Origin of the sequence: Microbacterium sp. NPDC086615, assembly GCF_040686055.1 — a bacterium.
Lineage (GTDB): Bacteria > Actinomycetota > Actinomycetes > Actinomycetales > Microbacteriaceae > Microbacterium.
Map to the genome: position 1 here is coordinate 1 of NZ_JBFBJJ010000017.1, position 82,750 is coordinate 82,750.

Below are 82,750 nucleotides of genomic sequence, written 5' to 3' on the forward strand. Positions count from 1 at the left end.
AACTCATCCCGACGACGATCCTTCTCCTCCGAAAACGACACGGTGGTCGCAACCTCCCAAAATCTGGGGTGTTGCGACCACCGTTAGAACCCGCGTGAGCCGAGGGCCTTCGTGCGGGACGGATCCCTTAGTTGTAGCTACCGGGCGTGAAGTCGTCCGTCGTGAAGCTGTCGAAGTCGACGTAGCTCAGGTCGGCGTCGGAGTACGCGCCGTCCGAGGCGAAGATGCGGTTGGGGTACCGCTCGCTCTTGGCCTCTTCCGTCGCCTCGACGGTGACGTTGCGGTACTTCGACAGGCCCGTCCCCGCGGGGATGAGCTTTCCGATGATGACGTTCTCCTTCAGGCCGACGAGCGGGTCGCTCTTGCCCTCCATGGCCGCCTGCGTCAGGACGCGGGTGGTCTCCTGGAACGACGCGGCGGACAGCCACGACTCGGTCGCGAGCGACGCCTTCGTGATACCCATCAGCTCGGGACGACCCGACGCGGGGCGCTTGCCCTCGCCGACCGTCTCGCGGTTGATGTTCTGGTACCGCTTGAAGTCGACGAGCTCGCCCGGGAGCAGGTCGGTGTCGCCGTGGTCGACGACGGTGACCTTGCGCAGCATCTGGCGCACGATGACCTCGATGTGCTTGTCGTGGATCGGCACACCCTGCGAGCGGTACACGCCCTGGACGCCGTTCACGAGGTACTTCTGCACCTCGCGGGCACCCTGCACGCGCATGACCTCCTTGGGGTCCAGCGTTCCGACCTGGAGGGGCTCACCGACGGTGACGTGCTGGCCGTCCTCGACCAGGAGCGTCGCACGCTTCAGGACGGGGTAGACCACGGGCTCGTCGCCGTTGTCGGGCGTGAGGATGACCTTCTTGGCCTTCTCGGTCTCGTCGATCGTGATGCGGCCGTCGGCCTCGGCGATCGGCGAGGCACCCTTGGGGGTACGCGCCTCGAAGAGCTCCTGCACACGGGGAAGACCCTGCGTGATGTCGTCGGCCGACGCGGAACCACCGGTGTGGAAGGTACGCATCGTCAGCTGGGTACCGGGCTCACCGATCGACTGGGCCGCGATGATGCCGACGGCCTCGCCGATGTCGACGATCTTGCCGGTGGCGAGCGAACGGCCGTAGCACTTCGCGCAGACACCGACGGCGGAGTCGCAGGTCAGCACGGAGCGAACCTTGATGGACTCGATGCCACCCGCGACGAGCTTGTCGATGAGGACGTCGCCCACGTCGTCGCCGGCCTCGGCCAGGACGGCGCCCTGCGCGTCGACAACAGCCGTCGCCAGCGTGCGGGCGAACACCGAGTTCTCGACGTTCGCGTCCTTGACCAGCGCACCGGTCGAGTCGGCAGCGGCGATCGGGAGCTCGAGGCCCTTCGACGTGCCGCAGTCCTCCTCGCGGATGATGACGTCCTGCGAGACGTCGACCAGACGACGCGTCAGGTACCCCGAGTCGGCCGTACGGAGGGCCGTGTCGGCCAGACCCTTACGGGCACCGTGCGTCGCGATGAAGTACTCGGCGACCGACAGACCCTCGCGGTACGAGGAGATGATCGGACGCGGGATGATCTCACCCTTCGGGTTGTTCACAAGCCCTCGCATACCCGCGATGTTGCGGATCTGCAGCCAGTTACCACGGGCGCCCGACGAGACCATGCGGTTGATGGTGTTGTCGGCCGGGAAGTTGTCGCGCATCGCCTTCTGGACGGCATCCGTGGCCTCGGTCCAGATCTTGATGAGCTCCTGACGACGCTCGGCGTCGGTGGTGAGACCCTTCTCGTACTGCGCCTGGACCTTCGCGGCCTGCTTCTCGTAGCCGCCCACGATCTCGGCCTTGTTCGGCGGGGTGAGGATGTCGCTCAGCGCCACCGTGACACCCGAACGGGTGGCCCAGTAGAAGCCGGCGTCCTTGATCCGGTCGAGCGATGCCGCGACCTCGACCTTGGGGTACTCCTCGGCCAGCTTGTTGACGATCTGCGACAGCTTGCCCTTGTCTGCCTGCTCGCGAACGAACGGGTAGCCCTTGGGGAGCGTGGCGTTGAAGATCGCCTGGCCGAGCGAAGCGTCGACGAGACCGTGCTTGTCGTAGCCCTCGGGCGCCTGACCCTCGAGGAACGTCAGGCCGGGGATGCGGATGCGCGCCTTGGCCTGCAGGTCGAGGGTGCCCTCGTCCTTGGCCAGGATCGCCTCGCCCACCGAACCGAACGCACGGCCCTCACCGATCGCACCCTCCTTGAGGGTGGTCAGGTGGTGCAGGCCGATGATCATGTCCTGCGAGGGCAGGGTCACCGGGCGGCCGTCCGACGGCTTCAGGATGTTGTTCGAGGCGAGCATCAGCACGCGGGCCTCGGCCTGGGCCTCGACCGACAGCGGCAGGTGGACGGCCATCTGGTCACCGTCGAAGTCGGCGTTGAACGCCGCGCAGACGAGCGGGTGCAGCTGAATCGCCTTGCCCTCGACGAGCTGGGGCTCGAACGCCTGGATGCCGAGACGGTGCAGGGTGGGTGCACGGTTCAGCAGCACGGGACGCTCGCGGATGATCTCTTCGAGCACGTCCCAGACCTCGGGACGGTAGCGCTCGACGGCGCGCTTGGCAGCCTTGATGTTCTGCGAGTGACCGAGGTCGATCAGGCGCTTGATCACGAACGGCTTGAAGAGCTCGAGCGCCATCTGCTTGGGCAGACCGCATTGGTGCAGCTTCAGCTGGGGTCCGACGATGATGACCGAACGGCCCGAGTAGTCGACGCGCTTTCCGAGCAGGTTCTGGCGGAAACGACCCTGCTTTCCCTTGAGCATGTCGCTCAGGGACTTGAGGGCACGGTTGCCGGTACCGGTCACGGGGCGACCACGGCGGCCGTTGTCGAACAGCGCGTCGACGGCCTCCTGCAGCATGCGCTTCTCGTTGTTGACGATGATCTCGGGGGCACCGAGGTCGATCAGGCGACGGAGGCGGTTGTTGCGGTTGATCACGCGACGGTAGAGGTCGTTCAGGTCGCTGGTGGCGAAGCGGCCACCGTCGAGCTGGACCATCGGGCGCAGCTCCGGCGGGATCACCGGAACGACGTCGAGCACCATCGAGGCCGGCGACATGCCGGTCTGCAGGAACGAGTTGACGACCTTCAGACGCTTGATCGCGCGGATCTTGCGCTGGCCCTTGCCCTCGGAGATCTGCAGGTGGAGGCTGTCGGCCTCGGCCTGCAGGTCGAAGGTCTCGAGGCGGCGCTTGATCGACTCGGCGCCCATGTGGGCCTCGAAGTACTGACCGAAGCGGTCCTGCAGCTCGTGGAAGACGTCGTCCTCGGGCTTGAGGGCGCCGACCTCGAGCGTGCGGAAGTCCTCCCACACGCGCTCGAGCTTGGCGATCTGCTCGTCCGCGTTCTTACGAACGGCCGTCATGTCCTTCTCGGCGGCGTCCTTGACCTTCTTCTTCTGGTCCGCCTTGGCGCCCTCCGCCTCGAGGGCGGCGAGCTCCTCCTCGAGCTTGGCCAGGCGAGCGGCGATGCGGGCATCGCGGCGGTCGCCGAGCGTCTTCAGCTCGAGACGGATGTTGTTCTCCTGCGTGGCGAGGTCGCGGTGACGAGCATCCTCGTCGACCGATATCACCATGTAGGCGGCGAAGTAGATGACCTTCTCGAGGTCCTTCGGCGCCATGTCGAGCAGGTAGCCGAGGCGCGAGGGAACACCCTTGAAGTACCAGATGTGAGTGACGGGCGCGGCGAGCTCGATGTGGCCCATGCGCTCGCGACGGACCGAGGACTTGGTGACTTCGACGCCGCAGCGCTCGCAGACGATGCCCTTGAAGCGCACGCGCTTGTACTTGCCGCAGGCGCACTCCCAGTCACGGGAGGGTCCGAAGATCTGCTCGCCGAAGAGGCCGTCCTTCTCGGGCTTCAGCGTGCGGTAGTTGATCGTCTCGGGCTTCTTGACCTCACCGAAGGACCAACGACGGATGTCGTCGGCGGTGGCCAGACCGATACGGATCTGATCGAAAGTGGTTGATTCGAGCACTGGTTCTCCTGTGTCGGAATTCTCAAATGAAGATCGTGTCGCTGTGCTTCGACAAGCTCAGCAACCAGAGCTCAGATCTCGTCGATCGACGAGGACTCGAAGCGGCTGGAGATGTTGATGCCGAGCTCTTCCGCGGCGCGGAAGGCGTCGTCATCCGTGTCACGGAGGTTGACCGCGGTGCCGTCGGCCGAGAGGACCTCGACGTTCAGGCAGAGCGACTGCATTTCCTTCATGAGGACCTTGAACGACTCGGGGATGCCGGGCTCCTGGATGTTCTCGCCCTTGACGATCGCCTCGTAGACCTTGACGCGGCCGAGGATGTCGTCGGACTTGATCGTGAGGAGCTCCTGCAGCGCGTACGCGGCACCGTAGGCCTCGAGGGCCCACACTTCCATCTCACCGAAGCGCTGGCCACCGAACTGCGCCTTACCACCGAGCGGCTGCTGGGTGATCATCGAGTACGGGCCCGTCGAACGCGCGTGGATCTTGTCGTCGACCAGGTGGTGCAGCTTCAGGATGTACATGTAGCCGACCGAGATGGGCGCCGGGAAGGGCTCGCCGTAGCGACCGTCGAACAGGATGGTCTTCCCGCTCGAGTCGATCAGACGCTGGCCGTCGCGGTTGGGGATCGTGGAGTCGAGCAGACCCGCGATCTCCTCCTCGAAGGCGCCGTCGAACACCGGGGTCGCGACCTTGGTGCCGGGAGCGGCCTCGCGAGCCTGCTCGGGCAGGTGCGCCGCCCACTCGGGGGTGCCCTCGACCTTCCAGCCCTGCTGGGCGATCCAGCCGAGGTGCAGCTCCAGGACCTGACCGAAGTTCATTCGACCGGGGATACCGAGCGGGTTCAGCACGACGTCGACAGGGGTGCCGTCGGCGAGGAAGGGCATGTCCTCGATCGGAAGGATCTTGGCGATGACACCCTTGTTGCCGTGGCGGCCGGCGAGCTTGTCGCCCTCGGTGATCTTGCGCTTCTGGGCGATGTAGACCACGACGCGGCGGTTGACGCCCGAGCCGAGCTCGTCGTCTCCGTCTTCGGCGTTGAACTCCTTGACGGCGATGATCGTGCCCTGCTCGCCGTGGGGCACCTTCAGCGAGGTGTCACGGACTTCGCGGCTCTTCTCGTTGAAGATGGCGCGGAGCAGACGCTCTTCGGCGCTGAGCTCGGTCTCGCCCTTGGGCGTGACCTTGCCGACGAGGATGTCGCCGGGGCGCACCTCGGCACCGATGCGGACGATGCCACGCTCGTCGAGGTCCTTCAGCAGGTCGGGGCTGACGTTGGGGAGATCACGCGTGATCTCTTCCTTGCCGAGCTTCGTGTCGCGGGCGTCGACCTCGTACTCCTCGATGTGGATCGAGGAGAGCGTGTCGTCCTTCACCAGGTCCTGGCTCAGGATGATCGCGTCTTCGAAGTTGTGACCCTCCCACGTCATGAACGCCACGAGGAGGTTCTTGCCGAGGGCGAGCTCGCCGTTCTCGGTGGCGGGGCCGTCGGCGATGACCTCGCCGGCCTCGACACGCTCGCCGGCGGAGACGACCACACGCTGGTTGTACGACGTGCCCTGGTTGGAGCGGTCGAACTTGCGGAGGAAGTAGTCCTGCGTGCCGCCCTCGTCGAGCTGCACGGTCACGACGTCGGCCGAGACCTCGAGGACCACACCGGACTTCTCGGCGGTCACGACGTCACCGGCGTCGATCGCGGCGAAGCCCTCCATACCGGTACCGACCACGGGCGACTCGCTGCGCACGAGCGGCACGGCCTGGCGCTGCATGTTCGCACCCATGAGGGCGCGGTTGGCGTCGTCGTGCTCGAGGAAGGGGATGAGCGAGGTCGCCACCGACACCATCTGGCGCGGCGAGACGTCCATGTAGCCGATCTCCTCCACCGGGAAGAGGTCGACCTCGCCACCCTGACCACGACGGGCCAGGATGCGGTCCTCCACGAAGTGGCCGTCGGCCTTGAGGGCGACACCGGCCTGGGCGACGATGTGGTCGCTCTCTTCGCTGGCCGTGAGGTAGTCGATCGTGTCGGTCACGCGACCGTCCACGACGCGACGGTACGGCGTCTCGATGAAGCCGAACGCGTTGATGCGGGCGAACGAGGCGAGCGAACCGATCAGACCGATGTTCGGGCCTTCGGGCGTCTCGATCGGGCACATGCGGCCGTAGTGCGAGGGGTGGACGTCACGGACCTCGACGCCGGCGCGCTCACGCGACAGACCGCCGGGACCCAGCGCCGACAGGCGACGCTTGTGGGTCAGACCCGCGAGCGGGTTGTTCTGGTCCATGAACTGCGACAGCTGCGAGGTTCCGAAGAACTCCTTGATCGCGGCGACGACGGGGCGCACGTTGATCAGGGTCTGCGGCGTGATCGCCTCGATGTCCTGCGTGGTCATGCGCTCGCGGACGACGCGCTCCATGCGCGACAGACCGGTGCGGACCTGGTTCTGGATGAGCTCGCCGACCGCGCGGATACGACGGTTGCCGAAGTTGTCGATGTCGTCGGTGTCGAGACGGATCTCGGCGGGCTTGCCGCCGCGCACGCCGTCGAACGACACGTCGCCGCGGTGCAGGCGGACGAGGTACTTGATCGTCGCGACGATGTCGTCGACGGTCAGAACCGAGTCGCTGAGCGGCTTGTCGAGGCCGAGCTTCTGGTTGATCTTGTAGCGACCCACCTTGGCCAGGTCGTAGCGCTTGGCGTTGAAGTAGAAGTTGTCGAGGAGCGCGCGCGCAGCCTCGGCGGCCACCTGCTCGCCCGGACGGAGCTTGCGGTAGATGTCGCGGAGGGCGTCTTCCTTCGTGAGGATCGTGTCCTTGGACAGCGTCTCTTCGATGGAGTCGAAGCCGGCGAACTCGGCGAGGATGTCTTCGCTGGTCAGGCCGAGGGCCTTGAGGAAGACGGTGACCGACTGCTTGCGCTTGCGGTCGATGCGGACGCCGACCTGGTCGCGCTTGTCGATCTCGAACTCGAGCCAGGCACCGCGCGAGGGGATGACGCGCGCCGACACGATGTCCTTGTCGGACGTCTTGTCGGGGGTCTTGTCGAAGTAGACACCGGGCGAGCGCACGAGCTGCGACACCACGACACGCTCGGTGCCGTTGATGATGAACGTGCCCTTGTCGGTCTGGAGCGGGAAGTCGCCCATGAAGACCGTCTGCGTCTTGATCTCACCGGTCTGGTGGTTCATGAACTCGGCCTCGACGTACAGCGGGGCGGCGTAGGTCTTGCCGCGCTCCTTGCACTCTTCGATCGAGTACTTCTCGGGCTCGAGGTAGGGGTTGGTGAACGAGAGCTGCATCGTCTCGCTGAGGTCTTCGATCGGCGAGATCTCTTCGAAGATCTCCTCCAGACCGCTGATCTCGGGCACGTCGGTGCGGCCTTCGGCCTGCGCCTCGGCGACGCGGGCCTTCCATGCGTCGTTACCGACGAGCCAATCGAACGACTCGGTCTGCAGTGCGAGCAGATCGGGAACGGTCAGCTTGTCGGAGATCTTCGCGAACGAGAGGCGAGATGCGCCGCGTCCGCTCTTCGGGGTGGTGGTGGATGCGTTGCTCGCAGCAGCCAAGGGAATAACCTCCAGAAGCCCGGGCGAGGGGCTCGTGATTCCTTGTCGTCAGGTGGAGTGCGTTCCTGCCCCGATAACCTGCTCGCCACACACCGCGGTGAAGCGGGGACGGACAGGCTCAGCCGACCACCATATGAGGGCAGGGGGAATCGAGGAGCGCAAAGTCCAAGCATACGCGGGAGGACTCGCCGTGTCCAGTCGAATTCTTGACGCGTTTGCGGACCTGCGGTATAACCGCGCACGCCCGTCGAGCATTCCCCCCGGCGAGGGCGTCAGACGCGCCGGAACCGCACGCGATCGCCCGGTCTCGCCTGCGCGAGCGCGTCGAGCGTGGCATCCGTCACCACGGCGATCACGGGGTATCCCCCGGTGACCGGACCGTCGGCCAGAAGCACGACCGGTCGCCCGTGCGGCGGGACCTGAATCGCCCCCGGGCGCATCCCCTCGCTCGGCAGTTCACCGGGACGGAGTCGCTCGAGCTCGGGCCCATCGAGACGGATGCCGACACGATCGGCGTGGGTCGACACCTCCCACTCGGTGCCGACCAGCGCCGCCATCGCCCCCGGATCGAACCAGTCCGAACGCGGTCCCGCGGCGATGCCCACCTCGAGCAGCGCGGGCGGAACGGACCACGGGAAGAAGTCGAGCACGGGGATCGCGGATGCCGGCACCCCCGCGCAGAGCACGTCTCCCGCGCGCACGGGGTCGGGTCCGAGGCCGGCGAGCACGTCGCTCGCTCGCGACCCGAGAGCGAGCGGCGCGAGGACACCGCCGCGCAGGGCGAGGAAGGAGCGCAGGCCGGCGAGAACGGGCCCGATGGAGATCTCGGCGCCCGCGGGGACCCGGACGGGGGCGTAGAGATCGCGCGCCCGACCGTCGACGCGCAGGTCGGTGAGAGCGCCGGTCACGCACACCCACGTGTCGGCTTCGGCCCGCGCGCGGAAGCCGCCGAGCGCGATCTCGAGACCCGCGGCCCCCTCGGCGTTGCCGACCAGGCGATTGGCGATGCGGAGTGCGGTCCGGTCGAGCGCGCCCGAGCGCGCGACGCCGAGGGCCGCGAGATGCGGACGTCCCAGATCCTGGACGGTGGTGAAGCCGCCGGAGTCGAGAACATGCAGCGCCGGGGCCGGGGCGAGCGCGGTGGCGGGACGGGAGGAGATTCCGGCGCGGGAGGAGGAGTCCGCGCCATCCGGTCCTCCGCTGCGCAGATCCCCTCCGCTCTCGGCACCGGCGAGGGGCCGGGGCCCCTCGACAGGCTCAGGCGGCTCGGGGGAGCCCCCGTCCGCGCGAGGCTCGGCCTCGGAGACTCGGGCGGCCTCGATGCGGGCGGGCTGCGGGACGAAGCGCACGCGGGCGCGCGGGGGAAGCAGCACCGGGTCGGCGGCATCCGGATCGAAGAGGACCGCATCGGTCGTCCCGATGAGCCTCCACCCGCCGGGGGTCTCGCGCGGATACGCACCGCTGAAGCCACCGGCCAGACCCACCGCCCCCGCCGGCACACGGGTGCGGGGCTGGGTGAGCCGCGGCACGTCGAACGGCCAGTCCTCGCTCACCAGGTAGGCGAAGCCCGGGGCGAAGCCGGTGAAGGCCACCGTCCACGGGGCGGCGGAATGCCGGGTGATGAGCTCGTCGACGCGGATGCCGAGCGAGGCGGCGGTGGAGGTGAGATCGGCGCCGTCGTACCGCAGCGGAACCTCGACGAGGGGGCCGGAGGGGGTGGCATCCGGAGCCGTCCGAGAAGCCGCGTGGATCCAGGCGCGGACGGCATCGAGCGAGATGCGACGCGGGTCGAAGGCGACCAGAACGGTGCGGGCGGCGGGGACGAGGTCGTCGATGCCCGCGGGCGGATCCGCGGCGAGCGCGGCGTGCAGCGCCAGGACGGCGGCGAGGTCGGCGACCTCGGCGAGGACGGCGCGCTCCCCCATCGGGAGCAGCGTCACCACGGTGCGCGCACCTCGACGCCCGCGGCGTCCAGGGCGGCACGGACGGCGCGGGCCATCGCGACCGCCGACGGGGTGTCGCCGTGCAGGCAGAGCGAGGCAGCGGCGACGGCGATGCGATCACCGTCGACCGTCTCGACCTCGCCCTCGCGCACGAGCCGCAGCGCGCGCGCGGCGACGCGGGCCGGATCCTCGATGAGGTCGCCGGGTTCGCCGCGCGGGACGAGGCCGCCGTCCGCGGTGTATCCGCGATCCAGGAAGGCCTCGTGCACGAAGGGAAGACCCGCGGATGCCGCGACCTCGGCGATCACGCCCGGAAGCCCGAGCACGGGGAGGGCACGACCGAGACGCGAGGACAGGTCGACGACGGCGTCGACGACCGCCCGCGCCTGCTCGGCATCGTCACGGACAGCGTGATAGAGCGCCCCGTGGGGCTTCACGTAACGAAGGTCGGCGCCGGCCGCCACGAGCGCGGCGAGCTGCGCGGCGACGCTCGTGCGGAGCTCGGCGACGGCGGGCTGGCGGCGGATACGGCCGAAGTTCTCCCGGTCCGCGTAGGAGGGGTGGGCGCCCACGGCGACGCCGAAGCGCGCGGCCCGCGCCACGGCTTCGCGCATCGACGCAGCATCACCCGCGTGGCCACCGCAGGCGACGTTGGCGCTCGAGATCACGGCGAACATCGCCTCGTCGTCGGCGGTCGGCATCCCGTCGACGGTCTCGCCGAGGTCGGCGTTCAGGTCCACGCGCATGATGCCCACGGTAGCGCCGCGCGGGCGTGGGCTCACCGGCAGTGCGGGTTCACGGCCCCTCAGCTTCGGGGCGCCGTTCCTTCATCGGCGCGGCCCGCGCGCGCCCCGAACGGCGGAAAGCGCCCCGAGCGGGGGACGCGCCCGGCCGGCACGCTCCCGACCCGCGGTCTGCCGGGGCGTGATCGCGCCGACGCGTTACGGCCGCGTGACGATGTGCGCCGGGGGGTGGGCAGACGGGGCCGGGCGGACGAGGATGGACGAATGACCTCCGATGTCGCCGGTCCCCCCGCTCCGGCATCCCCCCAGCCCCTTCTCTCGGTCCGTGATCTCGCGGTCGACTTCGCCACCATGGATGGCCCCGTGCGGGCCGTCGATGGGGTGAGCCTCGACATCCACGCGGGTGAGACCATCGCGATCGTCGGCGAGTCCGGCTCCGGCAAGTCGACGACCGCGATGGCGATCATCGGCCTGCTGGCATCCGGTGGACGCGTCTCGCGCGGACAGATCCTGCTCGACGGCGAAGACCTCACGACCTTCGGCGAGGCCCGCATGCGCCAGGTACGCGGTCGCCAGATCGGCCTCGTGCCCCAGGACCCGATGTCGAACCTGAACCCGGTCGCGAGAATCGGCACGCAGGTGGCGGAGACGCTGCTCGCCCACGGCCTCGCCGACCGGTCGAGCGTGAAGGGCAGAGTCGTCGAAGCGCTCGAGGCCGCCGGCCTCCCGGACGCCGCGAAGCGGGCGGCGCAGTACCCGCACGAGTTCTCCGGCGGCATGCGGCAGCGCGCGCTCATCGCGATCGGGCTCGCGTGTCGCCCCCGCCTGCTCATCGCCGACGAGCCGACGAGTGCCCTCGACGTCACCGTGCAGCAGACGATCCTCGACCAGATCGACAAACAGACGAACGAGCTGGGGGCCGCCGTCCTGCTCATCACGCACGACCTCGGCCTCGCCGCCGAGCGGGCGTCGAGAGTCGTCGTGATGCACCGCGGACGGGTCGTGGAGCAGGGCCCGGCGCGGCAGATCCTGGAGAATCCGCAGCACGCGTACACGAAATCGCTCGTGGCGGCGGCGCCGTCGGTGGCGGCGGTGCGCTTGCGGCCGGAGGACTTCCGCGGCGACCGGGCGGTCGAGACCCGAGACGACATCGTCGAGATCGAGGGGCTCACCAAGGTGTACCCCGTGCGCGGCCGCGGTGAGGACTTCCGCGCGGTCGACGACGTCTCGCTGTCGATCCCCCGCGGCCAGACGGTCGCGATCGTGGGCGAGTCGGGATCGGGCAAGACCACCACGGCCCGCATGCTGCTCAAGGTCGTCGAGCCGACGAGCGGCTCGATCCGCTTCGACGGCCAGGACGTCTCGGCGCTGAAGGGCGAGGCGCTCCGGCAGTTCCGCCAGAGAGTGCAGCCGATCTTCCAGGATCCTTACTCCAGCCTGAACCCCATGTTCACGGTCGAGCGGATCGTGGAGGAACCCCTCTCCTTCTATAAGCGCGGGTCGAAGGCCGACCGTTCGAAGCGCGTGCGCCAGTTGATGGATGACGTGGCTCTGCCGGCATCCATGCTCCGCCGCTACCCCTCGGAGCTGTCGGGCGGGCAGCGGCAGCGCGTCGCGATCGCCCGCGCCCTCGCCCTCTCGCCCGAGCTGATCGTGTGCGACGAGCCGGTGTCGGCGCTCGACGTGCTCGTGCAGGCCCAGATCCTCGAGCTGCTGGGCGACCTTCAGCGCGAATACGGGCTGAGCTACCTCTTCATCTCGCACGACCTCGCCGTGGTGCGCCTGATCAGCGACTACGTGTGCGTGATGAAGGACGGACGCCTCGTGGAGGCGGCATCCAGCGAAGAGGTCTTCACGAATCCGCGCGATCCGTACACGCGGCGCCTACTGTCGTCGATCCCGGGGAATGAGTTGGGGCTGGCCGGCTGACGTCGCCGTTCCGGTGACGCCCTCGCCCGTTCGGGGGACGCATGTCCCACAATGTGCGAGATCACCGCACCATTCCTGCACAAAGTGGGACACCCCCTCTTCGGCCGGCGTCCCAACCCACGGCATGTCCCACCCCACCCCAGTCCATGTCCCACCCCACCCCAGGGCATGTCCCACATTGTGCGAAATCCCGACGGGACTTCTGCACAAAGTGGGACATGGATGCCGCGGCGCCGACGCCGCGGCCCCGACCCGCGCGAGCGGGCCGGGGCCGGAACAGCCGGGCGAGGCGCTACCGCGCGCGGGTGCGCGGGTCCATCGCCTCGCGGAGGGACTCGCCGAGGAGAGTGAAGCCCAGGGCCGTGACGGCGATGCAGATGCCGGGGAGGAACGCCAGCCACGGGGCGATCGCCAGCTCGGCCTGCGCGTAGGTGAGCATGCGGCCCCACTCGGCGGTCTGCGGGAGACCGCCGCCGAGGCCCAGGAACGACAGCGCGGCGGCGTCGATCACAGCGGTCGCGAGCGTCAGGGTGCCCTGCACGATGACCGGGCCGACGCTGTTGGGCAGCACGTGCGTCATCGTGATGGTCCGGCGGCTGAGGCCGAGGGTCTGCGCCGAGAGCACGTAATCGGCGCCACGTTGCTGCAGCATCGATGCCCTCAGAAGGCGCGCGAACACCGGCACCTGCGACGCGCCGATGGCGATCATGATCGCGAGCTGGCTCTGGCCGAGGATTGCGGCGATCGAGACGGCGAGCAGCAGGTTCGGCACCGACAGGAGGATGTCGACGAACCGCATCACGAGCGCGTCGACCCAGCCACCGAACATCCCCGCCAGCAATCCGAGCGCCATTCCGCCCAGAAGACCCAGGGCCGTGGAGATCACCCCGATCTGCAGGGACGCCTGGGCGCCCCAGATGAGCTTGGACAGCACATCGCCGCCGAACCGGTCGAGGCCGAGGGGGAACTCCGCCATCTCGCCCGGGCCGGGGATGTCGGTCGGGGTGATGAAGCGCTGGCCCGGCAGCGACTCGGCCGGGTACGGGGCGAGGAGAGGTGCGAGCGCGGCGACGAGGAGGAACGCCAGCACGATGATCGCGCCGATCCAGGCGACCGGGCTGCGGCGGAGGCGCTGGAACACGTCGTGCCAGAAACCGCCGCGCGCCTGGGCGGCGAGCAGTTGCGAGTCGACCACCGCGTTGTCGTCGACGGGGCCGCCACTGGGGGCGGGAGGGAGGATCGAAGAGCTCACTGGACTCTCACTCTCGGGTCGATGACGCTGTACGACAGGTCGACCAACAGGTTGATGAGCGCGTACGCGATCGCGATGAAGATGATGAAGCCCTGCAGCACCGGGAAGTCGCGCGTGAAGATCGCCCGCGCGAGGAACTGCCCGATACCCGGGAACGCGAACACGGTCTCGGTGAGCACCGCGCCGGAGATGAGCAGGCCCGCCTGCAGTCCCACCGTCGTGATGACGGGGAGCATCGCGTTCCGCAGGATGAAGCGGTTGCGCAGCGTCCCGGTGCCGATGCCCTTCGCGCGGCCCGTACGCACGTAGTCGGCGTTCTGCACCTCCAGCACCGAGGCACGCGTGATGCGCACGATGATGGCGAGCGGAATGGTGCCGAGGGCGATCGCCGGCAGGATCAGGTGGAGGATGGCATCCCACGACGCGTCGAACTCGCCCGTGATCAGGCCGTCGAACACGTACAGGTTCGTGTAGTGCGTCGCGTCGATGCGCGGGTTCTGCCGGCCGTCGGAGGGCAACCAGCCCAGCTGGACAGCGAAGACGTACTTGAGGATGAACGCCAGGAAGAACACCGGGATCGTGATGCCGATGAGGCTGAGCACGACCGCGGTGTGGTCCCAGATCTTGCCGTGCCGGCGCGCCGCCCAGTATCCGAGCGGGATGCCGATGCCCACCGCCACGATGAGCGCGGCGATCGACAGCTCGAGGGTCGCCGGGAACCGGCGGACGAACTCCTCGAGCACGGGCCGGCCCGTCTGGATCGAGGAGCCGAAGTCGCCGGTGGCGAGGCGCCCGAGCCAGGTGAAGTACTGCACGTAGAGCGGCTCGTTGAAGCCGTAGAGCTCGTTGATGCGCTCGACGGCCTCGGGCGTCGCGCGCTCACCAAGAAGGGCGACGGCGGGGCCGCCGGGAAGCGCGCGGACCCAGGCGAAGAGCAGGATCGAGAGGCCGAACAGGGTCGGGATGAGCAGGAGCAGGCGTCTGCCGATGGTGCGGAGCACGGGTTCTCACAGGGTGTCGGGAGCGGGGGGACGCGGGATGCCGCCGGCCCGGCCGTCCGAGACGGCGCCGGGGCGGCGGCATCCGTGAGCCGTGGGCCCCTACTCCCTCGAGGGGGACGGAGCCCACGGCATCCGGATCACTCGGTGAGTTCGATCTCGTTGTAGACCTCGTCCTGCACGGGGCTGGCCGGGTACGACTTCACGCGCTTCGCGAAGGCGAGCGTCGGCACCGGGTTCGCGAGCGGGACACCGGGCAGGAACTGCGCGATCTGCTCGTTCACCGCCTGGTACGCGGGGTCCTGCTCGGCCTCGGTCGCGATGCCGCGGGCCGAGGTGAGTGCCGAGAAGAGCTGGGCGTTGTCGAAGCCCCACTCGTTCGACTTCCCGCCGAAGAACGTGCCCACGAAGTTGTCGGGGTCGTTGTAGTCGCCGGTCCAACCGAGCAGGTGGATGCCGTGCTCGCTGCCGCCCTGGATGAGGTCGAGGTACTCGCCCCACTCGTTCGACACCGGGTTGACGACGATCCCCACCGCCTGCAGCTGCGACTGCAGGTTGGTGAAGATCTGCTCGGGGTTCGGCATGTACGGACGCGAGATGTTGACCGGGTAATTGAAGGTCAGGGTCAACGGGTTCGCCTCGGTGAAGCCGGCCTCGGCGAGGAGGGCCTTGGCGGCCTCCTGGTCGAAGTCGTACGTCGTGACTCCGGAGTTGAAGCCGATGACACTCTCGGGCATGAACTGGGATGCCACGGTGGTGCCCTCGGGCAGCACCTGGGTCACCAGCTGCTCCTTGTCGATGGCGTGGGCGATGGCTTGGCGCACGCGGATGTCGGCGAGCGCGGGGTCGGCCTGATTCATCCCGAGGTAGAGGATGTTGAACGGGTCGCGGTTGGTGAGCATGTAGCCCGCGCTCTCGAGCGCACCGAGATCGGCCGGCGCGACGAGGTCGTAGCCGTCGATCGAGCCGGACTCGAGAGCCTGACGCCGTGCGGTGGTGTCGCCGATCACGCGGAAGATGACCTGCTGCACCTGGCCCTGCTCGCCCCAGTACCCGTCGAACGCGGTGACGGTCGCTTCGGCACCCGGCTCCCACGAGTCGAACCGGAACGGGCCGGTACCGGTGGGGTGCGCCTGGGCGTACTCGCTGAGCGTCGGCGCCTCGGACGTGCCGCCGACCTCGTCGGCCTGGTACTCCTGCAGGGCAGTGGGGCTCTGGATCGCGAAGGCGGGGAGCGAGAGCGCCGGGATGAAGCCGGCGAACGGCTCGGTCAGTGTGATCGTGACCTCGGTCGGGCTGGTCGCTTCGCAGCCCCCGTAGATGGAGGTGCCCGTGTCGGCGTAGCCGCGCATGATCTTGCCCCAGTAGTAGGACAGGCTCTCGGACTGCGCGATGCCGGTGAAGTTGTTCTGCCGGTCGAAGTTGAAGCAGACCGCGTCGGCGTTGAAGTCGGTGTCGTCGTGGAACTTCACGCCCTCTTTGAGCTGGAAGGTGTACGAGAGCCCGTCGTCGGACTGCGTCCAGCTCTCGGCGAGCATGGGCGCGGGGTCGGCCGTCCCCGACTCGACGCCGACGAGTCCCTCGAAGATCTGCCGCGAGATGCGGAACGACTCGCCGTCGCTCGCGAACGCGGGGTCGAGGCTCGACGGATCGCCCGAGGCGCCGAAGACGAAGGTGGAGTCGACGTCGCCGCCGGCATTGCCGCCGCCGTTGTCGTCGCGCTGGCTCGTGCAGCCCGAGAGGGCGAGCGCACCGATGGCGATGATCGCGCCTCCCGCGAGCACGCGGGTACGGAGATTTTCTTGCATTTTTTGTTGTGACCTTCCGGGGGGAGGAAAGGAGGAGCCCGACGGCGCTGTCACTTCGTCGTGCCGCGCTCCGCTTGCTGTTCCCCTGACCGTACAGGTCGCAACGCCCGCTGCCCATTGCCCGTGTGTATCGATCGTGTTTCGGGTGGGCGGGCAGGATGCCACAGCGAAACGGCGCGGAACACCCACTTCGCGCAGCCCGGCGACGTGCGGCGCAGCGATTCGCTCACCAACGCGCGCGCCCGCCGCCTCCGCGGGCGGCACGGCGGCATCCGGAGCGCCCGGACCCGAGGGCCTAACGTGGAGGAATGGCTCGAATGCGCATCGAACCCGACGACGCCCCCACCGCACGACTGTCGGACGGCTCGATCGCGCGCGTCTCGCCGTCGGGCTTCGTCTCGGGCTTCGAGCTCGTGGTCGACGGCACCCCGCAGTCGCACGTCGACCTCGACGACCCCACGCACCTGCACTTCGAGTACATCGCCCGCATGGGCGCGGTCATCGATCGACTCCGGATGCCGGGACAGCCGCTGACCGCTGTGCACCTGGGTGCGGGTGCCCTCACTCTTCCCCGCTACGTCGAAGCCACTCGGCCGGGCTCGCGGCAACAGGTCATCGAGCTCGAGCCCCGACTGTGGGACCTCGTCCGCGAGAACCTCCCCCTCCCCCGCGGAGCCGCCGTGCGCGTGCGGATCGGTGACGCGCGCGCGGGCCTCTCGCGGCTTCCCGCCGGCCTCACCGGCGCCGTGGATCTCCTCGTCAGCGACGTGTACTCGGGGGCGCAGACGCCCGCGCACCTGACGACGGTGGAGTTCTATCGCGAGGCCGCACGCCTGCTCGCACCCGATGGCGTACTCCTCGTCAACGTCTCCGACGGCCCCGGCCTCGCGTTCGCGCGTCGTCAGGTCGCGACGGTGCGCGAGGTGCTCCCCGAGGTGATCCTCCTCGCCGAGGTGCAGGTGCTGAAGGGCCGCCGGTTCGGCAACCTCGTGATCGCCGCCTCGGCGGCTCGCCTTCCCGTCGAGTGGCTGCCGCGACTCATGGCCGCCGGCCCGCACCCCGCGAAGGTGTCACAGGGGGCCGAGATCGAGGAGTTCGTCCGCGGTGCGCGTCCGGCGACGGATGCCGACGCCACACCGTCTCCCAAGCCCTCGGCATCCCTCTTCGAACGCTGACCGCGTGGCGGTCTTCGAATGCTGACCGCGTCACGGTCTTCGAACGCTGACCGCGTGGCGGCTGGGCACATCGGCGTTCTCGACGCAGACTGGAGACCATCGGCCATTCGGGAGGAGCGACGGTGAGCTATATCCGCGGGTATGACCCCGACACATTGCGCGAGATCACTGACTCTCGTGAGTGCGCGGAGCGTCTCGACGAGATCGGCTCGCAGCGCAGCCTCCCCGCCCTGCTCGAGCGCGTGTGGCTCCTCAAGGTTCTCGACCGCTTCGACGAGGCCCTCGCGATCTCGGAGCAGTCGGTGCGCGTCGCCCGCATGGCAGGCACCCGCCGCGACCTTCTGCGCGCCCGCATCCTGCACGCGACGATCATGCAGTGCCGCGGCGCCTATGCCGCCGCCGAGCAGGAGCTGACGATGTGCGCCGAGGAAGCCGAGGGGCAGAACTGGGCGAGCATCGCCGCCTTCGCCCTGCAGCACCGCGGCAAGGTGCACTACGACGAGGGCGACTACGACAGCGCCCGTCGCGACTTCAAGCGTGCCCTGTTCCTCCGTCAGAACGCCGGGGCCACCGACGCCCAGCTCGAGTCGACGCTCCTCGCGATCGATGCCGCCGACCGCCGTCGTTCGCGCGAGGTCGTCGCGAGCTGAATGTCGTAGCCCCCGCTTAGTCTTCCGGTCATGTCCGAACTGCAGCGCGTGCGCACCTGGGCAGAGGCGCTGATCGCCCTGCACCTCGACGCGTCATGGACGTTCGGCTTTGACAACGCCAAGCGTCGCGCGGGTCTCTGCGACTACAGCCGCAAGCGCATCAGCGTGTCGCGCTACCTCGCCGCACGCTACGACGACGACACCAACCACCAGACGCTGCTGCACGAGGTCGCGCACGCCATCGCGGGCGGCGCGGCCGGGCACGGTCCGGTGTGGAAGCGCACCGCCCGAGAGCTCGGCTACGTCGGCGGAACGACCCACGCCGGCGAGACCGCCAACGAACTCGCCCCCTGGGTCGGCACGTGCCCCGCGGGGCACGTCGCCTACCGGCACCGCCGCGCGACGCGGCCGACGTCGTGCGCGAAGTGCGCACCGCACTTCGACCCGCGCTTCGCGCTGTCGTGGGTCCGGCGCGACATCAGCCGCGCGACGCGCCTCGCGGCGGCGACGCCGCGCTGACGCGCATCGCGGATTCGGACCTGCGTCGCAGATTCGGACGAGATCCCGCGCTTCATCCGAATCCACGCCCCATCTCCGAATCCACGCCGCACCACACGACGCGACCGTTCAACCCGCGCGGAACCCGCCGTCGATGAGGGTGGGGACGACGGATGCCGCGTCGCGCGCGGCCGCGGCCTGCACCACATCCGCGCGCCCGGCGTCGGTCAGCGACCGACCCGTGCCGCTCGCCGAGAGAAGATGACGGGCCGCACCGCGGAGAGCGCGATACCCCTCGCCCGCGAGGGCCGCGTCGGGCGAGGCGTGGTCGATGCCGAGGTCGCCGAGCGCGGCGATCACGGCCCCTGACCCCAGGAGGTCATCGACCGCGAAGCGGAGGGTCTCGGCATCCGGACCGTCGGGGTACCCGACCGCGATGAGGGCGATGCTCGTCCGCGCTGCCCGCGCCGTCTGGATCTCGAGCACGCGGTCGGCCACGGCACGTGCGTTCCGGATGCCGCCGACGAGAACGTCCGCGGCGTCTCGGGCCGCGGCGCGCACCAGCGCGGCGGTCGGGAGCCCCTCGACGGGCAAGATGTCCCCCGCCTCGATGGCGGCGAGCGCGTCGGCCGAGAGGCCGAGTGTCTGCACCAGGATCACCACGTCGGCGGGGGCGAGGCGGCCGAGGCCCGGCAGGCCCCAGTCGAGACGCACCTGGTAGTTCGCTTGGGCGTGCGGGGTGGGGTCGTTCGGCATCCCCCGAGCCTAAGCCGGGTGTGCGCGCCCACAGCGTCAACCCGGGTGCCGCTCACCGGCGGTGCGGCAGAATTCGCTGCATGCGCATTCTGTTGAAGTTCGTGATCGATTGCGATCCGGATGCCGCGTGGCGAGCGCTCCACTCCCCGCGCGCCGTCGCGGAGCTGTACGGGCCGCTCCTCGACGTCGAAGCGCTCGGTGAGATGCCGACCTCGTTCTCATCCGGAGACGACGTCCCGGTGCAGATGAGCTTGGCCGGCGCCCTGCCCCTCGGGCGTCAGCTGATCTCGGTTGCCGATCGCGAGACCACGGACGGGAACGGTCGGGTGCGGGTGTTCCGCGACTGGGGGGTGCCGTTGACCGGTCCCCTCGCCGCCCTCGACGTCTGGGATCACCAGATGGCGGTATCGGCGGCTCCCGGTCAGCCCGGGCGGACGCTGTGGCGTGAGCGCCTCACGATCGGCGGATCCGCCGCCCCCGTGCTGTGGCCGGGGCTGTGGGCGATGTGGCAGTGGCGCGAGGGCCGCATCCGGGCTCTCGCCCCGACCTGGGCCTACGACCCCGAGTCGAGCGACGACAACGCCTGACGTGGGCACGCGCCCGGACGAGCTGCCGCTCAGACCAGGCCGTGCCGATAGGCGAAGACGACCAACTGGACGCGGTCACGCAGCGCCAGTTTGGAGAGGATGCGGCTGATGTGCGTCTTGACCGTCGCCTCCGAGAGGAACTCCTGCGCCGCGATCTCGCTGTTGCTGAGGCCGCCCGCCGCGAGGACGAAGATCTCGCGTTCACGCTCGGTCAGGTCGCTGTAACTGTGCGGCACGGGCTCGGCGGTACCGTTCTCGGCGATGTGGGCGAAGAGTTCGCGGGTCGCCTCCGCCGCGATGACGGCTGAGCCGGCGTGGACCGTCCGGATGGCGGACAGGAGGAACTCGGGCTCGGAGTCCTTGAGAAGGAAGCCGCTGGCGCCGCCCTGGATCGCACGGGCGGCGGCCTCATCGAGGTCGAAGGTCGTGAGGACGACCACGCGTGGCGCGCCGGGCTCGCGGAGGATCTCCGCCGTCGCGGTGAGCCCGTCCATGACCGGCATGCGCACGTCCATGAGCACGAGATCGGGACGCATCGAGCGGACCATCTCGACGCCCTCACGACCATCGGACGCTTCGCCGACGACCTCGAGGTCGGGCTGCGAGTCGATCACCATCCGGATCCCGGCGCGGAACAGCGCCTGGTCGTCGACGAGAACGATACGTACGGGGGTGGTGCTCACTCGGTCGGTTCCTCTCGGCTGTTGGTCGGGTACGGGGCTCACTGCGGCGCCCCGACGGGCAGCGTCGCTCGGACGACGAAGAAGCGCCCCTGCGGCTCAGCGGTCAAGCGGCCGCCGACGAGCTGCGCGCGCTCGCGCATCCCGATGAGACCGTGTCCGCCCGACGGCTGCGACGGGCCGTCCGCTCGGGCGTTACGGACCGTCAGTTCGACGCGATCGGGCAACCACCCGAGATGCACGTCGACGTGACGGTCGACGCCGTGGCGAAGCGCGTTCGTCAGAGCTTCCTGCAGGATGCGGTACACCGCGAGCTGGATGGCCGCCGGCGGTTCTCCGGGGGGCGCCGGATCGACATCGACCGAGAGTTCGACACCCGCGGCGCGCACGTGCGCGTACAGAGCGTCGAGATCGGTGAGCCGAGGCTGCGGCCCCTCCGCCTGCGTATGGCGCAGTTGAGTGAGCAGTTGACGCACGTCGGTCAAAGCGGCTCGAGCGGTCGTCGAGATCGTGGCGAGAGCCGCCGTGGCGGCGTCCGGGTCGGCGGCTGCGGCATACCGCGCCCCGTCCGCTTGCGCGATCACGACGGCCAGCGAGTGCGCGACGACATCGTGCATGTCGCGCGCGATGCGCACGCGCTGCTGCTCCGCGATGGTCTCGGCTTCGGCGAGGCGCTGGGCGCGACTGTTCTCCGCCGCGCGCATCGCCGTCCGCACCAGGGCTCCCGTCACCCACGCGAGCAGGAGCGCGAACGCCGCAGCCAGAAGAATGGCGAAGATCGCGAACACGTCGTTCGGCTGGACGGGCGACGTCAGCCTGCGGACGACCAGGTACAGCGTGACCAGGACGGCACCTGCGACGGCCGAGGCGAAGCCGGTCCAGAAGACCCGACGGGAACCGTAGGCCGCGGTCGTGTAGAGCACCGCGAAAATGGCCATGTCGGTCGGCGAAGGTTCTCGCCCGAGGCCCATCTGCAGGAGGGCACCCACCCAAGCCAGCGAGAGGGCGAGCCCGGGGTTCAATCGCCGCAGAGCGACAGCCCCGGTGAACGCGACGACCATGACGCTCACCCCGAGGTTCTCGAGGACAGAGGGTTCGGTCGACGCGAGTTCGAGCGCGAGAGCGAGCAGCCCGAAGAAGCCGGCGAGGACGAGGTCGGTCACCAGTTGGTATCGGCGCAGCGGGCGGAGGGAGAGCATCGCGGCAACGCTACAGACCCGCGAGGGAGGCGGCATCCGTCCCGGGATGTATTCGTGGACGCCCGGCCGGATTGCGCGTCTGGGGAGGAGAAGTCAGGCCGGGAAATCGGCCGGTTCGATCGGACGCGCCTCGAAGAAGGTCTGCAGGACGATCGTCGTGCGCGTGTTCACGTGCGCCGCCGCGCGGATGTCGCGGATCAGCTCCTCGAGGTCGCGCGGGGTCGGCACACGGACGAACAACATGTATGCCGCGTCTCCCGCGATCGAATGGCATGCCTCGATCGCGGTGAGGTGCGCCAGCAGCTCGGGCGCGTTGTCGGGCTGCGCGGGGTCGAGCGGCGTGATCTCGACGAAGGCCGCGAGAGGGCGGCCGAGCGCCTCGGCATCCAGGACGGGCCGATAACCCCTCACGATCCCGCGCGCTTCGAGCCGACGCAGTCGCGACTGCACGGCGGAGACGGACAGGCCGACCCGTTCCGACAGGTGCGACAGCGTCGCGCGCGCATCGAGGGAGATCTCGCGGACGATCGCCGCATCGACGGCGTCATCGAGGCGCGCGGGGCGGGCAGAAGCCTCGGTCATGGCGTCGACAGTATCAGGATGCCGCGACACTCCCCTGGTGCCATGCGTAAGTTTACCGTTAGCATGACGGATCGACAGGAATATTTCCGCTGAACGGAGGATGCCATGACCATCGCGACGCCTTCCCGCGCCTCGCACGAGTTGCTCGACGGCCGCACCGTCGCCGAGGTCGAGCTCACTCCGGCGTGGGCGCAGCTGAAGAACGCGACCGTCGCACTGCAGGGTCTGCAGGCGAGCGACGGGTCGATCGCGGATGCGGCAGCCGCCGCCCCGCTCCTCGACGACATCGTCGAGGCGGTCGAGACTCTCGCGCCCCTCTTCCCGCACGACACCGCCTACCTCGAAGCCTCGATCGCGGACTTCCAGCGCTGGCGCGACGCCGGGCTCGGCGTGCCCGATTTCCTCGACTCGCTCGTGGCCTTCCAGCCCCAGGAGCACCGGGTCGACGGCATCCGTCATCTCGTCATCTTCCCGATGTACACCCAGAACGGTTCGCGTGATCGACACCTGGAGGCGGTCCTTGTCGAGGCCATCTGGCCCGACTTCATCGCCCGGCTCGAGACCGAGTACACCAACCGGCTGTTCGTTTCGCTGCGCCTGATCGATTTCACCCCCGGATACGACACCAACTCGGCGGTCCTGTTCCCCGAGACGGTCGCGATGCGCGAGATCCCGACGTTCACGTGGGGCGCGATCTTCCAGGACCGCGAGGCCGCCCGCTACCGCCGCGTGACCCGCGCCGCCGCCGAGATCACGAAGCTCGAGCTCCCCGCGGCCGCCGCTCGCATGCTCGACGACCAGTCGCTCACCGAGCAGACGTTCGTCATGTGGGACCTCATCCACGACCGCACGCACATGCGCGGCGACCTTCCGTTCGATCCGTTCATGATCAAGCAGCGCATGCCGTTCTTCCTGTACTCGCTCGAGGAGCTGCGGTGCGACCTCACCGCGTTCCGCGAATGCGTCGCGTTGCAGGCCCGCCTGTCGGCTCGACAGGCTCAGGGATCGGAGCTGGATGCCGCGGAGCAGGCCATGCTCGAACACGCCGGGCTCGTGCAGTACGCGGTGATCTTCGACCGCATTTTCCGCTTCGCGATCACCGGGTCGCGGGTGCGCAACTACGACGGCCTCGGCGGCCAGTTGCTGTTCGCGTGGCTGCACCAGCGCCGTGTGCTGCACTGGACCGACACGTCGCTCGCCTTCGACTGGGACGAGGTCCCCGCCGCGGTGATCGCCCTCGCGGACGCGATCGACGAGCTGTACTGGCGCTCCATCGACCGCCCGAAGACGGCGCACTGGCTCGCCGCCTACGACCTGGTGCGCTCGGTCGTCACCCCGCACCCCGCGTCGGTCTGGGCGCGCGGTCTGCCCGACGACGTGCTCGCGGGCCTGCCGAAGGGGTACACCGACGCCGTGCTCGACGACGAGTTCCCGCTGTCGATGTTCTTCGAGGCGCTCGAGAAGAAGATGCGCCCCGTGATCGCCTCGACCGAGGGAATCCGCGGCACCGACTGAGACGCCGCGCGCGCTCCCGCGGCGGGCTCCCCCCGTCGAGTGTCCAGAACACGCCGTAGCCGCCCGCGGCGATACGGCGTTTCTTGGCCACTCGACGAGGGTGGGCGCGAACGGTCTCGACGTGGCGCGCGCGTCGGGACACACTGGAGGAGGGGGCGACGATGACCGACGTGGTGGCCATGGACGAAGGCGTGCGGGACCGACTGGTGCTCCTGGCGGGCGGCACGAGCGCTGCGGGGCGCTCCGCCGCCCGGTTGCTGCTCGATGCCGGGGCTCGCGTGGTGGTCGTCGGCAGCGACGACGAGCGCCTCGCTTCGGTCGCGGCTGAGATCCCCGGCGTCTCGGTTCGACGCTGCGACCTCACGGATTCCGACGCGGTCGACGCGCTCCGTGATCACGTGCATTCGGCGCACGGCCGGATCGACGGTCTTCTGCACCTCGTCGGCGGTTGGCGCGGAGGCGGCGGACTCGCAGGCCAGAGCGACGACGACTTCGCATTCCTCTTGCGGTCTCTCACGGCACTGCGACACGTGAGCCGCGCCTTCGACGACGACCTCAGAACCTCGGATGCCGGGCGCCTGGCGATCGTCTCTTCGACCTCGGTCGCGCGCCCCCTCGCGGGCGGTGCCAACTACGCGACGGTGAAGGCCGCCTCGGAGACGTGGGTTCGCGCGGTCGGTCAGGGCTACGCGAAAGACGCGCGCGACGCGGGGCGGGAACCCACGGCGGCGGCCGTCATCTTCCGGGTGAAGAGCCTCGCCGGCCTCGAGGACGCTCTGGCCGCCTCGTTCCTGGCTCTGTGGGACGACGAAGCCGCCGTGCTGAACGACGTGGTGATCGGGATCGAGGGGGCGGACTGATCCCGCGTGCCGGGCGCCCGCTCGGCACGAGGCGCGGACCGTCACCGAGGACGGGACCGGGTGGGACGCCGCGCCGGTCCTGCACGGATCGGCACCGGAGGGCGCGGCCCCCTCAGCCGCCCGCGCGATTCAGCCCACCGTGCGATCCGGCGGGGCGTGGGTGCCCGTCCTGCTCGTCTGCCCGTCGGCACGGGCGGCTTCGTCCTCGGGACCGCGAAGCCCCGGCTGCACCTCAGGCGCATGAATGCTCGACGCGACGTCGACGTCTGCCCTCGGCCCCGAGAGAACGGACACCGTGGCGTCTTCGGCATCCCGAACACCCGTCTCGACCACCTCGGCGTTCACCTCGGCCGTGCGGTACTGACGAGAGAGCGTGCGGTACGAGCGGGTGAGGAACGCCAGAGAAGCCGCGACCACCATGAACAGACCCGCGAAGACGAAGACGAGCGCGATGCCGCGGGACTGGCCGTCGCCGAGCAGCCAGCCCCACGTGGCCTTCCCCGTGTCGCCGTTCATGTAGGGGATGATCGCGAACGCCGCGATCGGCGCGATCAGAAACGACGTCACCGGCGCCGCGGCCGACTCGGCGGCGGCCGCGAATCCGAACACCCGTCCCTGGGTGGCGAAGGGCACGACCTTCTGGATGACGGTCTGCTCGGCGGACTCGACGACCGGGATGAGCGCCATGTAGACCCAGATCCCCACCGCGAAGAGCCACCCCCATTCCCGCAGGGTGAAGATCGCCCCCAGCACGCCCATCGCGATGACGACCCAGAGCATCGTGCGGATCGGATTTCGACCGAGGCCGAACTTCGCGACGAGGCCGCCCCCGACGATGAAGCCCGTCGAGGTGATTGCGAGCACGATGCCCCAGACTTCGGCGTTGTAGACCCGTCCGTCGATCTCCCATCGGTAGAGGTCGAGCCCGTACGGGTCCATCAGCGCCATGTAGACGCCACCGATGAGGTTGTTGAAGGTCGAGAAGATGATGAGCGCGATGAGCCCGGGGGTCGCCCGGACGGCGCGCCACGCTCCGCGCAGATCGACGATCGGCCCCGGTTCGGCCCCTGCCGCCGGCTTTTCTTCGGCGATGCGGATGGTGAGCAGGTGCACGAGTGCGGCGAGCGTGAGCCCGATCGCGATGGCCAGCGTTCCGCCCATGCCGAGGAACCCGACGGAGAGGCCGCTGAAGACGCTCGTGACCACGAACGCCAGGCCTTGGACCGTCCCGACGAGGCCGTTCGCGTTGGCGTGACGTTCGACCGGCACGAGAAGGGTGACGGTGGTGGACAGGGCGATGTTCCGCATGTTCTCGACGACCGCGCCCGCGAGGATGACCGCGGAGAACACCCAGAACCACGGTCCGCCGAGATCGAGCAGGGCCGACTCGGGGAAAGCCAGCCAGAGCGCGCCGGCGACGAGGAATGCCGTGAGGGTGACGAGCCCGGAGAACACCATGACGCGGTGCTTGCGGTGTCGGTCGACGATCGAGCCGAAGACCATCGCGAACACGGCGAGGAGAAGCATGTACGCGCCGCCGACGATGCCGGTGGCCAGGACGGAACGCGTCTCGAGGTAGACCCAGAAGGTGAGGGCGAACCACAGGAAGCTCGTGGTGACGTTGGCCGCCGCGGTGTTGACGAGAACCGCGAGGAAGGTGCGGTTCCCCTCGGCCGCGTCGCCGGCGCAGGGACCGACGGCGACGGCGGCGGGAGACGGTTCGGCGGACATAGCCACACGGTAGACCCGACCTCCGACATCGGCCAGACGCGCGTCGATGCGAGGGTCCGGCGGCAGCCGTGCCGGGGCCGTCGATCGGACCATCCCCACGGTGAACGGGCGTCGCAGGACGTCAGTCCAGCAGGCTCCGGATGTCGTCGGCGGTCAGGCGCGGTCCCCCCGCGAACGTGCCGCCCTCGTCGCTGCCGCCGTCGAGGACGCGCGAGAACAGCTCGGCCTTGGCCTCGCGCAACGCGACCACCTTCTCTTCAACGGTCTCCGCCGCGACGAGGCGGTACACGATCACCGGGCGCGTCTGCCCGATCCGGTGCGCGCGGTCGATCGCCTGGTCTTCGACGGCGGGGTTCCACCACGGGTCGAGCAGCACCACGTAGTCGGCCTCGACCAGATTGAGCCCGACGCCACCCGCCTTCAACGACACGAAGAAGGCGGGGTCGTCACCCTCACGGAACCGATCGATCTCGACCTGCCGGTTCGTGGTCGTGCCGTCGAGATATCCCGAGGCGAGTCCCGCCTCGGTGCAGCGCTCCCGGGCGGCGCGGAGGAAACGCGTGAACTGGCTCAGTACCAGGACGCGGTGCCCTTCGGCGGCGGCCTCGACCAACAATTCCTCCAGCGCGTCGAGCTTCGCCGACGGGGCCTCTCCCTCGTCGACCAGGGCGGGATCGAGCGCCAGCTGCCGGAGCATCGTCAGCGATCGGAAGATCGCGAAGCTGTTCCCCTCGGCGTCGTCGAGCAGCCCGAGCAGACGCTGCCGCTCCCGGTGGAAGCGCCGGTCATAGAGCTTGCGGTGCGTCGGGTGGAGGGAGACCTCGATGATGGTCTCCTGCTTCGGGGGAAGCTCCGACGCGACGAGATCCTTCGTGCGCCGCAGCAGGAACGGCCGGATCCGGCGACGCAGGAGGTCGAGGCGCGCGGCGTCGGAGTGCTTCTCGATCGGCGTCCGATAGAGGGTCGTGAAGGATTCGCGCGTCCCGAGGAGTCCCGGCGCAACGAGCGACATGAGGGCCCACAGCTCGAGAAGGTTGTTCTCCATCGGGGTGCCCGTGATGACCAGCGTGAAGGGGACGGAAAGCGCCCGCGCGGCGCGATACCCGCGGGAGGCGGGGTTCTTGATCTGCTGCGCCTCGTCGAGCACCAGCCCGGACCAGTCGACCTCGGCGTACTGCTCCTGCTCGAGTCGGAACAATGCATAGCTCGTGACGACGACGTGCGCCCCGGCGGCCGTCTCTTGGATGCTCGTCGCTCGCCGCGCCTGCGTCGCCGTGACGTCGCGCACGTCGAGCCCCGGCGCGAACGTCGCGCACTCCCGGGCCCAGTTTCCGACGACGCTCGTCGGAGCGACGATGAGGAACGGCGCCATGGTCGGATCCGCCCCGCGTGCCGCCTCCATCATGGCGATCGTCTGCACCGTCTTGCCGAGACCCATGTCGTCGGCCAGGATGCCGCCGAGTCCCTGTGTGCGCAGGAAGTAGAGCCAGTCGAGGCCCGCACGCTGGTAGTCGCGCAGGGTCGCGCGAAGACCCGCCGGCGGATCGACAGTCTCGAGCGCTGCATCGTCGGTGAGCCCCCTCACCCGCAGCCACCACTCGGCCTCTTGCGCGGCGATCATGCCCAGCTCCGACAGGTCGTCCCACAGACCGACGTTGTACCTGTTCAGCTTCAGCTGCGACTCCGGCCGGTCGGCGAGCGTCCGGGCCTCATCGATGACCGCACGCAAGCGCGCGAACTCGGGGGTGTCGAGACGGACGTACTCCCCATCGCCGAGGAAGAGCACCCTGTCGCCGAGGGCCAAGGCCGTGTACAGGTCGGTGAAGTCGACCTCGACGTCGCCGACGCTGACTCGCGCGTGAAGATCGAACCAGTCACTGCCGTCGTCGGCGGAGGTGGTCAGCTCGACGACCGGAGCCTCGGGTGCCGCGCGGTAGTCCCGCCCCGCGCCGGTGACGAGCACGCGCACGTGATCGACGTCGCGAAGGCGCGGCAGCACCTCGACGGAGAGGATCGCCGCCGCCGCCGGAACGAGCGGCCTCGGAGGCGTCGTTCCCGACGGGTACGGCTCCGGGAGGGTGATCCGTGCATCGGAGGCGACGGCGGAAGCGGTCGCCCACACGGCGCTCTCGTGCTCGGGGTGGTGGCGTCCGCGCGTAGATGAGCGATCCCACCGCGCCGCGATCGATGCCCCGTCAGCCTGGTGGTCGACGATGAGTTCGAGTACCGGCAGAGGGGCGGCGGGCACCTCGACGGTGCCACGTGGTGACACGACGGGCGCATCGAGCTGGAGGCGCGGGAGGTAGTCGGCCAGGAAGGTGTCGGCGCTCGCCGCGTCGATGGTGAGCGCGTTCGGGCGAGCGAGCAACCCCCGCACAGGCGGCCCCGCCGGGGTCGACAGACGCGCGAGCGTGATCCTCTCTTCGGCGCCGTCGCGATCGGCGACGAAGGCGACGGCGACGGCCGGGTCGCCCACGACCCAGGACGACAGCGAAGCGACCTCTTCGGCGACGCCCTCAACGATGCCGCGCATCTGCAGGCTCGACCCGCGTCGCTCGAGCGCGACAGCGGCGCGGACGGGCTCGGCGGGGATCTCCACCGGGTGGTGCACGCCGGAACCGGAGACGATCGGGACGCCGGCCGCGCGGACCGCGTCGAGCTGCATCCACAGCGAGTGCGGCGGGACCGCGGAGAGCGGCATCCATTCGTCGGAGAGGAACGCACCCGGTCCGGACCGTCCGAGGCGGCCCAGGCTGTCGAGGGCGGCACGCGCCGCAGGATCGGCCGGCAGCGCCGCGAGAGCCGACCACCCGGCCCGCCCCTTGATCCACGTGCCGCGCGTCCCGCGCACGCCGGGGCGCGCCGTCAGGGTGAGAGCAGTACTGCGCCCGTGCCCGCCCCCGCGGCGGATCGACAGGAACAGACAGAGCTCGAACGGTGGTTCGTCAGGAGCCGGCGGGGCGGCGAGGAAGAGCTCGTCGAGGGAGCGCTGCCACTCCGGCCGTGGCGGTCGCCCGGCCGAGATCAACCGGTCGAAGAGCAGGAGCGCCGCCGCGCAGGAGTGTTCGCATTCGGGCCCTCGTCCGCACGAGCACCACCCCGACAGCCGCGTGACGTCGTCAGGGACCCGCAGCTCGAGGTGCTCGTACCCCGCCGCGCCGAAGGACTGCGCGGTGACCACCCGCACGTCGCCGATCGTCTTCACGTCGCCGACCTCGACGGAGCCGTAGACGAGGAGCCGGTCGGCGCGCGTCATCGCCGCCGGCGAGAAGATCTCGCCCGCGATGCTGAGCGCTTCGGGGTCCAAATGCATCCCCTCATTCTCGTCGGGCCCTCCGACACGCGGCTGCAGCCCGGCCCCGATCGGGGGATGGTTCGTCGATCTGCCCGGCTGGGGATAAGAGGCCGAAGTTAGGCTGAGACCGTGACTTCCCTCCACGACGTGTCGGTGCGCGGTTTCGCCTCCGACAACTACTCCGGCATCCACCCCGACGTCCTCACCGCGATCGCTGCGGCCAACGAGGGCCACCAGGTCGCCTACGGCGAAGACGTCTACACCGCTCGCCTGCAGGAGCTCTTCGTCGGGCTCCTCGGCGAGGGGGTCGAGGCCTATCCGGTCTTCAACGGCACGGGAGCGAACGTCGTCGGGCTGCAGTCGATGCTGCCGCGCTGGGGCGCCGTGATCTCGACATCCACCGCGCACATCAACGTGGACGAGGGCGGGGCGCCCGAGCGCGTCGGCGGCATCAAGCTGCTGACCGTTCCCACCGACGACGGAAAGCTCACTCCCGATCTCGTCGACCGCGAGGCCTGGGGCTGGGGCGACGAGCACCGTGCGCAGCCGCTCGTCGTCTCGATCACGCAGTCGACCGAGCTCGGCACGCTGTACACGGTCGATGAGATCCGCGCCCTGGCCGACCACGCCCACGGGCACGGTATGCGCCTGCACATGGACGGCGCTCGCATCTCCAACGCGGCGGCCGCCCTCGACGTGCCCCTGCGTACCTTCACGCGCGACGCGGGTGTCGACGTGCTGAGCTTCGGCGGCACGAAGAACGGCGCGATGATCGGCGAGGCGATCGTCGTGCTCGACCCCGCGGCATCCGCCGGGCTCACCTACCTGCGAAAGCTCGACATGCAGCTCTCGAGCAAGATGCGCTTCGTTTCGGCGCAGCTCGTCGCGCTCCTCGAGAACGACCTGTGGTTGCGCAATGCGCGCCACTCGAACGCCATGGCGCAGCGCCTGCGCGCCGGTGTCGAGGCGGGTCTCGCCGACGGGTCGATCCGGGGCGTCGAGTTCACCCAGCCGACCCAGGCGAACGGCGTGTTCGCGACGCTCCCCGCGGGCGTCGCCGATCGTCTGCGCGAGAGCTTCCGTTTCTACGATTGGGACGAGCTTCGCCGCGAGGTGCGCTGGATGTGCTCGTTCGACACCACCGAGGACGACATCGACGCCTTCCTCGCGGCGATCGCCCGCGAGACCACGGCCTGACGCGACCCGCCCGGGCCCGCCCCGGGCCCGGGCCGACCGCGCGATCTGGGCGCCGGAGCCGCGCACGGACCCCGGCCCGAGTGGCCGTGACATCCGAACCCCGGATGCCACGGCCCTCACCGTCTCAGGAACCCGCGAGCCAGTCGCGGTAGGCGTCGAAGGTGCTCTCTCGCCCGAGGAACGCGGTGACGAGGTCGCGCGCGTCGCGTGATCCGCCCGGCTCGAGGATCTCGCGGCGGTACCGCTCGGCAATCTGCGTGTCGAACAGGTCGTCGCCGAACGCCGAGAGCAGGTCGCGCGCGATCACGAGGCTCCACTGATACGTGTAGTAGCACGCGCCGTATCCGGTCAGGTGGCCGAAACCGGCGTACGAGTGCGACCCGTCGAGCGGCGTCACGGGGCTGGCCGCGCGGTAGTACCCGTCGACGGCGCTCCGCAGGTCGGCGGGGCGCTCGACGTGCAGGCGGTAGGACGTCGTCGCATGGCCGAGCTGCCGCGTCACCTCGAGCGCGCGGCCGAAGGCGTCGGCCGTGCGCATGCGGGCGACGAGGTCGGCGGGGATCGGTTCTCCTGCGTCGTCGACGGCGAAGGATGCCAGCACCCCGGCATCCCACGCCCATTCCTCGAGCAGCTGGCTCGGCGCCTCGACGAAGTCCCACTCGGTGGCGACCCCGGTGAACCGGGCCCACCGCTGGTGGCCCCCGATGATCTCGTGCACGAGGTGACCGAACTCGTGGAAGAAGGTGACGACCTCGTCGTGCTCGAGCAGGCCGCGCGAGAAGTTGCAGAGGAGAACGCCCTCGGGGAGCGAGCGGCCGGTGATCCCGGGCGCGAGCGGGAAGCACGCGGCGTGGTTGTACTTTCCGTCGCGCGGGTGGAGATCGAGGTGGATGCGGCCGAGACGCTCGTCGCCACGCACGACGTCGTAGGTGCGCACGTCGTCGTGCCACGACGGGGCGTCGACGGCCACGTAGGACACATCGAGCAGGTGCGCGGTCGTGGCCAACACGCCGTCCAGCGTGCGATCGAACCGGAAGTACGACCGCACGACCTGCGCGTCGACGTCGTACTCCTCGCGCTTCAGGGTGCTCAACAGGTACCAGAAGTCCGCGATCGTGACGGCCTCGGCGGACGGGTCGTCACGGCGCAGCCGCTCGAGGATGCGGTCGTACTCCACCGCTGCCGCCGGCGCGGCAGCTTCGGCGACGCGCGTCAGGAACGCGTCGACGGCGGCGCTCGATCCGATCATGCGCGTCTCGGTCTCGTAATCGGCCCAGTCGCCGTAGCCGAGCAGCGCTGCGCGTTCCGCTCGCACGGCCAGCAACTCGGCGAGAACGGGCTCGTTCTCGGGCCACGCCAGGTCGTTGTAGGCGGCGACCAGCGCGTGACGCGCGGAGCGGTCGCGGGCATATTCCCGCACGGGCATGAGATCGGTGTACTCGGTCGTGAGCGTCACCATCCCCTCGTCATCGACCGCGTGGTCGGCGACGAAGTCCGCGGGCAGGCCGTCGAGGGCGCTCGCCGGCACCCGGATCTCGCGCTTTCCGTCGCGGATGTGTCGCGAGAACGTCAGCGAGAGCTCGGTGTCGCGCTCGCTCAGCTCGCGCACCCGCTCGCGCGCCGCGTCGTCGAGGTCGACGCCGCCACGCCGGAAATCGCGGCGGATGTGCGTCAGGAGCCGCAGCTCGTCGTCGCCGAGGCCGGTCTCGTCCGCGTCCGCGAACGCACTCGACAGCCGGCGGTCGAGCAGCCGTCGCGCCTGAAGCGCCTCGAACTGCTGGACCTGTTCTTCGGCGAGACGCCGGATCTCGGCATCCGGATGCGACTCACTCAGCAGGTGCGCCTCCGACAGCGCCTCGGCGAAGGCGATGTCGGCGTCGTTCCAGAGCTCCAGCCGCTCGGCGGTGGGCAGGTCGTCCGCCATGGCGAGGCGGGCGTCGATCGCGTCGATGCGCGCGCGACGCGTAGCGGGACGGTCGGTGACGAAGCTCGTCCACCCGGCGGCGTCCGTGGGCAGGAGCAGCGGAGCAGGTTCGGTGATCGGCATTCTCCGACCCTAGACAGGGCCTCCGACACCGGCAAAGGTCAACGCAGCGCGCCCACAGACGCGAGCGCCTGCCGCACGAGGGTGCCGCGGCCGCCCTCCATCTCGGCGGCGAGGGCGTCGGATGCCGCCTCCTCGGGCGACAGCCACGTGACCTCGAGTGCGTCCTGGCGCGGCTCGCACGTGCCGGTGACGGGCACGACGAACGCGAGCGCGACCGCATGCTGACGGTCGTCGTGGAAGGCGCTGACGCCCGGGAGCGGGAAGTACTCGGCCACCGTGAACGGCGCGGGCTGCGGCGGAAGGAGCGGGAAGGCCATGGGTCCGAGGTCGTTCTCGACGTGCCGGAACAGTGCGTCGCGCACCGTCTCGCCGTAACGCACGCGCCCCGAGACGAGGGTGCGCGTCATCTCTCCGAGCGGTGTCGCGCGCAGCAGGATGCCGACCTGCGTCACCATGCCCATGCCGTCCGTGCGCACCGGGAGTGCCTCGACGTAGAGCATCGGGAGCCGTCGCCGTGCTTCGGCGAGCTCGACCTCGCTGAGCCAGCCCGGGTTGGTGTTCGGGCCGCTGGGCGCACCCGAGAAGGGGCCGGACAGCGGCTCGCGCTCCCCGCCGTTGTCGCCGGGCTCGGGGTCGGGTGTGCGGACAGCCATGCTCCCTGTATATCAACCGACCGCTCCGGATGCCGCGTGTCCGCGCGGTCACGGTGCGTTCCGCCGCGCGGAGGGAGGGGAATCCGAGACGGGAGGAGGTCTCGCGGGCGAAGGGTCCTCCCGTCCCGGGTCCTCCTCCCGACTCACCACCGGCGAAGCCCGATGGGAGCCCGATGTCGGAGGCCTTTGCCACAATGGCCGCATGAGCGCGCCCCTCTCCCTCGACTCCTCCCTCGTGCGGTGGTCCGTGCCCCCGGCCGAGCGCGGGAATCGGCCGGTCCTGCTCCTGCTGCACGGCTACGGCTCCGACGAGCACGACCTCTTCGGTCTCGTCCCGTACCTGCCGACCGAATTCGTGATCGCGAGCGTCCGTGCTCCCCTCGCGCCGCCGTGGCCGATGCCGGGAGCCTCGTGGTATCCCATCGAGGGTCTCGACGGACGCGACCCCGACGCCGTCACCCGCGCGGCGCGATCCGTGCTGGCGTGGATTCAGGATGCCGTCGGCGATACCCCCGTGGGGCTCCTCGGCTTCTCACAGGGCGGCGCGGTCGCCGTCCAGACGCTGCGGGTCGACCCCGACGCGGTGGCGTTCGTCGTGGTGCTCGCCGGTTACGCGGCGGGGGGCGAGCTCCCCGGGGACGCGGTCCTGGCGGACCGTCGTCCCCCCGTCTTCTGGGGTCGGGGAGCCGCGGACGATGTCATCCCCGCCCACCTCATCGACGCGACGGCGCAGTGGCTCCCCGGGCATAGCGAGCTGAGCGGCCGGGTGTACCCGGGACTCACCCACTCGATCTCGCAGGACGAGCTCGACGACGTTCGCACGTTCCTCTACGCGCGCCTCGCCGACCGCGAGGCCGCGGGCTGAGACGGACACGGGTGGCCGGGGTTCCCCATCCCGCCCACGTGGGCTATCGTAGGCAGCCCTGTCCCCGAGAACGAGGTCTCCTCCGGTGAAGAACGTCGACGCTTCCGCGCCCCTGTCCGCGCGCTGACCCGTCGACCCGCCGTCTTTCTCGGCCTCCCTCCGCTGATGCGGACGGGTCCGGCGTCCGCGCATCCCGCGTTCCCGGAGTTCCGTCATGTCATCACCGTCCCCTTCCCTCGTCTTCGACCACGTCCGCCTCGAGTGGCCCGACGGAACCGTCGCCCTCGACGGCGTCTCGGGCGCGCTCGGCCGCGGGCGCACCGGTCTCGTCGGCCGTAACGGCGCCGGCAAGTCCACGCTCCTCCGCGTCGCGGCGGGGCACATCGCCCCGACGTCCGGCTCGGTCTCGGCATCCGGTGAGGTCGCGATGCTGCCCCAGCGTCTCGCGTCCGATCCGCGCCGACCGGTCTCTTCGCTCCTCGGCGTCGAGAGGGCGCTGACCGCCCTCCGCGCGATCGAGTCGGGGGATGTGGCACCGCACCACTTCGACGCCGTCGGCGACGACTGGGACGTCGAGACACGCGCCCATGCCCTGCTCGCCGAGGCCGGTGTGCCGTCCGACGCGCTGGATCGAACCGTCGGCGAGCTCTCCGGCGGTGAGACGATGCTGGCCGCGCTCGTCGGGCTGCGCGCCCGTGCGGCCGAGATCACGCTGCTCGACGAGCCGACGAACGACCTCGACCGCGAGGCCCGCGCGCGGGTGAGCGAACTCGTGCAGGCGTGGCCCGGCACCCTCGTCGTGGTGAGTCACGACGTGAGCCTGCTGGAGCTGATGGATGCCACCGCCGAGCTGTACGGCCACACCCTCAGCGTCGTCGGCGGTCCGTACAGCGTCTGGAGAGCGCACCGCGACGCGGAGCAGGAAGCGGCTGTCCGCGCCGAGCGCGACGCCGCACAGAGCCTCCGCCGGGAGCGACGGCAACGCATCGAGTCGTACGACAAGCTCGCCACCCGCGCCCGCGTCGCGCACAAGGCGCAGGTCGAGAAGCGGGTTCCGAGGATCATCGCGGGAGGACGCGCCAACGCGGCGCAGGTGAGCGCGGGCCGATTGAGCACGGAGATGAAGGGCAAGGAAGATGCCGCGCGCGCGGCGCTGAACGAGGCGTCGGCGCGCGTCCGCGACGATGACGTGGTGCGCATCGACCTGCCCGATCCGGGCAACGCGCCCGGTCGGCGCATCGCGACGCTGGGCGACGGCGAGCGCGAGTGGATCGTCACCGGACGCGAGCGGGTCGCCCTGGTGGGGCGGAACGGTACCGGGAAGACGACGCTGCTGCAGAGCATCGTGCACGGCACGGAGGCTGCGGTCCACGCTCGAGCGAGCGTGGAGCACGTCGGCTACCTCCCCCAGCGTCTCGACGGCCTCGACGACGCGGCATCCGTCCTCGACACGGTCTGCGCGGCGGCGCCGGACGTTCCCGTCGCGGCGGTGCGCGATCGACTCGCCCGCTTCCTCGTCCGTGGAGACGCGGTCACGCGCCCCCTCGGATCGCTGTCCGGCGGCGAGCGCTTCCGCGTCGCCCTCGCCCGGCTGCTGCTGGCCGATCCGCCGCCGCAGCTCCTCGTTCTCGACGAGCCGACGAACAACCTCGACCTCGACACGGTCGACCAGGTGGTCTCAGCGCTGCAGGCGTACCGCGGGGCGGTGCTCGTGGTCAGCCACGACGACGCGTTCCTCGCGCGCCTCGGGCTGGATCTCCTTCTGGAGCTGGAGGACGGGAGGCTCGTCGAGCGCGCGCCGTGACCTCAACAGGCGCCGTCGCCGCCTCCACCGCAGCCGTCGCCGCAGCCCCCGCCGCCGATGACCACGGCACCCGCGTCGGTGCCGGAGCCGCCGGGCGAGGACGCCGCCGCGCGTACCGCGAAGACCGCGAAACCACCGAAGAGCAGGGCCAGGATGCCACCGATCGTGGCGCCCATGAGGAGGTTCTGCGAGCCGAGCCACAGGGCGGCACCGATGGCGAGGCCGAGCAGGACGGAGACGGACACGACCGCGACGGCGGCCCGCGGGGACGACGATGCGCTGTTCATGTGCCCACGCTAGACAGCGCCGGTGGAGACCGCCTCCGCCCGGGGACGGAGACGCTTCCGCCGGGCGGAGGAACCGCCGTCCGCGGCGGGCGAACGTCAACCCCGACCCGATGTCGGAGGTCCGAGAGAGGATGTCGGCATGGCTGACGTCCTCGACAGATTCGGTCCTGCGACGCAGGACTGGTTCCGCGGTGCGTTCTCGGCCCCGACCAATGCCCAGAAAGGCGCGTGGGAATCGGTGTCGTCCGGGCGCAACGCGCTCGTCGTCGCGCCCACCGGCTCCGGCAAGACCCTCTCGGCCTTCCTCTTCGCGATCGATCGGATCTTCCGCGAGAAGGCGCCTGAGACTCCGGATGCCGAGCCCCCGCGCCGCGGCAAGAAGGCCGCCCCGAAGACCCCGGCGACCAACACGCGCGTCCTCTACATCTCACCGCTCAAGGCCCTCGGTGTCGACGTCGAGCGGAACCTCCGGTCGCCGCTCGTCGGGATCGGGCAGTCGGCCCGGCGCCTCGGCATCCAGGTCCCCGGCGTGACCGTGGGCGTGCGCTCCGGCGACACGAGTTCGAGCGACCGTCGAAAGCTCGTCACCGACCCGCCCGACATCCTCATCACGACGCCCGAGTCGCTGTACCTCATGCTGACGAGCCAGGCCGCCGAGACGCTCCGCGGCGTGCACACCGTCATCATCGACGAGGTGCACGCCGTGGCGGCCACCAAGCGCGGCGCCCACCTGGCGGTGAGCCTCGAGCGGCTGGATGCGCTCCTCGAGAAGCCCGCGCAGCGCATCGGCCTCTCGGCCACGGTGCGACCGATCGACGAGGTCGCTCGGTTCCTCGGCGGCGCTCAGCCCGTCGACATCGTGGCGCCGAAGGCGACGAAGGCGTTCGACCTGTCGGTCGTCGTGCCGATCGAAGACATGCTCAACCCTCCCCCGCCCCCGGGTTCGCCCGACCCCGACGAGGCGACCGACGGCGAGTGGTTCTCCGAGCGCCCCGAGAGCACCGAGATGGCCGGCTCGGTGTGGCCGCACGTCGAGGAGGCGATCGTCGACCGCATCCTCGAACGCCGCTCGACGATCGTGTTCGCGAACTCCCGGCGCCTGGCCGAGCGGCTCACCGGGCGCCTCAACGAGATCTACGCCGAACGCGTCGGCATCGACGTGCCCGAGCCGACCGTGCCGGCGGCCATGATGGCGCAGGCGGGGTCGTCCGCGGGCGTCTCCGCGATCCTCGCGAAAGCCCACCACGGCTCGGTCTCCAAGGAGCAGCGCGCCCAGGTCGAGGACGAACTGAAGTCGGGCGCGCTGCGCTGCGTGGTGGCGACGAGCAGCCTCGAGCTCGGGATCGACATGGGCGCGGTCGACCTCGTCATCCAGGTCGAGGCGCCCCCGAGCGCGGCATCCGGTCTCCAGCGTGTGGGACGCGCCGGGCACCAGGTCGGCGAGGTCAGCCGCGCCGCTCTCTTCCCGAAGCATCGCAGCGACGTGCTCCACACGGCGGTGGTCACCGAGCGCATGCTCGCCGGCCGGATCGAGGCGATCACTGTTCCGCAGAATCCGCTCGACATCCTCGCCCAGCAGACCGTCGCGGCCGCCGCCCTGGGCTCGATCGACGTCGAGGAGTGGTTCGATACCGTCAAGCGCAGCGCGCCCTTCCGCTCACTCCCCCGCTCGGCCTACGAGGCGACGCTCGACCTGCTCGCGGGCCGCTATCCGTCGGACGAGTTCGCCGAACTCCGCCCCCGTCTGGTCTGGGACCGCGATGCGGGGACCCTCACCGGGCGCCCGGGCGCACAGCGCATCGCGGTGACCAGCGGAGGAACGATCCCCGATCGCGGGCTCTTCGGCGTGTTCGTGGCGGGTGAATCGCAGAACGCCCGCGTCGGCGAGCTCGACGAAGAGATGGTCTACGAGTCCCGCGTCAACGACGTCTTCACGCTCGGCACCACCAGCTGGCGCATCGTCGAGATCACGCACGACCGTGTCAACGTGCTGCCGGCGTTCGGGCAGCCCGGCAAGCTGCCGTTCTGGCACGGCGACGGCATCGGCCGCCCCGCCGAGCTGGGTGAAGCGCTGGGAAAGTTCTCGCGCGACCTGGCGGGCGCCGACCAGGCCAAGGCCGAGGAGCGCCTGCGCGAATCGGGACTCGACGACAACGCGATCACGAACCTGCTGTCGTATCTCGCCGAGCAGCGCGAGGCCACCGGCAGCCTCCCCACCGACCGGACGCTGACCGTCGAGCGCAGCCGCGACGAGGTCGGCGACTGGCGCATCATCCTGCACTCCCCCTACGGCATGCAGGTGCATTCCCCCTGGGCCCTCGCGGTGAACGCGCGCATCCGCGAGCGGCTCGGTGTCGAGGGGGCCGCCGTCGCGAGCGATGACGGGATCATCGCCCGGGTTCCGGATGCCGCCGCCGAACCGCCCGGAGCCGACCTCTTCGTCTTCGAACCCGATGAACTCGAGCAGATCGTCACCGACGAAGTCGGCGGATCGGCGCTGTTCGCCTCGCGCTTCCGCGAGTGCGCGGCGCGGGCGCTCCTGCTTCCGCGCCTCAACCCGAACCGCCGTTCGCCGCTGTGGCAGCAGCGGCAACGGTCCGCCCAGCTGCTCGAGGTCGCGAAGCGGCATCCGGCGTTCCCGATCATCCTCGAGACGCTGCGCGAGGTGCTGCAAGACGTCTACGACCTCCCCGCGCTCCTGCGGGTGACCAGGCAGATCGGCGAGCGGCGCATCCGGCTCGTCGAGATCACCACCTCGCAGCCCTCGCCGTACGCCCGCGACCTGCTCTTCGGGTACGTCGGCGCCTTCATGTACGAGGGTGACTCGCCTCTCGCCGAGCGACGCGCAGCGGCGCTCTCGGTCGACCCGGCGCTGCTGAGCGAACTGCTCGGCAAGGTCGAGATGCGCGAACTCCTCGACCCCGAGGTCATCGCGCAGTTCGAGCGCGAAGCGCAGCGCCTCGACCCCGACCGCCGCGCGCGCGGGGTCGAGGGCGTGGCCGACCTCCTGCGCATCCTCGGTCCGCTCGACGCGACCGAGGTCGCGGCGCGCCTCGACGCCGAGACCGATGCCCTCGCCGAGGCCGAGCGGCACCTCGCCACCCTCGTCGACGATCGCCGCGCGATCCGCGTCACGATCGGCGGCGTCTCGCGCGTCGCCGGGATCGAAGACGCCGGGAGACTCCGCGATGCCCTCGGCGCGGCGCTGCCGGTCGGCATCCCGAACGCGTTCCTCGAACCGCTCGCCGATCCGCTCGGCGATCTGGTCGCCCGCTACGCCCGCACGCACGCGCCGTTCACCACCGACGCGGTCGCGGAGCGACTGGGCGTCGGCATCGCGGTCGCCCGGTTGACGCTGCAACGGCTCGAGTCACAGGGACGGCTGGCGAGCGGGTTCTTCCTGCCCGACCCTTCGACAGGCTCAGGGTCCGGAGGGGGCGGCCGCGGTGACGACACCGAGTGGTGCGACGTCGAGGTCCTCCGTCGTCTGCGCATGCGCTCGCTCGCCGCGATCCGCGGCAGCGTCGAGCCCGTCCCGCCCGCGGCCTACGCGCGGTTCCTTCCCGTGTGGCAGCACCTGGGGCGGCCCCTCGAGGGCATCGACGGGGTGCTCGCGGTCATCGAGCAGCTCGCCGGAGTGCCGATCCCGGCGAGCGCGTGGGAGTCGCTCGTGCTGCCCTCGCGCGTCCGCGACTACTCCCCCGCGCTGCTCGACGAGCTCACCGCCACGGGCGAGGTGGTGTGGTCGGGGCACGGCACCCTTCCGGGCCGCGACGGATGGATCGCGCTCCACCCGGCCGAGGCGGCGCCGTTCACCCTGCAAGATCCCGACGATCCCGACGACCCGGCTCCCGACTCGCTCGAGGCCCGCATCCTCGGCGCACTCGAAGGCGGCGGGGCGTACTTCGCCGCGCAGCTCAAACAGCTCGCCGGGGCCGAGAACGAGCAGTCCGTCAATGATGCCCTCTGGGCGCTCACCTGGGCGGGGCGCGTCACGAACGACACGTTCGCCCCCGTGCGGACGCTCCTCAGCGGCGGTGGACAATCACACCGCGTCGCCCGTCGCGCGCCGCGCGCCCGCATGTATCGAGGGGCCGCGATGCCGCGGGCGACGTCGGCTCCGCGACCGCCGTCGCTCGGCGGGCGTTGGTCGCTTCTCCCCGAGCGGGAAGCCGATGCCGCCGCCCGCGCGACGGCGACGGCGAGCCTGCTCCTCGACCGCTACGGCGTCGTGACCCGGGGGGCCGTGCAGTCCGAGGGAGTCCCGGGCGGATTCGCGCAGGTCTACCGGATCCTGGCCGGGTTCGAGGAGGCGGGGCACTGCCGTCGCGGATACGTCATCGAGAAGCTCGGGGCGGCCCAGTTCGCCGCCTCCGCGACGGTCGACCGGCTCCGCGAGTTCGCCGCCGTCGCCGACCCTCCACCCCTGCGCACGGTGACGCTCGCGGCGACCGACCCCGCGAACCCGTACGGCGCCGCTCTCGGCTGGCCGGCCCTCGAGGGCGTCACCCATCGCCCCGGTCGCAAAGCGGGCGGAGTGGTCGTGCTCGTCGACGGAGAGCTGACCCTGTACCTGGAGCGCGGGGGCCGCACCGCCCTGGCCTTCACCGACGACGAAACGCGGCTGGCCGCGGCCGCCACCGACCTCGCCGAGACGGCGAAGCGTCGTCGGCTCGAGACGCTGACCGTCGAGCAGGTCAATGGCGAGTTCGTCTACGGGACGGCGGTCGGGCGCGCGCTGCGCTCCGCCGGGTTCGTCGAGTCCCCGAAGGGTCTCACGCTGCGCAAGCTCACCGCGGGCGACACCCTCCGCGAGGCCGCCCGTGCGTAAGCACCCCGCCACCGTGCCCACCACCCTCTACTCCACACGGAGGCCGTGCGTGCGTAAGCACCCCGCCGCCACGGCGCCCGCCCTCGACCCCGCCGCCCCTCGATCCCGGCTGGAGGCCGCCCGTGCCTGAGGGCGACACCGTCTACCGTGCGGCGGCGAAGCTCTCGGCCGCTCTGACCGGCAAGGTCGTCACGCGCTTCGACATCCGCGTCCCCGGGAGCGCCACCGCCGATCTCCGCGGCGAAACGGTGCACGGGGTCGCCGCGCGCGGCAAGCATCTCCTGCACCGCATCGGCGGGTACACGCTGCACTCGCACCTGAAGATGGAGGGCCGGTGGGACGTCTACCGGCCGGGCGAGCGGTGGCGCCGCCCCGCATTCAAGGCCCGCGCGATCGTCGGGGTGACGGGGGCGGATGCCGTCGGTTTCGACCTCGCGATGGTCGAGGTGTTGCGCACCGCCGACGAGCACACCGTCATCGGCCATCTCGGTCCCGACCTCCTCGCCGACGACTGGGACGAGGCCGAGGCGGTCCGCCGCGTCGCGGCCGATCCGCGAGAAGCGCACGTCGCGCTGCTCGACCAGCGCAACGTCGCCGGCTTCGGCAACGTCTACGCGAACGAACTGCTCTTCGTGCGGGGTATCGCGCCGACCACCCCGGCCACCGAGATCGACGCCCAGGCGACGATCGCACTCGGCGAGCGCATGATCCGCGCGAACCTCCCGCGACCCGAGCGCACCTTCACGGGCGACACCCGCCCGGGCCGTCGGTTCTGGGTCTACGGCCGCGAAGGCGCGCCCTGTCGTCGCTGCGGCACGCCGATCCGCGCGACGTCCCTGGGCGCCTCGGAGACGAGCGAGCGCAACGTCTACTGGTGCCCCACCTGTCAGCCCGGGTGATTCTCCGACCGGTCCGCGGATCAGCGCCCCTCCGGTTCGCTCCTGTCAACCCGGCAGGCTCACCGCCGCCGGCGTGCGAGAACAGGAGGACGAAACATCGTCGAGAGTCCTCGCCGCACTTCTCTCGACGTCGAGCAAACCGATCGCGGCACGGGCGACGAAGAACCATTCGAGGGAATGAAGGGCATTCCCCACCCGTTGTCATACATGTCGGCTGAATCCGAGAGTCGACCGGAGGGGATCGTGGGTAAGAACTACATCGACATCGAAAACGACCACGGCGAGACGCTGCGCTACCGCAAGCACGTCAACGGTCGCGGACTCGTCGCGCACGGCGCGAAGGTCCACCCGTCGGCGCTGGTCGAGAACGGCGCCTACGTCGAACCCGGCGTGCAGATCGCCGCGGGTGTTCGTGTCGGCCGAGGGGCGTGGATCGAATCCGACGCCGTCATCGGACCCGAGGCTCGCATCGAGCCGCACGCGCACATCTGCGCCGGCGCGGTCATCGGCGCGGGCGCTCACATCGGCGTTCGCACGCAGGTGGGCCACAACGCTCGCGTCGCGACGGGCTCTCTCATCGGCGACGACGAGATCATCAACGACGGCGAAGCGGTCGCGACCGACCAGCGGGGACTCCGCCTGGCCGCGTGATCCGGCCGACGCGACAGCCGTCCCGCGGCTTCACGACCCGCACGACTCCTCGGAGCGTGCGGGTTTTCGTCTTTCGAGGCAGCGGGCCCGTCAGGCGAAGATCGCGAGCACGAGACCGATGAGCGGCAGGGTGCCCTGAATCGTCGCGGGGCGCAGGTACTTGCTGCCCGAAGTCACGAGCACGAGCGCCGCACCCAGCATGGAGCCGAGCGAGAAGATCAGCAGCGTGCGTCCGGCCACGTCGCCCACGCCGTTGACGATCCAGAACAGGATGCCGATGATGGCGCCGATCGCGAGGAAGAGGTTGTAGAAGCCCTGGTTGTAGGCCATCGGCTTCGTGGCATCCGCCGTCTTCTGGTCGGCGATCCCGAAGACCTTCCACGTCTTCGGCTGCGACCAGCGGACACTCTCGAGCACGAAGATGTAGACGTGCAGCAGGGCCGCGAGGCCGGCGAACACGAGCGCCAGGATGCCGATCATGCGTTCCACGTTACTCGCGCGGATAGCCTGGAACCATGGCGAGCGGCAGCGGGTCCCGGGGACGTGGTCCCACCGGCGGTGCCCGCAAGGGCGGAGCGGCACGGCCCTCCACGCCGAAGCGCCCCGCGAGAGGGAAGGCACCGCGCCCCGCCCCCGCTCCTCCGGAACCCCCGCGCACCTTCGTGCTCGGCGCGGTCCCGGGTGCGACCCCGGGCAAGTGGATCGGCCTGTGGCGTGAGCGCATGCCGCACGTCACCCTCGAGCTCCGGGAGATCGACGTCGCCGGGCAACGGTCGCACCTCGACGAGGTCGACGCCGCTCTCGTGCGGCTCCCCGTCACGGCATCCGATGACCTCCACCTCATCCCGCTCTACGAGGAACAGCCCGTCGTCGTGATGTCGGTCGACTCTCACCTGACGGCCGGCGACGAGCTCGACACCGCGGATCTCGCCGGCGAAGTCGTGATCGTCCCCGCCGATGACGTGCTCGCCGCGCGGATTCCGGATGCCATCCCCCCGACGTTCGCGCCACCGTCCGACACCGGCGAAGCCATCGCGACCGTCGCCGCGGGCGTCGGCGTCGTGGTCGTGCCGATGTCGCTCGCGCGCGCCCACCAGCGCCGCGACGTCGAGTACCGGGTGCTGCGTGACGGACCGGTGTCGACCGTCGCGCTCGCGTGGCTCCGCGAGCGGACGACCGCCGACGTCGAGGCCTTCGTCGGCATCGTCCGGGGACGCACCGCGCGCTCTTCACGCTGACGCTGGCACGGTGGCACCCGCGCCCCGGCAGAGGGGCACGCCCCGCGCGGTAGGGTGCGATCGACGCGCACCGCGAAGGGGAGACGGAATGCACGGACGCACAACGACGAACGCCCTGGCGCTGGCCGTCGTCCTGACCCTCATCGGCGCGACTCCCGCCGTCGCCTCCGACGCGAGCGGCGCCGCGTCGGCGCCCGCCGCCCCCTCCGCGGAGGCCACCCCCGCGGACGACGCCGCCCCCACGCCTGACGCGGGCATCGACGCCGACCCCGACGTCTCGCGGGGCGTCACGCACGCGCAGAACCCCTCGGTTCCCGAGGGTGCCGTGTGGACCGAGCACTACCTGCCGTCCTCCGTCGCGAATCGCAACGGCGACCCGGTCGAGCTGCACGCCGACGTCCTTCGCCCGGCGGGTCTGCCGGCGGATGCCCGCACTCCGGTGATCCTCATCAGCGGCCCCTACCTCTCGCACGCGGGACAGCAGGCCGACGAGGGCAAGTCGTTCACCGGTCCCTCGATGCGCCACCGCGCCTTCATCGACGACGGCGGCCTGTTCGCCGCCGGCTACACCGTCGTGTTCGGAGACCTGCGCGGTTTCGGGGGAAGCTCCGGATGCTACGACTTCAGCGGTCCGGGCGAGCAGGCCGACGTGCGCGCGTTCGTGGAGTGGGCGGCATCCGCCCCCTGGTCGACGGGTCGCGTCGGAATGTACGGGAAGTCGTACGACGCCGTCACTGGCCTCATGGGTCTCGCCGACCGGCCCGCGGGTCTCGCGGCGGTCGTCGCGCAGGAGCCGTCGTGGAACCTCTACGACTACCTCTACGAGAACGGCATCCCCGCCGAGAACAACCGCACGACGATCGACGCGTACAACGGCATCGCGGCCCTCACCGGGATCGATCACCCGGGGTCCGTGGACGGCGTCGTGATCCCGCCCGACACCGAGCGCTACCGCACGAACGCCGCGTACGAGCAGACCCACCCCGAATGCGCCGCCGGCATCCTGGCCGACACCCTGGCATCCGATCCCTCCTCGGCGTTCTGGAGCGCCCGCAACACCGCGCAGCACGCCGAGGGCTCGACCGTCCCCCTGTTCCTCACGCAGGGCTGGACCGAAAGGAACACGCGTCCCGAGGGTATGGCGGAGTTCCTGGATGCCGTCGACGGGCCGGTGATCGCGTGGGCGGGGCCCTGGGACCACTACTCCGGCAACGACCTCGACGACGCGGGGCGTCTGAAGATGGGCCGCGCCGGATGGGTCGACGAGGTGCGGGCGTTCTTCGACGCTCATCTGCTCGGGGCGCCGGCCCCCGAACCCGCCTGGGCGCTGCAGGACAACGAGGGGCACTGGCGCCTCCAGTCATCGTGGCCCGGCGTCACGCGCGAACTCACCGCTCCTCTCGCGCCCGGCTCGTACGTCGACACCGGCCGCGGCGCCGATGCTCTCCCCGCGGGCGACGAGGGCGACGGCTCGCTCTTCGGCACCGCCCCGCGCGACGCGCAGACCATCGGGGCCTCGCAGACGCTCTCCGCCCCCGTCGACGAGCCCACGCGCCTCAGCGGCAGGGCGTCCCTGAACCTCCGCACCCAGGGGGCGGGCGTCGCGCACGCGCGACTGTGGGACGTCGAGCCCGACGGTGTGCCGACGCTCATCGTCGAAGAAGCGGCACCCCTGGACGCGTCAGGGACGACCCGCATGCACCTGCGCAACGTCGAGTGGACGCTCGCGCCCGGGCACGCGCTCCTGGTCACGGTCGGAACGACCGATTCCCTCGCCTGGCGCCCCTCGCCGAGCGAGCAGACCGTCACGATCGAGAGCGGCGAAGTCACGCTCCCGCTGCAGTCAACGGCCGACGACGTGCCGACCGAGGGGCAACCGGCCCCCTTCCTGGCGACGTACCTCGAGGACGCCCGCTGGCCCGTCCCGATCGCGGCGACGCCGAGCTTCTCCCTCGCGGAGACCTCCCCCGCACCCGTCCCGACCCCCTCGGCCTCGGGCGCGGCCCCTGCGCGCCTGGCCGAGTCGGGGATGCCGTCGAGCCCGGGCCTCGCGGTCGGGGGCGCCGCAGCGCTCCTCGCGGGAGCCCTCCTCATCGCGGTGAGGCGGTCGCGCGTGAGCGGGACCGATCCCCGTCGGACAGGAGCGGGCGGGCGCGGCGCTCGGGTGTGACACGCGGCGTCCGCTCACGCCTCGATTCCCGTTCGTTCCCGCTTCGGACGATCCCGGTTCACCCGGCGCGCGCCGTCGTGTCACGGCGTGTCCGTACATTTCCTCCGTCTCGCCTTCGACGGCCCCCGCCGCCGAGGTGCCCGGGAGACACGAGAGGAAACCTGAATGTCACTCCTGAAGAACCCCCGTCGGCCCCTCGCGGCCCTCGCCCTGGCGGCCGTCGCCGCGATCTCTCTCGCGGGCTGCGCGGGCGCGTCCGGAGACGCCGCCGCAGGTTCCACCACCGACGCGAAGACGGCCACGAGCCTCAGCGACTTCGGCACGATGGCCGACCTCGAGGCGGCGGCGAAGGCCGAGGGCCAGCTCAACGTCATCGCACTCCCGCGCACGTGGGCGAACTACGGCGAAGTGCTCGACCTGTTCGCCCAGCGCTACCCCGAGATCACGATCAACGAGCAGTCGCCCGACGCCTCGAGCGCCGAAGAGATCCAGGCGGCCAAGGCCAACGAGGGCCTCGACACCGCGCCCGACGTGTTCGACCTCGGTCTCGCTGTCGCCCTGCAGAACACCGACCGCTTCGCCGCCTACAAGGTCTCGACCTTCGACGAGATCCCCGACGCGATCAAAGAGCCCTCGGGCCTGTTCGTCGGCGACTACGGCGGGTACATGTCGATCGGCTACGACTCGGCCCGCTTCCCCGCGCCGACCTCGCTGAGCGACCTGCTCAAGCCCGCGTACAAGGGCGCGGTGGCCATCAACGGCGACCCGACCCAGGCGGGCTCGGCCTTCGCCGCGGTCGGCCTGGCCACCGTGCAGAACGGCGGCACGCTCGACGACTTCACCCCGGGCGTCGACTTCTTCGGGAAGCTGAACGCGGCGGGCAACTTCCTCAAGGTCGACCCGACGGATGCCACGATCGCCAGCGGTGAGACGCCGGTCGTCTTCGACTGGGACTACCTCAACGCGGCACAGGCCTCGGCGGTCCCCACGTGGAAGACGGTCGTCCTCCCCGGTACCGGCTACGCCGGCTACTACAACCAGGCCATCAACAAGGACGCCCCGCACCCCGCGGCCGCCCGCCTCTGGCAGGAGTTCCTCTACAGCGACGAGGTGCAGAACCTCTGGCTCAAGGGCGGCGCACGTCCGGCGCGGATGGATGCCATGACCACCGCCGGCACGATCGACGCCGCCCTCGCCGCCGCCCTGCCGGCCGCACCGAGCGACACGGTCGTCCCCACCGAGGCGCAGTCGACGGCGGCCGGCACGCTGCTCGGACAGAAGTGGGCGACGGCGGCCCAGTGACCGTCCTCGACCGAGTGGTCGCCCCCGCGGCGCCGGAGCCCTCCGCTCCGTCGCCGCGGGGTGCGGCCCGTCCGGGCTGGGCGTGGCTCGGCCTCACCCCCTTCGCCGCGTACGTCGTCCTGTTCCTCGCGCTGCCGACGATCGTGGCGGTCGCCTCGGGCTTCGTCGACGGGAACGGCTCGTTCACGCTCGACAACGTCGCCGCGCTCGGCGACCCCCTCGTGCTCGCCGCGTTCGGGAACTCCGCGATGGTATCGCTGGTCACCGCGGTCATCGGCGCCGTCGTGGGTGCCCTGGTGTGCTGGGCGATGCTGGGGCTGCCCGAGACCGGCGTCGTGCGCACCGCCGTGGACGCGGCATCCGGAGTCCTCGCCCAGTTCGGTGGCGTGATGCTCGCATTCGTGCTCATCGCCGCGATCGGCGCGCAGGGTGTCGTCACCGTCGTGCTGCGACAGCTGACGGGGATCTCGCTGTACGAGAACGGTGTCTGGCTGTACGACCTCCCGGGTGTCGTGGTGGCCTACCTGATCTTCCAGATCCCGCTCATGATCATCACGTTCCTCCCCGCTCTCGCCGCTCTGAAGCCGCAATGGGTCGAGGCGCATCTCACCCTCGGCGGAACGAGAGGGGGCTTCTGGCGGCACGTCGGGATGCCCGTCCTCGCGCCGTCGTTCCTGGCGAGCCTGCTCCTGCTGTTCGCCAACGCGTTCTCGTCGTACGCCACGGCCGCCGCGCTCGCCAGCCAGGGCTCGCAGATCGTGCCGCTGCAGATCCGCACCGCGCTCACCAGTGAGACCGTCCTCGGGCGCGAGAACCTCGCCGGCGCGCTCGCGCTCGGGATGATCGTCGTGGTCGCCGTGGTCATGGGCGTGTACTCGCTCGTGCAGCGCCGCGCGGCGCGGTGGCAGTCGTGAACCCGCTCGCTCCCCCGCGCTGGGCGCGTTGGGTCATCGGCGTCGGCGTCGGGCTGGTCTTCGCCGTCCCGTTCGCGGCGACCGTGCTGTTCACCCTCACGCCGCTTCCCGGCGGGTCGGGGCTGTCGCTCGAGCGCTGGACGGCCCTCGCCGACCCCGCGAACGCCGCGAAGTACCGCCCGCTGTGGACGGGCATCGGGAACTCCCTCGGCCTCGCGGGGGTCACGGTGCTGCTGGTCCTCGTCCTGTTCACGCCCACGATGGTGCTCGTGGCGCTGGCGTTCCCCCGTCTTCGTCGCGTGTTCGAGTTCGTCGCCCTCCTGCCGATCTCGATCCCCGCCATCGTTCTCGTGGTGGGTCTCACTCCCCTTTACCTGCAGATCGGTCGGACCCTCGGAACGGGGGCGTGGACACTCGCCTTCGCCTACGGCATCCTGGTCCTCCCCTTCGCCTACCGGTCGATCCAGGCGTCCATCGACGCGATCGACGTGAAGACCCTGTCCGAGGCGGCCCGCACGCTCGGTGCCGGCTGGGGGAGCGTGCTGCTGCGGGTCATCATGCCGAACCTGCGCCAGGGCCTTCTCGCCGCGTCGCTCATCTCGGTCGCGGTCGTGCTCGGCGAGTTCACGATCGCGTCCCTCCTGAACAGGCAGACGCTGCAGACCGCGCTGATCGTCGTCAACAAGCAGGACGGCTACGTCGCCGCCATCTTCACGCTGCTCGCGCTCGCCCTGGCGTTCGTGCTGCTGCTCGTCATCGGTCGCGTCGGACGCATCGGCGCCGGAAGGAAGAGCTCATGACCGTCATCGACCGAGAGGGCGCACCCTCGCGAACCCAGAGCGCGGGGGTCGAGCTCCGCGGCGTCGTGAAGGACTACGGCACCACGCGTGTGCTGCACGGGGTCGACCTCGATGTCCGTCCCGGCGAGTTCGTGTCTCTGCTCGGCCCCTCGGGGTGCGGCAAGACGACCGCGTTGCGCGTGCTCGCGGGTCTCGAGCGCGCCACCGCCGGCGAGGTGCACATCGGCGGTCGCGAGGTCTCGAGCGTCCCCACGAACAAGCGCGACATCGGCATGGTGTTCCAGTCGTACTCGCTGTTCCCGCATCTGCGCGCGATCGATAACGCCGCGTTCGGCCTGCGGCGCCGCGGCGTCGGCACGACCGAGGCCCGCCGCCGCGCCGGAGAGGCTCTCGACCTCGTCGGGCTCGGGCACCTCGCCGACCGCTTCTCGCACCAGCTGTCGGGCGGTCAGCAGCAGCGCGTGGCCCTCGCGCGCGCCCTCGTCACCGAACCGCGGGTGCTCCTGCTCGACGAGCCGCTGTCGGCGCTCGACGCCCAGGTGCGGGTGCAGCTGCGCGACGAGATCCGCCGCATCCAACTCCGCCTCGGCACGACGACCGTCTTCGTGACGCACGATCAGGAGGAGGCTCTCGCCGTCTCGGATCGGGTCGCGGTGATGGGCGCCGGACGCATCCTGCAGTTCGGCAGCCCCGAAGACCTCTACCTCAGGCCCGCGTCCGCCGACGTGGCCGCCTTCGTCGGGTCGTCGAGCCTCGTTCCGGGCCGGGTCGCAGGCGACGCCGTTTCGGTCTGGGGGCAGAGCCTGCCGCTCGTCGCCGCCGCCGACGACGGCGCGTGCGAGGTGTTCGTGCGCCCCGAGAACCTGCGAATCGTCGCTCCGGATGCCACCGGCGTCGACGCCGTGGTCGAGCAGAGCACGTTCCTCGGCAGCGTCCGCCGCTCCCTGCTGCGCGTGGCCGACGGGAGCCTCGTGCGGGTGCAGCACCCCTCGGACGAACGGCGCGAACCGGGAGAGCGCGTGCGCGTCCGCCTCGACGAGGTCGCGGTGCTCACGAGGCCCGCGGCCGCTGTTTCCTCGTGAGTCCAGCCCCGGGCGCGACGCCCGTGCGCGCGCATAGAATCCCTGGGTGACCGCTCGCCTGCTCTACGTCTGCGCCCGCCCGCAGCGCGACGCGGCCGTGGCCGAGTGGGCATCGTTCCGCGACGGGCTCGGAGTGAGCGACGACGATCTCGTGCACCACGACCTCGTCCGTGAGCCCCTCCCCCGCGATCTCGAGCGCTTCGCCGCCGTGGTCGTGGGCGGGAGTCCCTTCAACGTCACCGATCCCGACAAGACCGACGAGCAGCGCCGTCTCGAACGCGACCTCGAGCGCCTGGCGGCCACGGCGATCGAGGGGCGCACGAGCGCGATGTTCACGTGCTTCGGTATCGGCGTCGTCACGCGCATGCTCGGCGGCGAGGTCACCCTGAACACCCCCGAGGGCACGGGCCCCGCCGAGATCGCGCTGACCGACGCGGGGCGCGACGACGAGCTGTTCGGCATCCTGAGCACGCGTTTCCAGGCGCTGACCGCGCACAAGGAGGGCACCGCGAGCGTGCCTCCCGGGGCGACGCTCCTCGCCGAGAACGCCGCCTGCCCGGTGCAGGCGTACCGCGCCGGGGCCGGCCTGTGGGCGACGCAGTTCCACCCCGAGCCGACCGCCGAGGCGTTCGTCGCGCGGATGGAGGTCTACCGCGACGCGGGCTACTTCGACGCGGAGGCGTTCGACCAGGTGTCGGCGCACGTGCGCACGGTCTCGGTCGAGCAGCCCACCCTGTTGCTGCGGTCTTTCGCCGCGCGGGCCGTCGCGGCCTGACCCTTCCGCGGGCCGTCGCGGCGTGCCCCGTCACGCGAGCCGTCAGGCGGTGTCCATGCCCGACACGCCCAGACACCCGCCCCTCGCACGGCGTGTCCGCCCCGAACTCCGCACGACGGCGCGGGCCGGATGCCGCGATGTCAAGCCCGAACCGCGAATCTCGCTAGCTTATCTAGGCTTTCGCCCATGAACGTAGAAGCTCCATGGCGGGGGAACGACCTCGCACGTCAGATCGTCGTCCTCTCCGCCCTGTCGTTCATGATCATCGCGGCGGTGATCGGCGCCGGCGCCTTCGGCAACACCGCGGTCGAGGATCAGCAGGACGGCGCGCTCAGCACGAACGGGTCGTACCTCGCCCCCGCGGGGCCGGCGTTCTCGATCTGGTCGGTGATCTACCTCGGCCTCATCGCGTACGCGATCTGGCAGGCCCTCCCGCGCCAGCGTACGAACCCGCGCCAGCGCGCGCTCGGCTGGCTCATCGCCCTGACCATGGCCCTCAACGGTCTCTGGCTCGTCGCCGCGCGCTTCGGCACCCTCTTCCTCACGGTCGTCGTCATCGTGCTGCTCCTCGCCGCCCTCGGCTGGACGTTCCGCGTCGCCGTTCTCACGCGCGAACCGCGCGGCGGCGTGGTCGACTCGGTCCTCATCGACGGCGTCACGGGCCTGCACCTCGGCTGGGTCACCCTGGCCACGGTCGCCAACACGGCCGCCTGGCTCACGACCGTCGCCCCCTCGTCGTGGGAGAAGGCGGCGGATGCCATCGGCATTGGGGTCCTCGTCGTGGTGGGCCTCATCGGGCTCGCGATCGCGTGGAAGAGCGCGTGGCGCCTCACCCCGACCCTCGCGCTGGCGTGGGGACTGAGCTGGCTCGCGGTCGAGCGATTCGGCGGCGAGCCGCGGAGCACCGGGATCGGGGTGATGGCGATCATCGTGGCCGCCTTCGTGCTCCTGCCGCCCGCCGTCATCCGCATCCTGCGCCTGATCCGCCCGTCGGTCGACTGACGTCTTTCGAACCTCGTCCCACTTATGGCTGGTTGCAGCCCCGCCAACCCGCCATAAGTGGGACATGCTCCGTCAGAAGTGGGACGAGGTCCTAAGGAGTCGAGACGAAGCAGCGCCCCACGTCAGAGAGCCGGAGCCGCGATCGCGCTCCCGCCGGCGGGAACAGTGAGCGCCACGCCGTCGAGCACCACGCCCTCCGTCGTCGCCAAGAGCACCCGGGCACCGGAGGAGACGGATGCCGAGGCCTCGGCATCCGAGAGGTTGACGACGACCACGAGGTCACCGCGACGAAGCTCGTACACCCGACCGCCCGTCGCCTCGCGCGCCACGGCCGACAGACCGGCGCGGGAGGGGTCGGTCAGCTCGGGGCGATCCCGGCGGAGCTTCGCCAGCTCGCGGTACAGCCCCAGCAGCTGCGCGTGGTCGCCCTCGCCGACCTCGTCCCAGTCGAGCTTCGAGTTCTCGAAGGTCGTGGGGTCCTGCGGATCGGGCACGGTGGACTCGTCCCAGCCCATCTTCGCGAACTCGGCGATGCGTCCCTCGGCGGTGGCCTTGCCGAGCTCGGGTTCGGGGTGCGAGGTGAAGAACTGCCAGGGAGTGGATGCGCCCCACTCCTCGCCCATGAACAGCATCGGTGTGCCCGGGGCGGTGAGCGTCAGCACAGCGGCCGCGGCGAGGCGGTCGTAGTCCAGCGACTGCGACAGACGGTCGCCCGCGGCACGGTTGCCGATCTGGTCGTGATCCTGCGCGAAGGTCACGAGGCGCCAGTTGGGCACGGCCTCCGGGATCGGCTTGCCGTGCTTCTCTTCGCGGAAGGTCGAGTAGGTGCCGTCGTGGTAGAAACCGCCCTCGCTGACCTTGCGGAACGCGTCGAGGTCGGCGAAGTCCTCGTAGTAGCCGATCGTCTCGCCGGTGAGGGCGACGTGGGCGGTGTGGTGCCAGTCGTCCGACCACTGCGCGGTGAGGCCGTAGCCGCCGGCCTCGCGCGGCAGGATCAGCTTCGGGTCGTTCATGTCGCTCTCGGCGATGGTTGTCAGCGGGATGCCGCGGTGCGCCGACAGGGCGTCGGTGCGCTCGGCGATCTCCTGCAGCACGTGCGGGTCGCGGTGATCGAGCAGCGCGTGCACCGCATCCAGGCGCAGACCGTCGACGTGGTAGTCGCTCATCCACATCAGAGCGTTCTCAACGATGTAGGCGCGCACCGCGTCTTCGTCGAGGTTGATCGAGTCGCCCCACGTGTTGCGGCTGCCCTCGCGCAGGTATGGCCCGTATTCGGGCAGATAGTTTCCCGAGGGACCGAGGTGGTTGTAGACGACGTCCTGGATGACCGCGAGGCCGGCCGCGTGCGCCGCGTCGACGAAGCGCTGGTATGCCTCGGGTCCGCCGTAGGCCTCGTGCACGGTGTACCAGAGAACGCCGTCGTAGCCCCAGTTCCAGGTGCCGTTGAAGCCGTTCACCGGGAGGAGCTCCACGTGGGTCACACCGAGGTCGACGAGGTGCTCGAGGCGCCCGATCGCGGCATCCAGCGTCCCCTCGGGGGTGAAGGTGCCGAGGTGCAGCTCGTAGATCAGTCCGCCCGCGAGCTGCTTGCCCGTCCAGCTCGCGTCGTTCCAGGCGTAGACGCTCGGGTCGAACCAGGCCGAGGCTTCGTGCACGCCCCCCGGCTGGCGCCGTGAGCGCGGGTCGGGGCGCAGGTCGTCGCCGTCGCCGAGGACGAAGCCGTACCGCTCTCCGTCGGCGAGGTCGACCGGGGCGGTCCACCACCCGTCGGCGGCGCTTTCCATCTCGATGTCCTCGACGACGGCATCGCCGCTGTCATCCAGCCGGCGCAACCGCACCCGTTCTGCCTTCGGTGCCCAGACGTCGATGCTCATGGTGTGTCCTTACGCGTGAGGGGTCAGAAATTGTCGCTCAGAGAGGCGTGAAGCGACAGAAAGTGACCCCTCACGCGCTCGGGGGACGGGGGGTCAGAAGATGAGGAGGGCCACCGGGTAGAAGGCCAGGAGGTCGGTCAGCGGGGTGGGTCCGCCCGCGAAGGAGCGGCCGGTCAGCACGTCGATCAGGGGCACGTCCGGGAGCAGCACCACCGTGTCGCGCCATCCGCCCGCGGCCGCCAGGCCGTGGGGCAACCGCGTCGCGACGGCGAAAACGCCACCACGGTCGAAGGCGATGACATGATCGGATGCCACTCCCGCGGCCTCCAGCGGACGGTAGATCTCCAGCGGGTGCTCGCGGCGCAACCGCAGCGCGCGCGAGGTCACGAGCAGCTTGGCCGCGCCCGTGGCATCCACCGTGGGGAAGGCCGCGCCGGGCGCATCGAGCGAGGCAAGCAGACGTCGCCGTTCGGCGAAGTCCACCGCGCGACGGTTGTCGGGGTCGACCAGAGACTGCTCCCACAGCTCCGAGCCCTGGTAGACGTCGGGGACACCGGGACCCATGATCTGCAGCAGCTTCGCCGACAGGCCGTTCGACCAGCCCGCGGGCGAGATCTCGTCCACGAACGCGCGCACCCGCTCGGCGGCGGCGCCGGTCGCCGCGTCGACGACCGCGTGCATGCGCTCCTCGAAGGCTTCGTCCTGCTCCCACCAGCCGGTGACCTCGCTCGCCTCGCGCGCGGCCTTCTCGGCGTAGGCGTGCAGGCGCTCGCGGTAGACCTTCAGGCCGTCCGGCGTGGAGGCCGACTCGGGCCACGCGCCGACGATGGCCTGCCACAGCAGGTTGTCGAACGGACCGTGCCCGGTCGAGGCGATTCCGCGGAACTCGCCCAGCACCTCCGCCCAGCGCTCCGGGATCTCGGCCAGCACCGCGATGCGGGCGCGCGTGTCCTCGCCGCGCTTGGTGTCGTGCGTCGACAGCGTGGTCATGGCGGTCGGCCACGACGCGTGCCGCAGCGCCTGAGCGGTGTGGAATCCCGAGACGTCGAGGGCGAATTCGCCCGGGTCGCCGCCCACCTCGGTGAGCGAGCCCAGCCGCGTGTAACGGTAGAACGCCGTGTCTTCGACGCCCTTGGCCATGACCGGGCCGGTCGTCTGCTGGAACCGCCACGCGACCTCGCGGCTGGTGTCGGCGAGCACCGGTACGAGCTTCTCGATCACGTCGCCGAGCTCGGGTCGGCGCACCTCGGCCTCGCCCGCGGCGGCATCGAGGTGGGCGCGGCCGGCGGGGAGGTAGGAGCGGTAGACGGGGAAGCACGCGAGGACCTCGGCGAGCGCGTCCTGCAGCACGTCGGCCCCGAACTCCGCACGGAGCTCAGCGGGAAGACCCCGCACGAGCCGCCGGATCTCCGACACCTGGATCGAGTCGGCGATCTTGCGCTTGGTGTCGTGGATCAGATCGTGCCACCCGGTGAGCGGCGCAAGGTCGCTGTCGGCGCGCAGACGTGCGTCGAGCGCGTCGAGCGCCGCCTCGCCCGCGGGGTCGGTCAGCACGCGGTCGATCTCGGCGAGCGCGTCGTAACCTGTCGTCCCGGCGGTCTTCCACCACGAGGGCAGCGCCTCGCCGTGCTCGAGGATCTTCTCGCCGAGGACGTAACCGATCTCGCCCTCGCCCGCCTCCTCCAGCGCGACGGCGAGCTGGTCGAGATAGCCGCCCGGGTCGACGAGGCCGTCGGGGTGGTCCACGCGCAGACCGTCGGCGAGGCCCTCGCGCACCCAGCGGAGGATCTCGGCGTGCGTCTCCTGGAACACCTCGGGCAGCTCGACACGGACGCCCGCGAGGGTCGTCACGGCGAAGAACCGACGGTAGTTGAGGTCGGCCGCCTCGTCCTGCCAGAACCGCAGCTCGAAGTTCTGCGCGTCGAGCAGAGCGACGATGGCGTCGCGCGAGCCCGAGGCCGCGGCATCCGTCCCCGTCCCCGGCGCGACCGGGAAGGCGTGGTCGTAGTACCGGATCACACCGTCGGGAGCGTCGTCAGCCGGCGTCGGGTCGTACGAGATCTCGCCGATGACCGCGTCGAGGTCGTCGCCGAGCACCGGTACGCGCACCTTGCCGCCGCCGAACTCCCAGTCGATGTCGAAGGAGTCGGCATACACCGAGGCGCGACCCTGGCGCAGCACGTCCCACCACCAGGCGTTCGTCCGCGGCTCCGAGACCCCCATGTGGTTCGGGACGATGTCGACCAGGATGCCGAGACCCTCCGCGCGCGCGGCTTCCGCGAAGCGCGCGAGGCCCTCGGCGCCGCCGCGTGCGGGGTCGACCCGCGTGACGTCGACGACGTCGTACCCGTGGTCGGAGCCCGGCGTGGCCTCGAGAAGCGGCGACAGGTACGCCCACGAGACCCCGAGGTCACGGAGGTATCCCGTGACCTCGGCGGCGTCGTCGAGGGTGAACGATTCGCGGATCTGCAGGCGGTAGGTCGAAAGCGGATGCCGCATCTCGGTCACAACTCCGGCTTGGGCGCCTGGCCCGGCAGGTCATCGGGGCCGACCACCTGGATCTGGGCGGTCAGCGAGGCGGCCACCGAGTGGTCGACCTCGGGTTCGGGGAGGTGGTGCTCCCGCAGCACGATGAGCGACTTGGGCTCGATCGGCAGGGTCTCCCCCGGGCTCAGCGGCTCAGTGTTCGCGCGCTCCCCCGCGGTGTCGACGTAGGCGTCCCACTCGGGCGCGTACTCGAAGTCCGGCAGGACGAAGTCGACGGGCTCATCGCCGGCATTGAACAGCACGAGGAAGTGGTCGTCGCTGATCGACTCGCCGCGACGATCGCGCTCGCGGATGCCCTGGCCGTTGAGGAACACCCCGACAGCGCGGCCGAAGCCGTTGTCCCAGTCCTCGGGCTGCATGAGCGAGCCGTCGGGCCGCAGCCACACCACGTCGGGGATCGGCGCCCCCTCCTCCATCTTCACGGGGCGACCATCGAAGAAGCGGCTGCGGCGGAAGGTGGGGTGCTGCTTGCGCAGTCGTGCGAGGGCCGCGGTGAACTCGATGAGCGGGTGGTCGACATTCGACCAGTCCACCCAGGTGATCTCGTTGTCCTGCGCGTAGCCGTTGTTGTTGCCGCCCTGCGTGCGACCGAGCTCGTCGCCGTGCAGCAGCATCGGCACGCCCTGGCTGAGCAGGAGGGTGGCGATGAAGTTGCGCTGCTGCTGCGCGCGGCGCTTGAGCACCTCGGGGTCGTCGGTGGGACCTTCGACGCCCATGTTGCTCGAGCGGTTGTGCGATTCGCCGTCGTTGTTGTCTTCGCCGTTCGCCTCGTTGTGCTTCTCGTTGTACGAGACGAGGTCGCGGAGGGTGAAGCCGTCGTGCGCGGTGACGAAGTTGATGGATGCCACGGGGAAGCGCCCCGAGTGCTCGTACAGGTCGGCGGACCCCGTGAGGCGCGATGCGAACTCGGCGAGCGCCTGCGGCTCACCACGCCAGAAGTCGCGGACGGTGTCGCGGTACTTGCCGTTCCACTCCGTCCACTGGGGCGGGAAGTTGCCGACCTGGTAGCCGCCGGGGCCGACGTCCCAGGGCTCGGCGATGAGCTTGACCTGCGAGACCACCGGATCCTGCTGCACGAGCTCGAAGAAGGTCGCGAGCTTGTCCACCTCGTAGAACTCGCGCGCGAGGGTCGAGGCGAGGTCGAAGCGGAAGCCGTCGACGTGCATCTCGAGAACCCAGTACCGCAGCGAGTCCATGATCAGCTGCAGCGTGTGGGGGTTGCCGACGTTCATGCTGTTGCCGGTGCCCGTGTAGTCGGTGTAGTACCGCTTGTCGTCGTCTTCGAGGCGGTAGTAGGCCTCGTTGTCGATGCCGCGCATCGACAGGGTCGGGCCCATGTGGTTGCCCTCGGCCGTGTGGTTGTAGACCACGTCGAGGATGACCTCGATGCCGGCCGCGTGAAGCGCCTTGACCATGGCCTTGAACTCCTGCACCTGCTGACCGTGATCGCCGGTCGAGGAGTAGGTGTTCTGGGGCGCGAGGAACGCGATGGTGTTGTAGCCCCAGTAGTTCGACAGCCCCTTCTCTTCGAGGGTGGAGTCGTTGACGAACTGGTGCACGGGCATGAGCTCGATCGCGGTGACACCGAGCTTGCGCAGGTGGTCGATCACGGCCGGGTGCGCGATGCCCGCGTAGGTGCCGCGCAGCTCTTCCGGAACGTCGGGGTGCAGCTGGGTCAGGCCCTTGACGTGGGCCTCATAGATGAACGTCTCGGAGTAGGGGGTCTTGGGCTGGCGGTCGCCCGACCAGTCGAAGAACGGGTTGATGACCACGCCCTTCATCATGTGCGCGGCCGAGTCCTCGTCGTTGAACGAGTCGGGATCGCCGAACTCGTAGCTGAAGACGGGCTGGCCCCAGTCGACCTGACCTTCGACGGCCTTCGCGTACGGGTCGAGCAGGAGCTTGCTCGCGTTGTAGCGCTTGCCGTTCGCGGGGTCGTACTCCCCGTGAACGCGGTACCCGTATCGCTGTCCCGGTTGGATGTTCGGGAGATACGCATGCCAGACGAACGCGTCGACGTCGATCAGCTCGAAGCACGTCTCCTTCCCGTTCTCGTCGAAGAGGCAGAGCTCGACCTTCTCCGCTCCTTCACTGAACAGGGCGAAGTTCGTCCCGTTACCGTCGTAAGTGGCCCCGAGGGGATAACTGGATCCTGGCCATACCTGCTGCACGTCGCTCACGATAGACCAGCGTTGTTTCCCCGACGGGGCGCGTCATCGCTGTTGACACCCGCCCCGGCCCCGACTATGCGCGTTCGGGCGGATGGCGCAGCAGCTCGACGCGCTCGTCGAGGTAGCGCGCGAGCGGTAGGAAACCGCCTGCCGCGCTCCAGCGGACGAGCGGTTCTCCCCCGCGTATCGCGAGCGGCGTCGAGCGTTCGCCGAGGGCGGAGAGGTCGATCGGATGCCACTCGATGTGGACCGTCTGCCCCTCGGGGACTCCTCCGCGCGCGGCCGCGGCCGCGAGTTCTGCTCGTCGACGCTGCGACTCGGCCGCGAATCCGCGGCGCACCTCGGCGCGCGAACGCACGATGTCGCCGGTGGCGAGCACGGCCTCGTCGGTGAGCAGCAGCACGCCGAGGTGCCACGCGGTTCCGCGCGCCACGATGCGCGGCGGGCGGGGGATGCCGAGCACCCGGCGTCCCTCCTGGAGCTCGCCGAGCCGTTCGCGCGGCGCGTCCGCCAGGCGTGCCCGCACCTCGTCGAAGAGTGTCGGGATCACGCGTCCGTCCCTTCCGCTCGGGCGGCCTCGGCCCGCTCCACCGCGCGCTGCGCGGCGCGCGTCGCCGCGGCGGCTTCTTTCTGCTCGCTCTCGCGCTGCTGCGCGAGGTCGTCCGCCTCGTCGGCCTCGGCCTCGGCGCGCGCGAGGTCGGCCCGCAGCCCCTCGACGCGCTCGCGCGCGCGATCGGCGCGCTCCCGCGCCGTCGCGAGACGACGGTCCGCGGCCGCGTTCTCGCGGACGGCGTCGGCGTGGACGCGTTCGGCCTCGCGCACCGCCCGCTCGGCGGCCTTGCGCGCCCGCCGTGCGGCGAGATCGTCGCGCGGCGGCGCCGGGGCCATCCCTCGCGGCACGGAGCCCGCGACGGCGTCTCCGAGGCCGCCGGGGTCGAGAGTCGCCAGATCGATCGGTGAGACGAGCCGCCCCGTGAGCACGGCCGCGGCGACCTCCGGATCCACCACCGCGGCGTTCACCGTCTTCTCCACCGACTCCGCCATCGCCGCGCTGAGCGGCGTCCCCGCTTCGGCGGCGAGCTCGCCCGCGCGCCGCGCGAGGGCGGCGACCAGCTGGCGCCGTTGCTTTCCGAGGCGCGCGAGCTCGGCGGCATCCAGGTCGTCCTGCGCCTCCTGCAGAGCCCGCGAGAGCTCGACCGCTTCGCCGAGGCGACCGTCACGGACGAGCAGGTTGACCGCCCACGCGGCCACCGTCGGCTTGCGCAGCTTCGCGATCCGGCGGCTCACCGCTCCCGCCGCGGCGGCTGCCCGTTCCGCGCGCGCGGCGGTGAAACGGGCGGGCGGGAGCGCGAGCAGGTCCGCGGCCGCTTCGTCGACGAGCGCGTCGTCGTCGCCTCGCGATGCGCCGGTCATGGCTCCATTCTGACCGTCGGGTCAGATCGAGACCACCCCGGGCCGGGGTCCGCGGATCTCGCGGTGGAGGCGCTCCATGCGGGTGTCGAGCTCGGCGGCCGTGTCGGCGGCATCCTTCAACTGGTCGAGCAGATCGGCGGGGACGAGGCGGTCGTACTTGTAGTAGATCTTGTGCTCCAGGCTCGCCCAGAAGTCCATGGCGATGGTGCGGAACTGCACCTCGACCGGCACCTGGACCCTGCCCGTCGAGAGGAAGACGGGCACCTCGACGATGACGTGAAGGCTCTTGTACCCGTTCGCCTTGGGCCGGGCGATGTAGTCCTTCACGTCACGGACGGTGATGTCGTCCTGCTGGGTGAGCAGATCGGACAGCCGGTAGGCGTCGTCGATGAAGCTGCACGTGACCCGGATGCCGGCGATGTCGGTGATCGCCGCGCGAATGGAGTCGAAGTCGGTGTCGATGCCCTTGCGCTGCACCTTGTCCACGAGACTGTCCGGCGTCTTCACGCGGCTCGAGACGTGCTCGATGGGGTTGTAGTCGTGCATCTCCTGAAACTCTTCGCGCAGGATCGCGATCTTCGTGTCGACCTCGGCGAGCCCGAAACGGTATTCCATGAGGAATCTCTGGAACTCGTCACGCATGGCGCGGAGAGCCGCACTCGAGACGGTGATCTGCTGATCGTCCAGCGAATCGGCCATGCGCCCGACCGTATCGGGTGCACATACGAGCGTCCTGAGAGCGTCACGCGCGCGGCGGCTTGGGCTCTCGCGGCACGAGCTCGCCGTCGACCACGTCGATTCCCACCAGTGCGTCGAAGACGTCAGGAAGGTCGGCGGAGTCGGCGGGGCCATCGCCGGGTTCCATCGGAGACGGGGGGTATCGGTCTTTCACGGCGCTGTCCTTCCGTGGAGTGCTTCTACGGTGGCAGCACGCCACGCTCCGCCCAGGTGGCTTGACACTCCCGGACGCACGGCGTACTCCCGGTGAGGCTGCGCGGTTAGTGTGGAGCCATGGGGACGATCATTTACGGAAGCTCGACGACCGTTCACATCGAGGATCGCGCATTGGCGCACCTCAAGGTCGTCATCTCGACGAAGCTCCGCCGCGGTGAGAGCTTCACCCTGTCGTGGCGTCACCCCGACGAGGAGCCGCGCGGCCGGAGCACCCTGTGGCTCCACCCGGCGATCCCGCTGCGGTTCGTCTTCGACGACGCCGAACCGACGAAGCTGAGCCGGGAGTGGATCGAGCGTCTCTCGGAGTCGGCGAACTCGTCGGGAGGAATCATGCTGGTCGCCGAAGACATCGCCCCCTCGCGCGACACGAAGAGCGACAGCGCGACCCGCTGAGGTCAGCCCTCGTCAGAGACGCTGTCTTCGGACGGCTCGGGCGTGATCGCCAGGCCGTTGGGTCCGGATGCCGCGAGCATGAGGTCTTCGACCCACACGCGGTTGATGCGCGGCGGGCGGCTGCCGTAGAAGTGGAACTGGATCGGCACCGAGGGGTGCATCCAGAAGCTGCGGCGACCGCTGCCGTCTCCCACCTCGACGTCGAACATGAACGACTCGGAGCGGCGCAGCTTGTTCATCACGACGATGCGCAGGTGAGCCAGCGTGCGGTCATCGATGTCGACGGCGTTGGCGACGGTGTCGTAGATGAATCTGCCCATGGGGTCGAGCCTATCCGAGGAACGCACAAGTCATCCCGACGACGCGTGCCACGTCGGTCGAGGGGAAATCAACCCCGCGGAGAGCGCGAGCCGATCTCGCTAACGTGCCTGGGGTGGGAACGCTCTACTACGGCGACGTCGCGACGCCGATCGAAATGGAAGACCGCGCGCTGGCGCATATCAAGGTCGTCATCGCCACGAAGCTCCGCCGGGGGGAGAGCTTCACCCTCTCGTGGACGCACGGTCCCGGCCAGGAGGTCGGGCGCAGCACCGTGTGGTTGCACCCGTCCATTCCTCTTCGTTTCGTCTTCGACGAGCCCGAACCGGCGCTACTGAGCCGCGCGTGGGTGGAGGAGCTCGCGAACTCGGCCAATTCTTCGGGGGGCCTGCTCATCGTCCCCGAGCCGGGAACCGAGAACCCGAAGCCCTGACCCCCGAGACCTAGACGGTGGTCTCGGCGTCCTCGGGCGATGTCTCGTGCGAGGCGGGAGCGGGATCGACCTGGTCGACCGCGTCCTGCAGCCGGCCCAGACACGCGATCACGACGTCGCACTCCTCGGGCGTCATCTCGGCCACAGCCGCCATCATGCGACTGTGCATGGAGCCGAGGGTCGCGCGCACCTCATGGTCGCTGGCCGCGGTCGCGACGATTCGGACGCTCCGCCGGTCGGTCGGGTGCGGCACACGCGTGACGTGGCCGGACCTCTCGAGGCGGTCGATGATCGCCGTGGTCGAGGCGGTCGACACCCCCAGGTACCGTGTCAGCTCGGCCGGTGTCACATGGCGATCCTGACCCGCTGCGCGCAGGAGGTAACGGAGCACGAGAAGGTCGTTCTCGCCCATCGACATCGCCTCACGCGTGCGGCGGCGCATGGCGACCTCGGCGGCGCGGTAGACGCGGAAGGCCTGCAGGACCTCGACGGCCCGGTGCCGACGCTCCTCTTCGCTCGCGCCGTACCAGTAGCGCGACGACGATGAGGCGTTCTCCACCTCGGCATCCTATGTCAGGGCGCGTTGTCCAGGCCCCTGCCGTTGCGCGAGGGGGACGAGTACCATGAAAAATACATCGGCTGACGAGTTGATAGGACATCGAGACACTCGACCGACAAGGAATCCGCGGGAGGTGACATGCGGCACACGGCCACGGCAGACGACGTGGTGAAGGCCCTCAGCGACCTCACCGATTCCAGCGCGATCTCGGAACGGGCGGCGCTGCAGTCCCTGGGCATCGGCCCGAACGACGCGAAAGTACTCCGCTTCCTCCTCGAGCGCAGCGAAGACGACGATCCCGTCACCCCGCGCCTGCTGACCGAGATGCTCGGGATCTCGTCCGCGGCGACGACCACCCTCATCGATCGCCTCGCGGAAGCGGGCTGGGTCGAGCGAGAGCCCTACCCCGGCGACCGACGTTCGATCGTGGTGCGCGCGACCGTCGATCCCGAGTCCCCCGCCCGACGGATCCTCTCGGTCCGGCGGGCCTCGGTCGCCGAGGCTGCGTCGAAGCTCGGCGCGGCCGAACGACGCGTGGTGGCCGATTTCCTCGACGACATCGCGCGCGTCGAGAAGCAGCACGTCGAGGGCATCGCCGCGGCCGACACCGCGTCCCGTTCGCACTGATCGTCCGCACGAACGGGACGCGACGCTCTCAGGCCGAATCGCGGCCCGTCGCCGCCTGCAGGCGGTCGATCTGCTCGGACGCCTCCGCCTTCGTCAGGTCGGCGGGGATCTCTTCCCCGGCTTCGCGCGCGAGCGTGTCGAGGTAGCTGCGCTGCGGCGCGGTCATCGGCTCATCGCCGGTGACCCAGTCCGAGGGGTCCTTCTCGGCGGGGTTATCGCCGCTCTCACGGACGGCACCCAGGGTCTCTTCTTCACGGGAGGTATCGCTCATGCGCCCGAGGTTAGGCGGGACGCCCGACACCGACTCCGGGATTGACAGCGCGCCCCACCGGGTGCGGCATCCTGGATCGATGAGCAGCGAGCCGCCTCCCGCCGACGTCGACGTCGAGACGTTCCGCCGCGGACGCGCGCGGACACGCGTGACGCGGGTGTCGACCGGTGCGGAGACGGGGCGCGACTTCGTGCTCGTCGCAGGCATCGGGGTCGCCTCGACCTACTTCGAGTTCCTCGCGCCGTTGCTGGCGGCCGAGGGAGAGGTCTACGCCCTCGACCTCCCCGGTTTCGCCGGGGTCCCGGCATCCGGAGATCAGCCGACCGCCGCCTTCTTCGCCGACCAGGTCGAGGGGGTGCTCGACCACTACGGCCTGCGCGACCCCGTGCTCATCGGCCACTCGATGGGGACCCAGGTGGTCACCGAGGTGCTCACGCGCCGCGAGCTCTCGCACGCGGTGCTCGTGAGCCCCGTCGTCGACGAGGGCGAAGCGCGGGCGGGCGTGCAGGCCGTGCGGTTCGCACAGTCGACCCTGCGCGAGTCGCTGCACATCGCGCTGCTGGCGGTGTCGGCGTACCTGCTGTGCGGGTTCCTCTACTTCTTCGAGACGCTGCCGTACATGCTGCGGTACCGGATCTCCGACCGCATCGTTGACGCGCGGTCCCACCTCCTGCTCATCCGGGGCGAGTTCGACCGCCCCTCACCGCGCCGGCTGCACTCCCGTCTGGTGGAGCGCGCGCGTTCCGCTCGCCGATGGGAGATCGAGGGGGCCGCCCACTGCGTCGTCAACAGCCACGCGGTGGGCGTCGCCCGGCTCACGATGGAGCACGTGCGCGACGAGCTCGCCCGGAAGGGTCGGATGCCGGCGGCCGAGGCCGCCGTGCCGCCGGCGCGGCACGCCGATGTCCGCATGGTGCTGGGGGCCATGGCGAGCCGCCTGGCGGAATGGATCAGCGCCGCGCGCAAAGACGAGACGGGCGTCGAGCGCGCCAAGGCGCGGCACGCGCGCGTGCTGTGGGAGGCGTACCGGGCGCGACGCTGAGCTACCGCTCGTCCGGCGAGACGGCAACCCCCGAGACCGACCGGCGCGCGGCCCGGAGCATGGAGGGGTGTCCATCCGCCCCTCGCTGAGCAGCTCGTTCGACCCGAGGCAGTGGTGGCGCGACGCGATGACGGCCGACCGCCTGGTGCTCGCGGCGAAGACCGCCGGGGCGGCCGCGCTCGCCTGGTACCTCGCGCCTTACGTGCCCTTCGCGCAGAGCGAGTACTCGTACTACGCCCCGCTCGGCGTCCTCGTCAGCATGTACCCCACGGTCGCGCGCTCGGCGTCGAGCGGCGTGCAGGCCGTGGTCGGGCTGGCGCTCGGCATCGGCCTGGGCCTTGCGAGCCTCGCGGTGGTGGGTGCGGGCCTTCCCCGCATCGCCGCGGTCGCGATCGTCATCTTGCTCGGCGTGCTGCTGGCCGGGGTGCGCGCGCTCGGCGTCGGGCGCGACTGGGTGGCGATCGCTGCGCTCTTCGTCTTGCTGCTCGGCGGCGCCGATCCCGACGGTTACTCCTCGTCGTACCTGATGACGATGGCGTTCGGCGTGCTGGTCGGGGTCTCGGTGAACCTCCTCGTCGTCCCGCCCCTGCGGGTCAAGCGGGCCGATGACCGCCTGGCCCGGCTCCGCGACGACCTGGGAGAGGCGCTCCGCAGGATCGCGGACGCGCTGGCGGGGCACGCCTTCGATCAGGATGCCGCCGACACCGCGACCGCCGGACTCACGGGGACGCTCGCCGACGTCCGAGAAGAGGTCGAGCTCGCCGACGAGAGCCGGCGCTACAACCCGCGCGGGCGTCGCCTGCGCGCGCCCCAGGACCTCAACCGCCGGCGCCTGGACGCCCTCACCGGAACGGCCGACGCGACGCGCGAGCTGTCGGCATCCCTCTCTCGTCTGACCCAGGGGCCCGATGTCGACACCCGCATCCCCGACGACGCGCGTCGAACTCTCGCCCGCGCGATCGAGGCCGCGTCGCACCTGGTGACCACTCCCCCGGATCCCGAGGCGACCGCGGGGCAGCTGCGCGAGGCCGAGCACGCGCTCACCGCGTACACCGACCGTCTGCGAGAGCTCACCGCACACGACGAGCCTCTCGATGCCTGGGAGGCGGCGGTGAGCCTGCGGCGCGTGATCGCGGCGTGCGGCCCGTTCTCGGACCCGGACGCCGACACGGCGACCCGCTGACCCCGCGCGTCGCGCCGGGTCTCACGCGACCGCGAGGTCCCTGAGCCTGTCGAAGGGACCGGCAGCTTCGACAAGCTCAGCCGCCTCGCCCCGTATCCCGGCGCCTCCCGCGAGACCGTCAGTACCCCGTCGAGAGCACGCGGTCGAGCATGTCGACGAAGTAGTCGGCCGACTCCCGAGTCACGCACAGCGGCGGCTTGATCTTCAGCACGTTCTGGTGATCGCCGGTGGGCTGCATGATCACGCCGAGCTCGAGGAGGCGATCGCAGATCGCGGCCGTCTCCTCCGTCGCCGGCGTGAGGGTGCCGCGGTCGCGCACGAACTCCAGGCCCAGGTACAACCCCGACCCGTGGACGGTGCCGACGATCGGATGCCGATCCCCCAGCGCGGCGAGCCGTGCCTTGAGGTGTGCACCGACGACCCGCGCGTTCTCCTGCAGCTGCTCCTCGTCGATGATGTCGAGCACGGTCTGACCGACGACGGATGACAGCGGCGAACCGCCCGTGGAAGAGAAGAAGTATCCCTGCGTCCGGTAGCGGTCGGCGACCTCACGACGGGTGATGACCGCGCCGAGCGGGAAGCCGGCGCCGATGGACTTCGCAACGGCGACGATGTCGGGAACGACCCCCTGCTGCTCGAAACCCCAGAACCACGAGCCGAGGCGGCCGAAGCCGACCTGCACCTCGTCGGCCACGGCCAGCCCGCCGAGCTCGCGTACCGTGGCGTACACCTCTCTCAGGTAGCCGTCCGGCAGGGCGACGCCTCCCGCGTTGCCGTAGAACGTCTCGCTCAGGAAGGCGGCGGGCGGGTGTCCCTCGGCGGCGAGCGCGCGCAACCGCGCGGCCGCCTCGGGCGCGTAGGCAGCGGCATCCGCTCCCCGATGACGACCGCGGTACGAGTTCGCGGCATCGACGGTGTGCACCCACTCGGGACGGGTCTCGAGGGCGTTGGGGTTGTCGGCGATCGAGGTCGAGACCGCATCGCTCGCGTACGTCCAGCCGTGGTAGGCCTCGGCCATCGCCACGACGTCGCGGCGCTCGGTCGCCGCCATCGCGAGGCGGATGGCCAGGTCGACCGCCTCCGAGCCGGAGTTGACGAAGAACACCGTGTCGAGCTCGTCGGGAAGCCGGGATGCCAAGCTCTCGGCGTAGCGCGTGATCGCGGCGTAGTGGAAGCGCGAGTTCGTGTTCAGCAGACGCGTCTGGCGCGAGACGGCTGCGGCGATGCGGGGGTGCGCGTGGCCGACCGAGGCGACGTTGTTGACCATGTCGAGATAGACGCGGCCGTCGACGTCGACGAGGTACTCGCGCCATCCGCGCTCGATGCGCGGCGGCCGGGCGTAGTAGTGCTCCTGGACCTCGGCGACGACGGCCTCGCGGCGGTCGAGGAGGTCGTCCTCGACGGGCGCGGCCGGTACGTCGATCCCGAGCGCGAGGGTGGCGTCGCCGACGACGGCGCGCCACCCGGGCAGATCGGCGGCGCGGATCGTCTCGGGGACCTCGTCCGGGTCGAGCGCGGTGAGCAGCACGTCGATGCGCCGGCCGGCGGGCACCTCGGCGCTCACCTCCGTGTCGCCGTGACGGATGCTCAGTCCCGCCGGGACATCGACTGTCGTCGGCCGGGCGAACCACACCGCAGCCGCGGTCGGCACCGTCGAGGGCGCGTGCGGCGTGCGGGACGGCGCGCCGAGCAGCACCGGGCGCAGAGCCGGAAGCACCACGACCTCCGCGCCCTCGTCGAGCAGACGCTGCGCCGCGCGCTCGACGGCGTCGTCGCCGAGCCACGCCCCCTCGTCCGCGAGCGGCGACAGGGTCCCGGCATCCAGGATCACCGCCCGCCCCGGCTCGCTCAGGAGCGGCGCGCCGGCCCACTCGGGGCCGTCGACGGCGGGACGCCCGAGCGCGTGACGGATCTGCGCGGTCGCCACCTCGATCGGGACGGCGGTCGCGCGCCGCAGGATCGAGAACTCCCGATCCAGCGCGCCGCTGGCGTAGTCGTTCGCCTCGTCGAGGCGCACCTGTTGGCGTCCGCTGAGGACGAGCACGACCCCGCGCAGCACGACGAGCGGCCAGAGGGCGGTGATCTCATCGTCCGAGAGCGGCCGCCGACGGTCGAACGCCGCGATGGCCGGCAGAGTGGTGCGATACGACGCGCCGGCGTGGTGCAGCACCGACGAGACCGTCACGGCGATCTCGCCCACCGCCCACGAATCGATGACGTCTCCGAAGTCGATGACGGCATCGGGAAGGGTCTGGATGCCGTGCGGCCGGAGCACATTGTCGTCGGTCACGTCGTAGTGCCCGAGCTGGCGCGGCAGCGCCTCGGCGACCGGCGCGAGCGCGGCGAGCGCGCGGGCGGTCGCCTCCGCGGTGAACGCGCGCACCTCGGCGTCCGGCTCGGTCTCGGCGATCTCGGCGATCGCCCGCTCGGCGTGCCGCAGGTCCCACTGGAGGACGCGGCCCGAGGCCGGGTGCGTCTCGTTCGCGAGCGCCACGCTCACCGCGGCGGACAGGTCGCCGAGCCGTTCGACGACGCGCGGCGAGAGGTAGGCCGAGCCGGTCAGCGTCTTCCCCGACACGAACGAGATGACCCGCGCGTGCAGCCGCCCCTGCGAGGTCTCCCACCACCCCGACATGGCGCCCCGCGGTCCCGTGACGATCTCGGGGATGCGCAGGGTGGGCTCCGCTCGCGCGACGACGGCGGCCGCGGCATCCTGCATCTCGATCTCGGATTCGCTGAAGACGGGGTTGCTGATCTTCAGCACGCCGAGTGGGTCGCCCCCTCCAGCGGGGGTGACGAGGAAGTTCTGGTCCTGCTGGCTGCCGAGCGAGCGGAGCTCCGTGTCGATGCCGTAGACCTCGCGCAGCAGGGATCGAGCCTCGTCGAGGGGAAGGGTCGGCGTCGGCAGCTCACCGTGGGCGAAGTAGTCGAACGAGGCGTCGGTCACGGCGGGCTCCATGAGGCTCGAATCGGGCGGGTCGGTGGCGCGGCAGCTCGGGCGTTCGCGAGGCAGGCAAGCGACGAGCGCGCGGTCTCCGAGGGTGCTGGAATGAAACATACAGCGTATGTTTTCGGGCCGCCAGACCGCCGGCGGGCGACTGATCATCACGCCGCGAACGACATCGCAGGTGAATCACGCCGAACCTCGGGGCGGCGCCTCCGACACGGGCGGCGCTCGCCGCCTCGCGGGCGACCGTCCCACCCGCCGGGCAGGGCCACCGACCCCATCGCCAGAACCCCACCGCGCGATAGAGATGGGACCTCTCGCACTCTCCGAACCCGAACAGGAGCCGTCGTGTCCACCCAGAATCCCGCGCCGTCACGCCGCCGTCGTCTCGCCCTTCCCGTCCTCCTCGCCGGGGGGCTCGGATCCCTGATCCTGGCCCTCGGTCTCTCGCCCACCATCTCCGCGTTCACGGCGCAGATCAAGAACACCGTCGACACGGCCGGCACCGGCACCGTCATCATGCAGGAGAGCAACGCCGACGGCTCGATCACCTGCAACAGCACGGACGGCGGATCCGTGTCCTCGAACACCGCGACCTGCGCGACCATCAACAAGTACGGCGGCAGCGTGACGATGGTGCCCGGCCAGACCGTGTCGACCGACATCAAGATCAAGAACACCGGCAGCGCCGCCGCCACGGGATTCACCCTCACGCCGGGAACCTGTACGCAGACGAACAACGGAACGCCCAACGGCACCGCTACCAACCTCTGCTCCACCATGACGCTCGTCGTGACCTCGGGTTCGACGACGCTCTACTCGGGAACCCTCCAGGGGTTCGCGTCGTCCGTGAACGTGCTCACCGCCCTCGGCACGACATCGGTTCCGTCCGGCTCGACCGTGCCCTTCACGTTCGCGGTGACACTCCCGTCGACGGCGGGGAACACGTACGCCGGTCTCCAGGTGTCGCAGCCGCTCACCTGGGACTTCAGCAGCTGACGTCGCCCTCGTGATCCCGCACCCCGCGGCGACCGCCGTCCGAGGGAGCGCGCGCCCGGCGATCATCGTCGCGGTCGCACTCGTCCTGCTCTCGGTCGCGGTCGCCGCGGCGTTCGCCATCGCCGGCATCCGCCTGTTCGCGGTCCAGACCCCGAGCATGGGCGAGACCGCGCCGGTGGGCTCGCTCGTCGTCAGCCGCGCCGAGCCGAACTATGCCGTCGGCGACATCGTCACCTTCTCAACCGGCGACCGCACCGTGACGCACCGCATCGTCGGTGTCGCCGACGGATCGTTCACCACGCGGGGCGACCTCAACGGCGCGCCCGACGGCAATCCGGTCGCGGCATCCCAGGTGATCGGGCGAGCCGTGGCGATCCTGCCCGGCGTCGGATTCCTGCTCCAGGTCGCCCCCTGGCTTCTGTTGGGCGTCGCTCTGACCGAAGCGCTCGTGTGGCTCAGCCTGCGGCAGCCGGGGTGGATCTGGAGCGCCCGCCTCACGGGATGGTCGTTGACCGTCACGATCGTCGCCCTGTGGCTTCGGCCGTGGTTCAACGTTCAGATGCTCGACTTCCGCCCGGGCGACGACGGCACCAGCGCGCTTCTTCACGTCGTCAACACCGGGCTGTTCCCGCTCCTCGCGAACGGCACGCGCCTGCTGAGCGGACAGGACGCCGTCGTCTCCACGACCGACCGCCTCCCCAGCGGCGCCTACGTCCTCACCCCCCAGGCCGATCTCGACCTGCCCCTGCGGCTCCTCGTCATCGCGCTGTGCCTGCTCCCGCTCGGGGCGGCGCTGCTCATCCGCGACGACGATGCCGTCGCGCTGCCCGACGGACGTCGCCCCCGACCCGACCGCCGCGGCGGCCGGATCGTCGTTCCGCTCGTGATCATCACGGTGCTCGCGGTCGCCGCGCTCACGACGTTCTCCTCGACCGGAGCGAGCTTCACCGCCCGCATCGCGAACACGAAAGACACCGCGGGGACGAACCCGTTCTTCAGCTGTCGCGACGCCGCACTCTCCGTCGGCGCTTCCGCGACCAAGGGCGCGTACGCCCTCACCCCCACGAACAATCCCGCCAAGACCGAGAACGACCTCTCCGGCGCCGCCTCCCGGCGCGCGACGTACGCGGTCTCCCCCACCCTCTCGACGAGCGTCGGGTGCCTCCACGACTCCCCCGCCTCCTCGGTGAGCTTCAACGGCACGTCCCAGTGCCTTTACGTTCCGGGATCGGTGACCAACCCGAACACCTTCACGATCGAGGCCTGGTTCCGCGCTCCGTCGACCGGACGGGGGAAGATCATCGGCTTCGGCGACGCGAACCAGTCCGCCGCCGACGGTCACTACGACCGACACGTCTACCTCGACCAGACCGGTCGCATCGTGTTCGGCGTGTACCCGGGGAGTGTGCGGACGATCTCGACCCCGGCCGGGCGTTCGTACGCCGACGGGACGTGGCACGCGGTGGTGGCATCCCTCTCGAGTGCGGGGATGGCCCTGTACGTCGACGGGAGCCTCGTCGCCACGAACACGTCGATCACCACGGGCGAGAACTACTCGGGGTACTGGAAGATCGGCTGCGGCAACCTCACCGCGTGGGCCAACGGAACCTCGAACGGCACGATCGACTGGTACGGCCCGTCCTTCTTCACGGGCGAGATCCAGTTCGCGGCGATCTACACGCGCGCTCTCTCGGCCGACGAGGTGCGCTCGCACTACGCCGCCGGGCGTTGACGCACACCTCGTGCGAGACAAGGCCGCGCACGCCGGCGGCGCGGCATCCGGAATCCCCCGATGCCGCGCCGCCACCGATCACGCCGGGATGCGTTCGGGCGCCTCGGCCTCTTCGTCGAACTCGACCTCGGGCGGGCGACGGCGGAAGCCGCGGGTCAGCACCGCGAGCCAGACGACGCCGACCCCGATCCACACGAGACCGACCGTGAGCGCGAGCGGCGACAGGCTGAACCACAGCCACGCGGTGAGCGCGAAGCCGAGCGCGGGCAGGACCCCGTATCGGAACGCGGCGACTCCCCCGCGACGACCCTCGTCGATGAGGAAGTGCTTGATCACCGACAGGTTGACGAGCGAGAACGCGGCCAACGCACCGAAGCTGATGAGGGATGCCACCGTGTTCAGGTCGGCGAACAGCGCGGCGAGCGAGACGACACCGACGAAGATCGCCGCGCCGATCGGCGTCCGATAGCGCTTGCTCAGCCGAGCGAAGAAGCTCGGCAGCACGCCGTCACGCCCCATCGCGAACAGGATGCGCGCCACGCTCGCCTGCGAGGCGAGCGCCGCGGCGATGCAGCCCGCGATGTACGCGATGAGGAAGAAGAGCTCGAGCCAGCGCCCCGCGGCGACCTCCATGATCTGGTTCGCCGCGGCATCCGGGTTCTCGATGTCGGCGACGTTCGGGATGACGAGGGTCGACACGTACGCGATCACGGTGAAGATGAGCCCGCCGATGATCGTGGTCAGGATGATCGCCCGCGGGACCGTGCGCTCGGGGTCGCGCGCCTCCTCGGAGAGGGTCGAGATGGCGTCGAACCCGAGGAAGGACAGGGCGAGCATGGCCGCACCCGCGAGGAGGCCGGGGAAAGTGAGGCCGGCATCGTAGAGCGGCTGCAGCAACGAGACGCCGGGGTTCTGCAGGACGTGAAGCACCGCGCACACGACGAACACGGCCGCGAACACGAGCTGCAGACCCACCAGCACGAGGTTGGCGTTGCGCACGACCGTGATGCCCACGATGTTCAGCCCGGTGATGACGAGGACGCCCGCCAGAGCGAACACCCACGGCGGGATGCCGGGCAGTTGGGCGTTGAGGTAGATGCCCATCAGCACGTAGTTGATGAGCGGGAGAAGCAGGTAGTCGATCATGAGCGACCACCCGGTGAGGAAGCCGACGTGACCGCCGAACGCGCGGCGGGCGTAGGTGTACGCGCTGCCCGCACGGGGGAACGCCTTCACGAGCGCCGCGTAGCTGAACGCGGTGAAGAGCATGGCGACGAGCGTGACGAGGTAGGCCGTCGGCACGTGGCCGCCGGTCGTGACGGCGACGAGGCCGTACGTGGTGAAGACGGTCAGCGGCACCATGTAGGCGAGGCCGAAGATGACGAGGGAGGGAACTCCCATGACTCGCCGGAGCGAGGTTTCGGAGGAGGTCACGGTTTTCCTGTTCGGGGTCAGAAGGAGCGAGGCGGAGTGGCGCCGGCGAGCGCCGACGCCGTGAAGGTGCGGATGCCGCGTCGCCACGTCCCGCGGATACGGGCATCGGCGATGCGGTCGACCGGCTCGCGGCGGATGTCGCGATCGAGCCAGACGAGGTCGGCGACCATGCCGGGGCGAAGAGCGCCGCGGTGAGCGTCGTCGCCGGCCTGCCATGCGACGCCGCTCGTGGCGGCGTCGAGGGCTTCGTCGAGGGTGAGTCGTTCCTCGGGCTGCCAGCCGCCGGCGGGCTGCCCGTCTTCGTCCTGGCGGGTCACCGCGGTGCGGATGCCGAGGAGCACATCCGGTGAGGTGACGGGCCAGTCGCTGCCGAAGCTGAGGTGCGCGCCGGCGGTGCGCGCGGCACGCATGCGGTACTGCCTCTCCCTCAGGGGGCCGAGGCGCGGCAGCGTGAGCTCGGTCATCACGGCGTCGGGGACGGCCCACTGGGGCTGGAAGCAAAAGGTGACCTCGAGTTCGGCGAGTCGCGGCAGGTCGGCCGGGTCGACGATCTGCGCGTGGGCGATCGTGAGGCGGCGCCCGCGGCGGAGGCTCTCTCGAATGCCCTCCGCTGCGCCGATCGCCGCCCGCACCGCTGCGTCGCCGATCGCGTGCAGGTGCACATCGAACCCGGCGGCGTCGCACGCGGCGACGGCTTCGCCGAGCTGATCCGGATGCCAGTTCGGCAGGCCGCGGGTGTGGGCATCGTGATAGCAGTCGAGCAGGTGCGCGGTGCGGTTCTCGAGGATGCCGTCGACGAAGAACTTCACGGTGCGCGCCGTGAGACCCGGGACCCCCGCGATGCCGTCCGCGGCGCGGCGCAGGTCGTCCAGCTGCGCGGGCCAGCGCGCGGGGTCGGCACGCAGGGCGAGATCGACGTCGACCGCGAGCCGACCGCTCTCCGCCGCTGCCACCCACGAGGGGAGGTCGTCGAGCTCGGTCCACGCCTCTTGCGTCCAGGCGATCCCGTTCGCCGCGAGACGTTCGGTGGCCCAGGCGAGCGCCTCGACGTCGGCCGCGACGGACGGACGCGGCGCGCGGTCCAGGACCAGGTCGATCCCCGGTCGCTCGACGAGCGTGCCGAGCGGGGAGCCGTCGGGACGGCGCACGATGCGTCCGAGCGCGGGCTCAGGCGTCTCGGCATCCAGTCCCGCCGCCCGCAGGGCCGCGGTGTTCGCCCAGACCGTGTGATAGTCCCACGCGTGCAGGACGACGGGCCGCTCGGCCTCCGCATCGTCGAGCCAGCGGGCGTCGAACATCCCGCCCGGGACGATCGTGGCGTCGTAGCTGCCGCCGATGAGCCAGGCGTCGTCGCTGTCCGCGGCCCACGCGCGGACCCTCTCGACGATCTCGGCGACGGAGGTCGCATCGCGCAGTTCCGGCCCGCGCCGCTCGCGACCGGCGAGCAGGGGGTGGGCGTGTCCGTCGCCGAACGCGGGGAGCAGAAGCCCTCCCTCGAGGTCGACCACCTCGGCATCGTCGGGGACCGGCGAGCCCGCGGATGCCACGACCCCGTCGATCACGACGAGTCGGTCGATGTCGGCCGTCGACCCGTCGACACGGATCGCGCCGTTCGTGAACACCACGACCGCCATGGAAACCTCCTTGAGACCACGCTGCGAGAAACATACAGCGTAGGTTTTAGGAACGCTACGACTTTTCCTCACGACGAATCCGCCGTTTCCTCGACTCGTCACGAACCCGATACACGCCCGAAACGCGGGCATCGCGTAACGTGGTCGAACCCGACCGAAAGGCCCCGACGTGCCACGGCCGCCGCACCCCAAGCTCTCGCGCGAGGCGATCGCCCGCGCCGCCCTCGCTCTCGTCGATCGCGACGGCAGTGACGGGGCGAGCATCCGGCGCGTCGCCGACCGCCTGAAGGTGCACCCGACCTCGCTCTACAACCACGTGCCGAACCTCGCGGCGCTCATCGAAGACGTCCGCGCGCTGGTCTCGCAGCGCATCGACTCATCCTCGCTCCGTGACGACGAGTGGGAGGAGGGCCTGCGACGCTGGGCACGTTCCTACCGGGACGCCTTCCGTCGTCACCCCCGGACGATCCCGCTGCTCATGTCGCACCGGTCGTCGGCGCCGCTGCTGATGTCGCAGTACGAGGACTTCGCCGTCGCCGCCGAGCGCGTCGGCTGGAAGAGCGACGACATCCTCCCGCTGCTCACGGCCTTCGAGTCGTTCATCCTCGGCAGCGTGCTCGACATGTCGGGCCCGACCGTGATGTTCGATCCGACCGGACAGGAAGAGAGCGTTCCCCGCTTCGCGGCGGCCTACGCCACCCTCGTCGACCAGGACCCGGCCGACCCGGTCGCGACTCGCGCTTTCGAACTCGGCCTCTCGCTCCTCATCGCCGGAGCCCGACCGCGGGAGTGAGGCCGGACGCGGTCACATGTGCGCGTATCGCGCGCGGGCGAAGCAGAAGAGGCCGTAGACGACGAGGCCCGCACCGACGAGCCACAGCACGACCTGCCCGAACGGCAGACCCGCGAGCGAGCGCAAGGCGGCGTCGAGTCCGCCGGCGGTCGAGGGGTCGTGCTTCAGCGCGGCGACCACGAACAGCACCCCCGCCACACCGACGGCCACGCCCTTGGCGATGTACCCCACCATGCCGAAGGTGCGGATGCCGCGCCCCGCCGCCCCGCCGGGGATCGACATGTGCTTCTCGAACGCCTTCGTGAACCCGCGAACGACGAAGGCGACACCGACGGCCGCGACGCCGAGTCCGATGACGACGAGCAGCACCACCCCGGCTGGGCTCGACAGCAGCTGCGCGGACATCGTCTGCGACGACTGCGACGAGCTCGAGCGTCCGCCGAGCGCCACGGTGAGAGCGGTGAACGCGATCGCAGCGTAGGCGACGGCGGTGCCGACGAACTTCGCTCGATGCGCCCAGCGCTTCTTGGCATCCGGATCCTGCTCGACGATCGCCTCGGCGATCTGCCACACCGCCAGCGCGGCCAGGCCGACGACGATGACCCAGAGCAGCACCACTCCCGCGGGAACCTGAGCGACCTTCTCCAACGCCCCGCTCTGGTCGGCGCTGTCGCCGCCGGATCCGGTGGCGATCGAGATCGCGATCACCCCGATCAGCAGGTGGAGCAGGCCGAGCACGACGTAACCGACGCGCGCGGCGACCTCGAAAACGGTCGAGTCCTGCGCTCTGTTCGCGGCGGCCGAGGGAGTTGTCATCCGGGAACCGTAGTCCTCACGAACCCGTCACGGCGAGGCGTTGCGCTCGACGCTCGCGGACCACTTGGATGAGCGCCCACACGAACGTCGAGACCGCGACCCCCTCGAGAGCACCGGCGACGACGTCCGAGAGCCAGTGCGCGTGCAGGTAGGTACGGCTCCACATCATCAACACCACCCAGACAGCACCGGTGATCCACACCCACCGGCGGCGCAGGATCAGCCCGAGCACGACGGCGATGGTCGTCGCCACCGCCGTGTGCCCGGAGGGGAAGGAGGTCGCCATCGTCTCGGCCAGGGAGTCGGCGGGCCGCTGCCGGGCGATGACGGCGGCCATCGGCGCCCCGATCGCGACGACGAGAGCGATGGATGCCGCAACCGTCAGCGCGTCCCACGGGCGACGCCGGAGGGCGAAGACGATCGTCGTCGCCACCCCGATCACGATCATGCCGATCGTGCCGCCCACGATCGCGGGGACCCACGCGAGGATCACGCCCACCGGGGTCGCGATCGCCGCCATCGCGGCATCCCACCACACGTCGACGTCGAGGGCCGTGTGTCCGTTCAGGGCGACGGCGAGGCGCAGGGCGACGAACGCGACCGTGGCCAGCGCGCCGACGACGAGGGCGATGGCGCGGCGTGCGTCCGCTTCGGCGACGGGGAGCGCCGGGGCGTCGGCGGGTATGGCATCCATCCCGGAATCGTGACAGGACCGGATGCCGCGGAGCCAGGGATTGCGCCCGGGGGCGCGAGCGCTCCCGAGGCGCCTCGCACGGCCACCGCATAAACGCTGTTCGCGCGCAGAAACACGTGCACAGCGCGTTTATGCGCGCGGATCGCGTTTATGCGCGACGCGGGAAAAGCCTGCTCGAGGAACAACACCGGGCCTGAACGACGGCGTCGACGAGCTCATCGCTGAGAGAATGGAGCCGAGGAGAAGGAGACCACCGATGGCTGCACTCGATTCGCGGGAGGCCCGGCGTGAGCTCGTGATCGACACCATGGCGAGCTGGGCCCTCGAAGATATGGAGCCCACCCCGGAGATGGTGCAAGACATCGGCCTCTACGTCGAGGGGAAGATCTCGACGGCGGAGATCATCGAGAAGGTCAAGCGCGGGGGCTACCGTGACTGACGGTTTCGTCGACCCGTACGTCTATCCGGGTTCGAGCGTCTTGAAGAACCTTCTCGACGAACGCGACCGGAACCGTCTCGAACGCCAGGAGTATCAACTCACCCTTGCCCGCCGGATGGAGCTCGAAGTCGCCCCGATCACGGGGCCCTTCGACCTTGCCCGGTGGGCCGAGACCCACCGTCGCCTCTTCCAGGACGTGTACGCGTGGGCCGGCCGGATCCGCACGGTCGAGATCAGCAAGGGTTCATCTCAGTTCCATGCCTCGGCGCTCATACCGTCCGCGGCGGGGAGCACCCTCGACTGGCTTGCGACGTCCGGTCTCTTGAACCCCGAGATCGACGAGGCCGAGTTCGTGGTGCTGGCAAGCGATCTGCTCGAGAAGATGAATGACATCCATCCTTTCCGCGAAGGCAACGGTCGGACGCAGCGCGCCTTCCTCGACCAGGTCGCGCGGGTATCGGGTCGTCGGCTCGCCTGGCGCAACGTCACTTCCCGGGAACACCTGACCGCCAGTATCCGCGCCTTCAACGCGGGGAACGGCGAGCCGTTTCGACCGATACTCGAACTCGTGCGTCAGCCTCCGCTGGACGGCCTGTCGCCCCTCGATCCGTCCGTCTACCAGGTGACGAAGCCGATCTGACAGCGATCACCGACACGTCGCGGGCACCTCGCCCGCGGAGCCCGGTCGTGCTGCCTGAAGAAGAAGCGAAGTCAGTTCCTCGTCCTCGAGCCCGAAATCCTGTGCGACATCCGCCATCGGATCACCAGCGCGTAGTCGGCTCAGAACGTCCTCGACGCGGACACCGAGGCGCGCGATCGTCGGTTGACCCGAGTTGCGCCGGGGATCGACGACGACCTCGGCTCTTTCGTACGTCGGCAGGCGCAGAGAGTCGATGTAGCCGTCGCGGTAGCTGATCGTTCGCAGGTACTGATCGACGACGTCGCGGAAGACTCCCTGTCGATTACGAACGACGACGAGGTCGTGGTCGCCGTTCTCGATGAGAATCTCCGCGCCGTCCGTTTTCAGCTTCTCGCGGAGCAGAGCGTTCTCCAGACCGAGCTCGTTGCGCAGGACATCCACCGCTGGACGAATGCGAGCCAGGGGGAGACCTGCGCGACGAAACGACTCCACGATGTACCCCTCGGCGAGGGCGTTGAAGGGCACGGTGAATCCGCGGCCACTCTTCACACCCCGGAGGATGGGGTCACTCCATCGCCGGCCGCTGCCGTCGCGCTGCCGAAACGCGTGCCCGTGTGCCCACCGACCGAAAGACGACGTGGGAGCCCGAATGATGTGAGCGGCCTCGGAAAGCGTGTAGATCGGGGTCGTGTACGCCCGATCCGAGATCGACGTTTGCATACAAAGGGTAGATGGAGGCGGCGCCGTCTGCATCGCTGATTCACCCGCCGCATGGCAGCGGCCGAGCGGTAGCCGAGCGGTAGCCGGTCTCTGCGCCTCACCGGCCTCCCGGTAGCGAGTACGGTTGACTGCGGCGAAGCCGCCTCCGCGGCTGTCACCCCACGCACATGACACCGCAGCCCCTCCCCTCCGCCCTGGCACTCTCCGGGCCCCTCCTCGTCGTCGGCGACGGCCGGATGGGTCGCGCGCTCGTCGCCGCTCTTGAGGCGGCGGGGGTTCCCGTCGCAGGCCCCGCGGGGCGGGGCGAGTCCGGCGCGGACGCCGGCATCGTGCTCCTCGCCGTTCCGGATGCCGAGATCGCGTCGGCCGCGCGCGCGATCGCGCCCGGCCGGATCGTCGGCCACCTCTCCGGCTCGCTCGACCTCTCGGTCCTCCACCCGCACGACGCGTTCAGCATTCATCCCCTCATGACGGTGACGGGCGCGGGAACATCGTTCGCGGGCGTCACGGCGGCCCTCTCGGCGAGCGCACCCGCGGCCCATGCCGTCGCATCCGCCCTCGCCGATGAGCTGGGCATGACCGGTGTCGACGTTCTCGACGAGGACCGCGCGGCGTACCACGCCGCGGCCTCGATCGCAGCGAACTTCCTGGTCACTCTCGAAGGGATGGCCGAGCAGCTCGCGGCGACCGCGGGAGTCGAGCGGGAAGCCCTCGTCCCCCTTGTCCGGGCAGCCGTCGACAACTGGGCGGATCGCGGAGCCGCGGCCGCGCTGACCGGACCGGTCTCCCGCGGCGACGCGGCCACGATCGAGCGGCAGCGCCGGGCGATCAGCGAGCGACTGCCGGACCGTCTGGCCCTGTTCGACGCGCTCGTCGACGCCACCCGCGACCTCGCCGCCACGCAACGAACCGGAAGAGAGACGACCTCATGAGCATCCGCATCGTGCGCACCCTCGCAGACCTGCGCGCGGCCCTCTCCCCCCTCCGCGGTGAGCAGATCGGGTTCGTTCCGACCATGGGCGCCCTGCACGAGGGTCACCTCTCCCTCCTTCGCACCGCGCGGTCCGAGAACGCCACCGTCGTGCTGTCGATCTTCGTGAACCCGACGCAGTTCGGCGAGGCCGCCGACCTCGCCGCCTACCCGCGCACCGAAGAAGCCGACGTCGAGCTGGCCGCCGAAGCCGGCACCGACCTCGTGTTCGCCCCCTCGCCCGCCGAGATGTACCCCGCGGGCTTCGCGACGAGCGTCTCGGTCGCCGGAGCGATCACGGGAACGTTGGAGGGCGCTGTCCGCGGCCGCTCCCACTTCGACGGAGTCGCGACGGTCGTCACCAAGCTCCTCCTCGCGGTCCAGCCCGACCGCGCGTACTTCGGCGCCAAGGACGCGCAGCAGGTCGTCGTCGTGCGCCGCATGGTGAGCGATCTCGGCATCCCCGTCGAGATCGTGGCGCGCCCGACCTCGCGCGACGACGACGGTCTCGCGCGTTCCAGCCGCAACACCCGACTCTCGGCCGAGGAGCGCGATGTCGCGGCCGTCATCCCGCGCGCGCTTCGAGCGGCACAGGATGCCTTCGCCTCCGGCATCCGCGATTCTCACCGCCTCACGACCGTCGTGCGCGACGAACTGGGCGGGGCGGGACTCGACCCCGAGTACGTCGAGGCGGTCGACGCGGACAGTCTCGAGCCGATCACGACGGCCGAGACCCCGACGCTGCTCGCGCTCGCCGTTCGGGTGGGTGAGGTGCGGCTCATCGACAACGTGGTCCTCGGCGTGGACGATCTCATCCCGGTGACCGGGAGTCCGTCGTGACGCGCCCCCGGGTCACGCTCCGCCGCCTCCGCGAGCTCGCCGAAGCCGGCACGCCGATCGTCATGGTGACGGCGTACGACTTCCCGTCGGGCCGCGTCGCCGAGCGCGCGGGCGTCGACATCGTGCTCGTCGGCGACTCCGGAGCACAGGTGGTGCTCGGACACCCCGACACCACCTCGGTGACCCTCGACGAGATGCTGACGCTCTCGAAAGCCGTTCGTCTCGCGGTGCAGACCCCGCTCGTGGTGTGCGATCTGCCGTTCGGAACGACCGAGCTGAGCGACGAGCAGGCCGTCGCGACGTCGGTCCGCTTCGTCCACGAGGCCGGTGCCGACGCGGTCAAGATCGAGGGCGCGAACGCGGCCCGCCTGTCCCGGCTTCGAGCGATCGTCGAGGCCGGCATCCCGGTCGTCGGCCACGTGGGCCTGACACCGCAGACCGCGACGGCGCTCGGCGGCCTCCGAGCCCAGGGGCGTACCGACGACGACGCGATCCGGGTGGCCCGTGATGCCCTCGCGGTGCAGGATGCCGGAGCTTTCGCGATCGTGATCGAGGCGGTTCCTGCCGATGTCGTCGCCGAGATCCGCCGGGCACTGCGCATCCCCGTCATCGGCATCGGCGCGGGCGAGGCCGACGGACAGGTGCTCGTCCAGCACGACCTGCTCGGCATCACCGAGGGCCGCGCCCCCGTCTTCGTCAAGCGCTACGCCGCTCTCGGCGACGCGATGGTGGAGGGTGTCGAGGCGTACGCGCGCGAGGTGCGCGAGGGCGTCTTCCCCGCGGGCGAGCACACCTACCGCGCCGCCCCGGGCGTCGCGACGGCGGTGCGGGAGTTCGTCGACGGGCTTTGAGCCGCCCCCTCGTCTGCGCGATCACGCCATCCCGCGTCAGGACCGGAGCACCTCGTCCCCGGCGCTCTCCGGGGCGTCCCTCTCGATGACCTCTTCCAACGCCTGTTGGAAGAGGTCATCCACGAGTATGGCGACGTTGCTCTCGGCGTCCGTCTCCGACACCCGGCTCACAAGACCGTGTCTCGTGAGGAAGAGATCGCCCGAGATCACTCCCCCGGGGAGCGGGTCCCGGACGATGCGTTGTGTGATCATGGCCAGGTGGCGCACACCGTCCAGGGGCTCCCGTGGTGAAAGCGGCAGCGCGAGAAGCAAGTGGCGATGCGGGATCGCGAATACGGTACCGAACTCGGTCACAGGCACGGCCCGGGGGAGATCGATCGCTTTCGATGCCACGAAGAACGATTCGCCGGTGAGGACGTGGATGCCCGTCTCAAGAACGTCGTGCTCGTCCACGGATTCCCGGTCCGTATTCTCCTGCCCCCACCGGTAGAGCTCGTCGAGATCCCACCCGGCTTCCGCGATTCCGGCGTCGCTGATGGTCTGCACGGTCTCGGGCAGGTCCAGGCAAAGCGCCACCACGACCCCGTCGGCGAACGGGCGAGCGTAGTCGAACGAGGGCTCGTCGGGACGCACGTTCCGATTCGAGATCAGTCGTGTGCGGATCATCGAGCGCAACTCATCGCGCGTCGGTTCGAGGATCGACGGCTCCTGAGCCAACGACCGAACGTGGTCATCGATGACCTTCTCCGCCTCCGACCGAGTCAGGCCGTCGGTCTTGACGAGCAAGTTGTGGAGCGGGAATCGACGACCGTCAGCGGACAGCGTGACATCCTCGGGCGCGGGTCCGTGCTCGATCGTGCTCTCCACGCCGCGTTGCGCGAAAGCCTGTCGGGCCGTCGCGACGACCCATTCCACGCGATCCACAGGCTGCGCGGCTTTCGGTCGCTTTCCGAACCACCTCACGCTGTCCCCCTCCGCTGCCTGCATCCCGCGATGCTGCGAGGCGAACATAGCGGAAGCCCGCGATTCCGGCTTGACCGCGCGCCCCGGGATCACGACCGGCGTACCCGACTCGGGTTATAGGCAAGAACGTGTGGATGGGATGGTGATCTAGCCGCGCGATCACGCGGTGAAACGGGGTTGTGCATGGTCCGCGACGCTTAGGCGTG

General features: G+C 70.3%; 68 protein-coding genes. 34 read left to right on the forward strand and 34 right to left on the reverse strand.

The features are described 5' to 3' along the window. Window positions 1–127 precede the first annotated feature (127 nt). The 4 genes from rpoC to AB0O24_RS15215 form a co-directional block, all read right to left on the reverse strand. The gene (gene rpoC / locus AB0O24_RS15200; protein WP_275801743.1) at window positions 128–4,003 is read right to left on the reverse strand and encodes a DNA-directed RNA polymerase subunit beta'; all 3,876 of its coding nucleotides are present in this window, start codon (window positions 4,001–4,003) and stop codon (window positions 128–130) included. Window positions 4,004–4,074: 71 nt separating this feature from the next. Further along, on the reverse strand, window positions 4,075–7,569 hold the full coding sequence (gene rpoB, locus AB0O24_RS15205; RefSeq protein WP_275801742.1) for a DNA-directed RNA polymerase subunit beta: 3,495 nt from the start codon (window positions 7,567–7,569) through the stop codon (window positions 4,075–4,077). Window positions 7,570–7,841: 272 nt separating this feature from the next. Continuing rightward, complete coding sequence (locus AB0O24_RS15210; protein WP_363376037.1) at window positions 7,842–9,512, reverse strand: urea amidolyase family protein; 1,671 nt, start codon at window positions 9,510–9,512, stop codon at window positions 7,842–7,844. Then, the gene (locus AB0O24_RS15215) at window positions 9,506–10,261 is read right to left on the reverse strand and encodes a 5-oxoprolinase subunit PxpA (RefSeq protein WP_363376143.1); all 756 of its coding nucleotides are present in this window, start codon (window positions 10,259–10,261) and stop codon (window positions 9,506–9,508) included. The genes AB0O24_RS15210 and AB0O24_RS15215 overlap by 7 nt, the downstream gene beginning before the upstream one ends. Before the next feature lie 258 nt (window positions 10,262–10,519). Between AB0O24_RS15215 and AB0O24_RS15220 the strand changes: the two genes are divergently transcribed. Continuing rightward, window positions 10,520–12,184 carry an ABC transporter ATP-binding protein gene (locus tag AB0O24_RS15220; RefSeq protein ID WP_275801740.1) on the forward strand — a complete coding sequence of 555 codons (1,665 nt, stop codon included), beginning with the start codon at window positions 10,520–10,522 and terminating at the stop codon, window positions 12,182–12,184. A gap of 292 nt (window positions 12,185–12,476) precedes the next feature. On the opposite strand, the gene AB0O24_RS15225 is transcribed toward AB0O24_RS15220, so the two are convergent. The 3 genes from AB0O24_RS15225 to AB0O24_RS15235 all read right to left on the reverse strand — a co-directional run bounded on the left by AB0O24_RS15225 (window position 12,477) and on the right by AB0O24_RS15235 (window position 16,242). Then, entirely contained in the window at window positions 12,477–13,379 is a 903-nt protein-coding gene (locus AB0O24_RS15225; protein ID WP_275798883.1) for an ABC transporter permease, read from the reverse strand. 53 nt (window positions 13,380–13,432) lie between these two features. Then, window positions 13,433–14,437: an ABC transporter permease gene (locus AB0O24_RS15230; protein WP_275798880.1), complete on the reverse strand. Its 1,005-nt coding sequence runs from the start codon at window positions 14,435–14,437 to the stop codon at window positions 13,433–13,435. A gap of 137 nt (window positions 14,438–14,574) precedes the next feature. Continuing rightward, window positions 14,575–16,242, reverse strand: a complete 1,668-nt coding sequence (locus AB0O24_RS15235; RefSeq protein ID WP_275799221.1) for an ABC transporter substrate-binding protein — start codon at window positions 16,240–16,242, stop codon at window positions 14,575–14,577. Window positions 16,243–16,550: 308 nt separating this feature from the next. On the opposite strand from AB0O24_RS15235, the gene AB0O24_RS15240 reads away from it, so the two are divergent. The 3 genes from AB0O24_RS15240 (at window position 16,551) to AB0O24_RS15250 (ending at window position 18,586) form a co-directional block, all read left to right on the forward strand. Continuing rightward, a complete protein-coding gene (locus tag AB0O24_RS15240; RefSeq protein WP_363376041.1) occupies window positions 16,551–17,417 on the forward strand; it encodes a fused MFS/spermidine synthase in 867 nt (288 codons plus the stop codon). Between the two features lie 122 nt (window positions 17,418–17,539). Beyond that, on the forward strand, window positions 17,540–18,067 hold the full coding sequence (locus tag AB0O24_RS15245; RefSeq protein ID WP_058596724.1) for a tetratricopeptide repeat protein: 528 nt from the start codon (window positions 17,540–17,542) through the stop codon (window positions 18,065–18,067). A 30-nt stretch (window positions 18,068–18,097) separates the two neighbouring features. Next, window positions 18,098–18,586, forward strand: coding sequence for a SprT-like domain-containing protein (locus tag AB0O24_RS15250; RefSeq protein ID WP_307382867.1), 489 nt, complete (start codon window positions 18,098–18,100; stop codon window positions 18,584–18,586). 108 nt (window positions 18,587–18,694) lie between these two features. On the opposite strand, the gene AB0O24_RS15255 is transcribed toward AB0O24_RS15250, so the two are convergent. Next, entirely contained in the window at window positions 18,695–19,321 is a 627-nt protein-coding gene (locus AB0O24_RS15255) for a 2-phosphosulfolactate phosphatase (protein ID WP_307382869.1), read from the reverse strand. 80 nt (window positions 19,322–19,401) lie between these two features. Between AB0O24_RS15255 and AB0O24_RS15260 the strand changes: the two genes are divergently transcribed. After that, a complete protein-coding gene (locus tag AB0O24_RS15260) occupies window positions 19,402–19,908 on the forward strand; it encodes a hypothetical protein (protein ID WP_307382870.1) in 507 nt (168 codons plus the stop codon). A 29-nt stretch (window positions 19,909–19,937) separates the two neighbouring features. On the opposite strand, the gene AB0O24_RS15265 is transcribed toward AB0O24_RS15260, so the two are convergent. The 3 genes from AB0O24_RS15265 to AB0O24_RS15275 all read right to left on the reverse strand — a co-directional run bounded on the left by AB0O24_RS15265 (window position 19,938) and on the right by AB0O24_RS15275 (window position 22,369). Further along, window positions 19,938–20,591, reverse strand: a complete 654-nt coding sequence (locus AB0O24_RS15265) for a response regulator transcription factor (protein WP_307382872.1) — start codon at window positions 20,589–20,591, stop codon at window positions 19,938–19,940. Window positions 20,592–20,629: 38 nt separating this feature from the next. After that, window positions 20,630–21,787, reverse strand: a complete 1,158-nt coding sequence (locus tag AB0O24_RS15270) for a histidine kinase (protein ID WP_275799207.1) — start codon at window positions 21,785–21,787, stop codon at window positions 20,630–20,632. A gap of 93 nt (window positions 21,788–21,880) precedes the next feature. After that, a complete protein-coding gene (locus tag AB0O24_RS15275; RefSeq protein WP_058596719.1) occupies window positions 21,881–22,369 on the reverse strand; it encodes an Lrp/AsnC family transcriptional regulator in 489 nt (162 codons plus the stop codon). 105 nt (window positions 22,370–22,474) lie between these two features. Between AB0O24_RS15275 and AB0O24_RS15280 the strand changes: the two genes are divergently transcribed. Together AB0O24_RS15280 and AB0O24_RS15285 are read left to right on the forward strand one after the other, a co-directional pair. After that, complete coding sequence (locus AB0O24_RS15280; RefSeq protein WP_275799204.1) at window positions 22,475–23,884, forward strand: DUF6421 family protein; 1,410 nt, start codon at window positions 22,475–22,477, stop codon at window positions 23,882–23,884. Window positions 23,885–24,045: 161 nt separating this feature from the next. Next, entirely contained in the window at window positions 24,046–24,744 is a 699-nt protein-coding gene (locus AB0O24_RS15285; RefSeq protein WP_275799201.1) for an SDR family oxidoreductase, read from the forward strand. Window positions 24,745–24,873: 129 nt separating this feature from the next. Here the strand turns inward: AB0O24_RS15285 and AB0O24_RS15290 are convergent, their stop codons facing one another. Next, the gene (locus AB0O24_RS15290) at window positions 24,874–26,475 is read right to left on the reverse strand and encodes an MFS transporter (RefSeq protein ID WP_363376048.1); all 1,602 of its coding nucleotides are present in this window, start codon (window positions 26,473–26,475) and stop codon (window positions 24,874–24,876) included. A gap of 121 nt (window positions 26,476–26,596) precedes the next feature. Continuing rightward, the gene (locus AB0O24_RS15295; RefSeq protein WP_363376050.1) at window positions 26,597–29,788 is read right to left on the reverse strand and encodes a DEAD/DEAH box helicase; all 3,192 of its coding nucleotides are present in this window, start codon (window positions 29,786–29,788) and stop codon (window positions 26,597–26,599) included. 111 nt (window positions 29,789–29,899) lie between these two features. On the opposite strand from AB0O24_RS15295, the gene AB0O24_RS15300 reads away from it, so the two are divergent. Then, entirely contained in the window at window positions 29,900–30,967 is a 1,068-nt protein-coding gene (locus AB0O24_RS15300; RefSeq protein ID WP_363376052.1) for a low specificity L-threonine aldolase, read from the forward strand. A gap of 124 nt (window positions 30,968–31,091) precedes the next feature. Here AB0O24_RS15300 and AB0O24_RS15305 read toward each other — a convergent pair whose 3' ends face one another. Further along, complete coding sequence (locus AB0O24_RS15305) at window positions 31,092–33,014, reverse strand: M3 family metallopeptidase (protein ID WP_363376055.1); 1,923 nt, start codon at window positions 33,012–33,014, stop codon at window positions 31,092–31,094. 38 nt (window positions 33,015–33,052) lie between these two features. Next, window positions 33,053–33,667: an NUDIX hydrolase family protein gene (locus AB0O24_RS15310; protein ID WP_058596715.1), complete on the reverse strand. Its 615-nt coding sequence runs from the start codon at window positions 33,665–33,667 to the stop codon at window positions 33,053–33,055. Between the two features lie 202 nt (window positions 33,668–33,869). Between AB0O24_RS15310 and AB0O24_RS15315 the strand changes: the two genes are divergently transcribed. After that, entirely contained in the window at window positions 33,870–34,532 is a 663-nt protein-coding gene (locus AB0O24_RS15315; RefSeq protein WP_363376057.1) for an alpha/beta fold hydrolase, read from the forward strand. Window positions 34,533–34,746: 214 nt separating this feature from the next. Then, window positions 34,747–36,336 carry an ATP-binding cassette domain-containing protein gene (locus tag AB0O24_RS15320; RefSeq protein ID WP_363376059.1) on the forward strand — a complete coding sequence of 530 codons (1,590 nt, stop codon included), beginning with the start codon at window positions 34,747–34,749 and terminating at the stop codon, window positions 36,334–36,336. Window positions 36,337–36,338: 2 nt separating this feature from the next. Here AB0O24_RS15320 and AB0O24_RS15325 read toward each other — a convergent pair whose 3' ends face one another. Next, window positions 36,339–36,623, reverse strand: a complete 285-nt coding sequence (locus tag AB0O24_RS15325) for a hypothetical protein (RefSeq protein ID WP_363376066.1) — start codon at window positions 36,621–36,623, stop codon at window positions 36,339–36,341. Between the two features lie 139 nt (window positions 36,624–36,762). Here AB0O24_RS15325 and AB0O24_RS15330 point away from each other — a divergent pair, with 139 nt between their 5' ends. The 3 genes from AB0O24_RS15330 (at window position 36,763) to AB0O24_RS15340 (ending at window position 43,004) form a co-directional block, all read left to right on the forward strand. Beyond that, window positions 36,763–41,454, forward strand: a complete 4,692-nt coding sequence (locus AB0O24_RS15330; protein ID WP_363376069.1) for an ATP-dependent helicase — start codon at window positions 36,763–36,765, stop codon at window positions 41,452–41,454. 122 nt (window positions 41,455–41,576) lie between these two features. Then, the gene (locus AB0O24_RS15335) at window positions 41,577–42,353 is read left to right on the forward strand and encodes a DNA-formamidopyrimidine glycosylase family protein (RefSeq protein ID WP_363376071.1); all 777 of its coding nucleotides are present in this window, start codon (window positions 41,577–41,579) and stop codon (window positions 42,351–42,353) included. A 243-nt stretch (window positions 42,354–42,596) separates the two neighbouring features. After that, window positions 42,597–43,004, forward strand: a complete 408-nt coding sequence (locus tag AB0O24_RS15340) for a transferase (RefSeq protein ID WP_058598191.1) — start codon at window positions 42,597–42,599, stop codon at window positions 43,002–43,004. 90 nt (window positions 43,005–43,094) lie between these two features. Here AB0O24_RS15340 and AB0O24_RS15345 read toward each other — a convergent pair whose 3' ends face one another. Then, window positions 43,095–43,484: a DUF1304 domain-containing protein gene (locus AB0O24_RS15345; RefSeq protein WP_058598188.1), complete on the reverse strand. Its 390-nt coding sequence runs from the start codon at window positions 43,482–43,484 to the stop codon at window positions 43,095–43,097. Window positions 43,485–43,519: 35 nt separating this feature from the next. Here AB0O24_RS15345 and AB0O24_RS15350 point away from each other — a divergent pair, with 35 nt between their 5' ends. The 8 genes from AB0O24_RS15350 (at window position 43,520) to AB0O24_RS15385 (ending at window position 52,287) form a co-directional block, all read left to right on the forward strand. Continuing rightward, window positions 43,520–44,242 carry a LysR substrate-binding domain-containing protein gene (locus tag AB0O24_RS15350; protein ID WP_363376074.1) on the forward strand — a complete coding sequence of 241 codons (723 nt, stop codon included), beginning with the start codon at window positions 43,520–43,522 and terminating at the stop codon, window positions 44,240–44,242. A gap of 88 nt (window positions 44,243–44,330) precedes the next feature. Further along, window positions 44,331–46,412, forward strand: a complete 2,082-nt coding sequence (locus AB0O24_RS15355) for a CocE/NonD family hydrolase (RefSeq protein ID WP_363376076.1) — start codon at window positions 44,331–44,333, stop codon at window positions 46,410–46,412. A gap of 165 nt (window positions 46,413–46,577) precedes the next feature. Beyond that, a complete protein-coding gene (locus tag AB0O24_RS15360) occupies window positions 46,578–47,714 on the forward strand; it encodes an extracellular solute-binding protein (protein WP_363376079.1) in 1,137 nt (378 codons plus the stop codon). After that, window positions 47,711–48,628, forward strand: a complete 918-nt coding sequence (locus tag AB0O24_RS15365; protein ID WP_363376082.1) for an ABC transporter permease subunit — start codon at window positions 47,711–47,713, stop codon at window positions 48,626–48,628. Before AB0O24_RS15360 ends, AB0O24_RS15365 begins: the two co-directional genes overlap by 4 nt. Beyond that, window positions 48,616–49,428 (forward strand): ABC transporter permease subunit, encoded by an 813-nt coding sequence (locus AB0O24_RS15370; RefSeq protein WP_363376085.1) that lies wholly within the window; start codon window positions 48,616–48,618, stop codon window positions 49,426–49,428. The genes AB0O24_RS15365 and AB0O24_RS15370 overlap by 13 nt, the downstream gene beginning before the upstream one ends. Then, window positions 49,425–50,510, forward strand: a complete 1,086-nt coding sequence (locus AB0O24_RS15375) for an ABC transporter ATP-binding protein (RefSeq protein ID WP_363376088.1) — start codon at window positions 49,425–49,427, stop codon at window positions 50,508–50,510. Before AB0O24_RS15370 ends, AB0O24_RS15375 begins: the two co-directional genes overlap by 4 nt. Window positions 50,511–50,556: 46 nt before the next feature. Continuing rightward, a complete protein-coding gene (locus tag AB0O24_RS15380; RefSeq protein WP_363376091.1) occupies window positions 50,557–51,285 on the forward strand; it encodes a GMP synthase in 729 nt (242 codons plus the stop codon). Between the two features lie 186 nt (window positions 51,286–51,471). Further along, window positions 51,472–52,287, forward strand: a complete 816-nt coding sequence (locus AB0O24_RS15385; protein WP_363376094.1) for a tryptophan-rich sensory protein — start codon at window positions 51,472–51,474, stop codon at window positions 52,285–52,287. A 122-nt stretch (window positions 52,288–52,409) separates the two neighbouring features. On the opposite strand, the gene treZ is transcribed toward AB0O24_RS15385, so the two are convergent. The 7 genes from treZ to AB0O24_RS15420 form a co-directional block, all read right to left on the reverse strand. Then, window positions 52,410–54,161, reverse strand: coding sequence for a malto-oligosyltrehalose trehalohydrolase (treZ, locus tag AB0O24_RS15390; protein ID WP_275798682.1), 1,752 nt, complete (start codon window positions 54,159–54,161; stop codon window positions 52,410–52,412). A 93-nt stretch (window positions 54,162–54,254) separates the two neighbouring features. Continuing rightward, window positions 54,255–56,660, reverse strand: coding sequence for a malto-oligosyltrehalose synthase (gene treY / locus AB0O24_RS15395; RefSeq protein ID WP_363376146.1), 2,406 nt, complete (start codon window positions 56,658–56,660; stop codon window positions 54,255–54,257). 5 nt (window positions 56,661–56,665) lie between these two features. Further along, window positions 56,666–58,888 (reverse strand): glycogen debranching protein GlgX, encoded by a 2,223-nt coding sequence (gene glgX, locus AB0O24_RS15400; RefSeq protein ID WP_363376097.1) that lies wholly within the window; start codon window positions 58,886–58,888, stop codon window positions 56,666–56,668. A 64-nt stretch (window positions 58,889–58,952) separates the two neighbouring features. After that, window positions 58,953–59,429: a glutaminase gene (locus tag AB0O24_RS15405; RefSeq protein WP_363376100.1), complete on the reverse strand. Its 477-nt coding sequence runs from the start codon at window positions 59,427–59,429 to the stop codon at window positions 58,953–58,955. Then, window positions 59,426–60,292: a transposase gene (locus tag AB0O24_RS15410; protein ID WP_363376103.1), complete on the reverse strand. Its 867-nt coding sequence runs from the start codon at window positions 60,290–60,292 to the stop codon at window positions 59,426–59,428. Before AB0O24_RS15410 ends, AB0O24_RS15405 begins: the two co-directional genes overlap by 4 nt. Before the next feature lie 21 nt (window positions 60,293–60,313). After that, window positions 60,314–60,991 (reverse strand): GTP pyrophosphokinase family protein, encoded by a 678-nt coding sequence (locus AB0O24_RS15415; RefSeq protein WP_307387419.1) that lies wholly within the window; start codon window positions 60,989–60,991, stop codon window positions 60,314–60,316. A gap of 43 nt (window positions 60,992–61,034) precedes the next feature. Further along, on the reverse strand, window positions 61,035–61,184 hold the full coding sequence (locus AB0O24_RS15420) for a hypothetical protein (RefSeq protein WP_363376106.1): 150 nt from the start codon (window positions 61,182–61,184) through the stop codon (window positions 61,035–61,037). 119 nt (window positions 61,185–61,303) lie between these two features. On the opposite strand from AB0O24_RS15420, the gene AB0O24_RS15425 reads away from it, so the two are divergent. Next, window positions 61,304–61,639, forward strand: a complete 336-nt coding sequence (locus AB0O24_RS15425; RefSeq protein WP_275801435.1) for a hypothetical protein — start codon at window positions 61,304–61,306, stop codon at window positions 61,637–61,639. A 2-nt stretch (window positions 61,640–61,641) separates the two neighbouring features. On the opposite strand, the gene AB0O24_RS15430 is transcribed toward AB0O24_RS15425, so the two are convergent. Continuing rightward, window positions 61,642–61,959, reverse strand: a complete 318-nt coding sequence (locus AB0O24_RS15430) for an ATP-dependent DNA ligase (protein ID WP_275801436.1) — start codon at window positions 61,957–61,959, stop codon at window positions 61,642–61,644. A 113-nt stretch (window positions 61,960–62,072) separates the two neighbouring features. On the opposite strand from AB0O24_RS15430, the gene AB0O24_RS15435 reads away from it, so the two are divergent. Next, window positions 62,073–62,390 carry a hypothetical protein gene (locus AB0O24_RS15435; RefSeq protein ID WP_275801437.1) on the forward strand — a complete coding sequence of 106 codons (318 nt, stop codon included), beginning with the start codon at window positions 62,073–62,075 and terminating at the stop codon, window positions 62,388–62,390. Window positions 62,391–62,400: 10 nt separating this feature from the next. Here the strand turns inward: AB0O24_RS15435 and AB0O24_RS15440 are convergent, their stop codons facing one another. Beyond that, complete coding sequence (locus AB0O24_RS15440) at window positions 62,401–62,949, reverse strand: MarR family transcriptional regulator (RefSeq protein WP_275801438.1); 549 nt, start codon at window positions 62,947–62,949, stop codon at window positions 62,401–62,403. A gap of 138 nt (window positions 62,950–63,087) precedes the next feature. On the opposite strand from AB0O24_RS15440, the gene AB0O24_RS15445 reads away from it, so the two are divergent. Continuing rightward, entirely contained in the window at window positions 63,088–63,576 is a 489-nt protein-coding gene (locus tag AB0O24_RS15445) for a MarR family transcriptional regulator (RefSeq protein WP_275801439.1), read from the forward strand. Window positions 63,577–63,604: 28 nt separating this feature from the next. On the opposite strand, the gene AB0O24_RS15450 is transcribed toward AB0O24_RS15445, so the two are convergent. After that, window positions 63,605–63,847 carry a DUF3072 domain-containing protein gene (locus tag AB0O24_RS15450; RefSeq protein ID WP_363376110.1) on the reverse strand — a complete coding sequence of 81 codons (243 nt, stop codon included), beginning with the start codon at window positions 63,845–63,847 and terminating at the stop codon, window positions 63,605–63,607. A gap of 79 nt (window positions 63,848–63,926) precedes the next feature. On the opposite strand from AB0O24_RS15450, the gene AB0O24_RS15455 reads away from it, so the two are divergent. Then, window positions 63,927–64,889, forward strand: a complete 963-nt coding sequence (locus AB0O24_RS15455) for an alpha/beta fold hydrolase (RefSeq protein WP_363376113.1) — start codon at window positions 63,927–63,929, stop codon at window positions 64,887–64,889. 67 nt (window positions 64,890–64,956) lie between these two features. After that, window positions 64,957–66,072, forward strand: coding sequence for an FUSC family protein (locus AB0O24_RS15460; RefSeq protein WP_363376115.1), 1,116 nt, complete (start codon window positions 64,957–64,959; stop codon window positions 66,070–66,072). A gap of 118 nt (window positions 66,073–66,190) precedes the next feature. Here the strand turns inward: AB0O24_RS15460 and AB0O24_RS15465 are convergent, their stop codons facing one another. Beyond that, window positions 66,191–69,019, reverse strand: a complete 2,829-nt coding sequence (locus AB0O24_RS15465) for an aminotransferase class III-fold pyridoxal phosphate-dependent enzyme (RefSeq protein ID WP_363376118.1) — start codon at window positions 69,017–69,019, stop codon at window positions 66,191–66,193. A 348-nt stretch (window positions 69,020–69,367) separates the two neighbouring features. Between AB0O24_RS15465 and AB0O24_RS15470 the strand changes: the two genes are divergently transcribed. After that, complete coding sequence (locus AB0O24_RS15470; protein ID WP_307382921.1) at window positions 69,368–70,018, forward strand: hypothetical protein; 651 nt, start codon at window positions 69,368–69,370, stop codon at window positions 70,016–70,018. Between the two features lie 10 nt (window positions 70,019–70,028). Further along, window positions 70,029–71,750: a signal peptidase I gene (locus AB0O24_RS15475; RefSeq protein WP_363376120.1), complete on the forward strand. Its 1,722-nt coding sequence runs from the start codon at window positions 70,029–70,031 to the stop codon at window positions 71,748–71,750. Between the two features lie 78 nt (window positions 71,751–71,828). On the opposite strand, the gene AB0O24_RS15480 is transcribed toward AB0O24_RS15475, so the two are convergent. After that, on the reverse strand, window positions 71,829–73,184 hold the full coding sequence (locus tag AB0O24_RS15480) for an APC family permease (RefSeq protein ID WP_363376123.1): 1,356 nt from the start codon (window positions 73,182–73,184) through the stop codon (window positions 71,829–71,831). Between the two features lie 17 nt (window positions 73,185–73,201). Beyond that, window positions 73,202–74,818 (reverse strand): amidohydrolase, encoded by a 1,617-nt coding sequence (locus AB0O24_RS15485; protein ID WP_363376125.1) that lies wholly within the window; start codon window positions 74,816–74,818, stop codon window positions 73,202–73,204. 169 nt (window positions 74,819–74,987) lie between these two features. Here AB0O24_RS15485 and AB0O24_RS15490 point away from each other — a divergent pair, with 169 nt between their 5' ends. Continuing rightward, complete coding sequence (locus tag AB0O24_RS15490; protein WP_193754817.1) at window positions 74,988–75,611, forward strand: TetR/AcrR family transcriptional regulator C-terminal domain-containing protein; 624 nt, start codon at window positions 74,988–74,990, stop codon at window positions 75,609–75,611. A gap of 12 nt (window positions 75,612–75,623) precedes the next feature. Here the strand turns inward: AB0O24_RS15490 and AB0O24_RS15495 are convergent, their stop codons facing one another. Both AB0O24_RS15495 and AB0O24_RS15500 read right to left on the reverse strand, forming a co-directional pair. Next, window positions 75,624–76,427, reverse strand: coding sequence for a DUF1206 domain-containing protein (locus AB0O24_RS15495; protein ID WP_363376129.1), 804 nt, complete (start codon window positions 76,425–76,427; stop codon window positions 75,624–75,626). A gap of 16 nt (window positions 76,428–76,443) precedes the next feature. Next, on the reverse strand, window positions 76,444–77,121 hold the full coding sequence (locus AB0O24_RS15500) for a phosphatase PAP2 family protein (protein WP_275801499.1): 678 nt from the start codon (window positions 77,119–77,121) through the stop codon (window positions 76,444–76,446). Window positions 77,122–77,377: 256 nt separating this feature from the next. Here AB0O24_RS15500 and AB0O24_RS15505 point away from each other — a divergent pair, with 256 nt between their 5' ends. Together AB0O24_RS15505 and AB0O24_RS15510 are read left to right on the forward strand one after the other, a co-directional pair. Further along, complete coding sequence (locus AB0O24_RS15505) at window positions 77,378–77,560, forward strand: antitoxin VbhA family protein (RefSeq protein WP_275801498.1); 183 nt, start codon at window positions 77,378–77,380, stop codon at window positions 77,558–77,560. Beyond that, the gene (locus AB0O24_RS15510; protein ID WP_275801497.1) at window positions 77,553–78,200 is read left to right on the forward strand and encodes a Fic family protein; all 648 of its coding nucleotides are present in this window, start codon (window positions 77,553–77,555) and stop codon (window positions 78,198–78,200) included. Before AB0O24_RS15505 ends, AB0O24_RS15510 begins: the two co-directional genes overlap by 8 nt. Before the next feature lie 6 nt (window positions 78,201–78,206). On the opposite strand, the gene AB0O24_RS15515 is transcribed toward AB0O24_RS15510, so the two are convergent. Then, the gene (locus AB0O24_RS15515; RefSeq protein WP_363376133.1) at window positions 78,207–78,953 is read right to left on the reverse strand and encodes a DUF433 domain-containing protein; all 747 of its coding nucleotides are present in this window, start codon (window positions 78,951–78,953) and stop codon (window positions 78,207–78,209) included. A gap of 134 nt (window positions 78,954–79,087) precedes the next feature. Between AB0O24_RS15515 and AB0O24_RS15520 the strand changes: the two genes are divergently transcribed. Genes AB0O24_RS15520 through panB form a run of 3 tightly spaced genes read left to right on the forward strand, consistent with a single transcriptional unit; the run spans window position 79,088 to window position 81,581 of the window. Then, the gene (locus tag AB0O24_RS15520) at window positions 79,088–79,852 is read left to right on the forward strand and encodes a Rossmann-like and DUF2520 domain-containing protein (protein WP_363376135.1); all 765 of its coding nucleotides are present in this window, start codon (window positions 79,088–79,090) and stop codon (window positions 79,850–79,852) included. Then, window positions 79,849–80,730 carry a pantoate--beta-alanine ligase gene (gene panC, locus AB0O24_RS15525; protein ID WP_275801494.1) on the forward strand — a complete coding sequence of 294 codons (882 nt, stop codon included), beginning with the start codon at window positions 79,849–79,851 and terminating at the stop codon, window positions 80,728–80,730. Before AB0O24_RS15520 ends, panC begins: the two co-directional genes overlap by 4 nt. Next, a complete protein-coding gene (panB, locus tag AB0O24_RS15530) occupies window positions 80,727–81,581 on the forward strand; it encodes a 3-methyl-2-oxobutanoate hydroxymethyltransferase (RefSeq protein ID WP_363376137.1) in 855 nt (284 codons plus the stop codon). The genes panC and panB overlap by 4 nt, the downstream gene beginning before the upstream one ends. 36 nt (window positions 81,582–81,617) lie before the next feature. Here the strand turns inward: panB and AB0O24_RS15535 are convergent, their stop codons facing one another. Continuing rightward, window positions 81,618–82,214, reverse strand: coding sequence for a hypothetical protein (locus AB0O24_RS15535; RefSeq protein ID WP_363376140.1), 597 nt, complete (start codon window positions 82,212–82,214; stop codon window positions 81,618–81,620). Between the last annotated feature and the right edge of the window lie 536 nt (window positions 82,215–82,750).

What these genes read in the sequence shown, in the direction of transcription:
- AB0O24_RS15220 (WP_275801740.1), top strand. Translation starts at nt 10,520, where the DNA reads ATGACCTCCGATGTCGCCGGTCCCCCCGCTCCGGCATCCCCCCAGCCC.
- AB0O24_RS15235 (WP_275799221.1), bottom strand. Translation starts at nt 16,242, where the DNA reads ATGCAAGAAAATCTCCGTACCCGCGTGCTCGCGGGAGGCGCGATCATC.
- AB0O24_RS15240 (WP_363376041.1), top strand. Translation starts at nt 16,551, where the DNA reads ATGGCTCGAATGCGCATCGAACCCGACGACGCCCCCACCGCACGACTG.
- AB0O24_RS15250 (WP_307382867.1), top strand. Translation starts at nt 18,098, where the DNA reads ATGTCCGAACTGCAGCGCGTGCGCACCTGGGCAGAGGCGCTGATCGCC.
- AB0O24_RS15255 (WP_307382869.1), bottom strand. Translation starts at nt 19,321, where the DNA reads ATGCCGAACGACCCCACCCCGCACGCCCAAGCGAACTACCAGGTGCGT.
- AB0O24_RS15260 (WP_307382870.1), top strand. Translation starts at nt 19,402, where the DNA reads ATGCGCATTCTGTTGAAGTTCGTGATCGATTGCGATCCGGATGCCGCG.
- AB0O24_RS15270 (WP_275799207.1), bottom strand. Translation starts at nt 21,787, where the DNA reads ATGCTCTCCCTCCGCCCGCTGCGCCGATACCAACTGGTGACCGACCTC.
- AB0O24_RS15275 (WP_058596719.1), bottom strand. Translation starts at nt 22,369, where the DNA reads ATGACCGAGGCTTCTGCCCGCCCCGCGCGCCTCGATGACGCCGTCGAT.
- AB0O24_RS15280 (WP_275799204.1), top strand. Translation starts at nt 22,475, where the DNA reads ATGACCATCGCGACGCCTTCCCGCGCCTCGCACGAGTTGCTCGACGGC.
- AB0O24_RS15285 (WP_275799201.1), top strand. Translation starts at nt 24,046, where the DNA reads ATGACCGACGTGGTGGCCATGGACGAAGGCGTGCGGGACCGACTGGTG.
- AB0O24_RS15290 (WP_363376048.1), bottom strand. Translation starts at nt 26,475, where the DNA reads ATGTCCGCCGAACCGTCTCCCGCCGCCGTCGCCGTCGGTCCCTGCGCC.
- AB0O24_RS15295 (WP_363376050.1), bottom strand. Translation starts at nt 29,788, where the DNA reads ATGCATTTGGACCCCGAAGCGCTCAGCATCGCGGGCGAGATCTTCTCG.
- AB0O24_RS15305 (WP_363376055.1), bottom strand. Translation starts at nt 33,014, where the DNA reads ATGCCGATCACCGAACCTGCTCCGCTGCTCCTGCCCACGGACGCCGCC.
- AB0O24_RS15310 (WP_058596715.1), bottom strand. Translation starts at nt 33,667, where the DNA reads ATGGCTGTCCGCACACCCGACCCCGAGCCCGGCGACAACGGCGGGGAG.
- AB0O24_RS15315 (WP_363376057.1), top strand. Translation starts at nt 33,870, where the DNA reads ATGAGCGCGCCCCTCTCCCTCGACTCCTCCCTCGTGCGGTGGTCCGTG.
- AB0O24_RS15320 (WP_363376059.1), top strand. Translation starts at nt 34,747, where the DNA reads ATGTCATCACCGTCCCCTTCCCTCGTCTTCGACCACGTCCGCCTCGAG.
- AB0O24_RS15325 (WP_363376066.1), bottom strand. Translation starts at nt 36,623, where the DNA reads ATGAACAGCGCATCGTCGTCCCCGCGGGCCGCCGTCGCGGTCGTGTCC.
- AB0O24_RS15330 (WP_363376069.1), top strand. Translation starts at nt 36,763, where the DNA reads ATGGCTGACGTCCTCGACAGATTCGGTCCTGCGACGCAGGACTGGTTC.
- AB0O24_RS15345 (WP_058598188.1), bottom strand. Translation starts at nt 43,484, where the DNA reads ATGATCGGCATCCTGGCGCTCGTGTTCGCCGGCCTCGCGGCCCTGCTG.
- AB0O24_RS15350 (WP_363376074.1), top strand. Translation starts at nt 43,520, where the DNA reads ATGGCGAGCGGCAGCGGGTCCCGGGGACGTGGTCCCACCGGCGGTGCC.
- AB0O24_RS15355 (WP_363376076.1), top strand. Translation starts at nt 44,331, where the DNA reads ATGCACGGACGCACAACGACGAACGCCCTGGCGCTGGCCGTCGTCCTG.
- AB0O24_RS15360 (WP_363376079.1), top strand. Translation starts at nt 46,578, where the DNA reads ATGTCACTCCTGAAGAACCCCCGTCGGCCCCTCGCGGCCCTCGCCCTG.
- AB0O24_RS15375 (WP_363376088.1), top strand. Translation starts at nt 49,425, where the DNA reads ATGACCGTCATCGACCGAGAGGGCGCACCCTCGCGAACCCAGAGCGCG.
- AB0O24_RS15385 (WP_363376094.1), top strand. Translation starts at nt 51,472, where the DNA reads ATGAACGTAGAAGCTCCATGGCGGGGGAACGACCTCGCACGTCAGATC.
- treZ (WP_275798682.1), bottom strand. Translation starts at nt 54,161, where the DNA reads ATGAGCATCGACGTCTGGGCACCGAAGGCAGAACGGGTGCGGTTGCGC.
- treY (WP_363376146.1), bottom strand. Translation starts at nt 56,660, where the DNA reads ATGCGGCATCCGCTTTCGACCTACCGCCTGCAGATCCGCGAATCGTTC.
- AB0O24_RS15410 (WP_363376103.1), bottom strand. Translation starts at nt 60,292, where the DNA reads ATGACCGGCGCATCGCGAGGCGACGACGACGCGCTCGTCGACGAAGCG.
- AB0O24_RS15415 (WP_307387419.1), bottom strand. Translation starts at nt 60,991, where the DNA reads ATGGCCGATTCGCTGGACGATCAGCAGATCACCGTCTCGAGTGCGGCT.
- AB0O24_RS15425 (WP_275801435.1), top strand. Translation starts at nt 61,304, where the DNA reads ATGGGGACGATCATTTACGGAAGCTCGACGACCGTTCACATCGAGGAT.
- AB0O24_RS15430 (WP_275801436.1), bottom strand. Translation starts at nt 61,959, where the DNA reads ATGGGCAGATTCATCTACGACACCGTCGCCAACGCCGTCGACATCGAT.
- AB0O24_RS15445 (WP_275801439.1), top strand. Translation starts at nt 63,088, where the DNA reads ATGCGGCACACGGCCACGGCAGACGACGTGGTGAAGGCCCTCAGCGAC.
- AB0O24_RS15450 (WP_363376110.1), bottom strand. Translation starts at nt 63,847, where the DNA reads ATGAGCGATACCTCCCGTGAAGAAGAGACCCTGGGTGCCGTCCGTGAG.
- AB0O24_RS15455 (WP_363376113.1), top strand. Translation starts at nt 63,927, where the DNA reads ATGAGCAGCGAGCCGCCTCCCGCCGACGTCGACGTCGAGACGTTCCGC.
- AB0O24_RS15485 (WP_363376125.1), bottom strand. Translation starts at nt 74,818, where the DNA reads ATGGCGGTCGTGGTGTTCACGAACGGCGCGATCCGTGTCGACGGGTCG.
- AB0O24_RS15495 (WP_363376129.1), bottom strand. Translation starts at nt 76,427, where the DNA reads ATGACAACTCCCTCGGCCGCCGCGAACAGAGCGCAGGACTCGACCGTT.
- AB0O24_RS15500 (WP_275801499.1), bottom strand. Translation starts at nt 77,121, where the DNA reads ATGGATGCCATACCCGCCGACGCCCCGGCGCTCCCCGTCGCCGAAGCG.
- AB0O24_RS15505 (WP_275801498.1), top strand. Translation starts at nt 77,378, where the DNA reads ATGGCTGCACTCGATTCGCGGGAGGCCCGGCGTGAGCTCGTGATCGAC.
- AB0O24_RS15515 (WP_363376133.1), bottom strand. Translation starts at nt 78,953, where the DNA reads ATGCAGACGGCGCCGCCTCCATCTACCCTTTGTATGCAAACGTCGATC.
- AB0O24_RS15520 (WP_363376135.1), top strand. Translation starts at nt 79,088, where the DNA reads ATGACACCGCAGCCCCTCCCCTCCGCCCTGGCACTCTCCGGGCCCCTC.
- panC (WP_275801494.1), top strand. Translation starts at nt 79,849, where the DNA reads ATGAGCATCCGCATCGTGCGCACCCTCGCAGACCTGCGCGCGGCCCTC.